Source organism: Salinicola sp. RZ23 (assembly GCF_003206675.1).
Lineage (GTDB): Bacteria > Pseudomonadota > Gammaproteobacteria > Pseudomonadales > Halomonadaceae > Salinicola > Salinicola endophyticus.
Map to the genome: position 1 here is coordinate 113,725 of NZ_PZJK01000009.1, position 114,230 is coordinate 227,954.

General features: G+C 67.3%; 96 protein-coding genes, 5 tRNA genes and 1 pseudogene (1 of these 102 running past the window's edge). 54 read left to right on the forward strand and 48 right to left on the reverse strand.

The annotated features are described in order from the left end of the window. Together araD1 and DOM67_RS09805 are read left to right on the forward strand one after the other, a co-directional pair. Positions 1-728: the 3' portion of an AraD1 family protein gene (gene araD1, locus DOM67_RS09800; protein WP_110675462.1), read on the forward strand. The gene continues 265 nt to the left of window position 1, outside the view; the window shows 728 of its 993 coding nt (coding positions 266-993); the start codon falls outside the window, past its left edge; the stop codon is at positions 726-728. 81 nt (positions 729-809) lie between these two features. Next, positions 810-2,609: an IlvD/Edd family dehydratase gene (locus DOM67_RS09805; protein WP_110675463.1), complete on the forward strand. Its 1,800-nt coding sequence runs from the start codon at positions 810-812 to the stop codon at positions 2,607-2,609. Between the two features lie 148 nt (positions 2,610-2,757). Here DOM67_RS09805 and DOM67_RS09810 read toward each other — a convergent pair whose 3' ends face one another. Together DOM67_RS09810 and DOM67_RS09815 are read right to left on the reverse strand one after the other, a co-directional pair. Beyond that, on the reverse strand, positions 2,758-3,525 hold the full coding sequence (locus DOM67_RS09810) for an FCD domain-containing protein (protein WP_232825199.1): 768 nt from the start codon (positions 3,523-3,525) through the stop codon (positions 2,758-2,760). A gap of 205 nt (positions 3,526-3,730) precedes the next feature. Then, a complete protein-coding gene (locus DOM67_RS09815; RefSeq protein WP_110675464.1) occupies positions 3,731-4,972 on the reverse strand; it encodes a M20 family metallopeptidase in 1,242 nt (413 codons plus the stop codon). Positions 4,973-5,126: 154 nt separating this feature from the next. On the opposite strand from DOM67_RS09815, the gene DOM67_RS09820 reads away from it, so the two are divergent. After that, positions 5,127-6,083 carry an NAD(P)-dependent oxidoreductase gene (locus tag DOM67_RS09820; protein ID WP_110675465.1) on the forward strand — a complete coding sequence of 319 codons (957 nt, stop codon included), beginning with the start codon at positions 5,127-5,129 and terminating at the stop codon, positions 6,081-6,083. A 37-nt stretch (positions 6,084-6,120) separates the two neighbouring features. Continuing rightward, entirely contained in the window at positions 6,121-6,885 is a 765-nt protein-coding gene (locus tag DOM67_RS09825) for a class II aldolase/adducin family protein (protein WP_110675466.1), read from the forward strand. Between the two features lie 284 nt (positions 6,886-7,169). On the opposite strand, the gene DOM67_RS09830 is transcribed toward DOM67_RS09825, so the two are convergent. The 4 genes from DOM67_RS09830 to DOM67_RS09845 form a co-directional block, all read right to left on the reverse strand. Next, on the reverse strand, positions 7,170-8,000 hold the full coding sequence (locus DOM67_RS09830) for an ABC transporter permease (RefSeq protein ID WP_232825200.1): 831 nt from the start codon (positions 7,998-8,000) through the stop codon (positions 7,170-7,172). 9 nt (positions 8,001-8,009) lie between these two features. Further along, positions 8,010-8,735 carry an ABC transporter permease gene (locus DOM67_RS09835; protein WP_110675467.1) on the reverse strand — a complete coding sequence of 242 codons (726 nt, stop codon included), beginning with the start codon at positions 8,733-8,735 and terminating at the stop codon, positions 8,010-8,012. Positions 8,736-9,060: 325 nt separating this feature from the next. Next, on the reverse strand, positions 9,061-9,843 hold the full coding sequence (locus DOM67_RS09840; protein ID WP_110675468.1) for a transporter substrate-binding domain-containing protein: 783 nt from the start codon (positions 9,841-9,843) through the stop codon (positions 9,061-9,063). A gap of 266 nt (positions 9,844-10,109) precedes the next feature. Continuing rightward, positions 10,110-10,919 (reverse strand): ATP-binding cassette domain-containing protein, encoded by an 810-nt coding sequence (locus DOM67_RS09845; RefSeq protein ID WP_280951057.1) that lies wholly within the window; start codon positions 10,917-10,919, stop codon positions 10,110-10,112. Between the two features lie 259 nt (positions 10,920-11,178). Between DOM67_RS09845 and DOM67_RS09850 the strand changes: the two genes are divergently transcribed. Genes DOM67_RS09850 through mmuM form a run of 4 tightly spaced genes read left to right on the forward strand, consistent with a single transcriptional unit; the run spans position 11,179 to position 15,441 of the window. Continuing rightward, positions 11,179-11,853, forward strand: a complete 675-nt coding sequence (locus DOM67_RS09850) for a TetR family transcriptional regulator C-terminal domain-containing protein (protein WP_110675470.1) — start codon at positions 11,179-11,181, stop codon at positions 11,851-11,853. Positions 11,854-11,858: 5 nt separating this feature from the next. After that, positions 11,859-13,058: a pyridoxal phosphate-dependent aminotransferase gene (locus DOM67_RS09855; RefSeq protein WP_110675471.1), complete on the forward strand. Its 1,200-nt coding sequence runs from the start codon at positions 11,859-11,861 to the stop codon at positions 13,056-13,058. Then, positions 13,055-14,401 (forward strand): FAD-binding oxidoreductase, encoded by a 1,347-nt coding sequence (locus DOM67_RS09860; protein WP_110675472.1) that lies wholly within the window; start codon positions 13,055-13,057, stop codon positions 14,399-14,401. Before DOM67_RS09855 ends, DOM67_RS09860 begins: the two co-directional genes overlap by 4 nt. A 47-nt stretch (positions 14,402-14,448) precedes the next feature. Further along, the gene (gene mmuM, locus DOM67_RS09865) at positions 14,449-15,441 is read left to right on the forward strand and encodes a homocysteine S-methyltransferase (protein ID WP_110675473.1); all 993 of its coding nucleotides are present in this window, start codon (positions 14,449-14,451) and stop codon (positions 15,439-15,441) included. Here the strand turns inward: mmuM and DOM67_RS09870 are convergent. From DOM67_RS09870 to DOM67_RS09905, 8 genes are all read right to left on the reverse strand, one after another. Then, positions 15,438-16,721 carry a TRAP transporter large permease gene (locus DOM67_RS09870; protein ID WP_110675474.1) on the reverse strand — a complete coding sequence of 428 codons (1,284 nt, stop codon included), beginning with the start codon at positions 16,719-16,721 and terminating at the stop codon, positions 15,438-15,440. The genes mmuM and DOM67_RS09870 overlap by 4 nt on opposite strands. Positions 16,722-16,726: 5 nt before the next feature. After that, entirely contained in the window at positions 16,727-17,260 is a 534-nt protein-coding gene (locus DOM67_RS09875; RefSeq protein WP_110675475.1) for a TRAP transporter small permease, read from the reverse strand. Between the two features lie 67 nt (positions 17,261-17,327). Then, positions 17,328-18,323: a C4-dicarboxylate TRAP transporter substrate-binding protein gene (locus DOM67_RS09880; protein ID WP_110675476.1), complete on the reverse strand. Its 996-nt coding sequence runs from the start codon at positions 18,321-18,323 to the stop codon at positions 17,328-17,330. Between the two features lie 91 nt (positions 18,324-18,414). Further along, positions 18,415-19,539: a mannitol dehydrogenase gene (locus tag DOM67_RS09885; protein ID WP_110675477.1), complete on the reverse strand. Its 1,125-nt coding sequence runs from the start codon at positions 19,537-19,539 to the stop codon at positions 18,415-18,417. Between the two features lie 11 nt (positions 19,540-19,550). Continuing rightward, a complete protein-coding gene (locus DOM67_RS09890) occupies positions 19,551-21,200 on the reverse strand; it encodes an altronate dehydratase family protein (RefSeq protein WP_110675478.1) in 1,650 nt (549 codons plus the stop codon). Then, positions 21,197-22,234: a zinc-binding alcohol dehydrogenase family protein gene (locus DOM67_RS09895; protein ID WP_110675479.1), complete on the reverse strand. Its 1,038-nt coding sequence runs from the start codon at positions 22,232-22,234 to the stop codon at positions 21,197-21,199. Before DOM67_RS09895 ends, DOM67_RS09890 begins: the two co-directional genes overlap by 4 nt. Positions 22,235-22,338: 104 nt before the next feature. Next, entirely contained in the window at positions 22,339-23,181 is an 843-nt protein-coding gene (locus DOM67_RS09900) for a fumarylacetoacetate hydrolase family protein (protein WP_110675480.1), read from the reverse strand. Between the two features lie 219 nt (positions 23,182-23,400). Continuing rightward, a complete protein-coding gene (locus tag DOM67_RS09905) occupies positions 23,401-24,141 on the reverse strand; it encodes an SDR family oxidoreductase (protein WP_110675481.1) in 741 nt (246 codons plus the stop codon). 234 nt (positions 24,142-24,375) lie between these two features. Here DOM67_RS09905 and DOM67_RS09910 point away from each other — a divergent pair, with 234 nt between their 5' ends. Continuing rightward, a complete protein-coding gene (locus tag DOM67_RS09910; protein WP_110675482.1) occupies positions 24,376-25,131 on the forward strand; it encodes an FCD domain-containing protein in 756 nt (251 codons plus the stop codon). A gap of 170 nt (positions 25,132-25,301) precedes the next feature. Then, entirely contained in the window at positions 25,302-25,907 is a 606-nt protein-coding gene (wrbA, locus tag DOM67_RS09915) for an NAD(P)H:quinone oxidoreductase (protein WP_110675483.1), read from the forward strand. A gap of 63 nt (positions 25,908-25,970) precedes the next feature. On the opposite strand, the gene DOM67_RS09920 is transcribed toward wrbA, so the two are convergent. The 4 genes from DOM67_RS09920 to DOM67_RS09935 all read right to left on the reverse strand — a co-directional run bounded on the left by DOM67_RS09920 (position 25,971) and on the right by DOM67_RS09935 (position 31,346). Then, entirely contained in the window at positions 25,971-27,581 is a 1,611-nt protein-coding gene (locus DOM67_RS09920) for a glycoside hydrolase family 43 protein (protein ID WP_110675484.1), read from the reverse strand. A 23-nt stretch (positions 27,582-27,604) separates the two neighbouring features. Then, the gene (locus tag DOM67_RS09925) at positions 27,605-28,921 is read right to left on the reverse strand and encodes an MFS transporter (protein WP_110675485.1); all 1,317 of its coding nucleotides are present in this window, start codon (positions 28,919-28,921) and stop codon (positions 27,605-27,607) included. A gap of 202 nt (positions 28,922-29,123) precedes the next feature. Beyond that, a complete protein-coding gene (locus tag DOM67_RS09930; protein WP_280951058.1) occupies positions 29,124-30,536 on the reverse strand; it encodes a sugar porter family MFS transporter in 1,413 nt (470 codons plus the stop codon). Between the two features lie 75 nt (positions 30,537-30,611). Further along, the gene (locus DOM67_RS09935) at positions 30,612-31,346 is read right to left on the reverse strand and encodes an SDR family oxidoreductase (RefSeq protein ID WP_110675487.1); all 735 of its coding nucleotides are present in this window, start codon (positions 31,344-31,346) and stop codon (positions 30,612-30,614) included. A gap of 196 nt (positions 31,347-31,542) precedes the next feature. Between DOM67_RS09935 and DOM67_RS09940 the strand changes: the two genes are divergently transcribed. Next, positions 31,543-32,733 (forward strand): ROK family transcriptional regulator, encoded by a 1,191-nt coding sequence (locus DOM67_RS09940; RefSeq protein WP_110675488.1) that lies wholly within the window; start codon positions 31,543-31,545, stop codon positions 32,731-32,733. A 7-nt stretch (positions 32,734-32,740) separates the two neighbouring features. Here the strand turns inward: DOM67_RS09940 and DOM67_RS09945 are convergent, their stop codons facing one another. Continuing rightward, the gene (locus DOM67_RS09945) at positions 32,741-36,040 is read right to left on the reverse strand and encodes an AAA family ATPase (RefSeq protein WP_110675489.1); all 3,300 of its coding nucleotides are present in this window, start codon (positions 36,038-36,040) and stop codon (positions 32,741-32,743) included. Continuing rightward, positions 36,037-37,275 (reverse strand): exonuclease SbcCD subunit D C-terminal domain-containing protein, encoded by a 1,239-nt coding sequence (locus DOM67_RS09950; protein WP_110675490.1) that lies wholly within the window; start codon positions 37,273-37,275, stop codon positions 36,037-36,039. The genes DOM67_RS09945 and DOM67_RS09950 overlap by 4 nt, the downstream gene beginning before the upstream one ends. Before the next feature lie 193 nt (positions 37,276-37,468). Here DOM67_RS09950 and nfi point away from each other — a divergent pair, with 193 nt between their 5' ends. Beyond that, positions 37,469-38,200 carry a deoxyribonuclease V gene (gene nfi, locus DOM67_RS09955; RefSeq protein WP_110675491.1) on the forward strand — a complete coding sequence of 244 codons (732 nt, stop codon included), beginning with the start codon at positions 37,469-37,471 and terminating at the stop codon, positions 38,198-38,200. Between the two features lie 54 nt (positions 38,201-38,254). Here the strand turns inward: nfi and DOM67_RS09960 are convergent, their stop codons facing one another. Next, on the reverse strand, positions 38,255-39,154 hold the full coding sequence (locus DOM67_RS09960) for an aldo/keto reductase (RefSeq protein ID WP_110675492.1): 900 nt from the start codon (positions 39,152-39,154) through the stop codon (positions 38,255-38,257). 138 nt (positions 39,155-39,292) lie between these two features. Between DOM67_RS09960 and DOM67_RS09965 the strand changes: the two genes are divergently transcribed. From DOM67_RS09965 to DOM67_RS09985, 5 genes are all read left to right on the forward strand, one after another. After that, on the forward strand, positions 39,293-39,886 hold the full coding sequence (locus DOM67_RS09965) for a DUF1415 domain-containing protein (protein WP_342588196.1): 594 nt from the start codon (positions 39,293-39,295) through the stop codon (positions 39,884-39,886). A gap of 160 nt (positions 39,887-40,046) precedes the next feature. Next, a complete protein-coding gene (gene tpx, locus DOM67_RS09970) occupies positions 40,047-40,550 on the forward strand; it encodes a thiol peroxidase (protein ID WP_110675493.1) in 504 nt (167 codons plus the stop codon). A 123-nt stretch (positions 40,551-40,673) separates the two neighbouring features. Next, positions 40,674-41,105, forward strand: a complete 432-nt coding sequence (locus DOM67_RS09975) for an OsmC family protein (protein WP_110675494.1) — start codon at positions 40,674-40,676, stop codon at positions 41,103-41,105. Between the two features lie 206 nt (positions 41,106-41,311). Continuing rightward, positions 41,312-42,619 (forward strand): MFS transporter, encoded by a 1,308-nt coding sequence (locus DOM67_RS09980; protein ID WP_110675495.1) that lies wholly within the window; start codon positions 41,312-41,314, stop codon positions 42,617-42,619. Between the two features lie 46 nt (positions 42,620-42,665). Continuing rightward, positions 42,666-43,571 carry a cation transporter gene (locus DOM67_RS09985; protein ID WP_110675496.1) on the forward strand — a complete coding sequence of 302 codons (906 nt, stop codon included), beginning with the start codon at positions 42,666-42,668 and terminating at the stop codon, positions 43,569-43,571. On the opposite strand, the gene DOM67_RS09990 is transcribed toward DOM67_RS09985, so the two are convergent. The 3 genes from DOM67_RS09990 to DOM67_RS10000 all read right to left on the reverse strand — a co-directional run bounded on the left by DOM67_RS09990 (position 43,546) and on the right by DOM67_RS10000 (position 46,297). Continuing rightward, the gene (locus DOM67_RS09990) at positions 43,546-44,262 is read right to left on the reverse strand and encodes a gamma-glutamyl-gamma-aminobutyrate hydrolase family protein (RefSeq protein ID WP_110675497.1); all 717 of its coding nucleotides are present in this window, start codon (positions 44,260-44,262) and stop codon (positions 43,546-43,548) included. The genes DOM67_RS09985 and DOM67_RS09990 overlap by 26 nt on opposite strands. After that, positions 44,262-45,335: an amidoligase family protein gene (locus DOM67_RS09995; protein WP_110675498.1), complete on the reverse strand. Its 1,074-nt coding sequence runs from the start codon at positions 45,333-45,335 to the stop codon at positions 44,262-44,264. Before DOM67_RS09995 ends, DOM67_RS09990 begins: the two co-directional genes overlap by 1 nt. A 119-nt stretch (positions 45,336-45,454) precedes the next feature. After that, positions 45,455-46,297, reverse strand: a complete 843-nt coding sequence (locus DOM67_RS10000) for an EamA family transporter (protein ID WP_110675499.1) — start codon at positions 46,295-46,297, stop codon at positions 45,455-45,457. A 365-nt stretch (positions 46,298-46,662) separates the two neighbouring features. Between DOM67_RS10000 and DOM67_RS20220 the strand changes: the two genes are divergently transcribed. The 4 genes from DOM67_RS20220 to DOM67_RS10025 are packed head-to-tail and all read left to right on the forward strand — an operon-like array spanning position 46,663 to position 56,976. Then, the gene (locus tag DOM67_RS20220; RefSeq protein WP_280951059.1) at positions 46,663-50,256 is read left to right on the forward strand and encodes an exodeoxyribonuclease V subunit gamma; all 3,594 of its coding nucleotides are present in this window, start codon (positions 46,663-46,665) and stop codon (positions 50,254-50,256) included. Next, on the forward strand, positions 50,253-54,047 hold the full coding sequence (gene recB, locus DOM67_RS10015; RefSeq protein ID WP_157958835.1) for an exodeoxyribonuclease V subunit beta: 3,795 nt from the start codon (positions 50,253-50,255) through the stop codon (positions 54,045-54,047). The genes DOM67_RS20220 and recB overlap by 4 nt, the downstream gene beginning before the upstream one ends. Further along, complete coding sequence (gene recD / locus DOM67_RS10020; RefSeq protein ID WP_232825202.1) at positions 54,044-56,110, forward strand: exodeoxyribonuclease V subunit alpha; 2,067 nt, start codon at positions 54,044-54,046, stop codon at positions 56,108-56,110. The genes recB and recD overlap by 4 nt, the downstream gene beginning before the upstream one ends. A gap of 50 nt (positions 56,111-56,160) precedes the next feature. Beyond that, positions 56,161-56,976 carry a creatininase family protein gene (locus tag DOM67_RS10025; RefSeq protein ID WP_110675502.1) on the forward strand — a complete coding sequence of 272 codons (816 nt, stop codon included), beginning with the start codon at positions 56,161-56,163 and terminating at the stop codon, positions 56,974-56,976. A 113-nt stretch (positions 56,977-57,089) separates the two neighbouring features. On the opposite strand, the gene ribA is transcribed toward DOM67_RS10025, so the two are convergent. Beyond that, a complete protein-coding gene (ribA, locus tag DOM67_RS10030) occupies positions 57,090-58,229 on the reverse strand; it encodes a GTP cyclohydrolase II RibA (protein WP_110675503.1) in 1,140 nt (379 codons plus the stop codon). 163 nt (positions 58,230-58,392) lie between these two features. On the opposite strand from ribA, the gene DOM67_RS10035 reads away from it, so the two are divergent. After that, positions 58,393-59,292 carry a RibD family protein gene (locus tag DOM67_RS10035; RefSeq protein ID WP_110675504.1) on the forward strand — a complete coding sequence of 300 codons (900 nt, stop codon included), beginning with the start codon at positions 58,393-58,395 and terminating at the stop codon, positions 59,290-59,292. A gap of 38 nt (positions 59,293-59,330) precedes the next feature. Here DOM67_RS10035 and DOM67_RS10040 read toward each other — a convergent pair whose 3' ends face one another. The 5 genes from DOM67_RS10040 to DOM67_RS10060 all read right to left on the reverse strand — a co-directional run bounded on the left by DOM67_RS10040 (position 59,331) and on the right by DOM67_RS10060 (position 63,744). Then, positions 59,331-60,314 (reverse strand): lysylphosphatidylglycerol synthase transmembrane domain-containing protein, encoded by a 984-nt coding sequence (locus DOM67_RS10040; protein ID WP_157958836.1) that lies wholly within the window; start codon positions 60,312-60,314, stop codon positions 59,331-59,333. After that, positions 60,311-61,249, reverse strand: a complete 939-nt coding sequence (locus DOM67_RS10045) for a class I SAM-dependent methyltransferase (protein WP_110675506.1) — start codon at positions 61,247-61,249, stop codon at positions 60,311-60,313. Before DOM67_RS10045 ends, DOM67_RS10040 begins: the two co-directional genes overlap by 4 nt. After that, positions 61,246-62,292 carry a glycosyltransferase family 4 protein gene (locus DOM67_RS10050; protein ID WP_110675507.1) on the reverse strand — a complete coding sequence of 349 codons (1,047 nt, stop codon included), beginning with the start codon at positions 62,290-62,292 and terminating at the stop codon, positions 61,246-61,248. The genes DOM67_RS10045 and DOM67_RS10050 overlap by 4 nt, the downstream gene beginning before the upstream one ends. Next, entirely contained in the window at positions 62,289-62,687 is a 399-nt protein-coding gene (locus tag DOM67_RS10055; protein ID WP_110675508.1) for a 6-carboxytetrahydropterin synthase, read from the reverse strand. The genes DOM67_RS10050 and DOM67_RS10055 overlap by 4 nt, the downstream gene beginning before the upstream one ends. 85 nt (positions 62,688-62,772) lie before the next feature. After that, the gene (locus tag DOM67_RS10060) at positions 62,773-63,744 is read right to left on the reverse strand and encodes a zinc-binding alcohol dehydrogenase (protein WP_198651778.1); all 972 of its coding nucleotides are present in this window, start codon (positions 63,742-63,744) and stop codon (positions 62,773-62,775) included. Between the two features lie 450 nt (positions 63,745-64,194). Between DOM67_RS10060 and DOM67_RS10065 the strand changes: the two genes are divergently transcribed. Together DOM67_RS10065 and DOM67_RS10070 are read left to right on the forward strand one after the other, a co-directional pair. Continuing rightward, on the forward strand, positions 64,195-64,953 hold the full coding sequence (locus DOM67_RS10065) for a CDP-alcohol phosphatidyltransferase family protein (RefSeq protein WP_110675509.1): 759 nt from the start codon (positions 64,195-64,197) through the stop codon (positions 64,951-64,953). 160 nt (positions 64,954-65,113) lie between these two features. After that, complete coding sequence (locus DOM67_RS10070) at positions 65,114-66,136, forward strand: succinylglutamate desuccinylase/aspartoacylase family protein (RefSeq protein ID WP_110675510.1); 1,023 nt, start codon at positions 65,114-65,116, stop codon at positions 66,134-66,136. A 7-nt stretch (positions 66,137-66,143) separates the two neighbouring features. On the opposite strand, the gene dusA is transcribed toward DOM67_RS10070, so the two are convergent. After that, complete coding sequence (dusA, locus tag DOM67_RS10075; RefSeq protein WP_110675511.1) at positions 66,144-67,157, reverse strand: tRNA dihydrouridine(20/20a) synthase DusA; 1,014 nt, start codon at positions 67,155-67,157, stop codon at positions 66,144-66,146. A gap of 466 nt (positions 67,158-67,623) precedes the next feature. On the opposite strand from dusA, the gene DOM67_RS10080 reads away from it, so the two are divergent. After that, complete coding sequence (locus DOM67_RS10080; protein ID WP_110675512.1) at positions 67,624-68,142, forward strand: SRPBCC domain-containing protein; 519 nt, start codon at positions 67,624-67,626, stop codon at positions 68,140-68,142. A gap of 207 nt (positions 68,143-68,349) precedes the next feature. On the opposite strand, the gene DOM67_RS10085 is transcribed toward DOM67_RS10080, so the two are convergent. The 7 genes from DOM67_RS10085 to DOM67_RS10115 all read right to left on the reverse strand — a co-directional run bounded on the left by DOM67_RS10085 (position 68,350) and on the right by DOM67_RS10115 (position 72,547). Continuing rightward, positions 68,350-68,649: a hypothetical protein gene (locus DOM67_RS10085; protein WP_110675513.1), complete on the reverse strand. Its 300-nt coding sequence runs from the start codon at positions 68,647-68,649 to the stop codon at positions 68,350-68,352. 272 nt (positions 68,650-68,921) lie between these two features. Next, a tRNA-Leu gene (locus DOM67_RS10090) sits at positions 68,922-69,008 on the reverse strand. Positions 69,009-69,066: 58 nt separating this feature from the next. Beyond that, positions 69,067-69,140: transfer RNA gene (locus DOM67_RS10095), tRNA-Cys, on the reverse strand. 120 nt (positions 69,141-69,260) lie between these two features. Further along, positions 69,261-69,335: transfer RNA gene (locus tag DOM67_RS10100), tRNA-Gly, on the reverse strand. Positions 69,336-69,397: 62 nt separating this feature from the next. After that, on the reverse strand, positions 69,398-69,946 hold the full coding sequence (pgsA, locus tag DOM67_RS10105) for a CDP-diacylglycerol--glycerol-3-phosphate 3-phosphatidyltransferase (RefSeq protein ID WP_110675514.1): 549 nt from the start codon (positions 69,944-69,946) through the stop codon (positions 69,398-69,400). A gap of 61 nt (positions 69,947-70,007) precedes the next feature. Continuing rightward, positions 70,008-71,849 carry an excinuclease ABC subunit UvrC gene (uvrC, locus tag DOM67_RS10110; protein WP_110675515.1) on the reverse strand — a complete coding sequence of 614 codons (1,842 nt, stop codon included), beginning with the start codon at positions 71,847-71,849 and terminating at the stop codon, positions 70,008-70,010. Between the two features lie 53 nt (positions 71,850-71,902). Beyond that, entirely contained in the window at positions 71,903-72,547 is a 645-nt protein-coding gene (locus DOM67_RS10115; RefSeq protein WP_110675516.1) for a response regulator, read from the reverse strand. A 465-nt stretch (positions 72,548-73,012) separates the two neighbouring features. Here DOM67_RS10115 and DOM67_RS10120 point away from each other — a divergent pair. Continuing rightward, positions 73,013-73,088: transfer RNA gene (locus DOM67_RS10120), tRNA-Ala, on the forward strand. A gap of 290 nt (positions 73,089-73,378) precedes the next feature. Beyond that, positions 73,379-73,678, forward strand: coding sequence for a DUF6482 family protein (locus DOM67_RS10125; protein ID WP_157958837.1), 300 nt, complete (start codon positions 73,379-73,381; stop codon positions 73,676-73,678). Between the two features lie 21 nt (positions 73,679-73,699). Here the strand turns inward: DOM67_RS10125 and DOM67_RS10130 are convergent, their stop codons facing one another. Beyond that, entirely contained in the window at positions 73,700-73,867 is a 168-nt protein-coding gene (locus DOM67_RS10130) for a hypothetical protein (RefSeq protein ID WP_157958838.1), read from the reverse strand. A gap of 192 nt (positions 73,868-74,059) precedes the next feature. Here DOM67_RS10130 and DOM67_RS10135 point away from each other — a divergent pair, with 192 nt between their 5' ends. Beyond that, positions 74,060-74,293, forward strand: coding sequence for a hypothetical protein (locus tag DOM67_RS10135; protein WP_110675519.1), 234 nt, complete (start codon positions 74,060-74,062; stop codon positions 74,291-74,293). Positions 74,294-74,325: 32 nt separating this feature from the next. On the opposite strand, the gene DOM67_RS10140 is transcribed toward DOM67_RS10135, so the two are convergent. Then, a complete protein-coding gene (locus DOM67_RS10140) occupies positions 74,326-74,559 on the reverse strand; it encodes a hypothetical protein (RefSeq protein WP_110675520.1) in 234 nt (77 codons plus the stop codon). A gap of 320 nt (positions 74,560-74,879) precedes the next feature. Between DOM67_RS10140 and DOM67_RS10145 the strand changes: the two genes are divergently transcribed. The 4 genes from DOM67_RS10145 to trpC all read left to right on the forward strand — a co-directional run bounded on the left by DOM67_RS10145 (position 74,880) and on the right by trpC (position 78,027). Next, positions 74,880-75,251 (forward strand): hypothetical protein, encoded by a 372-nt coding sequence (locus DOM67_RS10145; protein ID WP_110675521.1) that lies wholly within the window; start codon positions 74,880-74,882, stop codon positions 75,249-75,251. Positions 75,252-75,531: 280 nt separating this feature from the next. After that, positions 75,532-76,143 carry an aminodeoxychorismate/anthranilate synthase component II gene (locus DOM67_RS10150; RefSeq protein ID WP_198651785.1) on the forward strand — a complete coding sequence of 204 codons (612 nt, stop codon included), beginning with the start codon at positions 75,532-75,534 and terminating at the stop codon, positions 76,141-76,143. Beyond that, positions 76,130-77,149 (forward strand): anthranilate phosphoribosyltransferase, encoded by a 1,020-nt coding sequence (gene trpD / locus DOM67_RS10155; protein WP_110675523.1) that lies wholly within the window; start codon positions 76,130-76,132, stop codon positions 77,147-77,149. The genes DOM67_RS10150 and trpD overlap by 14 nt, the downstream gene beginning before the upstream one ends. A gap of 65 nt (positions 77,150-77,214) precedes the next feature. Continuing rightward, positions 77,215-78,027: an indole-3-glycerol phosphate synthase TrpC gene (trpC, locus tag DOM67_RS10160; protein ID WP_110675524.1), complete on the forward strand. Its 813-nt coding sequence runs from the start codon at positions 77,215-77,217 to the stop codon at positions 78,025-78,027. A gap of 103 nt (positions 78,028-78,130) precedes the next feature. Here the strand turns inward: trpC and DOM67_RS10165 are convergent, their stop codons facing one another. After that, positions 78,131-79,930, reverse strand: a complete 1,800-nt coding sequence (locus DOM67_RS10165; RefSeq protein ID WP_110675525.1) for a sodium:proton antiporter — start codon at positions 79,928-79,930, stop codon at positions 78,131-78,133. 153 nt (positions 79,931-80,083) lie between these two features. Continuing rightward, positions 80,084-83,305: an FAD-binding and (Fe-S)-binding domain-containing protein gene (locus DOM67_RS10170; RefSeq protein ID WP_110675596.1), complete on the reverse strand. Its 3,222-nt coding sequence runs from the start codon at positions 83,303-83,305 to the stop codon at positions 80,084-80,086. Positions 83,306-83,556: 251 nt separating this feature from the next. Between DOM67_RS10170 and serS the strand changes: the two genes are divergently transcribed. The 4 genes from serS to DOM67_RS10190 all read left to right on the forward strand — a co-directional run bounded on the left by serS (position 83,557) and on the right by DOM67_RS10190 (position 89,123). Next, positions 83,557-84,834: a serine--tRNA ligase gene (gene serS / locus DOM67_RS10175; RefSeq protein ID WP_110675598.1), complete on the forward strand. Its 1,278-nt coding sequence runs from the start codon at positions 83,557-83,559 to the stop codon at positions 84,832-84,834. A 667-nt stretch (positions 84,835-85,501) separates the two neighbouring features. Then, on the forward strand, positions 85,502-86,356 hold the full coding sequence (gene cobA, locus DOM67_RS10180; RefSeq protein WP_232825215.1) for a uroporphyrinogen-III C-methyltransferase: 855 nt from the start codon (positions 85,502-85,504) through the stop codon (positions 86,354-86,356). Positions 86,357-86,460: 104 nt separating this feature from the next. Further along, positions 86,461-88,401: a putative nucleotidyltransferase substrate binding domain-containing protein gene (locus DOM67_RS10185; protein ID WP_110675526.1), complete on the forward strand. Its 1,941-nt coding sequence runs from the start codon at positions 86,461-86,463 to the stop codon at positions 88,399-88,401. After that, complete coding sequence (locus DOM67_RS10190) at positions 88,398-89,123, forward strand: 3'-5' exonuclease (RefSeq protein ID WP_110675527.1); 726 nt, start codon at positions 88,398-88,400, stop codon at positions 89,121-89,123. Before DOM67_RS10185 ends, DOM67_RS10190 begins: the two co-directional genes overlap by 4 nt. A 135-nt stretch (positions 89,124-89,258) precedes the next feature. Here the strand turns inward: DOM67_RS10190 and DOM67_RS10195 are convergent, their stop codons facing one another. Next, complete coding sequence (locus DOM67_RS10195) at positions 89,259-90,893, reverse strand: BCCT family transporter (protein WP_110675528.1); 1,635 nt, start codon at positions 90,891-90,893, stop codon at positions 89,259-89,261. A gap of 412 nt (positions 90,894-91,305) precedes the next feature. On the opposite strand from DOM67_RS10195, the gene DOM67_RS10200 reads away from it, so the two are divergent. The 14 genes and pseudogenes from DOM67_RS10200 (at position 91,306) to DOM67_RS10265 (ending at position 105,702) form a co-directional block, all read left to right on the forward strand. Beyond that, the gene (locus DOM67_RS10200; protein WP_110675529.1) at positions 91,306-93,105 is read left to right on the forward strand and encodes an acyl-CoA dehydrogenase C-terminal domain-containing protein; all 1,800 of its coding nucleotides are present in this window, start codon (positions 91,306-91,308) and stop codon (positions 93,103-93,105) included. A 360-nt stretch (positions 93,106-93,465) separates the two neighbouring features. After that, entirely contained in the window at positions 93,466-94,773 is a 1,308-nt protein-coding gene (gene urtA, locus DOM67_RS10205) for an urea ABC transporter substrate-binding protein (RefSeq protein ID WP_110675530.1), read from the forward strand. A gap of 114 nt (positions 94,774-94,887) precedes the next feature. Beyond that, positions 94,888-96,519: an urea ABC transporter permease subunit UrtB gene (gene urtB / locus DOM67_RS10210; protein ID WP_232825203.1), complete on the forward strand. Its 1,632-nt coding sequence runs from the start codon at positions 94,888-94,890 to the stop codon at positions 96,517-96,519. Then, on the forward strand, positions 96,516-97,577 hold the full coding sequence (gene urtC / locus DOM67_RS10215) for an urea ABC transporter permease subunit UrtC (protein WP_110675531.1): 1,062 nt from the start codon (positions 96,516-96,518) through the stop codon (positions 97,575-97,577). The genes urtB and urtC overlap by 4 nt, the downstream gene beginning before the upstream one ends. Before the next feature lie 20 nt (positions 97,578-97,597). Continuing rightward, on the forward strand, positions 97,598-98,437 hold the full coding sequence (urtD, locus tag DOM67_RS10220) for an urea ABC transporter ATP-binding protein UrtD (protein ID WP_110675604.1): 840 nt from the start codon (positions 97,598-97,600) through the stop codon (positions 98,435-98,437). Then, positions 98,431-99,126, forward strand: coding sequence for an urea ABC transporter ATP-binding subunit UrtE (gene urtE, locus DOM67_RS10225; protein WP_110675532.1), 696 nt, complete (start codon positions 98,431-98,433; stop codon positions 99,124-99,126). Before urtD ends, urtE begins: the two co-directional genes overlap by 7 nt. Beyond that, the gene (locus tag DOM67_RS10230; RefSeq protein ID WP_110675533.1) at positions 99,123-100,040 is read left to right on the forward strand and encodes an urease accessory protein UreD; all 918 of its coding nucleotides are present in this window, start codon (positions 99,123-99,125) and stop codon (positions 100,038-100,040) included. Before urtE ends, DOM67_RS10230 begins: the two co-directional genes overlap by 4 nt. A gap of 223 nt (positions 100,041-100,263) precedes the next feature. Continuing rightward, entirely contained in the window at positions 100,264-100,566 is a 303-nt protein-coding gene (locus DOM67_RS10235) for an urease subunit gamma (protein ID WP_035469373.1), read from the forward strand. A gap of 211 nt (positions 100,567-100,777) precedes the next feature. After that, positions 100,778-101,080: pseudogene (locus tag DOM67_RS10240) on the forward strand (urease subunit beta); the annotation flags it as partial. A gap of 152 nt (positions 101,081-101,232) precedes the next feature. Then, positions 101,233-102,939, forward strand: coding sequence for an urease subunit alpha (gene ureC / locus DOM67_RS10245; protein WP_198651779.1), 1,707 nt, complete (start codon positions 101,233-101,235; stop codon positions 102,937-102,939). Between the two features lie 22 nt (positions 102,940-102,961). Further along, a complete protein-coding gene (gene ureE / locus DOM67_RS10250) occupies positions 102,962-103,540 on the forward strand; it encodes an urease accessory protein UreE (protein ID WP_110675535.1) in 579 nt (192 codons plus the stop codon). A gap of 47 nt (positions 103,541-103,587) precedes the next feature. Beyond that, the gene (locus DOM67_RS10255; RefSeq protein ID WP_110675608.1) at positions 103,588-104,229 is read left to right on the forward strand and encodes an urease accessory UreF family protein; all 642 of its coding nucleotides are present in this window, start codon (positions 103,588-103,590) and stop codon (positions 104,227-104,229) included. A 119-nt stretch (positions 104,230-104,348) separates the two neighbouring features. Beyond that, positions 104,349-105,011, forward strand: a complete 663-nt coding sequence (gene ureG, locus DOM67_RS10260; RefSeq protein ID WP_110675536.1) for an urease accessory protein UreG — start codon at positions 104,349-104,351, stop codon at positions 105,009-105,011. 79 nt (positions 105,012-105,090) lie between these two features. Further along, the gene (locus DOM67_RS10265) at positions 105,091-105,702 is read left to right on the forward strand and encodes a HupE/UreJ family protein (protein WP_110675537.1); all 612 of its coding nucleotides are present in this window, start codon (positions 105,091-105,093) and stop codon (positions 105,700-105,702) included. A gap of 180 nt (positions 105,703-105,882) precedes the next feature. Here the strand turns inward: DOM67_RS10265 and DOM67_RS10270 are convergent, their stop codons facing one another. Then, positions 105,883-106,698 carry a DUF1206 domain-containing protein gene (locus DOM67_RS10270; RefSeq protein WP_110675538.1) on the reverse strand — a complete coding sequence of 272 codons (816 nt, stop codon included), beginning with the start codon at positions 106,696-106,698 and terminating at the stop codon, positions 105,883-105,885. 210 nt (positions 106,699-106,908) lie between these two features. On the opposite strand from DOM67_RS10270, the gene DOM67_RS10275 reads away from it, so the two are divergent. Next, a complete protein-coding gene (locus DOM67_RS10275) occupies positions 106,909-107,142 on the forward strand; it encodes a hypothetical protein (RefSeq protein WP_110675539.1) in 234 nt (77 codons plus the stop codon). Then, positions 107,135-108,622: a sodium:solute symporter family protein gene (locus DOM67_RS10280; protein WP_110675540.1), complete on the forward strand. Its 1,488-nt coding sequence runs from the start codon at positions 107,135-107,137 to the stop codon at positions 108,620-108,622. Before DOM67_RS10275 ends, DOM67_RS10280 begins: the two co-directional genes overlap by 8 nt. 15 nt (positions 108,623-108,637) lie before the next feature. On the opposite strand, the gene DOM67_RS10285 is transcribed toward DOM67_RS10280, so the two are convergent. From DOM67_RS10285 to DOM67_RS10295, 3 genes are all read right to left on the reverse strand, one after another. Further along, complete coding sequence (locus DOM67_RS10285; protein WP_110675541.1) at positions 108,638-109,384, reverse strand: amino acid ABC transporter ATP-binding protein; 747 nt, start codon at positions 109,382-109,384, stop codon at positions 108,638-108,640. Continuing rightward, a complete protein-coding gene (locus DOM67_RS10290) occupies positions 109,381-110,055 on the reverse strand; it encodes an amino acid ABC transporter permease (protein ID WP_110675542.1) in 675 nt (224 codons plus the stop codon). The genes DOM67_RS10285 and DOM67_RS10290 overlap by 4 nt, the downstream gene beginning before the upstream one ends. Positions 110,056-110,196: 141 nt before the next feature. Then, entirely contained in the window at positions 110,197-110,979 is a 783-nt protein-coding gene (locus DOM67_RS10295; protein WP_232825204.1) for an amino acid ABC transporter substrate-binding protein, read from the reverse strand. A gap of 1,116 nt (positions 110,980-112,095) precedes the next feature. Between DOM67_RS10295 and DOM67_RS10300 the strand changes: the two genes are divergently transcribed. Then, positions 112,096-112,440, forward strand: coding sequence for a hypothetical protein (locus DOM67_RS10300; protein ID WP_157958839.1), 345 nt, complete (start codon positions 112,096-112,098; stop codon positions 112,438-112,440). Positions 112,441-112,876: 436 nt separating this feature from the next. Continuing rightward, positions 112,877-112,961: transfer RNA gene (locus tag DOM67_RS10305), tRNA-Leu, on the forward strand. Between the two features lie 198 nt (positions 112,962-113,159). Here the strand turns inward: DOM67_RS10305 and DOM67_RS10310 are convergent. Beyond that, positions 113,160-113,771 carry a hypothetical protein gene (locus DOM67_RS10310; protein ID WP_188115175.1) on the reverse strand — a complete coding sequence of 204 codons (612 nt, stop codon included), beginning with the start codon at positions 113,769-113,771 and terminating at the stop codon, positions 113,160-113,162. Positions 113,772-114,230 lie beyond the last annotated feature (459 nt).

Sequence of the window (114,230 nt, forward strand, 5' to 3'; positions counted from 1 at the left end):
TGACTCACCTCGGCAGTGCCGATACACGCTCGGCCATGCACGCCGCGACCCTGGTCGATGAGAGCACCCTGACCGACTCCATGCGCATGTTCCGCATGGGCGTGGAGGCGGGCAAGCCGGCCGCCGGTGAGGTAGGGCCGCAGCCGGAGTGGTTCTACAAGGGCGACGGCGACTGCGTGGTGGCGCCCGAGGCGGCGCTGCGCTCGCCGAGCTTCGCCCAGGATGCCGGCGAGGAGCCGGAACTGGCCGGGCTCTACGTGATTGGCGACGACGGCACCCCATGGCGGGTCGGCTACGCCGTCGGTAACGAGTTCTCCGATCATGTCACCGAGCGCTTCAACTACCTGTGGCTCGCCCACTCCAAGCTGCGTGCCTGCAGCTATGGCCCGGAGCTGCTGGTGGGCGAGCTGCCCGAGCACCTCGAGGGCACCAGCCGCATCGTGCGCGATGGCCAGACGCTGTGGGAAAAGCCCTTCCTGACCGGTGAGGCCAACATGGCCCACAGCCTGGCCAATCTGGAGCACCACCACTTCAAGTACCGCAACTTCCGCCGCCCGGGCGACGTCCACGTGCACTTTTTCGGTACCGCCACGCTGAGCTTCGCCGACCAGGTGAGGGTCGAGCCGGGCGACCGCTACGAAATCGAGTTGCCGGCGCTGGGTCGGCCCCTGCGCAATACCCTGGAGCGCGATACGGAGTCGGACTATGCGGCGGCCAAGCCGCTATGAGCGCCGCCGCGCATCCCTGTGTCGCGATAGCCACCCTGGCATGTCGCCGTGCGCTGCGCGGCGACTCTCTGGAGCCCTGCGATGAGTGATTCCCCCAAGCGCCGTCGCGAGTCGCTGCGCTCGCGCTGGTGGTTCGACAACCCCGACCACGCCGGCACCACGGCGCTGTGTCTCGAGCGCTACATGAACTACGGCATCACCCTGGAGGAGCTGGCCGCGGGCAAGCCGATCATCGGCATCGCCCAGTCCGGCTCCGACCTGACGCCGTGCAACCGCCACCATCTCGAGCTGGTCGAGCGCACCAAGGCGGGTATCCGCGCCGCCGGCGGGGTGCCGTTCGAGTTCCCGCTGCATCCGATCCACGAGAATGTGCGCCGGCCCACCGCGGCACTGGACCGCAATCTTGCTTATCTCGGTCTGGTCGAGGTGCTGCACGGCTATCCGCTGGATGGCGTGGTGCTCACCACCGGCTGCGACAAGACCACGCCGGCCTGCCTGATGGCCGCGGCCACCGCTGACCTGCCGGCGATCGTGCTCTCCGGGGGGCCGATGCTCAACGGCTGGCGCGGTGCCGAGCGGGTCGGCTCCGGCACCATCGTGTGGGAGCTGCGCAAGCGTCTCACCACCGGCGAGATCGACTATCCCACCTTCCTCGCCCGGATCGCCGACTCGGCGCCGTCGGTGGGGCACTGCAACACCATGGGCACCGCCTCGACCATGAACTCCATGGCCGAGGTGCTCGGCATGAGCCTGCCCGGTTCGGCGATGATTCCGGCGCCCTACAAGGAGCGCCCGATGGTGGCCTACGCCACCGGGGCGCGGATCGTCGACATGGTGTGGGAGGACCTGCGCCCCAGTCTTATCCTCACCCGCGAGGCGTTCGAGAACGCCATCGTGGTGTGCTCGGCGTTGGGCGGGTCGAGCAACGCCCCGGTCCATATCAACGCCATCGCTCGCCATGCCGGCATCGAGCTGACCAACGACGACTGGCAGCGGCTCGGCCACGACGTGCCGCTGCTGGCCAACGTGATGCCGGCCGGCGCCTATCTGGGGGAGGAGTTCTTCCGCGCCGGTGGCGTGCCGGCGGTGATCCACGAGCTGCTGGGCGCGGGGCGCGTCCACGGCGAGGTGCTGACGGTGAACGGCCACACCCTCGCCGACAACTGCCGAGGGCACGAGACCCAGGATAGCGACGTGATCCGGCGCTACGCCGATCCGCTGGTGGCGGCGGCGGGTTTCATCAACCTCAAGGGCAACCTGTTCGACTCGGCGCTGATGAAGACCAGTGTCATCTCCGATGACTTTCGCCGTCGCTTTCTCTCCGACCCGGACGATCCCGACGCCTTCGAGGGACGGGTGGCGGTATTCGACGGCTCCGAGGATTATCACGCGCGGATCGACGATCCGACGCTGGGCATCGACGAGAAGACGATTCTGGTGATGCGTGGCGCCGGCCCGGTGGGGCATCCGGGGGGGGCCGAGGTGGTCAACATGCAGCCGCCGGAAGCGCTGCTGGCGCGCGGGATCGAGTCGCTGCCGTGCCTGGGGGACGGGCGCCAGTCGGGCACCTCGGGGTCGCCCTCGATTCTCAACGCCTCGCCGGAAGCGGCGGTGGGCGGCGGCCTGGCGCTGCTCGAGAGCGGCGACCGGGTGCGCATCGATCTGCGCCGCGGCGAGGCCAATCTGCTGGTCGATGACGCCGAGCTGGCGCGGCGGCGGGCAAGCCTCGAGGCGCGCGGCGGCTATCCCTACCGCGATCATCAGACGCCGTGGCAGGAGATCCAGCGCGGCATGGTCGAGCCGCTCGACCGCGGCATGACGCTGGCTCCGGCCACCAAGTACCGCGCCATCGCCTGGGACCTGCCGCGGGATAACCACTGATCGCGACGCCAGGCCCTCGGCTCCCGGGGCCTGCGTCTTCTCCGGTTTACCTCACACCTGTCGATGGCGCCCGAGCTTGCCGCTCGGGCGCCTGTCTTCTGCTGTGTTCCAGGGGCCCTACGCAAAGCCGGCGAGTAGGTGGTAAAGCTTAGTGCCCGGGCGGCGGCGTCTCCCCCAGCAGCGTCTCCGGCAGCGTCAGTCCCAGCGCGTTGGCGGTGCCCTGAAGCACTGCCACCGAGGCGTGAAAAGCCTCGGCGGGGCGCCGGGTGCGGATGCTCTCCATCAGCACCCGGTGACGCTCCAGGCTCTCCTCGGGGTCGCTGGCACTGACGTTGGAGGTTTCCACCAGCAGATGGATCGACGGGCGCAATATGTGCGAGAGCTGGGTCCAGACGATGTTGTGGGTGGCCTTGAAGATGGCGACGTGGAAGGCCACGTCGCAGTCGCTGTGCAGGCGGGCGCGCTGACCGTCATCGTGGGGCTGGCGCAGATGCTGGCCCATGCCGTCGAAGGCTTCCTCGATCGCCACCAGGTCGCGGGCGGTGGCGCGCTTGGCGGCGGTCATCGCCACGTAGGGCTCGACATCGAAGCGAAAGGCGAGAATCTCGCGCTGGATACCGGGGTTGGGCGTGGCGAAACGCGTCATCCAGGCGGTGACCTGGGGATCGAGAATATTCCATTCGGAATAGGGGCGAACGCGGGAGCCGTAGCCGGAGATGCGCTCGATGATGCCGGCATCCACCAGTTGGCGCAGATCGCTGCGCACCGCCGAGCGATTGAGCGCGAAGCGTTCGCAGAGATCGATCTCCTTGGGCACGAATTCGCCGGGCTGGTAGTGTCCGGTGAAAATCTCGCGTACCAGCACGTCGGAGACGCTGATGCGCTTGGCGGCGGTGGGCGTTGGCTGGTCCGGCACGACAGAAAGACTCGACTCGCAGTGTCCGTGGAGAAATAGGTTCGACATATTTCGGCGTAAGGTCATCTTACCCGTCTGATCGGCAGCGAAGCGACTGACAAAGGTCGACATACGGCCATGGTCTTACCCGGTCTCGGGCGATTCGACTCATGCTATCCGGCGCGGACGCTGGCGCGCTGGCCAGCGTGCCGCATCGCCTGAGGTATCAGCGCAGCAGGTCGACGGCCAGGCGGGTGAGTGCCGCGGAGGCCTGCGCGATGTAGCGCTCGTCGGGTTGATAGTCGGAGTTGTGCAGGCGGTCGTCGCGCCCCGGTTGGCCCGCCCCCAGATAGATCTGGATCGACGGCATGCGCTCGGAGAAGTAGGAAAAATCCTCGGCACCGAAGTCCGTCCCCTGCGTGATCGACACCGGCGCGCCGAACTGCTCGGTCAGCGAGCGCGCGGCCTGGTCGACCAGACCGTCGTCGTTCTGCACCGCCGGGGCGCCACGCACGTACTCGATCTCGGCAGTTAACTGCAGGGCTTCGGCCCCATGCTGACAGATGCGGCGAAACGCGGCTTCGGCGCGGTCGCGGGAGGCTTCCGAACGGCAGCGTACGGTCCCTTCGAAGGTGCAGCTGTCCGGGATGATGTTCTGGCTCTCGCCACCCTGAATATGACCGATCGTGAGTACCGCGGATTGCGCCGGGTCCATGTTGCGCGAGATCACGGTCTGCAGCTGCGAGATCAGTGAGGCGGCGCCGACGATCGGGTCGATGGCGTGGTGGGGGCGGGCGGCGTGGCCGGACACGCCGTTCACCGTGACCCGGAACTCGTCGCTGGAGGCGGTGCTCGCCCCGCGCAACAGCATGACGTGCCCGGTCGGCAGCTGGGGCTGATTGTGAAAGGCGATCGCCATCGCCGCGCCGTCGGCGGCGCCATCGGCGACCATCGCCTGGGCACCGCTCTCCTGGGTCTCCTCGGCGGGTTGGAAGATCAGGCGTACCGACCCCTTGAGGGTCGGTGCCAGCTCGCGTAGCGCGGTGGCCGCGCCAATCAGCGCGGCGGTATGGGTGTCATGGCCGCAGGCGTGCATCTTGCCGGGCACGGTCGAGGCGAAGGGCAGCCCGGTCTGTTCAGCGATCGGCAACGCATCCATGTCGGCGCGCAGGATCACACACGGGCCGGGCGCGCCCCCGGCGATCTCGGCGACCACGCCGGTACGGCCGACGCCGGTCTGCACCGCCAGGCCCAGCGCCTCGAGCTCGCTGACCACCAGCGCTGCGGTGCGGTGGGTATCGAAGCCGGTTTCGGGGTGAGCGTGAATGTCTCGGCGGATCTCGATGAGCCGCGGCTCGACCGCGCCGACCAGGCGCTGAATCCGCGCGCCGATACCGCCGTGATCGATCGCGCCATGATCGGTGGTGTCATGCTCGACGGCGTCGGGGCGGGGGGTGGAGAGGGACATGTCGACGGGCTCCTGGGGCTGCGGTGAACGATTTTTTCCGGCTTCGACTTTTGTTATACAATCGAATAACAACAATCATGTGGTGCTTGTCGGCGCATGACAACCTGCGCGCCGACACGCGAGCATCGCAAGCCCCCTGCCACGAGGAGATTCCATGGCCCAGGCGCAACCGATCGTCGGCGTCTATCTCAGCGACTCGCTGGATCTCGATGCGCTCTACGGAGATGCCATTCGCGCTATCGCCGAGGATGTGATTCTACTGCATCCGGCTCAGGTCGAGCGTCCCGAGGCGGTACGTTTCGCGATCTGCTGGCTACCGGCCGCTGACGCTTTCGAGCCCTATCCCCATCTGGCGCTGGCGATGTCCATCGGTGCCGGGGTCGATGCGCTGATGAATCACCCCGGGCTCGACCCCGCGGTGCGTATCGCTCGGGTCCGCGATCCCCACCAGGCGGACCTGATGGCGGGGTTCGCCGTCCACGAGATTCTTCACCACGAGCGTGAGTTCGAGACCCTGGCGCGCCAGGCGCATACCGCCAACTGGCACCCGCTGCCGATGCGCGCCCCGGCGTCGCGCTGTGTCGCTGTCCTCGGGCACGGGACCATGGGGCGTGCGGTGGTCCAGGCCGTCGCGGCGCTGGGCTTCACCGTGCGCGTGGCATGCTCGCGGCCGCCCGCGGCTCCGGTGGCCGGTGTCCACTACGAGACCGGCCCGACGGCGATCGACGCGGCCGCGAGTGGCGCCGATTACCTGATCAACGTGCTGCCGCTGACGGCGGACACCCATGATGTGCTCGATGGTGCGCTCTTCGAGCGCCTCGCCAAAGGCGCCTGGCTGATACAGATCGGGCGTGGCGAGCATCTGGTCGAGCGTGATCTGCTGGCGGCGCTGGCGGAGGGCACGCTGGCCGGCGCATCGCTCGATGTCTTCCGTGAAGAGCCGCTGCCCGCGGCGCACCCCTTCTGGTTGGACCCGCGGCTGCGCATCACGCCGCACATCGCCAGCGACTCGCTGCCGCAGGTGGTCTCCGAACAGGTGGTCGAGACGGCGCGGGCGCTGCGTGACGGCGGCGACATGGCGCTGGTCGTCGACCGCGACCGCGGCTATTGACGCCAGCTCTCCCACCCCATTCATCACAGGGCTCTGCATGAACGCAACCGTCGACACCGTCGCGACCATGAGCGACGCCGAACGTCAGGCACGCATCGAGCTGGCGGCCTGCTATCGCCTGGCCGCCCACTACCGCATGACGGATCTGATCTACACCCACATCACTGCGCGCGTCCCCGGTGAGCCAGGGCACTTCCTGATCAACCCCTACGGCTGGCGCTGGGAGGAGATCACCGCCTCGTCACTGGTCAAGATCGATGTCGATGGCAACCGGGTCGACGACAGCCGCGCACGGGTCAATCCCGCCGGGTTCACAATTCACTCGGCGATCCATGCTGCCAGCCATGACGCCGCCTGGGTGATGCATACCCATACCCGCGCCGGTGTCGCCGTCTCCTCGCTCGAGGAGGGGCTGCTGCCGCTCAATCAGATTGCCCTGCAGTTCCATGGCCGCCTCTCCTATCACGACTACGAAGGCATCGCCCTGGATCTCGACGAACGTGAGCGCCTCGTCGCCAGCCTGGGCAGTAACCCCGCGCTGATACTGCGCAATCATGGCCTGCTGACCACCGGCGCGAGTGCCGCCGAGATGTTCAACAACATGTTCTATCTCGAACGTGCCTGTGACATTCAGGTGGCGACCCTGAGCATGGGGTGCACGCCGGCGCCGGTGCCGGAGGCGCTCGCGCGCCATGTGGCGGCACAGTACACCCGGACGATCCACGAGGAGGGCGATCTGGGGCTGGAGTGGGAGGCGCACCTGCGCACCCTGGAGGCGCTGGACCCCGGCTACAAGGCGTAGCGCCCGGCGCGCTGGAGGCGTACGCCTCGCCGACGCGCCTTAGGGAAGCGCTGAATAAATTGCCGAACGAGATGAAGGGCAAGGCGCACGGAACGCAGACTCGAAGCAACGCGTAGAGAACGCCCGTAGGGCGGCCCGGCAGGGCAAGTTGCCGAAGGCAACGCGTCACGCGAGACATCACAGGGGGTTAGGCGAGTCTTCGACCGGGCTGGCGCCCCAGTACCGCGCAACATAGTCATGCGCTGGGGACGCCGATTCCGTGCAGGCATTTATGCAGTGATTCCTTAGCGCTCGGTGGGGACGCGATTTTCCACCCAGCGCAGGGTCAGGATCAGCACGGCACTGAGGCAGAGATAGACGGCCACCAGAAACAGCAGCGGCTCGTAGGTGAGATAGGTCGCCTGGCGCACCTGGGTGATGACGGCGTAGAGATCGGTGACCGCGATCGTGGCGACCAGTGGCGTCGACTTGAGCTGCAGAATGATCTCGCCGGTCAGGGTCGGCAGCGCGCGATGGACCGCGCGCGGGAACCAGATGCGACGAAAGATCTGCCAGCGCGACATGCCGAAAGCCTCGGCGGCTTCCAGCTCGCCGCGGGGGACGCCGGCGAAGGCGCCGCGCATCACCTCGCCCTCGTAGGCGGCGAAGGAGAGGGTCAGCGCGACGAAACCGTAGGGCCAGGCCTGGCGCAGATAGTCCCACGCCCAGCTGCCGCGAATCTCCGGGAACTGGGCGAAGACGGCACCGAGGCCGTAATAGAACAGCCACATCTGCAGCAGCAGCGGGGTGCCGCGAATGATGGTGCAGAAGCCCGTCGCCAGCCAGCGAAACGGCCAGGCGCCGCCGACCTGGACCAGCCCGAGCGGCAGCGCGATCAGAAAACCGAAGAAGACGCTCGAGACCAGCATCGCCAGGGTCATCATCAGCCCCTCGCCGAGCTTGGGCAGATAGCCTGGCAGCCACGCCCAATCCATCAGCCGAATGATGAGGACGAGCCCGACGAGGGCCACCAGCAGCATCACGATGCGATGTGGCTGTGCCAGCACCGCAGAGAGGCGAATCGGGCCGAGCGCCGGACGACGGCCGGGGGAGGAGAGGGTATCGAGTTCGGCCACGGGGTCTCCTCAGGCTTGACGGGCGGAGACCAGGCCCCGACGGGCCCGACGTTCCACACGCTTGAAAATGACGTTAGAGATCAGGGTGAGCGCCAGATAGAGCGCCCCCGCAGTCAGGAAGAACAGCAGATAGGCGCGGGTCGCCCCGGCCGCCTGGCGGGCGGCGAGGGTCAGCTCGCTGAAGCCGATCACGGCCAGCAGCGCGGTGTCCTTGGTCGCGATCATCCACAGATTGGCCATGCCCGGCAGTGCGTGGGGCAGCATCGCCGGCAGGGTGACCCGGCGCATCACCAGCGCCCCCGGCATGCCGAAAGCCCGCGCCGCCTCGATCTGGCCGAACGGCACGGCACGGATGGCGCCCCGGAACACCTCGGTGGCATAGGCGCCTTGGACCAGCCCGATGACCATGATGCCGGCGGTCAGACCGTCGATGTCGACACGGCCGAAGCCGAGGGCAGCGGAGGCGCGACTGAGCAGGTCCGTGCCCACATAGTAGAAGAGCAGGATCAGCACCAGCTCCGGGACGGCCCGGATCACCATGGTGTAGACCTCGAGCAGATCGCGCACGACCTTGCCGCCGTAGAGTTTACCGGCGGCACCCAGGATGCCGATCACCACGCCGAGAAAGTAGCCGCCGGCGGCCAGCTGGAGCGAGTGCCAGAAACCGACCAGCAGCACGCGTCCCCACCCGGGGGGATCGTAGGCGAGCAGGCTGAAGTCGAACACGGTCGTCATGGGATGACACCTTTTTTGACCAGAGCGAGTTTTGACCAGAGCAAGTTTTGACCAGAGCGAGTTTGACCAGGGCTGGTTTGATCAGCGCCTAGCGCCGGGCCACCGTTGTCTTGGGGGAGACGGTGGCCCGGCAGCGGAGCGGCGACTCGGGCTGTGTCTGAAAAGTCGACGAGCGCAGGCCAGGCAAGAATCGGCGAAGTGCGGGGTTCATGCGATGTCAATGAGCCTGTGACTCGCTCCGCTCGCCCTTCGGGCGTTCTGAACGTTGTTCAGTGAGCCGATTTGTCATGCGGTATGGGCAAGCGCCGGACTTTTCAGGCATGGCCTAGTCGCCGTAGATGCTGAGATCGCCGAAGTAGGGCTTGGAGATCTTCTGATAGGTGCCGTCTGCGAGGATATCGGAGATCGCTGCGTTCACCCGCGACAGCAGTTCGGTGTCCTCTTTACGCAGGCCGACGCCGACACCACGGCCAAGCACGGCGGGATCGGCGGCGACGTTGCCACGGAATTCGCAGCACGCCTGACCGAGGTCGGAGTCGATGAACGGCTGCATCGCCAGGGTGTCGCCGACCACGGCGTCGATGCGCCCGGCACTCAGGTCCTGAAGCTCCTCGTCGAGCGTCTGGTAGACCTTGATGTCGGCGGCGCTGTGGGAGAAGTACTTGTAGGCGTAGCTCTCCTGGATCGAGCCGGACTGGACCCCGAGGTAGGCACCCTTGACCCCCTCCGGCGTGGGCTGCACGTCGCTACCCTTGGCGGCGAGGAGGCCAGTCGGGGTGTCGTAGTACTTCTGCGAGAAGGCGATCTGCTTGGCGCGCTCCGGGGTGATGCCCATCGAGCCGATGATCATGTCGATCTTGCCGGTCTTGAGCGCCGGGATGATGCCGCCCCAGGCCAGGGGCACGATCTCGCACGTGGCGTCGAGACGCTGGCACAGCGCATGGGTGAAGTCGATTTCCCAGCCGGACCACTCGCCGGAGGCATCGGGGCTGTAGAACGGGGGGTAGGGCTCGGCGGAAATGCCGACCCTGTAGTCGTCGTCGGCCGTGGCGGAAAGCGTGAACACGGTGAGCAGAGCAAAGGCGCTGCCGGCTAGGAGTCGTTTCATCGGGTCAGTCCCTCGTCGAAAGGCTTGTTTTCAAAGTGCGATTTTTTTCAAAGTGCGAAATGGTAACGGAAACGCAGGGCGGTGGCGCGCCGGGGCTGACATCGGGACTGGCGTCGGCGGGATAGGGCTTCGCCGAGAGGCCGATCCTGTCGTCCACGGCGGCAGCCGCAAGGGCAGCTTCCGCACCGGGCGTGAGCATGGCAGTGCCTGGGCACGTCGCGCGCGGGGAGAGGCCGCGCGGCTGGCGTCGAAGTTGGATCATGTCGTCACGCAACGGATCTTATGAACTGTTTTAGGTTTTCCGATTGCGGTGACTCGAAAATCTGTGCCGGACTTCCCTGCTCCTCGATGATGCCATCGCGCAGGAACACCACATGCGTGGCGACGTCGCGAGCAAACGCCATTTCATGCGTGACCAGCAGCATGGTGCGGTGCTCCGCAGCCAGGTCGCGGATCACGGACAGGACTTCGCCCACCAGCTCCGGGTCGAGCGCCGACGTCGGCTCATCGAACAGCATGGCCAGGGGGTCGACGGCCAGCACGCGGGCGATGGCCGCGCGCTGCTGCTGGCCGCCGGAGAGAAAACTGGGGTAGACGTCCAGCTTGTCACCCAGCCCGACCCGTTCGAGCAGTGTTCGGGCGCGCGCGATGGCGGCTTCCCGCGGCATCTTCAGGACGTGGACGGGCACTTCGATGATGTTCCCGAGCACCGTGCGGTGCGGCCACAGGTTGAAGCTCTGGAAGACCATGCCGAGGTGGGCACGAATACGCTGGATCTGGCGGCGATCGACGGGTACCAGAGCGCCATCCTTGTCCGGTCGCAGCTGGTAGGGTTCGCCCTGGATGGCGATCTCGCCGGCGGAGGGCTTCTCGAGCAGATTGATGCAGCGCAGCAGGGTCGATTTGCCCGAGCCCGAGCCGCCGATGATGGCGACGATATCGCCCTGTCGCGCGGTCAAGGAGATGCCCTTGAGCACCTCGACGCCGCTGAACGACTTGCGCAGAGCGCGAATCTCGACCGCCGGCGCGGTGGCTGACGGCGCGGTGCCATCAGGTTGCGTGACATCGCCTGTCACAGCTTGTTGTTGCATAGGATTTCCCCTGTTTGCGGCCTGCCGGATCCTGGAAATGCCTGCGATTCAGGCGTCGGCGCGCGATAGGTGGGCTCTTGCAATCTTACTGTTGTTATACGACAGTATAACAACCATCCCAAGAAGCAAAGGCCGGATGCCACTGGCCCGCCGCGAGCCGGCCTGCATCAAGGCTGTATCGGCCGGAGCGCGCCTTCGGCGCAGGGTGGAAACCCACATCGTGTCACGGAGAGCCACGTCATCCATGAGCCGCAAGACGTTCCAGCGCCTGTCTCTCGACGAGCGCCGTCGCAGCATGCTCGAGGCGACGCTGGAGTGCATCGCACAGCACGGCCTGGACGGTGCGACGGCACGACGGATAGCGGAAAGGGCCAACGTGACGGCAGGTCTCATCAGGCACTATTTCGGCTCGAAGGAGGACATGGTACTCGCTGCCTACGGCTACCTGGTAGGCCAGTTGACCATGCAGGCCGCCCAGGCCTCGGGACAGGACGCCACCCACCCCGAGCGGCGTCTGGCCCGGTTCATCATCGCCAATGTCACACCGCCCAATCTGTCGGACCGCAACGTATCGCTCTGGGCCACCTTCATTGGCCGGATCCGGGCGCTGCCGAGTTATGCCGACATCCATCGCGAGAGCTATCGTGACTTCCTCGATCTGCTCGAGACGATGATCCACGCGGTCATGGCGGCGAGACAGCGGCCCGTCTCCGCGGAAGCTTGCCAGGATCAGGCGGTGGCGCTCAACGGTCTCATCGACGGCCTCTGGCTGGAGGGCTCTCTCGATCATGGGCTCTACGCGGCCGATCGACTGCCCCGCATCGCACTGACCGCGGCCGCGGGTATCCTCTCGTTGCCGGCCGACGCGCTGTCGATCCATCTGGAGCCCCACGCCGACACCCCACCCGACAGGAACTGATTTTCATGCGTTATGCTGCGATTACCGACCGTCTTCGAGGGATCGGTGGTGACAAATGGAGACTTCACAACGAGTCGCGGCAGCGTATCGCTGCCGGTGAGGAGATCATCGAGCTGACTATCGGTGAGCCCGACATCACCACCGATCCTGCCCTCGTCGAGTGCTGTGTCGAGGCATTGCGCGCAGGGCGCACGCGCTACTCCAACGGCCGTGGGGAGCAGGGGCTCGTGGCGGCGCTGATCGATCACTATGCCCCCCGGCTGCCCGATATCGGCGAGGAGAACGTGCTCTGCTTTCCCGGTACGCAGACGGCGCTGTTTGCGGTGATCCTGGCCCTGGCGGGGGAGGGCGAAGGCGTGTTGACCGGCAACCCCTTCTACGCCACCTACGAGGGCGTGATTCGCGCCGCCGGGGCCTCGCTGCAGTCGGTCCCCCTGCATATCGAACATGGCTTCGTGATGCAGCCGCAAGACCTGCGGGCGGCGATCACGCCGGCGAGCCGGGTGCTGCTGCTCAACACCCCGCACAACCCGACCGGTGCGGTGCTGGATCGCGCGACGATCGAGGCGCTCGGTCAACTCTGTATCGAGCACGATCTGTGGATCGTGTGCGACGAGGTGTACGAGGCGCTGATCTTCGAGGGCGAGTTCGTCTCGCCGCTGGAGATCGCCGCGTTGCGCGAGCGCACCGTGGTGGTCTCTTCGATCTCCAAGAGTCACGCCGCCACCGGGTTCCGCAGCGGCTGGTCGATCGGCCCGGTCGCGTTCTCCCGGCGCCTGCTGCCGCTGTCGGAAACCATGCTGTTCGGCAACCAGCCGTTCATCGCCGATATGACCGAAGCGGCGTTGCGCGGTGATTTTGACACCGCGGAACGCCTGCGCGAAGCCCTCGGCCGTCGCGCGCGTCGCGTCACCGCGGCGATTGCCGAATGGCCCCTGCTGTCCGCCAGCCTGCCGCAGGGGGGCATGTTCCTGATGATCGATGTCTCGCGTACCGGGCTCGATGGAGAAGCCTTTGCCGAGCAGTTGCTGGCACGGTACGGAGTCGCCGTGATGCCGGGCGCGTCCTTCGGGGAGAGCGCCACGGATCTGATTCGCGTGGCGCTCACGGTGCCCGATGAGGTGCTGATGGAGGCCGTCGCGCGCATCGGGCGTCTATGCGAAGCGCTCGATCACGACGCCCGGATGCCGGGAGACAGGGTATGACAGGCTTTCCCATGACCCTCGACAACCCTGTCGAATGGCAGGCGCCGCTGCCGGCAGAGAGTAACGTGGTGGTGGTCGGTGCCGGGGTGATCGGCGTCACCTGCGCGCTGTTTCTCGCTCGGCGCGGTGTCGCCGTCACCCTGCTGGAGAAAGGGCGTGTCGCAGGTGAGCAGTCGTCGCGCAACTGGGGCTGGATCCGCCAGCAGGGGCGGGCACCGGAGGAGCTGCCGATCTCCCGCGAAGCGATCGCGCTCTGGCGCAGCCTGGCCGATGAGTGCGGCGAGGATATCGGGTTGGCGCCCGGAGGGGTGACCTACTTTGCCCGCACCGAGGCGGAGATGGCGTCGTTCCATCAATGGCTGGTACATGCCCGCGAGCACGGTCTGGATACGCGGCTCCTGGATGGCGCGCAGGCCGCCGCGCGGATCCCGGGCATGTCGAGGCCGGTGGTCGGCGCCATGGAAACCCCCTCCGACATGCGTGCGGAGCCGTGGAAGGCCGTGCCGGCGCTGGCGCGTCTGGCGGCGCGCGAAGGCGTGACCATCATCGAAAACTGCGCGGTGAGAGAGATCGACACGGCGGGGGGACGGGTCGCCGGGGTGGTGACCGAAGCCGGGCGGATTCGTGCCCCCGAGGTCGTGGTCGCCGGTGGCGCCTGGAGTTCGCTGCTGCTGCGCCAGAGCGGTATCGATATTCCCCAGCTGTCGGTGCGGGGCACGGTGATTGCCACTCAGCCGCTGGATGAGGTCTACGCCGGCGCGGCGACCGATGACAAGGTCGCTTTCCGCCGCCGTCAGGATGGCGGCTATACGCTGGCCGCCGCCGGTTTCCACGAGCTCTTCCTCGGGCCGGAGGCGTTTCGCCACGCGCGGTGCTACTGGCCGGCGCTCCGCGCCGACCCGTTCGGGACTCGGTTCAAGCTCAAGGCGCCGGCGGGGTTCCCCGATGCCTGGGGGCTGGCGCGACGCTGGTCCGCCGATCGCGAGACGCCCCTGGAGCGCATGCGCATGCTCGACCCGAAGCCCAATGCCCGTGTCGTGAGGGAGATGCCCCGGGCCTTCGGCGCGCTGTTTCCGGCACTGGGGGAGGTCCGGGTCAAGGCCGCCTGGGCCGGCATGATCGACGCCATGCCCGATGTCGTCCCGATCGTCGATCGCTGTGCGCCACTGCCGGGCCTGACCATCGGTACCGGCATGTCCGCGCATGGCTTCGGTATCGGCCCGGGATTCGGCCGCGTGCTGGCCGACCTTGTGCTGGGCAGGGCGAGCGGACATGATCTGCATCGCTTTCGTTTCACCCGGTTCAGCGATGGGTCGCCGATCGTGCCGGGCCCCGCGCTCTGACTTGGCGCTACGCTTTTTTCGTACTTCCTGATAGAGACTGCTCGACCATGCCCGCCCCACGCCCTGTATCGACACCCCGTCGTAACCCCGTCGCCCAGATCGTCGAACGGTTTCCCTTCATGATCGTCGACGGCGCCCTGGCCACCGAACTCGAACGCCACGGCTGCGATCTCAATGATCCCTTGTGGTCGGCGCGTGTCCTGCGCGATGCGCCAGAGGTCATCCGCCAGGTGCATCGCGCCTATTTCGAAGCCGGCGCGGACTGCGCGATCACCGCCAGCTACCAGGCGACGCGGGAGGGGTTCATGCGTGCCGGGCTCGAGGCCGGTGAGGCCGAAGCCTTGATCGGGCGGTCGGTGACGCTGGCGAAGGAGGCGCGCGATGCCTTCTGGACGCAACACGCCAGCGAACGGCGCCCGCGGCCGCTGGTGGCCGCCTCGGTCGGGCCCTACGGTGCCTATCTCGCCGATGGCAGCGAATACCGGGGCTATGCCGATCTCGATATCGACCGGGCGGGCCTGGCGGACTTCCATCGTGCGCGCCTGGAGAGGCTGCTCGCCGCCGAGCCGGATCTGCTCGCGGTGGAGACGCTGCCCGCGCTCGATGAGGCGCTGGCGATCGCGGATCTGCTCGCCACTGCCCCGGTTCCCGCCTGGGTCACCTTCTCGGCACGCGATGAGGGGCACATCAGCGACGGCACGCCGATCGAGGCCTGCGGCGAGGCCCTGGACGGGCTGCCGGGCATCGCCGCCATCGGTATCAACTGCACGGCACTGGCCCATATCGAAAGTCTGGTCACGCGTCTGCGCCGCGTCACCCAGCTGCCGATCATCGTCTACCCCAACTCCGGCGAAGCCTATGATCCGGAGACCAAGAGCTGGCACGCCGGCTGCGCGCACGCACTGGCACCCCGTGATCTCGCCGACGGGCTGCCGCGCTGGCTGGCCGCCGGTGCCAGCGCCATCGGCGGCTGCTGCCGTACCGGGCCGGATGATATCGGGGCGTTGGCCCTGGCGCGCCAGGCACGGATGCCCGGCTAGAACACCCAGTTGGGCAGTGTCAGCGAGACCGCGGGGACGAAGGTGACCACCAGCAGCAGCGCCACCAGCAGCAGCCAGTAGGGCAGGATCGCGCGAATGAAGGCGCCGATCGAGACGCCGGTGATCGAGCAGGTGGTGAACATCACCGTCCCCAGCGGTGGCGTGATCGTGCCGATCGAGGCGTTGAGGATGAAGACGATGCCGAAGTGTACCGGGTCGATGCCGAACTGGGCCGCGACCGGTGCCAGCAGCGGCGACAGCACGATCAGGATGGCGTTGCCCTCGAGGAACATCCCCAGCACCAGCAGCAGCAGGTTGGCGATCAGCAGGAAGGCGACCGCACTGCCGACGCCCGAAGAGAGCATCAGCGCAATCTGCTGCGGAATCTGCTCCCAGGTGAGCACGCGGGCGAAGCCCGATGCCACGGCAATGATGAAGAGCACGTTGACCGAGGCCATCAGCGATTCGCGGGTGGCCACGGCGACGCTGCCCAGGCCCATCTCGCGGTAGACGAACAGCCCCACGATCAGCGCATAGAGCACCGCCATGGCGCCCGCCTCGGTGGGCGTGAACACGCCGATACGGATGCCCCCGATCACCACCACCGGCAGCAGCAGGGCGATGATCCCTGCGCGGGTCACGCTGACCCACTCGTGGCGACTGATCCGCTCGCGGCGCGGCTTCTGGTAGCCGAGGCGGCGGCACTGGATCGATACCAGCACCATCATGGCGACCGCCATCAGCACGCCGGGGACGACGCCGGCCAGGAACAGCCGGCCGATCGAGACGTTGTTGACGTAGCCGTAGACGATCAGCGCGATGCCCGGCGGGATGGTCGAGGTGATCAGCGACGACGAAGCGGTGATCGCACTCGAGAACGCCTTGGGGTAGCCCGCCTTGGTCATGCTCGGCACCAGCAGCTTGGCGTTCATTGCCGCGTCGGCGATGTTGGAGCCGGAGAGCCCGCCCATGAAGGTGCTCAGCAGCACGTTGGCCTGGGCCAGCCCGCCGTGCAGGCGACGGGTCATCAGCTCGGCCAGCTTGAGCAGACGCTCGGTGATACCGGAGTGGTTCATGAACACCCCGGCCATGATGAAGAACGGAATCGCCAGCAGCGAGATCGACTCCAGCCCGCCGGCGAGGCGCTGGATCAGCATCACCATCGGCTGGTCGGCACCGATCAGAAAGTAGGTCAGGCTCGACGCGAACAGCGCGAAGGCCACCGGCGTGCCCAGGCAGAACAGGATGAAGAGCGCGACGAGCGCGATGCCAACGGCCATCGATATCACTCCTTGGTGTTCAAGACATCGGTGGTGTCGACGTCGGCGGTCGCGTCCGATGACGTCACGCCACGGTCATCGGTGATCAGGCGCACCAGCCCGTGGTAGAGCATCATGGCGGCGCTGATGGGGATGGCGACATGGATCCAGGTGTAGGGGATCTGCAGCATCGGGGTGCTGCGGAAACGCGAGAAGGGCAGCAGTTCCAGACCCCAGTAGAGCATCGCCAGGGCACACAGCATGACGACGCCGACATTGAAGATCCGGGTATTCCAGCGGCGCAGCCGGGGCGGCAGCTTGTCGCCCAGCAGGCCGATCAGGACGTGCTCGTTGCGGCGCACCAGGGCGCTGGCGCCGAGAAAGGTCGCCCACACCATCAGCAGCTGCAGTACCTCCTCGCTCCAGGCCAGCGGTGCGGCGAAGAGATAGCGCATGAAGACGTTGGCGATCGCCACCACGAACAGCCCGAACAGCGCCAGGCTGGCGATCACCTCATCGAGGCGCATCAGGCGGTCGAGGGCCTTGAAAAGCGTTTGCATGGTCAACTCCATGGCGCTCCCGCTCGATGTCGAGCGGGAGCGCTGTCATGCCGGGAAAGCGGCTCGATCAACCGTTGATGATCTGACTCACCCGTTGATACAGCCCCTCGCTCCACTGCGGGAACGCCTTGGGAATCTCCTCCTGGGCGCGCTTGCGGAACGGGGCGATATCCACTTCGTTGACCTGGACGCCGGCATCCTTGAGCTGCTGCAGCGACTTGTCGGTCTCCTTTTCGACCAGCGTGCGCAGGTGCTGGGCCATCTCCTGACCGGTCTCGGTGAGGATCTTCCGATCCTCCGGGCTCAGCTGTTCCCAGAACGCCTCGCCGGTGACGAAGGGGGCGACGGTATGCATGTGCGAGGTGAGGTTGAGGTTCTTGACCACTTCATAGAACTTGCCGCCGTAGAGTACCGGCAGCGGGTTCTCGACCCCGTCGACCAGGCCCTGGGCCAGCGCCGGATAGACATCGCCCAGCGACATCGGCGTGGGCACCGCGCCCATCGCCTTGATCGCGGCGACGTACATCGGCGAGTTCTGGACCCGGATCTTGACCCCCGAGAGGTCTTGCGGGGTCGCCACGGGGTCGCGGGAGAGCAGCTGGCGCACACCGTAGACGGTATTGGGGATCACGATGTGATAGCCGGCGGCTTCGACCTTCTTCTCCTGCTCGGCGAACCAGGCGGAGTCGAACACCTTGAGCTTGCTGTCGAAGTCCTTGGCCAGATAGGGCGCATCGAGCACCGAGAGATCGGGCACCGAACTCATGAAGTTGGAGTAGGCGGTGATGGTGATCAGCGGCGAGCCGAAGCGCGCCTGCTCCATCACTTCGGTCTCGCCACCGAGCTGGCTGGCGGGAAACGCCTTGAGCTGAAGTTCGCCGTGGCTCTCTTCGTTGACGCGTTCGGCCCAGGCCTTGACCGCGACGTCGACCGGCTCGCCCGGCTGGTTGCCGTAGGCGACGCGGATCTCGGTGGCGGCCTGGGCTGGCCCGGTGAGCGCCAGGGCACTCAGGCCGGCGAGGGAGAGGGAAGCGGTGAAGCGGAACCAGCGCTGCATTGTCATGGGTGTTTCCTCTTGTCGTTGATCTGCTCGTTGTCGATCTTGTCGTGGTCGGTCAAGCGTGGTCGGTCATTCGTGGGCGGCGTCAGGGCCTCTAGTTCGCCCCGCCGAGGGCATCGATGAGCCCCGGGACGCGACGCCCCTGGCGCTCGGCCTGTTCCACCACCGGGCGCAGGCGGCGCTCCAGCTTGGTCGCGTGGTGCTGGGCGATATCCGCCAGGCGGTGGTCGAGAAAGGGGTTGGCGAAGCGCTCCAGGGTGACGTCGCGGTAGCGTTCGAGCGCAGCCAGCGGCAGTTCGGCGGCCAGCGTCGGCAGCACCTCGGCGTCGAGCAGCGCGCGTAAAGGCTCGCTCAGCTCGGGGCGCTGCATCGCCTCGCGCACCGTCGCCACCGGTTGCCCCAGACGCTGCCAGTGGTGGACCAGCACGCTGTGGGCGAGGTTGAGGATGTGCAGCTTGCGCAGCATCGCCGGGCGCAGGTCGTCGACGACCTCGACGTCGGCATGCACGCACGGCAGCGTCAGCCCCGGGCGGCGGGCGATCGCCCACAGCGCATAGGGTTCGGCGATGGCACCCAGCGGCTCCAGCGGTGCCGAGACGATGCGATCGACCAGGGTGTCGGCCCACACGCAGCGGGTCTCCAGCCAGGTGACAAAGGCGTCGGGGTGGCCGTCTTGCCGGGCCAGCCGGGTCACCCGTGCCAGCAGCTCGCTGGCGTTGTGCTCGATCAGCTCGCAGGGCAGGATCGTCAGCCCGTCGCGGCCGGCGTCGAAACGTGCCCGCAACAGCTGGGTCAGCTTGCCGGGATAGCTGGCCGGCACCGGGGCGAGGCTCGAATCGGTGCCGACCTCGAAGCCGTTGTCGGCGGTGTTGGAGACGATGATCTCGGCGTGCTCGACGACGTGGCGGGTCAGCGCCTGCCACTGCTCGGCGGCGATGAGACAGGCATCGATGCTGTCGACGTGCTGCTCGCGGTCGATCTCCACGCCGTCGCGGCGGCCACGGATCTGCAGGGGATAGCGCCGCTGGGCGGCGAGCAGGCGCGCCTTGCGCTTGCCCTCTTCGCGCGGCGAGGACTGCACCACCAGCAGGCGGCGCGAGCTGGCCCCGCTGGCCAGCGACTCCGAGACCAGGGCATCGACGTGGGCGAGCAGAAAGCGCCCGGTACCGAACTGAACGATGCTGGCCTGACTGTCGAGGGCATCCGTGGACGGGTTCATGGCGAGACGACTCATAGCGACACCCCGCGCTTCCACGGAATGAAGTCGTGCTGGGAGAGACGCTGGGCCTGGGTCACATGGCGCCCGGAGGCGACCTCCAGGCACAGCGCCAGCAGCGCCTCGGCGAGCTCGTCGATATCGCGCTCGCCGCGCACGATGGGGCCGGCGTCGAAATCGATGATGTCCTGCATGCGCTGCGCCAGCGCGCTGTTGCTGGCGATCTTGAGCACCGGCGCCACCGGGTTGCCGGTGGGGGTGCCGAGCCCGGTGGTGAAGAGGATCAGGTTGGCGCCGGAACCGGCCAGGGCGGTGGTCGACTCGACATCGTTGCCCGGCGTGCACAGCAGGCTCAGGCCCGGGCGACGGTGGGGCTCGGTGTAGTCGAGCACGTCGACCACCGGCGCATCGCCGCCTTTCTTGGCCGCACCGGCGGACTTCATCGCATCGGTGATCAGGCCGTCGCGGATATTGCCCGGCGAGGGATTCATCGAGAAGTCGGCGCCCACCGCCGCCGCGTGGCGCTGATAGGCGCTCATCAGCTCGGCGAAGCGTGCCGCCACCGTCTCGCTCACGCAGCGTGCGGTGAGCTCGTGCTCGACCCCGCACAGTTCGGGAAACTCGCTGAGCATGCCGCTGCCGCCCAGCGCCACCAGGCGGTCGACCACCGCGCCCACCAGCGGGTTGGCGGAGAGCCCGGAGAAGCCATCCGAGCCGCCACACTCCAGCCCCAGCACCAGCTTGTCGAGGGCGGCGGGCTGACGCGTGACCCGGTCGGCGCTGGCGAGGCCGTCGAAGATGGAGGTCAGGGCGTCGCGGATCAGGTGCTCCTCGCTGGGCGAGGACTGCTGATCGAAGTAGTCGACACGCTTGAGCCCCTGCGGGTCGCGCGCGGCGACCGCCGCCTTGAGCATGCGGATCTGCGCCTTCTGGCAGCCCAGGCTGAGCACCGTCGCCCCGGCCACGTTGGGATGGCAGACATAGCCGGCGAGCAGCTGGCACAGCGCCTCGGCGTCGTCGTCGGTGCCGCCGCAGCCGAGGCTGTGGGTGAGAAAACGCACGCCGTCGACATTGGGAAAGCGCCGCGACGGTGTCCCCTCGTCGGGCGCATCCGCGGTGGCTTCGATGCCGTCGAGCAGGCCCCGGGCCATACGCTTGTAGTCACGATAGGGGTCGTCACCCAGGGTGTCGGCGACGCACTGGCGCAGTACCTCGATATTGCGGTTCTCGCAGAACACCAACGGTATCACCAGCCACACATTGGCGGTGCCGACGCTGCCATCCGGGCGATGGAAGCCGTCGAAGGTCGCCTGGGCGAAGCGCGAAACATCGGGCGGCGTCCAGTCGCGTGACCCCGGGCGGGCGTCGCCACCGGCGGTGGCGTGGGCCAGGTTGTCGGTGGTGATCGCGCCGCCGCGGGGGATCACCCGGGTGGCGCGGCCCACGGTGACCCCGTACATGGTGACCTCATCGCCAGGTGCGAGGTCGCTGAGCGCAAACTTGTGCTTGACGCGCACGCTGTCGGCCAGGGGGAAGCGCAGGTTCGCTACTGCCACTTCGCGCCCGGCGGGCAGGTCGGTCAGCGCCACGGCGACGTTGTCGCGGGGGTGGATGCGCAGGCTCAGACGCGTCGGCGCGTCGCTGGCGATGGTCGCCGGATTCATGCCTCGGTCTCCGCGTCGTCTTCGAGGGTCACCATGGCCTTGATCACGCCGCTGCCGGGCGCGCACCACTGGGGCATCAACGTCGGCAGCGACTCGAGCCGGCCGCGGTGGGTGATCAACGGGGCGGTCTGTAGCCGGCCTTCGGCCATCAGCTGGGTCACGTGCTCGAAATCCTCGCGCGTGGCGTTGCGGCTGCCGAGCAGGGTGAGCTCCTTCTTGTGGAAATCCGGGTCGCTGAAGCTGATCTCTGCCTTGACCACGCTGACCAGCACGTAGCGCCCGCCGTGGCCGGCGAAGTCGAAGCCCCGATTCATCGCCTTGGGGTTGCCGGTGGCGTCGAACACCACGTCGGCCAGGGCGCCGGCGTTGAGCGCCTCGATCCTGGCCACCACGTCGTCGTCGGCGTGCCATACCGCATCGGCGCCCAGCGTCTCGCGGCACAGCGCCAGGCGTTCGCGGTTGGTGTCGACCATCGCCACCCGCGCGCCGCAGCTCTTGGCCACCTGCAGCACGCCGATACCGATCGGCCCGGCGCCGACCACCACCACCAGTTCGTCGGCGGCGACCTGGGCACGGCGCACGGCGTGGGCGCCGATGGCCTGGCACTCGACCAGCGCCAGCGCCTCGGGCGAGAGCGTCGGCACCGCCATCAGGTGGGTGACGGGCACATTGAGCGTCTGCGCCATGCCGCCGTCGCGGTGCACGCCGATCACCTCGAGCGCCTGGCAGCAGTTGGTGCGGCCCTGGCGGCAGGCGCGACACTCGCCGCAGTGCAGATAGGGGATGACGTAGACCGCCTGGCCGACCAGCGCCGGGTCGACCTCGTCAGCCACCGCGACCACTTCCCCGGCCAGCTCGTGGCCGAGCACGCGGGGGTACTCGAAGTAGGGCTGATTGCCGCCGAAGGCGTGGATATCGGTACCGCAGATACCGATACGGCGGATGGCGACACGCGCTTCGCCCGGCGCCAGCGGTGGCGTCGGGCGCTCGACCAGCGCCATCTCGCCGGGGCGCGAACAGACGACGACTTGCATGCGGATTCTCCTCACAAATAAGGGATATCGGCCTAAAGGTCAGGCCAATTGGCGCGCGGGCCGCCTTCCAGACTCAGGGAAGACGGCGCGGCGTTGCGGGGCGCTCAGCTCTCGATACAGCGCTGGCGCTGTTCGCCCAGCCCTTCGATGCCCAGGCGCATGGTCTGGCCCGGCTTGAGGAAGACCTTCGGATTTTGCCCCATGCCCACGCCCGGGGGGGTACCGGTGGAGATCACGTCGCCCGGCTGCAGGCTCATGAAGCGGCTCAGGTAAGCGACCAGATGCGGGATCTGGAACACCATGGTGCGGGTCGAGCCATCCTGGTAGCGCTGGCCGTCGACCTCCAGCCACAGATTCAGATCGTGGGGATCGGCGATCTCGTCGCGGGTCACCAGCCAGGGGCCGAGCGGGCCGAAGGTATCGCAGCCCTTGCCCTTGTCCCAGGTGCCGCTGCGCTCGAGCTGGAACTCGCGCTCGGAGACGTCGTTGATCACGCAGAAGCCGGCGACATGATTCATGGCGTCGGCTTCGTCGATGTAGCGCCCGCCGGTGCCGATCACTACGCCGAGCTCGACCTCCCAGTCGGTCTTGGTCGAATCGCGGGGGATCTCGACGTCGTCGTTGGGGCCGCAGATGGCGCTGGTCCACTTGTTGAACACCACCGGCTCGGCGGGCACCTCGGCGCCGGTCTCGGCGGCGTGATCCGAATAGTTGAGGCCGATGCAGATGAACTTGCCCACCCGGCCGACGCAGGGGCCGAGACGAGTGTCGGCGGCGACCTCGGGCAGGCGGCTCAGGTCGAGCTCGGCGAGTCGCGCCAGACCGGCGGCGGATAGCACTTCACCCGCGATGTCATCGATCTCGCCGGTGAGATCGCGCACGCGACCGTCGGCGTCGACGATCCCCGGCTTTTCCTGCCCCTTGGGGCCGTGGCGTAGCAGTTTCATGCCGTTTCCTTCTGTCTATGCATGGGTGCGTTCATCATCACTCTCTTTTAGTGCCGAGCGCAGGTCGTGTCAGGATGAACCCAGGGTTTGTACGAAAAGTCAGCGAAGGCCAGACCGGGACGCGTAGCCCAGGCAAGAATCGACGCAAACGGACCGGGCGGGCGCTCCCGCCGATTGTCGACGCCGTATTGCCGCGCACGGGTAGTTGTCGTGCAACGCCTAGTTGGACCAGCCGCCATCGATCATCTGCACCGTCCCGGTGATGAAACCGGCCTCGTCACTGGCCAGCCAGGTGGCCAGCGCGGCGATCTCCTCCACCCGGCCCAGCCGGCCCATGGGCTGACGCGCGACGAATTCGGCGAACACCTCGTCGGCGCTGCGCCCCTGCTGGCGTGCCTGCTCGGCGACCCGTTCGCGCAGCGAGGGCGAGTCCACGGTGCCCGGGCAGATGGCGTTGCAGCGGATGCCGCGGGTCATGAAGTCGGCGGCGATCGACTTGGTCAGCCCGATCACCGCGGCCTTGGTGGTGCCGTAGGCGAAGCGATTGGCGACCCCTTTGGTGCTGGAGGCGAGGGAGGCCATATTGATGATGCTGCCGCCGCCGTTCTCCAGCATCGCCGGCAGGGCGGCGCGCAGGGTGTAGAACATCGAGTCGACGTTGAGTCGCTGGGCCTGTGCCCACTGGGCGTCGTCGCACTCGAGGATCGAGCCGGCAGGCACCGTGCCGGCGCAGTTGAAGACGATATCCAGGGCGCCCAGCGACGCGATCAGGCGGTTCACCGCGGCGGCGTCGGTGACATCCAGCGCGTGGCACTCGGCGGCCTCCAGCCCGTCGAGCTTGGCCGCGTCGATATCGGTGGCGATCACCCGCGCGCCCTCGGCCAGGAAGCGCTCGACGGTGGCGCGGCCGATGCCCTGGCCGGCAGCAGTGATCAGAGCGGTCTTGTGGGCGAGGCGCATGGCGGGGCTCCTGAGCGTTGTCGAAGTTGGCTGACTGTTGTCGCACGGTGGCCTTTCGCTTCTAATGTCTAAAGGCCTGACCATTGGGCCGAGTATTATCCTATGCGTGGCGGCACCGCAAACCGCCAAACGTCTAATAGGCAGCGCCAGCGCCCGGGATTGCGTGCCAGTTTTCGACCAATGTCTAACAAGGACGCCGTTCCCGGGCGGCGGCCTGCCATAGGAGATCCCGCGATGCCGATTCAGACCATTCGCGCCCAGCGGCTCTATCGCCAGATCGCCGATCAGCTGCTGGCGTTGATCCGCCAGGGCGAGTTCCCGCCGGGCTCGCTGCTGCCGCCAGAGCGTGATCTGGCGCAGCAGCTCGGGGTCAGCCGCGCCTCGGTGCGTGAGGCGCTGATCGCGCTGGAGGTAGTGGGGCAGGTCGAGGTGCGGGTCGGCCACGGCGTGCTGGTACTGGAGCGTGCAGCGCCGGTGGAGACGTCGGTGATGCACGTCGCGCTTCGCCAGGAGCCGTGGGCGATTGATCCCGAGTTCGAAAGCGAGATCGAGCTCGACCTGGATCAGGAGATTCCGCCTTTCGCGCTGCTCGAGGCGCGCCGCTTCATCGAGCCGGAAACCGCGGCGCTGGCGGCGCTCAATGCCAGCGACGCCGATCTCGAGGCGATCCGCGAGGCCTACCAGCGCAACGTCGAGGACAACCGCCACGGCGGCAACAACATGGTCGGCGACCGCCTGATGCATATCCGCATCGCCGAGGCCTCGGGCAACGCCGCCTATGCCATGCTGCTCAAGCATCTGCTCGGCCATCAGTACGGGGTGATGTTCCGGCGGCTGCAGGCGCTGTTCATGTCCACCGACATGCCGCGCCGCTCGCAGCAGGACCACAGCCATATCCTCGCTGCCATCGAGGCGCGGGATGCCGAGGCCGCACGGGCGGCGATGGCGGCGCATCTCGACCACGTGCTCGGGGTGTTCTTCGATAGCTGAGCCGGGTGCCGTTGCCGCCGACGATTCGATCGTATCGATGCTCGAGGGCGAAAAAAGCCAGTGTCGACATGCCCGCGGGCCGACTAGCCTTGCAGGAGTATTCACCGGGACACGCATCCCGATCTGCCGGCCGTATGCGCCGGCGCTACCCCCGCTGCAAGGAGCGTGCAATGAGCAAGGTACTGGTGCTTTATTACTCGAGCTACGGTCATGTCGAGACGCTGGCCAAGGCGATCGCCGAGGGCGCCAGCGGTGTCGGTGGCACCCAGGTGGACGTGCGTCGGGTGTCCGAGCTGGTCCCCGAGGAGGTGGCCGAGCAGTCGGGTTACAAGACCGATCAGGATGCACCGGTGATCGAGAGCCCCGACGCCCTGGCCGACTACGACGCGATCATCGTCGGTACGCCGACCCGGTTCGGCAACATGGCCTCGCAGATGCGCAACTTCTGGGACATGACCGGCGGCCTGTGGGCCCAGGGCAAGCTGGTCGGCAAGGTCGGCAGCGCCTTCGTCTCCACCGCGAGCCAGCACGGCGGCCAGGAGACCACCTTGACCTCGATCCATACCACGCTGCTGCATCACGGCATGGTGATCGCCGGCGTGCCCTACAGCTGCGCCGGGCTCACCAACATGAGCGAGATCACCGGTGGCACGCCCTATGGTGCCTCCACCCTGGCGGGGGCCGACGGCAGCCGCACACCCAGCGAGAACGAGCTGGAGATCGCCCGCTTCCAGGGCAAGCACGTGGCCGAGCTGGCGGCCAAGCTCGCCGGCTGAGGCCGGTCGGCCAAGGCCCTTTTCCCCTGGGCCGATCAACGAGAGCCGCTGATCTCATCGAGGTCAGCGGCTTTTTCCTGGGCGATAGTCGAACTCGTGAAAATCCGCCGCGAGGCCGGTCCCGGAGAGATCCTGGGCGCAGAGGCCGATGAAGGTGCCGGTGAAGCGGATGTAGTCCGGGTCGTCGTCGCAGAGATGGGAGATGTCGAGTGGCTCGCCGATCGGTTGCCAATCGATAGCGTCGGCGTGTCGATCCGGATCGCTCTGCGTATCGCCCGGCGCATGGAAGAAACGCAGCTTTTCGCCCTCCAGGCGCGCCATCAGGCGCACGTCACCCGCCATCAGAGGGACATCGGCGGCCAGCGGCTCGTCGTAGACGCCATGGCGCGAGACGACGATACCGAGGCAACGGCCCAGCGTCTCCTCCCGGGTCACCCTGAGATAGACATAATCCTTGGTGTCGTAATAGAGGATCAGCCCCGCCATCTGCTGGAAATGCTCGGGGTCGAAGGAGAGGCGTGTCTCCACCTCCACGTCGAGATGGGTCAGTCGCCTGGCCAGCAGGCTCTGTCGGTGGGTCGACTGCATCGACTCGCCGCCCTTGAGTCGCAGACAGCCCGGGCGCTCGCTCAGCGACAGCCAGGTGTCGTCGAACGGCCGGCGCAGACTCTGCCAGTAGCGGTAGAGGCTCGGGCTCTCGAAGGTATCGTGATCCGGCTCGGCGAGGGGGGGCTGCCAGTGCAGCTCCGGGCCGGCCACCCAGTGGCTGGGGTAGGGGCCGCCATCGATGCGAAGCCAGTCATCCTCGGTCCAGACGCAGCGCTGCAGGGCGGTTTCGCGCCCCAGCATGCAGCGCCCGGCGACGACCGGGCGCGCACAGAGGTGGGCGCAGTACCACTCGCCCCTGGGGGTCTCCACCAGACTGCCATGGCCGGACTTCTGCAACTGATCGCGCGCATCCGGGTTCGAGGTGAGCACCGGGTTGGTCGGGTCGACCTCGTAAGGACCGGTCAACTCACGTGAGCGAGCTACCGTCATGGCATGACCGTAGCCGGTACCGCCCTCGGCGGTGACCAGGTAGTAGTAGCCGTTTCGCCGATAGAGGTGCGGGGCCTCGGTGATGCCCAAGGACGTCCCCCGAAAGATAGTGTGCACGGGCCCGGTGAGCTGTTGGCGTCCGATGTCGTAGCGCTGCAAGGCGATACCGGCGAAGGCGTTCCGGCCCTTGCGGAAATCCCAGATCATGTTGAGCAGCCAACTGCTGCCGTCATCGTCGTGGAACAGCGAAGGGTCGAAGCCGCTACTGTTGAGAGGAGTCGGTTCCGACCAGGGTCCTTCGATCCGCTCGGCGCTGACCAGGTAGTTGTGGGTGTCCTTGAACGCGCCACGGCGACTCTTGACGTCGGTGTAGATCAGATGGAAGCGGCCATGTGCGTAGCTCAGGCACGGCGCCCATACGCCGCCGGAATCGATGTCGCCGATCATGTCCAGCTGCGAGCGCCGGTCGAGGGGCGAGGGCAACTGGCGCCACTGGGCCAGATCCCGGGAGTGATAGAGGGCGACGCCGGGAAACCATTCGAAGGTCGAGGTGGCGATGTAGTAGTCGTCGTCGACCCGGAGTATCGACGGGTCCGGATGAAAGCCGGGCAGGATGGGGTTGGCAATGAGGGACATGCGATCTCCTGTCGCGACGGGGTTCAGCGTTTGGCGGCGAGATCGGCGACGATGGCCGGATAGCGCTTGTCGAGGTCGTAGAACAGCATCAGCACGATCATCAGTGCGCAGAGGCCCATCGGCAGATAGACGAACAGCGCCTGGATCGCGAACAGTGCGGTGTCGCTCTGCTCGCCGCCACCGCCGACATAGCCGCCGAAGGCCAGTATCCATCCCAGCAGTGCCGTGCCCAGTCCGCTGCCGATCTTGATGCCCATGCTGCCGCCGCTGTAGACCATGCCTTCGTTACGAATCCCGGTCTTCCACTCTCCGTACTCGATGGTGTCGCCGAGCAGCGCGAACATGCTGCCGTTGATCGGTGCCTTGCCGAGTCCGCGGATGATGGTACCGGCGACGATCAGGTAGACGTTGCCGAGGTCGATCAGCATGACGCCGTAGCCGACCAGGGTGATCAGCTCGCCGACGATGATCGCGTTGCGCTTGCCGTAGCGCTTGGTGATCGGCGCCACGAAGGCCATGCCTGCCAGGATGAAGACGATGTAGGCGGTCGTGATGACGCCTACCAGCCAGGTATCGTCGAGCAGGTACTGGGCGTAGTAGACGACCGCCCCGGAGTTGAGCGCGTTGAAGATATAGGTGATCAGGATGAACAGCGTGGCCAGCGCCCAGTAGCGATTCTTGCCGAGGGTGCGCAGGCTCTGCTTCAGGGGAACCGGTGCCTGGCGCCGGCGCGCTTCTGCCGGCTGGACGCGTTCGTGGGTGCTCTTGAAGGTGAACAGGAAAAGCCCTGTACCGATGGCGCCGAAGATCGCGAAGGTGACGATCCATCCCGCCTGGCCGCCGCCGAACAGCGTGGCGACCGGCAGCGTCAGGTTGCTGACCAGCAGCACGCCGATCAGCGCCAGGCTCATGCGGAAGACGTTGAGCAGCGAGCGCTGATACTGGTCCTGGGTGATCAGCGAGTTGAGCGTGCCATAGGGTACGTTGAGGCCGGTATAGACCAGGCATACCAGGTTATAGGTCACCGCGATGTAGACCGTCTGCCAGAACGGCGAGACATCGGGTACCGCGAACAGCAGCACCGCCGAGATCGCGAATGGCACCGCCAGCCACAGCAGCCAGGGCCTGGCCTTGCCGTGTCGCGAGGTGGTCTTGTCGATAACGTAGCCCATGGCGATGTCCGAGACACCGTCGAACACGCGCGAAAACAGCATGATAGAGCCGATGATACCGGCGGCGACGCCGATCACGTCGGTGTAGTAGTAGACGATGAAGATGCTCATCGCCTGCCAGATGAAATTGCTGGCCAGATCCCCGCAGCCGTAGCCGATCCGCTCCATCAGCGGTACGGCGGCAGCGGGATCGTGGGCTGACCCTGGGGTTGTCTCAGTGTTGCCTGTCTCTGGGGGGCTTGTCTCTGTAGGGCTTGTCGTCAGCGTGCTTGTCTCGCGCGTCATTATCACCTCGCTGCCTGTGAGGGTCGCCGCGGCCGCTGCTCGTGGCAGGACCGCGACGACCACCGCCTATCCGCGAATTGCCGCCTTACTCGTAGACCATCTCTTCGAGTTCCAGGCCCTTGGTCTCGCGGACGAAACGCGCCACGAAGAAGATCGAGATCAGCGCACACAGGGCGTAGAAGCCGTAGGCGCCGGTCAGCCCGATCGAGGCGAGCATGATCGGGAAGGTCATGGTGATGGCGAAGTTGGCCACCCACTGGAACAGCCCGGCGATCGCCAGCCCCGAACCGCGCACCTGGTTGGGGAACATCTCGCCGAGCATGACCCACATCACCGGGCCCCAGGAGACGTTGAAGCAGAAGACGTAGACGTTGGCGGCGATCAGCGCGAGCACACCGTTGCCGCTGGAGAGTGCCAGGCTGCCATTGACCATGTCGGCGGTGGAGAAGGCGTAGACCAGCAGCGCCAGGGTCAGTGTCATCCCCAGCGACCCGGCCCACAGCAGCGGCTTGCGTCCGATCCGGTCGATCAGGCCGATGGTGACCAGACAGGCGGCGATACTCACCGCGCCGCTGATCACGTTGATCATCAGGGCATCATTCTCGGAGAAACCTACCGCCTGCCACAGCACGGCACCGTAGTAGAACACCACGTTGATACCCACCAACTGCTGGAACACCGCCAGCCCGATGCCCACCCACACCAGCTTGAGCAGCTTGCCGGTGGCGGGATTGATCAGGTCCGACAGGCGCGGCTGATGGCGGCTGGAGAGCGACTGGCGAATCTCGCCCAGTCGGCGCTCGGTGGTGGTGGCGTCGTAGACCAGTCGTAGCACCCGTTCGGCCTTGGCCTCCTGGCCGGCGCTGACCAGAAAGCGCGGGCTCTCGGGGATGAACAGCAGGGCCACGAAGAAAATGCCGGCGGGCACCAGCTCCATCCAGAACATGCAGCGCCACGCCTCGAAGCCGAACCACAGCGGCTCGGTCGAGCCGCCGGCGACGTTGGCCAGGACGTAGTTGTTGAGAAACGAGAAGAACAGCCCGCCGATGATCGCCACCTGCTGGATGGTCGCCAGCCGGCCGCGCAGATGCGAGGGGGCGATCTCGCTGATATAGGCCGGTGACATCACGCTGGCGGCGCCCACCGCCAGACCGCCCAGCACCCGGTAGATGACGAACTCGAGCGAGCCCCCGGCAATACCCGAGCCCCAGGCGCTGATCAGGAACAGCACCGCAGCGACGATCAGCAGCGTGCGCCGGCCGAAGCGATCGGCCAGGCGCCCGGCGAAGAACGCCCCCACGGCGCAGCCGAGCAGCATCGAGGCGACGTTGAAGCCGGTGCCCACGCTCTCGGAGTGGAACGCCTGCTGGAGGCCGTCGACGGTGCCGTTGATGACCCCGCTGTCGAACCCGAACAGGAAGCCGCCGATGGCGGCGACGCAGCAGATCAGCATGACCACGAAAGGGTGTTGCGAAGCGCTGGATATTGGCATTGTCAAGCTCCGTTGGCGTGTGTCCAGGCGTATCACTCGGTATGGATACGGGCGTGAGTCATGGGGCGAGCCTGGGGGCGGTCACAGCCAGCCGGCATCGACCCAGTAGTTGTGGGCGGTACAGGCGGCGGCATCGTCGGAGGCCAGGAACAGCACCATCGCGGCCACGTGCTCGGGATGGATGCGCAGCTTGAGCTTCTGCTCGGCGACGATCTGGGCTTCATCCTCGGGGGTGTACCAGCGCGACTGGCGTGGGGTCTTGACGTTGCCGGGGATGACGCAGTTGACGCGGATACCGTCGCTGCCCAGATCGCTCGCCAGCGCCCGGGTCAGCCCCTCGATACCGGCCTTGGCCGTTTCGTAGAGCAGCATGCCGGGCTGGCCCAGGTGCCAGCTGATCGAGCCGAGGTTGACGATCGCCCCCTGGCCCTGACGGCGCATGGCCGGTGCCACCGCCCGTGCCGCCAGCACCAGATGGCGCAGATTGACGTTCATGCGCTCGTCCCAGTACTCAGGAGTGACGTCCTCCAGCCGGTGGCGGTCGTCGTTGGCGGCGTTGTTGACCAGTACGTCCACTGCGCCGACCGCCTCCAGGGTGGCGGCCAGGGCCGCCGGGTCGGTGAGGTCGCAGCGGTGGTAGTGCACCGTGTCGCCCAGCTCGGCGGCCAGCGCCTCGGCTTCGTCCAGAATGTCGAGAAAGTGCACCTCGGCGCGCTGGGCGGCAAAGGCGCGCACCAGCCCTTCGCCGATGCCGGACCCGCCGCCGGTGATGACGACGCGCTTGCCTTGGAGGCTGGGGTAGATCGCTGAGGGCATGGCACGCTCGCTGTTCGTGAAGAGTTAGTAAATAGTATTAACTAATGGCGCGTCTCAGCATGCGCCGGGGGCGGGACGCTGGCCATTGGCCATTGGTGGTAAGGGCAAGAGTGGCGGTGGGTGCGGCTGTCGTTGGCTCTGACGCTTTCGTTGGCTCTGATATAGTCCCAGCATTACCCTCCGCGCCGAGCCGTCCATGCCCAATCACTTCACGCCCCATGCCGCCGGTGATCTCAACTACCTGAAGAGCCTCAATCGCAGCACGATCCTGAGCACGGTCCGCCGCTATCCGGGGCTGTCGCGGGCCGATATCGCCCTGCGCACCGGGCTGACCAAGGCCACCGTGGGCAGCGTGGTCAACGCGCTCAGCGACAGCGGCTGGCTGCGCGAGGGCGAGCTGCACGCCCGCGGCGGCGGGCGTCCGGGGCGCTCGCTCTACCTGGATGGCGAGCACCATGTGATGCTCGGCGCCGAAGTGGGGGTGAAGGGGCTGCGCGTGGTGGCGTGCAATCTCCAGGGCGAGCTGCTCGCCAGCCAGCGTCTGGACGATTCGCCCACCACGCCGGCACAGACCGCGGCGGTGCTGGCGCGGCTGATCGAGGCGCTGCGCGGCGATCCGGCGATCGCGACGCGGCCCTGTCTGGGGCTCGGAGTGGCGCTGCCGGGGCCGGTGGCGCCGCAGGCGCCGATCCTGCGTCTGGCCCCCAACCTGGGCTGGGTCGACGTCGACTTCCTGGCGCTGTTACGCGCCGAGCTAGACTGGCCGGCGGGGGTGTGGCTGCTCGACAACGAAGCCAATGCGGCTGCCTTCGGCGAGTTCTACTTCATCGAGGGCGCGCCGCCGGAGTCGATCGCCTATCTCAGTGCCGGCAGCGGTATCGGCTGCGGCGTGGTCAGTGGCGAACATTTCCCGGTGATTCCGCGGGGGCACCAGGGGCTGGTGGGGGAGATTGGCCACACCGTGCTGGTGGCGGAGGGGGCGCGCTGCCACTGCGGCAATCACGGCTGTGCCGAAACCCTGGTCAGTGGCTGGATGCTGCGCGAGTCTCTCGGCGTGGAGGCCGATGCCAGCCTGAGCGCATCGCTGCTGGCGCGTCTCGACGAGCCCGAGGTCCGTGCGGCGCTGGCGCGGGCCGGGCGTGCGCTGGGGCTCTTGATGCTCAACCTGCATCACACCCTAAACCCCTCGATGCTGATCCTCGGTGGCTCGCTGATGCGCCTCGGCGAGCCGCTGGTGGCACCGGCGCTGGCCTACTTCGATGCCCACCAGAACGACCTGCTGCGCCAGACCCAGCGGGTGCCGGTGAAGGTGGTCGAGGACAGCACCTTCACCGCCGCCCGCGGCGCCGCCGCCCAGGTCATGGCCCGGGCGGCGATCGAGGTCTGAGCCGCGCTCAGTTGCGCTGCAGGCGCACCTCGCTGGAGCCGTTGCCCTTGGGCTCGACCCGGATCTGGAGCGGGATTCGCTCGTGCATCTCCTGCACGTGGGAGATCACACCGACGCGTCGGCCCTGGGCCTGCAGGCCATCGAGGGCATCCATCGCCAGCGCCAGCGATGCCGGGTCGAGGCTGCCGAAGCCCTCGTCGATGAACAGCGACTCGATCGCCAGCTGGTGCGAGGCCATCGAGGCCAGCCCCAGCGCCAGGGCCAGCGACACCAGGAAGGTCTCGCCGCCGGAGAGCGAGTGCACCGAGCGCCGCTCATCGGCCATGTCGCCATCGATCACCAGAATGCCCAGCTCGCTGCCGCCCCGTTCCAGGCGGTAGCGCGGCGTCAGCGCGCGCAGGTGCTGGTTGGCGTGGGTCAACAGGTGGTCGAGGTTGTAGGCCTGGGCGATGCGCCGGAAGCGCTTGCCGTCGGCGCTGCCGATCAGGCCGTTGATCCGCTCCCAGCGCTGCAACTCCTGCGCCGCCGCTTCGCGCTGGCGCGCCCCCTCCTGCTGTACCTGGCGCCGGCGGTCGTCCTCGGCGAGCTGCTGCTGGGCGGTGTCGCGGCGCCGCTGCTGTGCCTGCCATTCGCTCTCCAGTGCCTGCAGGCGCTCGCGCTGGGCAGCGTGGCGCGCGCTCAGCGCATCTTCGTGCTCGGTATCGAGCAGCCGCGCCTCGGGGGTCTCTGGCAGTAGCAGACGGCGCTGCTCGATCAGGGCGCGGCGGCGCTCCTCGACGGCGACCCGGGCTGCGTCGCGCTCGCGCTCGCGCCGCTCGCAGGTCTCGCGCAGCTGTCGATGTGCGGTCTCGGTGTAGCCCAGCAGGGTCTCCAGCCGCGCCTCGTCGAGCTCGGGCTGGGTGCGCCGCCACGCCTGCCAGGCGTGCTCGAGCTCGGCGTGGGTGGCCTGCTCCTCCTGCTGGCGCTGGGTCAGATCGGCGATCTGCTGGGTCAGCCGTGCGTGGGTCTGCTCCAGCGTCTGCCACTGCGCCTGGTGCGCTTCCCACCGCTGCTGCGTCTGCTGGCGCTGCGCCTCCAGCGCGGCCTGCCAGGCCTGGGCCGAGGCGTGCTCGCCCAGCGCCGCGCCGAGTGCCTGGTGTGTGCGTGTCAGCGCCTGCTCCAGCTCCGGCAGTGCGGCGGCGAGCGTCTCCAGGCGAGTCCGGTCGAGGGCCTGGTGTGTCTCCAGCTTGCCCAGCGCCAGGGTCAGGCTCTGACGCTGACGTTCGAGCGGGTCCAGGGTGCGTTCGATGGTGTCGAGCCTCTGCAGCCGCTCGCTGGCCTCCTGGCGTTCATCCCGGGCCTGCCCGCGCTGGCTTTGCAGCCACTCGCCAGGGTGCTCGGCGTCGCTCAGCTCGGCGCTCAGCGGGTGGTCGGCCAGGGCACTGGCGGCGGCATCGCGGGCCGGCACCAGCGCTTGCTGGCGCTGCTCGGCAGCCAGCAGCGTCTGGCGGCAGCTGCGCCACTCGACGCTCAGCTCTTGATGCTGTTCTCGGGCGGCCGCCACGCGCTGGGCCTCCTGCTCGAGCTGCTGTCGCTCCTGGGCTTCGATGCTGGCGACCAGCGCCTCCCCCGGATGCGCCGGCGGCGCGTCGCGGTAGGGGTGATCGGTGGCGCCACACACCGGGCACGGCGTCTCTTCACGCAGCTGCTGGCGTAGCCGCGCGACCTCGTCGCTGCGCGCAGCGCGGGCGCTCTCGATCTGTTCGCCGATCTGGGCCTGGCGCTGCTCGGCTGCGGTGAGATCGCGCTTGGCCTGCTGGCCCGCCTGTTCGAGTTGGGTCAGCCGTTCGCGGCTCTCTGCGAGCTGTTGCTGCAGCGTCGCCTGCTCATGATCCAGACGCTCGCGTTCGCGCCACGCCTGGGTCAGAGTGTCCAGGGCGTCTAGCCGTGTCTGGACGCTGTCACGGCTGTGGTTGAGGGCGGCGCGCAGGTCAGCCGCGGCGGTCTCCGTCGTCGCTGTCTCCAGCAGCGCAGCGAGGTGCTGCTGCTGGGCCTCGATCTGCTGCGCCTGGGTGGCCAGGCGCTGCTGTAGCTGCGTCTGCTGCTGTGCGCTCTCGGCCGCGGCGGCATTGAGTTGCGCTTGCTCCGCGTGCTGCTGATCGCACTGCTGCTGGAGCCGATCACGCTCGCTCTCCAGCTGGCGCGCCTGCTCCAGCTCGGGCTGCGCGTCGCGCTGCGCGGCGGCGGCGCGTTCGCGGGCGGTGCTGGCGGCTTCCAGCTCGGGTGTCAGGGCCTGGCGTTCGCCGTCGCAGCGGTCGAGTGCGGCGCGGGCTTCGGCCAGCTGCTGCCCACGCCGGGCCAGGGTCTCTGCCAGGCTGCGTCGCTGCTGGGCACGCTCGCGCCAGGGGGCAATGGCGTCGAGCTGGGCGAGGGTGTGGCGCTCCTCCTGGGCGGCGGCGATCGCTGCCTCGGCCGCCTGCAGGGCGCTCTCGGCCTGCTGCCAGTCGGCGCTCAGCCGGGCCTGGCGTTCGAGCTCGGTGCCCTCGCCACGCAGCTGCTCGCGCCGGGTCTGCAGCGCTGCCAGCGCCTGCTGCTGTGATGCGGCCTCGCGCTCCAGGTCGGCGCGGGCCTCGGTGTCCGCCGGCAGGGCGTCGGCGAGGCGCGCCTCGATCGCCTCCAGCGCGCCTCTGGCCGTGCGCGTGCGCTGGAAGGCGGCGCGCGAGATGGCGGAGTAGTGCTGGGTATTTGTTAGCTGCTCTAGTAGAGCCCCACGCTCATTATCTTCTGCCTTAAGAAATGCAGTGAATTCGTTTTGCGCGAGAATCACTGCTCTGGTGAACTGCTCAAAGTCTAAACCGACCTTCTCTTTTACCAGCTCTTTGAATTCACGCTTCTGCGCTGAGAGTATCTGATTGTTATCTAGGTCAATTAAAGATTGCCCTGATTTTTGTAAACTGCCATCGATCTTGTCTCTTGCTCGGCGAACTGACCAATTGGCTCGATATTTTCTACCGTCGCGGCCTAGAAAGTCGACCTCGGCAAACCCGCTAGCGCAGCCTCTACGAAGCAGAGTGCTCGGGTTGGAGGTGCCCAATTTGCTGCCATCGATATCTTCTATTTCAGAGCCCTGACCCGGCGCTCGGCGCAGTCGCGGCGTGCTGCCATAGAGCGCCAGGCAGAGCGCATCGAGCAGGGTGCTCTTGCCGGCGCCGGTGGGGCCGGTGATGGCGAACAGCCCCTGGTCGGCGAGCGGGGCGGTGGTGAAGTCGAGCTCGTGGCGTCCTGCCAGCGAGGCCAGGTTCTCCAGCCGGATGGCGAGTATCTTCATGTGTCTGGCTCCGCGTCCTGTACCTCCTGTACCAGGGTGGCGAAATCCCGCGCCACCGCTTCCGGCGGTGTCTCGCCATACTCGGCCTGCCAGCGGCGGGCGAAGATCTCCTGGGGGGTGAGGCTGTCGAGATCGACCGCGATGCTGTTCGCGGTGTCGCCCCCGGCGTTGGGGTAGTGGCTGTGGATGCGCAGCAGCCGCAGCGGCTTGTCGGCGATCGCCGCCTCGATCCGGGCGCGCAAATCGGGCTGCGGCGTCTCGAGCGCCACGCGCACCTCCAGCCACGGCCAGCGCTCCCGCGGCAGCGCCTCCCCGGTGCTGGATTCGGGCTGCCACGCCATCAGCTCGGCCTCGACCGCCTCGACGCTGCCCGGACCGATGCGCTCCAGCGCCACGTGGCGAGGTATCGGCAGGCTCTCGACGGTGTCGAGTTCGGCCCCGTTCAGGCTCACTTCGAGCACCTGATGGCGGTAGTGGCTCTCGCTGAAGTCCAGCGGCAGCGGCGAACCGCTGTAGCGGATGCGCGGCTCGCCCACCTGCTGTGGCCGATGGAGATGACCCAGCGCTACATAGGCGATCGAGGGCGGAAAGAGCGCGGCGGAGATCGCCTCCTCACCGCCGATCACGATCGGCCGTTCGCTCGCCTCGGAGACGGCGGCGCCCTGCAGATGGGCGTGGCTCATCGCCACCAGCGCCTGGCCCGGTTCGCGGCGGGCCTCGGCGGCTGCGACCAGCTCGCGGTGCACGCGGGCGATGCCGTCGCGGTAGTCGTCGACATCGCCGCCGGTGACCTCCGCCGGACGCAGAAAGGGCAAGGCCAGGCACCAGGCGCGAATCTCCCCCGTGGCGTCGGGCAGCGGCACCAGCAGGTGCTCGCTGTCGAGCCTGCCATCCTCGAGCCAGTGCACCCGCCCCAGGGCATGGGTCTTGAGACGCTTCATCAGCGGCGCCGGCAGTTCGATGCGCGAACCGCTGTCGTGGTTGCCGGCGATCATCACGATCTCCAGCGTCGGCAGGGCGGCGTGGGCGGCGACGATGAAGTCGTAGAGCAGTTCCTGGGCCCGCAGCGAGGGATTGACCACATCGAAGATGTCACCGGCGATCAGCAGCGCATCGGGCTGGCGCTCGGCGAGCGTCGCCAGCAACCAGTCGAGAAAGGCGCGCTGTTCGACATGGCGCTCCTGGCCATGGAAGGACTGGCCCAGATGCCAGTCGGCGGTGTGGAAGAGTTTCACGATGCGGCGCCTTGTGACGTCTGAGAGGGTGAAGCGGCAAGCGCGATGCCAAGTGTAACGCGACGACCGCCTCGGAGAAGATCGGCGGAGGAAAAGAACGGCCATGGGCGGATCGAAGGCGCGGCGCATTGGAGAGACGCGTGCGCCGTGACTAGGCTTCTGGACGTCGACAGCACGGGAGAGCACCACCGCCATGGCACTACATGACTGGAACCTGACGCCGGAGGCGGCGATCGCCCTGCAGAAGCGGCTGGCACCGAGCGTCAGGCGCGAGGATACGCTGGGCGAGGTGGGCCTGATCGCCGGCATGGATATCGGCTTCGAGGATGGCGGGGAGACCACCCGCGCGGCGCTGGTGCTGCTCGAGTGGCCGTCGCTTGCGCTGGTGGAACAGGTGGTGCATCGCGAGCCGACGCGCATGCCCTATGTGCCGGGGCTGCTGTCGTTTCGCGAGATACCGGCGGCGCTGGGGGCCTTCGAGCAGCTCTCCCGGCGCCCGGATCTGATCATGGTCGACGGCCAGGGCATCGCCCATCCGCGTCGTCTGGGCATCGCCTCGCATCTGGGGCTGTGGCTCGATCTGCCGACCATCGGTGTGGGCAAGAGCCGGCTGTGCGGCCAGTTCGGCGAGGTGCCGTCGGCCAAGGGGGAGTGGACGCCGCTGACCGACCGGCGGCGCGAGGAGGACCCGAGCGATGTCAGTGTCGACGCCCGCGGCCGGGTCACCATCGGTGCGGTGCTGCGCTCGCGGGAGGGGGTGAAGCCGCTGTTCGTGTCGCCGGGGCACCGGCTCTCCCTGCCCACCGCGGTCGATTGGGTGGTGCGCTGCCTGGGCCGGACCAAGCTGCCGGAGCCGACCCGGCTGGCGGATCGGCTGGCATCGAGGAAGGGCGAGGTGGCGGTCAGCGGGCAGCTGTCGCTGTAGCCGCGCTGCCTAGCTCTCCGGTATTGCCGAGCGCAGACAGTTTTCGTCCATAGCCTAAACGATATCCAGCGATACCGGCTCCCGGGGTGCCGGGAAGGCGTCATCGAGCCGGGTGAGATCGTCAGCGTCGAGGGCGATGTTCAAGGCGGCGGCATTGGCATCCACGTGGGCCAGGGTCGATGCCTTGGGGATGGCGACCACCGGCCTTGGTCTCTCGTGCTGGTGGCAGGCGGGGCGAATGCTCCAGGCCAGCAGGATCTGGGCGGCGCTGGCGCCATGCTTGTCGGCGATCTCGTTGACCACGGTAGCGGAGAGCAGCTTGGCACGCAGTCGACCGCCCTGGGCGAGGGGGCAGTAAGCCATCACCGGCATATGGTGATCCTGCATCCAGGGCATGACATCGACCTCGATCCCGCGGGAACCGAGGTGGTAGAGCACCTGATTGGTCGCGCAATCGGCGGCGGCCGGCAGGGCTTCCATGGCCCTGAGGCTGCTGGCATCGAAGTTGGAAACGCCAAAGCGGCGGATCTTGCCCTGATCGCGCAGCCGCTCGAACGCCTCGAAGGTCTCTTCCAGGGGGATGCTGCCGGGCCAGTGCAGCAGATAGAGATCGAGGGTCTCGATCCCCAGCCGCTGGAGGCTGCCTTCACAGGCGGCGATGGCGCTGTCGCGACCGGCGTTCCAGGGGTAGACCTTGGAGACCACGAAGGCGTCGTCGCGACGACCGCGTAGCGCCTCGCCGACGACCTCCTCGGCACCGCCGTCACCATACATCTCGGCCGTATCGATCAGCGTCAGGCCAAGGTCCAGGCCGTGCTGCAACGCCGCCACCTCCTGCTGGCGCGGCACCCGATTCTCGCCCATATACCAGGTGCCCTGGCCGATGGCCGGCAAGGCCAGCGACGGGGCGCTTCGGGACTCGGGCAATTCGATCCGTGGTATCTGCCGGGGCATGGAATACTCCCTGTCGGTTGAGGCGTTACTGTTATGCTGGTCGCCACTCGCGGGTTTCGCAAACCCCTTCGTCGGTCTTCGTGTCACCTTGTTTGACGCCTGTATTCCTTGCGTTGGTTTTGGGTGAACCGCGGCCCGGTGCGGGTCAACGTATCGCAGTCATCGTCTACCGGTTTCAGGAGACTCCTCATCGAACCCTCTTCGCTCCATCAGACCCGGGCCTGGGTCGAATCCTTCGTCGTGGCCCACGATATCTGTCCCTTTGCCGGTCGCGAGATGCGTCGGGATGCCATTCGCTACGCCGTGGCCGAGGCCAGTGACCTGGAAGGGCTGCTGCACGAACTGATCGCCGAGTGCCGGCATCTCGATGCGAACGCGGCGATCGCCACCACGCTGCTGATCGCGCCCGCGGGCATGGAGGATTTCGACGACTATCTGGACTGGCTCGAGCTGGCCGAGCGGCTGCTGGAAGATCAGGGCTATGTCGGCATCTATCAGCTGGCCAGTTTCCACCCGGACTATGTGTTCGAGGGGGTCGAGGCGACCGATCCTGCCAACGCCACCAACCGTTCCCCCTGGCCGATGCTGCACCTCCTGCGGGAGGCCGAGCTCGAGCGAGCGATCGCGCACCATGCCGACCCCGAAGGCATTCCCGAGCGCAACATGGCGCGGCTGCGCGAACCCGGCTCGGCGGCGCTGGCGGCCGGGCTGGCGGTACGGGAGGCCGAGTGACGCAAGCCCCACGCCTGCGGCGGCGACGCATGTCGATGGCTGCAATGCCGTGTCGGGACTACTCTGGGGAGGGATCTGGGGCGGAGGCGCCGACTGTCCGGGCCTCCCGTCTTCAGCCGTTGTCAGTGGGCCCCTGCGGGGCCTTCCAAGGAGCGATACCATGCAGACCGTTACCCGTGGCGGTGAACCCGTCGAGGTGAGTGGCCGTTTTCTCGAGAAGGGCGACAAGGCGCCGCCGTTCACGCTGACCGATGCCGAGCTCAAGGATGTCCAGCTCGATGACTACGCCGGCAAGCGCAAGGTGCTCAACATCATCCCCAGCATCGACACCCAGACCTGTGCGATGTCGGCGCGCAAGTTCAACGAGCGTGCCAGCCAGCTCGACAATACCGTGGTGCTGGTGGTGTCGGCGGACCTGCCGTTCGCCCAGGTGCGCTTCTGCGGGGCGGAAGGGCTCGACGACGTCAGCACGCTCTCCTGCTTCCGCCATCCCGAATTCCGCCAGCTCTATGGTGTCTCGCTGGACAGCGGTCCCATGGCCGGGCTGTGCGCGCGGGCGGTGGTAGTGCTCGACGAAGAGGATCGGGTGATCCACGCCGAGCTGGTCAGCGAGATCAAGCAGGAGCCGGATTACGACGCGGCGATCGGCGCGCTCGACGCCTAGGTGGACAGGAAAGATCCTAAGTTCGATGAGAGTTGAAGGCATGGTCTACACTGATCCGCGAGCCATCCCCAAGGATGGATGCGGACGACGACCGCAGCCTTCACACGACCCATGGAGACGATGATGACGATCAAGAAATCCGGTTCCGCCGAATGGAAAGGCAGCCTCAAGAAGGGCAAGGGCGTGGTGTCCACCCAGAGCGGTGCGCTCAAGGAGAACCCCTACGGGTTCAATACCCGCTTCGAGGGTCAGCCCGGCACCAACCCGGAGGAGCTGGTCGCCTCCGCGCATGCCAGCTGCTTCTCGATGGCGCTGTCGATGATGCTGGGCGAGGAGGGTATCGAGCCCGAGAGCATCAAGACCGAGGCCACCGTGATCATGGAGCAGGATGACAGCGGTTTCACCATCACCGCGGTCGAGCTCAAGACCGTGGCCAAGATCCCCGGTGCCGATCAGGCGACCTTCGACAGCGCCGCGCAGAAGGCCAAGGAGGGCTGCCCGATCTCCAAGCTGCTCAACGCCAAGATCTCGCTGGACGCCAAGCTCGAGAGCTGAGGCGCCTGGCGCTGACCACCGCGAGCCGGCCCCAGGGCCGGCTCGCTGCGTTTTGGGCGGCGTTCAGGGCCATGACGGCGTGTTGGGACTCTGTTAACGTACTCTGCCCCGCGCGTCTTGCCTGACATCCGCTGCCGGCTTCACGGCGCCCGGGCGGGAACAGGGACACACCCGACTTCGACGCCCCACGACACAAGACAACAGCCATGGCAACTCTTCCCCAATACGACGCGGCCCCGTCGCGCCCCCTGTCTCGCGGAGACATCAAGGTCCTGTCGCTGTCCGCCCTCGGCGGCGCGCTGGAGTTCTACGACTTCATCATCTTCGTCTACTTCGCCACGGTCATCGGGGCGCTGTTCTTCCCGCCGGAGATGCCCGAGTGGCTGCGCATGGTGCAGACCTACGGCATCTTCGCCGCCGGCTATCTGGCGCGGCCGCTGGGCGGCATCATCATGGCGCACTTCGGCGACCTGCTGGGGCGCAAGCGGATGTTCACGCTGTCGATCTTCCTGATGTCGGTGCCGACCCTGCTGATCGGCTGCCTGCCCACCTATGAGACGATCGGCTACGCCGCACCGCTGCTGCTGGTGCTGATGCGCATCCTGCAGGGCGCGGCGGTGGGCGGCGAGGTGCCCGGGGCCTGGGTCTTCGTCACCGAGCACGTCTCGCGCAAGGACGTCGGTCTGGCCTGTGGCACCCTGGCCTCGGGGCTGGTCGCCGGTATCCTGATCGGCTCGATCATCTCGGCCTTCTTCAAGTCCTACTACAGCGCCGAGGAGATCAGCGCCTACGGTTGGCGGGTGCCCTTCCTGATCGGTGGGGTCTTCGGCTTCATCGCGGTCTACCTGCGCCGCTACCTGGAAGAGACCCCGGTGTTCGCCGAGATGCGCGCCAAGAAGGCGCTCTCCCAGGGGCTACCGGTCAAGCGGGTGCTCTCCAGCCATCTCAACAGCGTGGTGCTGTCGATGGGCGTGACCTGGATCCTGACCGGCGCCGTGGTGGTGGTGCTGCTGCTCACCCCGAGCCTGCTCAAGAGCCTCTACGCCATCGATGCCTCCTATGCCAACGTCTGGGCCATCGTCTGCACCGTGTTCGGCAGCATCGCCGCCGGCTGGTGCGCCGACCGCCTGGGCAGCGGCGTGACCCTGATCCTGTGGAGCCTGCTGCTGGGTGGCGCCTACTGGGTGATGATGCACACGGTGCCAGAGGACCCCAGCCAGCTGCTGTGGAGCTACTGCCTGGCCGGGTTCGGCGTGGGTATCGTCGGTGTGGTACCGACCATCGCGGTGAAGTCGTTCCCGGCGGTGGTGCGCTTCTCGGGGCTGTCGTTCTCCTACAATGTCGCCTATGCCATCTTCGGTGGCTTCACCCCGGTGGTGGTGTCGACCCTGATGATTTCGCATCCGGCGGCGCCGGCCTACTACATCGCCGCGCTGGCGCTGCTCGGCGTGCTGATCGGGCTGTTCCTGCTGTGGGCGCCGGGCGGCCGTCGGCTGGCGGTGATGCCGTCGTGAGATCTCCGCGCCCCGCCACACGGGGCGCGTCACCCGGAGCAGGGCGATGCCCGCGACCCTCGAACAGCGCATTCTGACCCTCTCCATCGCCGCCACTCTGGTGGTCTCTGCCCTGGGCGTGTCACTGGGCCTGATCTCGGGCTCGGAGGCGATCCTGTTCGACGGCGTCTTCTCCTCGATCGATGCGGCGATGTCGATGCTGGCGCTGGCGGTGACGCGGCTGGTGATGCGCGAATCGACCCGCCGTTTCCAGCTCGGCTACTGGCATCTGGAACCGATGGCCGCGGCCTTCAACGGCGCGGTACTGGTGCTGCTCTGCTTCTACGCCTTCCTCAACGCCCTCGGCACCTGGCTCAAGGGCGGCAGCGAGCCGCAGCTTGGGCTGGCACTGGGCTACGCCGTGGCGGTGAGCCTGATCTGTTTCACCCTGTTCTTCTGTGAGCGCCAGCTCAACCGCCGTGCACGCTCGGAGTTCGTGCGCATCGATCTGCAGAACTGGCTGATGGCGGGGCTCATCACCAGCGCGCTGCTGATCGCCTTCCTGCTCGCCTGGGCGATGGAGGGCACCCGCTACGCCGGCTGGATCCCCTATGTCGACACCACCCTGGTGATGCTGTTGACCCTGGTGTTCGTGCCGATCCCGCTGCGGATCGTCTACCGCGCCATGCGCGAGGTGCTGATGGTGGCGCCGTCGCGGCTCGACAGCGAGGTGCGGGCGGCGATGGCACCGGTCATGCGCCGCGAAGGGCTGCTGGCCTTCGACAGCTACGTGGCCAAGAGCGGTCGCGTGTACACCATCGAGGTGCATATCCTGACCACCCCCGAGTTCGCCCGCGACGGCGGGATCGCCGTGTGCGACGAGATTCGCGCCGAGATCGCCGCCGGGCTCAGCATGCCCGCCGAGCAGCGCTGGTTCACCGTTGCCTTCACTGCGGATCAGCGCTGGCTGTAGCGGCCTCCCGCGGGCTGCCGGCCGCCTGCACCAGTGCGCGGATCAGGCGCTGCTGGGAGCGGCTGAAGAGCATCATCTCCGGGTGCCACTGAACCCCGATCAGGAACGCATGGTGTTCGCTCTCGATCGCCTGGACCAGTTCGTTGCGATCCCGCGCCACCACCTTGAGACCCTCGCCGGGGCGATCCACCGCCTGGTGGTGGAGGCTGTTCACCTGGCAGTAGCGGCGGTTGAGAATCTCGGCCAGTCGGCTGTAGGGATCGATCTCCACGCGCTTGCGTGGCAGCACCGTGCGCCGATTGCGGATATGTCGGTAGGTGGACTGGATATCGCCGATCAGGCTGCCGCCGAGATGGATGTTGATCATCTGCGCGCCGCGGCAGATGCCCAGGATCGGCAGCCCGCGCGGCAGGCAGGTGGCGAGCAGGTCGAGTTCGAGCTCGTCGCGGGCGGGGTCGATGCGCACGTCGAGCTGCATCTCGCCGCCGTAGCGCTGGGCGCCGATATCATCGCCACCGCCGATGATCAGGCCATCCAGTTCGCGCTGCAGCGGGCGGGCCGGTGATACCCGCAGCGGCAGCCCGCCGGCGCGCCACACCGAGATCCAGTCGCACCACCACGCCATGCGGCTCTTCTGGTCCGAGGTGGTGATGCCGATCAGCGGCCGCCGGCCGCGCTTCTCACCGGCCATCAGGAGCGCATCCAGCGCTGCAGCGAGTCGAGCCAGCGGCTCAGCGTCGGCTGCGCCAGGTGCTCGCGGTAGGCCGCGCAGCGCTCGGCCAGGCGCGCCGGGTCGGCGGCCAGGCGCTCGACCTCGACCCAGCGGTTCCACTCCAGGCTGGCGCCCCAGTCGGGATCGGAGAGCGAGGCGTTGGGCAGCCGGTAGTGGTAGGTCGGACGCGGCTTGACCAGCCCCTCCTGCAGCAGCGGGCTGGGGTGGTCCGGGGCCAGCCAGGCGAACAGCGGCAGCAGGTCGAGCTCACGGTTGCGGGTGGGGTTGGCCTCCAGGTAGTCGTCGATCAGCTGCGGCAGCGTCGGCTGGTAGTCCGGGTCGAGCACGAGGCTTGCGTAGGTCTCGGAGAAGGGCCGGGTGTGCGGCAGCATGTCCCGGGTAAGGTCGACCACGATCTGGTCGCGCAGCCACTCGGCCAGGATCAGATAGGCGCGCAGGTGGGCAAGTACGCTCTCCACCTCCGGCGCCGGAATCTCCGGATTGAGGTGCAGCCCGAAGGCGTAGATCAGGCTGGCATCGGTGCCCTCGGCGCCATGGCTACGCAGGGCGTCGAACAGTGCATCGAGCTCGGCCAGGGCGTGCCATGGCAGCGGCGGGCAGACGATCTCGGTGGGCACCAGCCCGGCGACCATGTCGCCCAGCCATTCGCGGGTACGTGAGTGCAGGCTGGCACGCAGGTGCTCGCCGATGCCCGGCGGCTGGCCGTTGTCCGACTGCGCGCGCGCCAGCAGTGCGGCATCCGGATGCACGTACTGACTGTCGAGCTCGATATGGAAGGTGCCCCAGGGCGTGTCGGCGACCCGCAGGCGATGGGCGCTGTCGTGCTTGAGCGTGCCGCCGAAGGTCGCCTCGACCAGACGCGCGGCGGCCAGCGGGGCGATGCCGGCAAACTCGATCTCCACCCCGACGCAGCGGGCACGGCCATAACGGTTGTCGGGTTGCGGGGGCGTTGTCAGGGGCACATCGGACTCCTTGCCGGTACGCGGTGGCGCGGCCACGGGTGAGTGATCGTGGCGATGATTCGACGGCATCAGAGCAGCTCGTTCATTCAGAGCCTAGCAGGCCTGAGAGTGGATGACAGTCGCCTTGTCAGGATCCGGCAGACCTTGGCGGATGATCGGCGCCGCGGGCAGGGGCGCAGGGCGCGTCATCAGCCCCAGTGGCTGAGTACCACGCCGCCCAGAATCAGCCCACCGGCCACCAGGCGTTCGCGTCGCAGCGGCTCCTTGAGCCAGATCACGCCGATGGCGATGGCGAACAGCACGCTGGTTTCGCGCAGCGCCGCGACCAGGGCGATCGGTGCCTGGGTCATCGCCCAGATGGTGATGCCGTAGGCGCTCAGCGAGAGCGCGCCGCCGATCAGCCCGACCCGCCAGTACCCGATCAGGGTCGGTAGCACGCCCGGCCCGCGCATCAGCACCAGCGTCAGCAGCATGCCCAGGCCATCGAGCAGGAACAGCCACACCACGTAGCCGGCGGCGCTGCCGTTGACCCGTGCGCCGCTGCCGTCGGTGAGGGTGTAGCCGGCGATGAACACCGAGGTGATCAGGGCATTGGCCAGGGCCGTGCGTGACAGACGGTGTTGGGCACTGCCGCGAAACGCCATGCTGAAGATACCCAGGACCAGCAGTGCGATGCCGGCGTAGCCGAAGGCGGTGGGCGAGTCGCTGAGGGCGAAGGCCCCGACCAGGGTCACCAGCAGTGGCGCGCAGCCGCGGGCGATGGGGTAGACCTGACCCAGGTCACCGCTGCGATAGGCGCGGGCGAGGAACACGTTGTAGCCGATGTGCAGGAAGGCGGAAGCGACCAGCCACGGCCAGGCAGCGGCGCTGGGCAGTGGTACGAAGGCGACGCAGGCAAGGGAGATCAGGGCGCAGGCGACCTGGATCAGCGACAGGCTGAGCAGACGATCGAGGCCCACCTTGACCAGGGCGTTCCAACTGGCGTGCATCAGGGCGCCGGCGAGCACGGCGAGGAGAATGGGTGTGGTCACGACGTGTCCTGGTGCCGGCTTTCGATTCCGGTTCTGCGCTTGCGGTTTTGCGACAAGAGCGCCGCCGTCGTGGCGCGGCCCTGTCATCGGGTTGTCATAGTCTGCCCCAGCCCGGTCGCGGCGTCGATCCCGTGTGCTGGGCGCGCCGTGCCGGGGTAGGATAGGCAGCCTGTCGACCCGGTCGAATCTCTGTTCTTTGGGAGCGTGAATGTTCAGCGTCCTGCACGCCAACCACCTCGAGGATCTGCGCGATTTGTCACTGGCGCTGATGCAGCGCCAGCGTCTGGCGCCGCTCACCCCCGAGACCTTTCTGGTGCAGTCCAACGGCATGGCGCAGTGGCTGCGGCTGTCGCTGGCGGAGGCCGATGGCATCGCTGCCTCGGTGGACTTCCCGCTGCCGTCGAGCTTCGTCTGGCGTGCCTACCGCGCGGTGCTGGAGCGCGAGGGCGCGCCGATTCCGCAGCACTCACCGTTCGACAAGCGTCCGTTGGCGTGGCGCATCCTGCGCCTGCTGGAGCACCGGATCGCGGCGGAGCCTGAGGTATTCGCGCCGTTGGCGCACTATTTGTCCGCTGACGCGGGAGCCGCAGGCGCTTTGTCCGCTGACGCGGGNNGCGGGGTCCGCCGCCGAGCAGGCCGAGCGCAAGCGCTGGCAGCTCGCGGTGCGCCTGGCGGATCTGTTCGACCAGTATCTCAACTATCGGCCGGACTGGCTGGCGGCGTGGGAGCAGGGCGAGACGGCACCGACGGATCTGCCCGCCGACCAGCGCTGGCAGCCGGCGCTGTGGCGGGCGCTGCTGGAGGACGCCGACCCGGCCGAGCGCGAGTTCAATCGTGCGCGGCTGCACGGGCGCTTCGTGCGCGCCGCGCGGGCCCTCGACGCCTGCCCGCCGGGGCTGCCGCCGCGGCTGTTCGTGTTCGGCATCTCGGCGCTGCCGGCGCAGCTCCTGGAGGCGCTGCACGCACTCTCCGGCGTCATCGATGTCTTTCTGATGATCACCAACCCCTGTCGTCACTACTGGGGTGATATCGTCTCCGACCGTGAGGCGATCAAGCGTGCCGGGCGCCTCTCCGCCGCTGCCCAGACCCGCCAGCAGGAGCGCCACCCGGAGGCGCCGTGGCTGTGTGAACTCGATGAAGAGGCGCTGCATCTGCAGGCCAACCCGCTGCTCGCGGCCTGGGGCGCCCAGGGCCGGGACTTCATCGTCGGGCTCTACGAATTCGAGAGCCAGGATGGCGGCTTCGACGTCGAGACCGATCTGTTCCAGGACCCGGCCTCGACTGGGGCGCCCTCACTGCTCGCGCAGATCCAACAGGACGTGCTCGATCTGCGCCATCCCGGCGAGCTGGCGCGGGAGCAGGGCCACAAGCGCACCATCGCGGCCGACGACGCCTCGTTGTCTTTCTACCGCGTGCACTCGCCGCTGCGCGAGGTCGAGGTGCTGCACGACCGCCTGCTCGCCGCGTTCGACGAGGCGAGTGCGGCGGGTGCGCCGCTGCGCCCCCGCGACATCCTGGTGATGGTGCCGGAGATCGATATCTACGCCCCCTATATCGAGGCGGTGTTCGGCCAGTACGCGGCGGACGATCCGCGCCACGTGCCGTTCACCATCGCCGATCAGGTGGCCAGTGAAACCCATCCGCTGATGGTGCTGGTGCTCGCACTGCTGGAGCTGCCGGAGCGGCGGCTCGGGGTGAGCGAGCTGCTCGATGCCCTCGACGTGCCGGCGCTGCGGGCGCGCTTTGGCATCGATGAGGGCGAGCTGCCGCGGCTGCGCCAGTGGCTGGCGGAGAGCGGCGTGCGCTGGGGGCTTTCTGCCAGCCACCGCCGCGCGCTGGGCTTTCCTGCGCTGCACGAGAACAGCTGGGCGTTCGGCCTCGAGCGCATGCTGTTGGGGTATTCAACCGGCCCGCTGCCGCCGGAAGCAACCGGTCCGCTGCCGCCGGAAGCAACCGGCCCACTGCCGCCGGAGTCGACCCGGGCGAATGCGACAGAGTCAGCGGCGTGGCAGTTCGACGCCATCGTGCCCTATGACGAGGTCGGCGGGCTGGAGGCGGATCTCGCCGGACGCCTGGCGGAGCTGGTGGCGGCGCTCGAGGCGCAGCGCGCCGAACTCTGCGCGCCGGGTACGCCGGCCGAATGGCGGGTGCGCCTGGGGGCGCTGCTGGCGCGGATGTTCCAGCCCGCCGGGCTCGACGAGCACGACGTCCTGGCGCGGGTCGATCAGGCCCTGGGGCGCTGGCAGGCGAGCTGTGAGCTGGCGGCCTTCTCCCAGCCGATCGGGCTCGGCGTGGTGCGCGACGCGCTCAAGGCGGAACTCGACGAGGGTGGCCTGGCCCAGCGTTTCCTCGCCGGCAAGGTCAACTTCGCCACCCTGATGCCGATGCGCGCGATCCCGTTCCGCCATATCTATCTGCTGGGGATGAGCGACGGCGCCTACCCGCGCACCCGCCAGCCGCAGGATTTCGACCTGATGGCAGGGCGGGCGCGCCCCGGTGACCGTTCGCGGCGCGACGACGACCGCTATCTGCTGCTCGAGGCGCTGCTCTCCGCCCGCGACCGGCTGACCCTCTCCTGGGTCGGCTTCGACCAGCGCGACAATACCCCGCGGCCGCCCTCGGTGCTGATCGGCGAGCTGCTCGACATGCTCGAGCAGGGCTGGCAGCCGGCCGGTAATGACGTCGAGGGCGACGATCCCGAGCGACGCCTGGCCGAACGCCTGATCGAGACCCATCCGCTGCAGCCGTTCTCACGCCGCTACTTCCTGGCCGATGACCCACGCTTCACCTATGACGCCAGCTGGGCGCCGCTACATGGCGCGGCGGCGGACGAGAGCGCGGCGGCGAACGAGAGCGCGGCGGGGCAAGAAGAGACAGGGCAACCGGAGACGGCGCGGCGCCAGGCCGAGGCGAGCCACCCCGGTGACGCTGGCACGTCTCCCCAGCCCCCGGCGGAGGCGCTCGGGCTGAACGACCTGCAGCGTCTGCTGCGACGCCCATGGAGCGTCTATCTCGGGCGGCTCGGGGTGCGCTTCCAGAGCGCCGAGGTACCCGACGAGGATAGCGAACCGTTCACGCTGGATGCGCTCGAGGACCACACCCTGAGGCGTGAGCTGCTCGATGCCGGCCGCCGCGGCGAGCCGCTGGTGCAGGTGGCCGAGCGCCTGCGCCTCGCCGGACGCTTGCCGGCGGCGGGGTTCGGCCAGGCGCTGATCGAACCGCCGCTCAAGCGCCTGAGCGCGCAGCTGGCCAGCTGGCGCGGGCTGACCGCGACGTTCACCGCCTGTGCGCCGACACGCTTGCACTTCGTCGCACCGGCGGCGGGCACGACCCCGGCACTGGCGCTGGAGGCGCGCCTCGATGAGCTCTACCTGGGCGACGAGGGGGCCGAGCTGGTCACCCTGGAGACCAGCCACTTCGGTCACTTTCGCCCCGAGGGCGAGGGGCCATGGAAGAAACTGGGCAAGCCGCACCGGCTCCACGCCGGCTATCTGCGCTGGCTGCTGGCCAACGCCGCGGGAGAACACGCTACCGCCTGGAGCGCGCTGTTCGAGGATCGGGTGCTGCGCTTCCCGCCGCTGGAGCGGGCGTTGGCGCGCGAGACGCTGGCCGCCTGGCTGGCGTGCTGGTGGCGTGCCTGGTGCGCGCCGCTACCGGCTGTCGGCGAGCTGGCCAGGACACTCTGGGGCCAGTGTGGCAGCGACACCCTGGCGGCGCTGGCCGCCGGTGAGCCGCCGGAGGCGGCCCTGCGCGACACCCTGGCGGCCCAGTTCGAGGCCGGCAACTTCCAGGTCGAGGCGCTGATTCGGCGCGAAGGGGCGCTGGGGCAGCTATGGCCCGATTTCGACAGCTTCGCCGCCGCCGGCGGTGTGGGCGAGAGCGTCCGCCACTATCAGCCGCTGCTCGACGCCATGCGCCGTGCGACGCAGCGTGTTCACGCCACGGGAGAGCGTTCATGAGCGAGAGCGTCGTCGCCCTCGAACTCGACAGCCTGCCGCTGACCGGGCGCCATCTGATCGAGGCCAGCGCCGGCACCGGCAAGACCTTCACCCTGGCCGCGCTCTACGTGCGCCTGGTGCTCGGCCCGTTGCCCGGGCGTGAGACACTCGACTTCCCGCGTCCGCTGACCCCGCCGGAGATTCTGGTGGTGACCTTCACCGAAGCGGCCACGGCGGAGCTGCGCGAGCGTATCCGGGCGCGGCTCAAGCAGGCCCGCGAGTGGCTCCTGGCGAGCCCCGATGCGCGCCGCGACCGCGTGCTCGCGACCCTGCTGGCGCCACTGGTGGCGGCGGGCGAGACGGCCTGTCGTAGCGGCGCCCGACGCCTCGATCAGGCCGCGCGGCTGATGGACGAGGCGGCGATCTTCACCATCCACGGTTTCTGCCAGCGCATGCTCACGCGCCACGCCTTCGACGCCGGCGCGCGCTTCTCCGCCGAGCTTTTGCAGGAGGGTCGCCCGCTGCTGACCCAGGTGGTCGAGGACTACTGGCGGCGCGAGTTCTACCCGCTCGATGCGCGCTGGCAGCGCCAGATTCGCGCCCACTGGAGTGGGCCGGAGGCACTGGCCGCGGCACTGGCGCCGCTGCTCAAGGATGGCCAGCCGCAGCCGCTGTGGGTCGGCGGCGAGGCGGTGGACGCGCCGCAGACGCTGGCGACGCTGTTCGCCGGCGCCGAACAGACACTGAGCGCGCGCGAGACGATCGAAGCGGCGCTGCGCGCGAGCTGGGACGAAACGGCGATCCGCCAGGTGTTGGCCCAGGCGTTCGAGGCCGGGGCGCTCAACAAGCGCAGCTACAAGGTCGAGGAGCTGGACACACGCCTGGCGGCTTACGCTGCCTGGCTTGCCCGCGGCGAGTTCGAGGCGGCGGAGGAGGTCAGCGACAGCAGCGGGCGCTTCTGGCTGGGGCAGGCCAAGCTCGAAGGCGCCACCCGCAAGGGCGCCACGCCACCGGCGCACCCCTTCTTCGCTGCGCTCGACCGCCTGGCCGAGCACGGGCGGCCGTTCGATGCCATTGCCGCCCGCGTGCTGGTGCACGCCCGCGACCGTGTGGCCCAGGCCTTCGCCCAGGAGAAGCGGCGCCAGGGCGTGTGGGAGTTCGCCGATCTGCTCAACGATCTGGACGCGGCGCTGACCCCCATGGCCCAGGCCGGTGACGAGGCTGCCGCATTACGCCTGGCGGCGCGGATCCGGCACGAGCTGCCGGTGGCGCTGATCGACGAGTTCCAGGACACCGACCCGGTGCAGTACCGGATCTTCTCGCGTCTCTACCGTGCGCCGCAGAGCGACCCGGCGACCACGGCGCTGCTGATGATCGGTGACCCCAAGCAGGCGATCTACGCCTTCCGCGGCGCCGACATTCACACTTATCTGCGCGCTCGGCGGGCCACTCCGAGCCGCTTCACCCTGCTGCGCAACTTCCGCTCCACCGAGGCCATGGTGGCGGCGACCAATGCGCTCTTCGCCGGCCATCCGGAGCCCTTCGGCAGTGCCGAAATCCCCTTCGTTGCGGTGGATGCCAGCGCCAAGTCGACGCATCTGGTGACCCAGGAGGGCGCCCCGGTGGCGGCACTCGGCGCCTGGTGGCCGGATAGCGAGCGCTACGCCCAGGGTGACTATCAGGCGCGTATGGCGACGGCGACCCGGGCCGAAGTGCAGCGGCTGCTGGAGGGCGCGTGGCGCTTTACCGGGGAGCACGGCGAGCGCACGCTCAAGCCCGCCGACATCGCGATTCTGGTGCGCAACGGCCCCGAGGCGCTCAAGGTGCGCCGGGCGCTGGCCGAGGGCGGCATTCGCAGCGTCTATCTCAGCGAGCGCTCCAGCGTGTTCGACACCCCGCAGGCGTTCGAGTTGTTGCAGCTGTTCGAAGCGGTGGCGCAGCCGCGTCAGGATGCCCGGCTCAAGGCCGCACTCGCCTCGCGGCTGCTCAACGACAGCCCCACGGCGCTGGAGGCGCTGCTCGCCGACGAGCTGGCCTGGGAGCGCGAGGTCGAGCGCTTCGGCGACTATCACCGGCTGTGGCAGCGGCGCGGCGTGCTGCCGATGCTGCGCGCGGTGATGCGCGACTTCCGCATCGCCGAGCGTCTGGCCGCACGCGCCGACGGCGAGCGCGCCCTGACCGACCTGCTGCATCTGGGGGAGCTGGCCCAGGCCGCGCAGCAGCGACTCGACGGCGAGCAGGCGCTGCTGCGCTGGTGGCATCGGGCGCTGCAGGCGGGTGAGACGAGTCTCGACAGCCAGGCCCTGAGCCAGCGCCTGGAGAGCGACGAAGATCTGGTGCAGGTGATCACCGTGCACAAGTCCAAGGGGCTGGAGTACCCCATCGTGCTGCTGCCGTTCGTCTGCTCCCACCGCCCGGCGGAGCCCGACCGCCAGACGCAGCTGCTGGCGCTGCGTCCGCCCGACGGCGAGGGCAGTGTGATGGTCGCCAGCCCCGACGAGGCGCAGCGGCGCGACGCCGATCTGGCGCGACTCGACGAGGATGTGCGGCTGCTCTACGTGGCGCTGACCCGGGCGATCTTCGCCTGCCGTCTGGGCGTGGCCCAGGTGGGGCGCGGACGCAGCCGCGGCGGCTGTCTCCACGAGACTGCGCTGGGGCGGCTGCTCGGCAGCCAGGCCGAGGATGACGGCGAGGCGCTGCTGGCACGCCTGCAGGCCGCGCAGCGCGCCGGTTGGCTCGAACTCTCCGCGCCGCCGGAGCCGCCGTCCTGGCGCCTGCGCCAGGCCCAGGCGGAGAGCGCCACCAAGCCGGCGCGGCGCTTCCAGGGGGCGATCGACGACGACTGGTGGATCGCCTCTTACACCGCGTTGATCGCCGACGCTCGGCTTGGCGATGGCGAGGATCTGCCGGCGACCCTGGACGTCGAGGTGAGCCAGGAGCGCGATCCGGTGCCACGGCCGCGGATTCGCTCGCTGATCGACTTTCCGCGCGGGCCACGGCCGGGCACCTTTCTGCACGGCCTGCTCGAACGTCTCGATTTCGATCGTCTCGCGACTCCGGCCTATGCCCAGGAGGTACGCCGCGAGGTAGCGCGTGGCCTGGCACTGGGCGGCTACGAGGCGGACTGGGGCGAGCTGCTCAGTGACTGGCTCACCCAGCGCCTGTGCCAGCCGCTGCTGCGCAGCGCTGCGGGTGAGGTGCGGCTGACCACACTCTCGGCGTGGCGCACCGAACTCGAGTTCTGGCTGCCGGCGACGGCGGCCTGGAGTGCGCCCCTCGACCGCCTAGTGAGCCGACTGGAGCCGCTGCCCGGGCAGCGCCCGCGGCTGGCGCCGCGCAAGCTCAACGGCATGCTCAAGGGCTATATCGACCTGGTGTTCGAGGCCCACGGGCGCTGGTACGTGCTCGACTGGAAATCCAACCATCTGGGCGATGACCCCGCCGACTATCTGGGCGAGCGGCTGGCGGCGGCGATGGTCGCGCACCGCTACGACCTGCAGTACGTGCTCTACGTGCTGGCGTTGCACCGGCTGCTCGCGGCACGCCTCGAGGATTACGACTACGCCCGCCACATGGGCGGCGCCTGCTATGTGTTCCTGCGCGGGCTGGCGTCGGAGGCTGTCGACACGGCCCCCGAATCCGCGCCGGGGGGGGGCCATGAGACGCCTATCGAGACGGCGCCCGATCCTGCGCCCGGCGTCTTCTTCCGCCGCCCGTCTCAGGCGCTGATCGAAGCGCTGGACGCCTGGCTCGATGGCGATCAGGGGCCGGCCAACGCACTGCTGGCCTCGGCCGAGGAGGTCGAGACATGAGTTCGCAAGATCACGACATGCCGCCGCAACCCCGCGCGAGCGATCAGTTCTCCCTCGATCTGGCGGCGCCGGCGCCACCGGTGCTGCAGCGGGAGGGGCTGTTCGCGGCCCTGGCGCTGTGGGTCGAGCTGGGCTGGCTGCGTCAGCTCGACCGCCACTTCGCGCGCTTTCTCGCGGCCCACGACGCTGATTCAGCCACCGGTGGCGATCCGCTGGTGTGGCTGGCGGGGGCACTGGTGAGCCACCAGGCGGGGCGCGGCCATGTCTGCCTCTCGCTGGCACGGACACTGGCAGCGCCACACTCGGCGCTGTCGCTGCCGCCGCTGGATGGCGGCGAGCCGCCGGCCACCCCGGTGACGCTGCCGGAGCAGCTGCTGGCCGGGCTCGATCTCGCCGGCTGGCGTGAGCGGCTGGCGGCCTCACCGCTAGTCGCCAGCGCCGAGGTCGCCGCCGCCAGCGCCACGCCGCTGGTGCTGGAGGGAGATCAGCTCTATCTGCGCCGCTACTGGCAGGCGGAGTGCGGGGTGGCGGCACGGTTGCGCCAGCGCTTGGGCGGCAGTCTGCCGGTGAGCGATGCCATGGCCGCGCCGCTGGCGGCGCTCTTCGCCGGCCATGCCCAGGCGGCGGATGCCCCCGACTGGCAGCGGATCGCCTGTGCGCTGGCGCTGCGCCAGCGGCTGACGATCATCTCCGGCGGCCCGGGCACCGGCAAGACCACCACCGTGACACGGCTGCTGGCGCTACTGCAGCAGCAGGCGCTGGCCACCGGGGCAGCACTGCGGATCCGGCTCGCTGCACCCACCGGCAAGGCCGCCGCGCGGCTGTCGGAGTCGATCGCCGGCGCGGTCGCCAAGCTGCCGGTGGCGGAGGGCGTGCGCGCGGCGATACCGCAGGAGGCGCAGACCCTGCACCGCCTGCTCGGGGCGCGGCCGGACACGCGGCATTTCCGCCACGATGCCGAGACGCCCCTGAGTCTCGACCTGCTGGTGGTCGACGAGGCCTCGATGGTCGATCTGGAGATGATGGCCGCGCTGCTGGCGGCGCTACCGCCCCAGGCGCGGCTGATTCTGCTCGGCGACAAGGATCAGCTCGCCTCGGTGGAAGCGGGCTCGGTGCTCGGCGATCTCTGCGTCGGTGCCGGGGTGGACCGGGAGGTCGGCTACACCGAGGCGACCCGCGCCTATCTGGCCCGGGTGGGTGGCGAGTCGCTGCCGCCGGCGGCGATCGCCAACCCGCTGGCGGATCATGTGGCGATGCTGCGCCGGAGCTTCCGCTTTCACGCCGATAGCGGTATCGGTGCGCTGGCCCGTGCCGCCAATGCCGGCGATGGCGACGCCTTTCTGCGCTGCCTGGGCGGGGAGTACGCCGATATCGAGCGTATCGGCAGCGAGGGCGCGGCCTTCGAGCGTCGGGTGGTGGAGGGCTATCGTGCACTGTTTGCGGCCCTCGCCCGCGGCGCGCCCGCCGCCGAGCTGCTGGCACTGCAGGGGCGCTTTCAGGTGCTGTGTGCACTGCGCCGAGGGGAGTGGGGTGTCGAGGGGCTCAACGCGCGCATCGCCCAGATTCTGCGGCAGCAGGGGTTCATCACGCGCACCGATGGCTGGTATGCCGGGCGCCCGGTGATGGTGACCCACAACGATCCGCAGCTGGGGCTCTACAACGGCGATCTGGGGCTGACCCTGGCCGATGCCGACGGGCGCCTGCGGGTCTGCTTCGTGCAGGGCGATGGGGTTCGCCAGGTGCTGCCCTCGCGCCTGGATGCCGCCGCCACCGCCTTCGCCATGACCGTGCACAAGTCCCAGGGGTCGGAGTTCGAGCATGTACTGTTCGTGCTCCCGGAGCGGGCCAACCCGATCGTCACCCGCGAGCTGATCTACACTGGCATCACCCGGGCGCGCTCGCGTCTGAGCCTGGCGCTGGCGGGTGGGCCCGGGCAGAGCCGTACGCTGCGCGAGGCGATCGCCCGGCGCGTGGTCCGCGAGAGTGCGATCGCCGAGCGCCTGCTGCGCCACGCCCCCGCGCACCACGGTGACGAGGGCACGCCCGAGACGCTGCGACCCTGAATCACTGACCCTGAATCATCGATGCTGAATCACCCCAGAAGGAACCGGGCATGAACGACGCGCAACGCGTTCTCCATTGGCAGGATCTGACCGGCCCGGAGCTGGCCGCACGGGTCGACGCGCACACGGTGGCGGTACTGCCGCTGGCGGCGATCGAGCAGCACGGGGCGCATCTGCCGCTCTCCACCGATCTGGATATCGGCCTGGGCCTGCTGGCGGCCGCGACATCTGAGCTCGAAAACCACGGGCTGGACAGCCCGGGCACGGTGGTGGTGCTGCCGCCGCTGGCGCTGGGGGCGAGTCTCGAACATACCGCCTTCTGCGGCACCCTGAGCCTGATGCCGGAGGCCGCGATCGGGGTGATCGAGGCACTGGGCGAGGCGGTGAGCCGGGCCGGTATCCGCCGTCTGGTGCTGTTCAACAGCCATGGTGGCAACAAGGCGGTGATCGATCTGGCCGCGCTCAAGTTGCGTGCTGCCCATGGCATGCTGGTGGTCAAGGCCAACTACTTTCGCTTTGCGCCGCCGGCCGAGGCGCTGCCCGCCGCCGAGCTGCGTCATGGTCTCCACGGTGGGGCGCTGGAGACCGCGATGATGCTGCATCTGGCACCCGGGAAGGTGCGCCGCGAGGCACTGACCAACGCGGTCTCCGAAGCCCAGCGCCAGGCCGATGCCGGCGCCCGGCTCGGCCCCGAGGGCGACGCCGGCTACGCCTGGATGGCCCAGGATCTCCACCCCAGCGGGGTCACCGGTGATGCGACGCTGGCCGATGCCGCCACTGGAAGCCGGCTGGTGGCCCACTTCGCGGCACGGCTGGCGGAGGTGATCGAGGTCGCCGCCGCGTTCGATCTCTCGACATTGCGCTAGGTGTCGTAACGCTCGGCAGGTGGGGCTGCGCGTGGTTCAGGACGCTGGCAGAGGGCGGAGCCGATGTCCGGCTCCGCCGCAGCGCGATGGCGTGGGGGGCGTGAAGCGAGGCGTTACTTGGTCACCGGGCGCTTGAACGGCGCCACTCGGGTCTCGCTCTCCTGGCCCAGCACCTCCTCCAGCCAGTGGCCGGCGCGCTTGGCCTTGGCATCGAGATAGCGCTGATTCTGCCGGGTCAGCTTGCCGTAGACGCCGCGCCGATTGACCACTTCGATGCCGCCCTGGGCCATGGCGTTGAGCTTCTCCGGATTGTTGGTGAGCAGCTCGATGCGCTGGATCTGGAGCTGTTCGAGCATCTCCAGGGCAACGCCGTAGGTGCGCTCGTCCTCGCCGAAGCCGAGCACCTGATCGGCATCCACGGTGTCGAGCCCGCCATCCTGTAGGGTGTAGGCGCGTAGCTTGTTGGCCAGGCCGATGCCGCGCCCCTCCTGGGCCAGATAGAGCAGCACGCCACCACCGCGCTCGTCGATCGCGCGCACGCTTTCGCGTAGCTGCTCCCCGCAGTCGCAGCGCAGGCTGCCGAACAGGTCGCCGGTGAGACAGGCCGAGTGCAGGCGTACCGGCACGGCGTCGTTCCAGGCTTGAGTGTCACCGATCAGAATGGCGATGTGCTCGCGCATGCCGTCGGCCTCGCGGAACATCACGAAGCGGCTCTCCTCGGCGTGGGAGAGGGGGATCTGTGCCTCGCTGGTGCGCTTGAGAAAGTGCGAGCGGTGCTCGGCGTAGGCATCGATCTGCTCGGCGGGCAGCGCCAGCACCGAGCCCTCGGCGACCAGCGCCTCGACCTGGGCGCGGCGTTCGACGGTGATCTCGGCCACCACCGCTGCAGGGATCAACAGGCCGATGCGCATCATCTCCAGCGCCGCCCGAGCGCCGGGTGAGGCAGGGGCCGGGCGGCTGTCGGCGGGCAGGCGCCCGTCCTCGGCACTGGCCCAGGCAATCACCTCCTCGGCGGTATCGGCGGCGTCGATCGGCAGTAGCGCCGCGGCAGCGTCGTTGTCGATACCCAGCCGTGCCAGGCGGTGGCGGGTCAGGGCCAGCGCCGGCTGGCTGCCGCTCAGCGCCTGCAGGGCAGCCAGCGCCTCGTCGTCACAGCCTTCCAGCGGATGCACCATGACATCGCTGCCGTCGGCCCTGACCAGTACCGGCAGGCCGCGTCTCAGGTCGAAAATCGCTCGTTCTACCTGTCGCATCTCATCTCTCCTTACGCATCATCCATGATTCAAGCCGGGTCTGTGGCATTACCGCCGGGCGTCGGCGCCCGCGGTAGGGTTTGCTAACCTTGAACGCGTGATCTCCGTGTCGCGCAGTGACGCCGGTGGCGTCCTTACCCCCCAGTCTGGCCGAGGAGTGCCCATGACCACCAGTTTCGAGAGCGCTGCGAACATCGATACGCCGCTCGCCTGGCGTTGGATTCGCGATATTGCCGCGGCGACGCGGCGGCAGCGCTTCGATGGCCGGATCGAACGAGACGGTGTGCGCCTCGAGGTCGATGCGGGTGGTGGCTGGCGCAGCGACGCTCGGGTGGACGCCGAGGCGGCGCAGCTGCTGTCGATCTGGCTGCCGTGGTGCGTCGCCGATCTCAGCCACGGTCCGCAGCTCATCGCTCAGCTCGGCCAGAGTCTGGATGGGCGCATCGCCACGGTGACCGGGGCCTCTCACTATGTCACCGGTCAGGCCAGCCTGGTCCATCTGCACCGCACCCGGGCGCTGGTGGATGCCGTGGTGGTGGGTGCCGGCACGGTGGAGGCCGATGACCCTCAACTGACGGTGCGCCATGTCGAGGGCGACAACCCGCTGCGCGTGGTGCTCGACCCGCGCGCCCGGGTCTGCGCGACGCGGGGTGTGTTCACCCGGGATCTGGCGCCGACCTGGCATCTGGTGGCCGCGGCGCGCGCCGAGCAGGCCGCTGCGGATAGGGCCCGCCAGGGCGCGAGCCATGTCTCGGTCAAGCCGTTGCAGGTCGATGCCGCGGGGGCAGATCCGGCCGACGTGGTGGCGCTGCTGGCCGAGGGCGGCTGCCGGCGCATTCTGGTCGAGGGCGGTGGGCTGACCATCTCGCGCTTCCTCGAGGCCGGTCAACTCGATCGGCTGCACAGCGTGGTGGCGCCGATGATCATCGGCTCCGGCCGGCCGGCGCTGACGCTGCCCGAGATCGAGACGCTGGATCGGGCGCTGCGTCCGGCTTGTCGCCACTTCACGCTGGGCGAGGACATGTTGTTCGATGTCGATCTGCGTCGTGGCGCGGCGACCTGAGGCCGGATGTGCCGGCCGGCTGCTGGCTTCTGAGGGCATCAGCCGATCTCCCTGTTGCCGGCGACGGCGGCCCGTTTGACGGCCCCGGGGCGGCGTCGCTCGGCCCAGTGGTCACGGGCGAGCACCAGGGCGCCGGGCAGGCTGCCGAGCAGAATCAGCAGGCCGTAGGTGATCGATAGCGTTACCCCTTCCTGGGCCGGCAGCCCGGCCAGCGGCCAGATCAGCGCGGCGGCGCCTTCGCGTAATCCCCAACCGGCCACGCTCAGCGGGATCGCCATCGCCAGCAGCAGCGGTGGGATCAGCGGCAGCAGCACGCCGAGCGAGCGTGGCAGCTCGAGGGCCCGGGCGGCGCAGAGGAATACGGCCACATAGGTGGCGACCACCAGCAGCGAACTCAGCAGTTGGCGCGGCCAGACGCGTGAACCCAGCAGCGCCTGGCGCAGATCCTGCCCCAGGCTTGCGAGGGCTCGGCTCAGGGCCGGGTGCCGGAGGCCGATCACCGCGACCAGTCCCAGCAGCGCGGCTGCGGCGATCGCCCATGGCCAGCCCGACTGCGCCGCGCTCAGGCTGGTGACGATGGCGTCGCGCAGTGGCGCTGCCGCCGCCAGGGGGATCAGGGCGACCAGCACCAGCGCGATCTGTCCCGAGGCGCGCTCGATGATCACCGCGCGAATCGCCGCGCCGCGCTGCCCCGCATCGGCCCGGCTGCCGTGGCGCCAGGCGCGGGTGGCATCGCCCATCACGCCGCCGGGCAGGATCTGATTGAGAAAGGTCGCCAGATAGTACTCGCGCAGGGCGCGGGGCCAGGGTAGGGCGATACCCACGTAGCGCGCGGTGAGACGCCAGCGCCAGGCGGAGATCACCACCTGGGGCAGGCTCAGGGCGATGCCCGCAGCGACCCATAGCGGCGACAGTGTGCCGAGGCGCGCCAGGATCTCGCCGGTGTTCAACTGCCAGGCGAGCGTGGCCAGCAGCGCCAGGGTGATACCCAGGCGCAGCAGAGCGGCGTGCCGGCGTCTCACGCTGGCCGATCCTGAGACGGTGCGACAGACGTTTCGAACGATGTGTCGAACGACATGCCCGGGGTCGACTCCGGTGGCAGGGCGAGCAGATCGCGATGGCCCAGGGTCAGCATCAGCCGGCCCGCGTCGAGTGCCGACAGGCGTGTCCGGTACCAGTTTTCGATGCGCGTGGCTTGCGCCGGTGCCTGCTCCAGCAGTGCCGTCCGCCAGCCCGCCATCAGGGCGTCGATCAGCGGCCAGGTCTCCCGGCCCAGGCGCCACGCCGAGGGCGCTTCGCGCAGATGATAGCCGTGGCGCAGGAACGCCTGCTTGAGATAGCTGGGGGCGAGGGTGCCGAGCGCTTCACCGACGCCCTTGTCGCGCTGCTGATGGGCGGCGAGGGTATCGAACACGAAGCGATCGTCGTTGTCTTCCAGGGTCATGCCGGCGCTGTCCTGGAAGTGGATCTCGCCATCTACACTGAGCGTGAACAGCACGGCACAGCCGAACTCGCGGCAGCGTGCGGCGAGGGCGTCGATCCACTCGGCAGAGACCAGATCGAACAGCGCCGAGGCCGTGATCAGGTCGGCGCCGTCCAGCGCGTCATCCAGCGCCTGTGCCAGCGTGGCCTCCTGAGTCGTCAGCTGGATCGGCTCCCCCGCGGCGCTGACGAGTTCATCGCAGCGGCTTCGTGCATGTTCCAGCAGGCTGGCGTCGTGGTCGACCAGCCGCCAGTGCTGGGGCGTGCGCAGGCGCGGTGCCAGATAGCGCAGGTTGGAGCCGCTGCCGCAGCCGAGATCGACCAGCGTGGCCGTGGAGTTGGCGAGCTGCGCCAGCCAGTGGTCGGCGGCGTGGGTCAACTGGGCGTCGCGGGCGCGGTGGTCGGCCGGCTCGCGCAGCGTCAGCCAGGCATCGCTGAAGTGCGCATCGGCGGTGAATGGCGTTGGTGTGCTCATGTGGTCTCCCGTGTCAGGGCTGCGGCGAAGGCGCGCGCGGCGCTGTCCCAGTCGCCCAGGGTGTCACGCAGCGCCCGCGCCCCGTCGCGGTAGCGCTGGTACCGCTCGGGGTCGCTCAGCAGCTTGGTCAGGGCCTCGCCCAGCGCCCGGCTGTCGCCCGGCGGCACCTTGATGCCGGCTTGCTCCGGCAGGGTGTGGGCCAGCGCCCCGCCGGTGGTGGTGACCACCGGCAGGCCGTGGGCCAGTGCTTCGGTGATGACCATGCCGTAGCCCTCGTAGTGCGAGGGCAGCACGAACAGCGTGGCGTCGCGGTAGTGCTCGCCCAGCGCCGTGCTGGGTTGGGCGCCGAGCAGTCGGATACGCTCCTCCAAACCGTGGCGGGCGATCGCCGCTCGCACCTGCGCGACATAGTCCGGGGCGCGGTCGAGATCGCCGATCAGGTCGCACTGCCAGGGCAGATGCGTCAGCTCGGCGAGGGCCTCGACCAGGACGTCCTGGCCCTTGCGTGGCGTCAGCGTGGCCACGCACAGCAGGCGCGGCTGGGTGAGATCGCCGTGGGCCAGCTCGCCCCGGATCACGCCGGGTTCGATCACCGCGATCTTGTTCGCGGGGACATCGAAGTCGGCGAGCCGTCGTGCGGTGTAGACGCTGGTGACGATCACCCGCTCGACCGCGGCCAGGCCGCGGGTCTCACTGATGCGAAAGCGCTGGCGCTCGGGCTCGCCGAGGCCGGTCTCGTCACACAGCGGATGATGGAGCAGGGCGGTGATCGACAGGCGTGAGGCGTGGCGCTCGACGATGGCCGGTAGCCCGCCCATGGCGAGACCGTCGATCACCACCCGGCTGCCATCGACCAGCGCGGTCAAGGCACTGTCCAGCGCATGTGAGGCAACCGCGTCGGGTTCGGGGAAGCGCCCCTCCAGGCCGACCACGGTGACCGCCCAGCCCTGACTACGCAGCGCCTCGACGATACGCGCGTCGTAGAGGTAGCCGCCGGTGAGCTGCTGCGGGTCACCAGCGACGATCAGCGTGAGATCGCTCATAGGCCGCCTTCGTAGCTGGCCCAGGCGATGTGCGACTCGTGCAGGGTGACCGCGAGCGCGGTGAGATGGCGGCCGCCTTCGCCCAGCTCGCCGTCGCGGATCGACTGGGCCAGGCGGTCGAACACCACCTTGGCCATGAACTCGGTGGTGGTGTTGCGCCCCTTGAACTCGTCGACGTCATCGAGATTGCTGAGTGTGAACTCGGCCAGAATCCGCTTGAGGGTGTCGCTGGCGAGCCCGATGTCGACCACCAGGTCGTCGTGATCCAGCTCCGGGCGCTTGAAGGTGACGTCGACCACGTAGGTGGCGCCGTGCAGCTTCTGCGCCGGGCCGAAGGTCTCGCTGTTGAAGCTGTGGGCGATCATCATATGATCGCGGACGGTCAGGCTGAACATTCCTTGTCTCCTTGAGCCGGGGCGGCGTTGCGATACGCGGCCGGCGGCGGTGTGATGGCGTTCTGGAGAGCGCTTTGCGCTGCGCTCAGGCGTAGCGGATGCGTTCGCACAGGGTGGCGTCGTCGCCCTGGCTGAGCCGTGCCAGGGTCTGCGGCAGATCGCGGAAGTGGCTCTCGCCACTGATCAGCACATCCAGGCACTCATCGTTGAGCAGCGAGAGCGCCAGTGACAGGCGGCGCTTGTGGTTCCAGCGCGCACGGTGACTGGGCGAGACGCTGCCCACCTGGCTCGAACGCAGCGTCAGGCGGCGGGCGTGGAAGGCTTCGCCCAGCGGTAGATTCACTTCGCGACTGCCGTACCAGCTGAGCTCGACCACGCTCGCCTCGAAGCCGGCGACCTTGAGTGCGGTCTGCAATCCGGCACCCGAGGCGCTGGCGTGGATCACCAGATCGCGCTCGCCGGCGGCGTTGTCCGGGGTGACGAACTCGACGCCCAGCGCGCTGCCCAGGAAGCGCTTGCGCTCGTCGATGTCGATCAGCTGTACCTGGGCGCCGGGCAGCTTGGCACAGAGCCAGGCGACCAGGGCGCCGACCACGCCGGCACCGACCACGCTGATGCGGTCGCCCGCGGCGGGCGCGGCATCCCACATGGCGTTGAGCGCGGTCTCCATATTGGCGCCCAGCACCGCCCGCTCCGGCGGCACGTCCTCGGGCAGGCGTACCACGTCACTGGCGGCGACACGGTAGTGGGTCTGATGCGGATAGAGACAGTAGACATGGCGCCCGTGCCAGTCGTGGGCGCCCTGCTCGACTATGCCGACATTGGAGTAGCCGTACTTCACCGGCCCGGGAAAGTCGCCGCTCTGAAAGGGGGCGCGCATGCGCGAGTATTCGCTCGGCGGCACCTGACCATTGAACACGAGGGTCTCGCTGCCCCGGCTGATCGCGCTGTAGCAGGTGCGCACCATCAGTTCGCCATCTTCGTTCAGGTCGGCCTGGCTGATCTCGCCGCTGCCGTCGCCGAGCGACCAGAAGGCGTGTGCGTAGGGCATCGTCATAAAGCGTCTCTCTGTAGCCGGCTGTCGCCGCGGCCAGGTCGGGGCGCTGTACTCGCCTGGCCCGGCATTCTGTTCAATAATTTCTAATGTTTGTCAGATCTGCCCAGTGTCATCCGGCGCAGGCACTGGCCGCGCGCGATCTGGCTGGTGAGATCAGGCCACGATCCCGGGTGCGCGGTGCGAATGGGCCACTCTGACGCGACACCATGCACAGGAGTATGGCAGAGCGTGGCAGTTTGTCAGTTATACAATGGCTATACATGATTTTTGATAGATATCGGTTTTGGTGGCTGGCGACGCCTGACCTGCGCTGCACCATCGCCGCTGGGGTATCATCGCGGGCCGCATGGCGTGGACCAGTGGCGGGGTAACGCTGACGCATCCAGACTTGTACGGCCGACGTATGGATCGAGAGTGACAGGGAAGACGAGAAGAAGAAGGAGATGCATCATGGCGGACGGACCGGGACGTGCGAGTACGCTGCGCCGGCGGGGGTGTTGGGGGTGGGTCGATCTGGGCGCCGGTCTGGCGCTGGTGGCGCTGCTGGTGGAGTGGGTGCACTGGGCGTTTTCCGCCCCGGGCGGGCTGCGGCTGACCGCCGGTGGGGTCTACGTCGCCATCGCCACGGCGGTGCTGTGGGCGTGGCCAGCAGCGCGCCAGGGGATCGGCTGGGCCAATCGCATCACCCTGCTGCGCGCGGTGTTCATCGCGCTGGTTGCCGGGCTGATCGCCTATCCTGCCTTCATTCAGCGGCACGCCGAGGGGATCGCCGCGCTGGCCCTGCTGGCGCTGCTGCTCGACGGCATCGACGGCTGGGTGGCGCGCCACACGCACTCGGCGACGCGCTTCGGGGCGCGCTTCGACATGGAGCTCGACGCCTTCTTCATCGTGGTGCTGTGCGCGGCGCTGGTGGCGCTGGACAAGGTGGGCAGCTGGGTGCTGGTCATCGGCCTGGCCCGCTACGCCTTCGTCGGTGCGGGTCTCTACTGGCCCTGGCTGCACCGCGAACTGCCGGTGAGCTATCTGCGCAAGACGATCTGCGTGTGGCAGGTGGCGACGCTGCTGGTTTGCCTGCTCCCGCTGGTGACATCTTCCTGGGCGGTGGCGCTGACGGCGCTGGCGGCGGCGCTGCTGGTGCTCTCCTTTGGCCGTGATCTGGTGTGGTTGTGGCGGCGGCGACGGGCGCCGCTGCGAGATAGCGTGTTTTAATCCACCAGTGTTTTTCTTTTGATCCACCAGTGTTCTTCGGTCGCCCTGGCGATACTCGTCTCGCCGGGCGTCTCGCTTCAGGATCATGCTCGATCACGACGGACTCTCGTGACCGGCCTTCGGGGCGGCTCAGGCAAGTTTCCCTCAGGTAAGGATGGTTATGGTGCAGGCAGCATTCACGCTCGGCGGCGAGCTTATCGAACCCGGTACCCGGCGGCAGGTGGATCTGCCGGCCGCCAAACTCTATACCCATGCGCCTCTGCACATCCCGGTGGAGATCGTTCACGGCCGGCAGCCCGGGCCGATTCTGCTGGTGTGCGGAGCGATCCATGGCGATGAACTCAACGGCGTCGAAATCGTGCGCCGGCTGCTCAAACTGCCGGCACTATCGCGTCTGCGCGGGACGCTGATCGCGGTCCCCGTGGTCAATGTCTTCGGTTTCGTGCAGCAGTCGCGCTATCTGCCCGATCGCCGCGATCTCAACCGCTGTTTCCCGGGTAGCGAGAGTGGCTCACTGGGCTCAAGGATCGCGGCGCTGCTGCGCGAAGAGCTGGTCGACCGCGCCACCCATATCATCGATCTGCACACCGGGGCGATCCATCGTACCAACCTGCCGCAGATTCGTTCCCAACTGCGTCGCAATGCAGAGACCCAGGCCATGGCCGAGGCCTTCGGCGTGCCGGTGATACTCAATGCCGAGCTGCGTGAGGGGAGCCTGCGCGAGTACGCCCAGAACCGCGGCGTGCCAGTGCTGACCTACGAAGCGGGGGAGGCGCTGCGTTTCGATGAGTGGGCGATCGCCCCTGGCGTGCGCGGTATTCGGCGGGTGATGCGGCTGATCGGCATGCTGCCGGCCGACGGGCGGCGGCGCACGCCGCCGGCGGCCGAGGTCGCCAACGGCTCGAGCTGGGCACGGGCACCGATCGACGGCATCCTGCGCCCGCGGGCGCGGCTGGGGGCGCGGGTCGCCAAGGGGGAAGTGCTCGGGGTGGTCGCCGATCCTTTCGGCCATGACGAAGCACAGGTAGTGGCGAGCGCCGACGGTATCGTCATCGGCATGAGCAATCTACCGCTGGCCAACGAGGGCGAAGCACTTTTCCACGTGGCGCGCTACGAGGAGATCGACGAAGTCGAGAGTGCGGTGGAGAGCTTTCAGTCGCGCTTCGATACCCCCGGCGCCTGAGCGTGGCTCAGGCGCTTTCGGCCAGACGGCCCTCGTCGACCAGACCCAGGGCGTCGTCGTAGACCGCGATGCCGGCGCCGTCGCGATGGGCGTGCTCGGAGAGGTGGCGGCGGAAGCGCCGCCCGCCAGGGCAGCCCTGGAACAGCCCCAGCAGATGGCGCGTGACGTGGTTGAGTCGCGCCCCCTCGGCCAGGCGTTCGATGATGTAGGGGCGGAAGGCGCGCGCCGCCGCGTGACGGCTGGCGGCTGGCCCGGGGCTCTGATAGAGCGCCTGGTCGACCGCCGCCAGCAGCCACGGATTCTGGTACGCCTCGCGGCCGATCATCACGCTGTCGACCCCCTCGGCGAGGTGAGCATGGCAGCTCTCCAGGCTCTTGATGCCGCCGTTGATCCCGATGTGCAGCTCCGGATGCTGCGCCTTGAGACGATGCACCCGGGCATAGTTGAGCGGCGGGACATCGCGGTTCTCCTTGGGCGAGAGACCCTGGAGCCAGGCCTTGCGGGCGTGGATCACGAAGGTCTCGCAGCCCGCCGCCGCCACCTGCTCGACGAAGCGCTCCAGATCGGCATCCTCGTCCTGCTCGTCGATGCCGATACGACACTTCACCGTCACCGGAATCGAGACCACTGCGCGCATGGCGGCCACAGCGCGCGCCACCTTATCGGGGTGGCCCATCAGACAGGCGCCGATCAGGTTGTTCTGCACCCGATCGCTGGGGCAGCCGACATTGAGATTGACCTCATCGTAGCCCCAGTCCTGGGCAATCTCGGCACACGCCGCCAGCTCGCCGGGATCGCTGCCGCCGAGCTGTAGCGCCAGCGGATGCTCGCACTCGCTGTAACCCAGAAAGCGCTCGCGCGGCGAACCGTGGAGCAGCGCCCCGGTAGTGACCATCTCGGTGTAGAGCAGCGTGCGCCGGGTCAGGCAGCGCGCGAAGGCGCGATAATCGCGCGTGGTCCAATCCATCATGGGCGCCACAGAAAAACGACGAGCTTGGTCTGCTGGGCTTTGAGTCGGCATATCAGTCACTTGCGTTACGCGATGCTGTTTAAATATACACCATCTGATGCCATGGAATTCCGCCGATAACTGGGCTCACTGTACCGTATTGGTACCCGGTGCCCTTGATCTCCCTTCGAGCGAGCGAGGCGGTACACCATGGCGTCATTTCAGCGGCGTGGCACGGGGTGGCGCGCCATTGTACGGAAGACGGGCCACCCTTCACAGAGCAAGACTTTTTCGACCAAGATGCTCCCCCAGCATGGCCTGAGCAGGCAAAGGGGCGCTCCGGAATCGGCCAGCCGGAGTGCGCCGACGCAGGAGGCGTGTTTTCAGCATGACCCCGGCAGTATCGAGCAACGCGAGCGGATGGGGTGACTTGTACGCTGGAGGTGGTTGATCGATGGGGCCGATGCCCCATGGCCTCACTGCCGACATTCACCCACGACATGCCGATTCGCGCGGCACGACGACCAGGAAGTTCATCATGAGCGACATCATCTGGCCCGAGGGTTTCGTCCCCGGGTTCACCGACAATTTCTGTTCCAATGAAGTCATCGTCGAGGGGGTGTCCGCGGCGGACATCTGGCCGCTGCTGGTGATGCCATCGCGGTGGCCCACGTACTACAGCAACGCGGCCGATGTGAAGATCTACGAGGATGCGGGCCCGGCGCTGGATGCGGGCGTGCGATTCTTCTTCACGACTTTCGGGTTTCCCATCGAGGGGCGCTGCCTCGAGTGTGTGCCGCCGATCCCAGGGCAGCCGGCCAGAATTGCTTGGCATGGCTGGAGTGGTGAGGAGGGTGCCTCGGACCGTATGGATGTCCACCATGCCTGGCTGATCGAGGATCTCTCGGCGAATCGCGTCAGAATTCTCACCCAAGAGACCCAGAATGGGGAGCCGGCGAAGGACTTGGCGCGCCAGGTTCCCAATCCGATGATCAATGGGCATCAGGAGTGGCTGGATGGGCTGGTGGCGACCGCGAGTGCGGCCACCCAGCGATGAGGGTCGGCTGGCACGGCGGCGTGTCCGTGCCCGGCAACTGGCCGGCTGATCGGTCTTCAGCTGTACCTCTGAAAGACGCCTCCGCGGTTGCGGAGGCGTCTGTTGGTTTTTGAGCCCATATCGGCTTGCCCTAGGCCGAATGCTTCATGCCTGCTCTGGTTCGTTCCTTTTCTCCAGCCGCTGCCCCGCCGGGTTGACTTTGGGGGTTCAGCAGAAGAAAAGTGGCATCGAGGCACTGCCCGCGTGCTGCCGGTGTGTCGACCAGGGCATGACTGCGGCTAATGTGTGGTCCAGCTCGAGACGGCGTTTGAGCGTCCGGTTCTCTGCCATCAGCGCCGACAGCCGGGCCTCGGCAGTGTCTTGTCTGTCGAGTGCTTCACCGAGCAGGGCGTTGGAGGCCGAGAGGCGTGTCTCCAGTATCCGCTTGGTGCGTTGATGTGCCAGCCGCTCTTCGGCGAGTGTGGCCTGCAGCGCCTCGAGCTCGGTCAGGTATTCTTCTGTGTTCATGTTGTACTCCCCCGCGTCCTTGGGTGGCTCGCTGATTTTCTAAGTATACCTCGGATTATACCGCGAGTATTGCCGTTTGTGAGGAGAGTTGACAAAGGTTCACGTTTTGGCGCCTGCACCTGGACGATGAAAGTTAGAGGGGTAAAGGCTAGAGGGGGAAAGGTTAGAGTCGTTCACTCGGACGGGTGAGGTGCCGTGCGTCCTGCGACAAGGGTTGAACTATGTGGGCAAGAGGTCGTGCTTCGGGAAGGGGATGGGCAGACTGGGGATTATGGTGCCCGGAGCCGGGCTCGAACCGGCACGGTGTTGCCACCGAGGGATTTTAAGTCCCTTGCGTCTACCAATTTCGCCATCCGGGCCGACGACGTAGGGAGATACAGGAGGTCAACAAACCGAAGGGGTCTGAAGCTCGGGAAGTGGAGGCTGGAGTCGGAATCGAACCGGCGTACACGGAGTTGCAGTCCGCTGCATAACCACTCTGCCATCCAGCCTTACAGATTCGGAAGGGACGCATCTGTTCCGAAAAATCGAGTCATGGCGCGGGAAAGGAGATCGATCGGACCGGCGTTCCGGCTCACGACCCTCGATCCTGCTGACAACTCTACGAGTTATGGAGCGGGAAAGGAGATTCGAACTCCCGACCCTCGCCTTGGCAAGGCGATGCTCTACCACTGAGCTATTCCCGCTCAACTCGCCGACGTATTATAAGGATAAGTCCGTAACTGTCAAACGCTTATGGATTTTTTGTTCACATCGAGCGCGTCAGCTCGGGCCAGGCCGCACGCAGATACTGCATCATCGACCACAGTGTGAGCACGGCGGCGGCGTAGAGCAGTACCACGCCGAGGGTGGCGATGTGGGTCTCGGGGGGGAAGCCGAGCAGCAGCACCAGCGCGATCATCTGCAGTGTGGTCTTGGACTTGCCGATCCAGGAGACCGCCACGCGCTTGCGCTGGCCGATCTCGGCCATCCACTCGCGCAGCGCCGAGATGACGATCTCGCGACCGATGATGACCAGGGCCGGCAGCGTCAGCCAGAAGACTTCGTAGCGCTCGATCAACAGGGCCAGGGCGACGCCGACCATCACCTTGTCGGCGACCGGATCGAGGAAGGCGCCGAACGGTGTGCTCTGGTCCCAGCGCCGGGCCAGGTAGCCATCCAGCCAGTCGGTGATCGCAGCCAGCCCGAACAGGCCGGCAGTCACCGGCAGGCTCCAGCTGTAGGGCAGGTAGAACAGCACCACCAGCAGCGGTATGAACACGATTCTTGCCAGAGTGAGCATGTTGGGGATGTTCATCGAGCCGCTAGCATCCTTGCTTGAGGTAAAGGTGGGGGCAGTTTACGCCGCTCGGCAACGCTCATCCATGTAGAGCCTGGTGAATGGTCGTCGCCATCTGTTCATTGATCCCCGGCACGCGTGCCAGATCGTCGCGGGTGGCCTTGCGGACGCCCTGCAGACCGCCGAAGAAGCGTAGCAGCTCGCGGCGGCGTTTGGGCCCGACACCGGGAATGTCCTGCAGCGACGAGGTGCGGCGCTGCTTGTCACGGCGTTGGCGGTGCCCGGTGATGGCGAAGCGGTGGGCTTCGTCACGGATATGCTGGAGCAGGTGCAGCGCCGGCGAGCTGGTGTCGAGATCGAGAGTGCGGTCGACAGTCTCGATGAACAGGGTCTCCAGCCCGGCCTTGCGGGTGGTGCCCTTGGCCACCCCGATCAGGCTGACGCCGATGACGTCGAGCTCGGCGATCACTTCCCGCGCCATGTTGAGCTGGCCCTTGCCACCGTCGACGATCAGGATGTCCGGCAGCTTGCCTTCGCCTTTCTGCAGTCGCTTGAAGCGCCGGGTGAGCGCCTGGCGCATGGCGGCGTAGTCGTCGCCCGCGGCCACACCCTCGATGTTGAAGCGGCGATAGTCCGACTTGACCGGGCCGTCCCCGTCGAACACCACGCAGGAGGCGACCGTGGCCTCGCCGTGGCTGTGACTGATATCGAAGCACTCCAGCCGGGCCGGCGGGCTATCCAGCGACAGCGCCTCGCGCAGTGACTCGAAGCGCCGGCTGAGCTGGCTGCGGTTGGCCAACTGCGTCGCCAGATGCTGCTCGGCGTTGGTCAGCGCCAGGCGCTGCCACTGGGCACGATGGCCGCGGACCTGAGCGGTGACGCGTACGCGGCGTCCGGCGCGCTCGCTCAGGGCACTCTGCACCAGCTCGCTGTCGGTCAGCGCATGGGAGGTGATGACCTCCTGCGGAATCTCTTTCGACTGCCCCAGATAGAACTGGCTGACGAACTCGCTCATGAGATCTTCGGTGCCCAGGTCGAGACCGTTCTGGGGCTGGTGATGGCGTGCGCCGAGCATGCGGCCCTGGCGGATCGCCAGCACACTGATGCAGAGCCCGCCCGGCTGCTGGGCCAGGGCGAAGACATCGGCATCGCCGTCGGCATTGTCGACGAACTGCTTCTGCTGCAGCCGCCGCAGCTGCTGGATCTGATCGCGCAGCCGCGCGGCCTCCTCGAAATCCAGGCTCTGGCTCGCCTGCTCCATGGCGTCGGTCAACTGCTGAGTGACCTGCTCGCTGCGCCCCTCGAGACACATCACCGCGTGTTCGATGTCGCGCTGGTAGTCCGCCTGGCTGATGAAGTCGACGCAGGGCGCGCTGCAGCGCTTGATCTGATACTGCAGGCAGGGGCGCTGGCGATGGGCGAAGACGCTGTCCTCGCAGTTGCGAATGCGGAAGATCTTCTGCATCAGCGACAGGCTCTCGCGTACGGCGGTTGCGCTGGGGTAGGGGCCCAGATAGCGCCCGTCGGCACGCTTCTGGCGGGCGCGCTTGAACTCCAGTGCCGGATAGGGGTGGCGGTCGGTGACGAAGACGTAGGGGTAGGATTTGTCGTCGCGCAGCAGGATGTTGTAGGGCGGCCGCAGCTCCTTGATCAGCGTCTGCTCGAGCAGCAGCGCTTCCGTCTCGCTGCGGGTGATGGTCACCTGAACGTCCTGGATGCGTGCCACCAGCGCCTGGGTCTTGGTGTTCAGCGCACCGCGGAAGTAGCTGGCCAGGCGCGCCTTGAGACGCTTCGCCTTGCCGACGTAGAGCACGTTGGCCTGGGCGTCGAGCATGCGGTACACGCCGGGCGACTCGGAGACGGATTTGAGAAAGTGCTTGGCATCGAAGGGTGCCGGGGAATCGCTGGGGCTATCACTCATGCCGGGAGTATATCAAAAACCCGCCGGGGCGCCGCGACCCGGGCCGCGGTGCATCAATGCGTGTCGAAGCCGTCGACCAGGCCGTGCTTGAGGCCCAGGTGGGTGAGTTCGACGTCGGATTGCACCTTGAGCTTGTCGAAGATGCGGTAGCGGTAGGTATTGACCGTCTTGGAGCTGAGCCCGAGCTGCTGGGAGATCAGGCTGACGCGCTGGCAGTTGATGATCATCAGTGCGATCTGCAGCTCGCGGTGGGAGAGCTGATCGAACGGGTTGCCTTCGCCTTCGCGACGAGCCAGCACCACGCGCTGGGCGATATCGGGACTGATGAAACGCTCGCCTGCAGCGACCCGTCTGACCGCTTCGATCATCTGGTCGAGCGGCGTGCCCTTGCTGATGAATCCGGCCACGCCGGCATCGATCAGACGCTGTGCAGTGGTCTCCTCGACCTGGCCGGTCAGCACCACGATGCTCACCTGGGGCTGTTCGCGGAGGAGTTTGAGAATCGCCTCGAGCCCGCCCATGCCGGGCATGCGAATATCCATCAGCGCGATGTCGGGTAGCCGGGTACGGCAGGCGCTCAGCGCTGCTTCGCCGCTATCGACCTCGGCGACGATCTCGATGTCGGACTCTTCGTCCAGTACGCGGGCGATACTGGTGCGAACCAGATGATGATCATCGGCTAGCAATACCTTGATCAAGATGACTCCTGCCCTCTGCCCTCACGTGTCGGCCGGATCAGCGACCGCATGGGTGCTGCCGGTGTATCCGCAGCGGTCGCGTCGTCGACCCCTGGTCGATCGCGCCCCCGCGCCTGTTGCGCCCGCATGTTAACAGACCCGATTCGCCGAGTTGACAAGAATCTTGCCACCGGCAAATCCCGCGGGGAGCACAACGGCGGGGTGCTGTCGGGGCCTGGTGGTGAAAGCGCACGACGGAAAGTGGTTTATGGAAAGCCAGCCGGTGAAGGGGGAGTATCAGAAGGCAGTAGGGAAGGAGTATCAGAAGGCAGGAGAGGAAGAAGAGGTGCCGACGCCGGCGTCTTGGCCCACTCTGGAAGGGGAGCGGCATGAGCACTGGCCGATTTGGTGTGGAATCGACAAAAGTCGTTGACAGCCTTCGTATTCATCCGTAAATTACGCCGCGTTCCTTGGCGAACACGGTATGGGGCCTTAGCTCAGCTGGGAGAGCGCAACACTGGCAGTGTTGAGGTCAGCGGTTCGATCCCGCTAGGCTCCACCAATCTTTATCTTGGAAAAAGCCGCTTGGCGCACTTTGCGCCGGCGGCTTTTTTCATGCCGAAAATCGTCGAACCCGGACCGGATCGCATGACGGCGCGAGGCTGTTGGCGTTGCTGATGCGCGCTGTCCGCCTCGCCTGGCCAGGCGCTCACGATCAGCGACCAAGGTCGCATGGCGTAGGCGAACTGTTTGTACAAGTATTCTTAGGGTGTACAGCTTTTATGTGGCGTGTATAGCTTTTGTGCCGCATGCACACTAGGGATTTAGCGGGCATCTTGCCAGGGAGGCGGCATGCGATACGCGGAACTTGTACAACTTCTTGGTGAAGGTCGTGTGACCGAGCTGCAGGTGGAGTCGCTCGATCCGCAGACATTCTCCTATCGTGTGGTCATGGAGGGGGCTGCCGAGGTACTCGAAGAGGAGAATGGGCAGCCCGTGCGCCTGAGTTCGCTGGGGCATGCGCGGCAGTACCTGCCGCGGGTGGGTGGTGCCGAGGTGCCGCTGTTTCTGGTGACGCAGCCGCCTGGCAGCACGATCGTCGGCTCGCAGATCTACGCCACGTCGCACAAGACGCGGCTGGATGCGAGCTGAAGCGAGCCCGAATGGGGGAGGTCAGTGCTGGCGCTGGTTGAGCTTCTCCGCCAATTTGCGTGCGGCCTCCTGACCCGCGTGATGGCTGATGATACCGGGGGCGCCATCGCCTTCCCGGGTGGGCGCGGTGTCCACCACGATCCACTCAGCACCGTCGCCATCGTTGGAGGGGGTTAGGGGTCTGGCCACAAAACGTGTCATTGCGTGCTACTCCGTGCTGTTCGGCGAGGCACTGCACCCATTGGGGCCGCCTCACCCGCAGCCTAGTCGATAATGGGGCGGCGGAGATACCCCGACCATCGGTAGTCAATTCGGGTTACGCATGTGTGACGCAAGGCCGCTAAACTTGACATGATGTCACCGAAAAATGAGGAGTCGATCATGTGTGCAGAGACTACCAAGTGCCCGAGCTGTGGCCACGACCAGACCGACGCGCCGGCCCATGCCGAGGGTGTCGAGCGGTGCCCGCAGTGCGATGCCAAGCGCGACGCACATTCGCCCACGGCGCAGGAACTGCTGGAGCGTGAAGAGGCCTACGTCAGCCATGCCATCGACGAGACGATCGAGCGTGAGCTCTCCAGTCGCCACGACGAGCACGGGAAATCCGAGCGGTGAACCCGAGCCGTCGTGACCTGTTCGGCCGCGGATCAGCGGCCATGGCTCCTGGGTCTGCCCTGGGGGCCGACAGGCCGGCTCAGGGCAATTTCGATGGCGCGCTCGCGGGCGATGCCCCGTGCCATCAAGGTTCTGACGCGCGTCTTGAGGGTGCTCAGCGGAATACCCGATTGGCGCGACAGGGCGTTCAGGCTATCGGCGCGCAGCACTCTCTGCTCGCGTCGCTTCATCAGGGGAGTCTCCTTTCCCCAATCGGTCAATTTCATGCAGCTCTCCACGATCGTTGGCACTATCCACGCGATCGCTCGTGACAAGCGTTATGACGGTCGATGACGAGATACCTTCCATGAACCCGCAGACCCTACACTAAGTTTGATGAGGCTGTCGCCTTGACTGCGCGTCACTCATGGCCACGAATGGCACTGGCGGGCCGTGCTATTCGATCCTGGGATGCCCGCGGCCACAATGCTCTGCGACGGTGGTGTCGCTGTCCCTGATCGGCACTCTCCGTGCGATCGGTGGCGGCAGTCGAGGGGCGGAACCGGGCAAGAGGGTGAACGGTGGCGAGTGTGAGACGAGAGAATAGATGCCGATGACCGAGCGTATCTTCGATGTTGCGATTTGTCCCCGGGCCGGCGATGCGCTTTGGGAGGCCTTTGTACCGGCGCTGCCGGGGCTTCGTGTGTTGGGTGACAGCGACCTCGACGCCGGGGCGCGGCTCGCCGAGGCGATCGTGCCGCATCTGGCCGCGCGCCTGAAACAGGGCCTGGCGATTCCCGAACAGCCCCGCGCCGGGTGTTACCTGCAGGCCCATGGTCTGGTGCTGTGGCAATTTCTGTGCGTGCGTCTGGGGCCGCTCAAGGCGGGGCAGGCGGCCGTCGAAGTGATCTTTCCCGACATCGAGACGCTGTTCGATGTCGATGTCATCGAGGGTGACGAGTGGCTGCTCGATGTTTGAGCCCGGCCCGCTTGACAGCCCCCGCCGCCAAACGCAGACTGACGCCATGACGAATATGACGACGTACAGACCGACCCAGTGGTGGTGGCGCCTTTGATCCAAGGGCGGCCCGCCGACGTCTGTACGAGATGCCGCCCCACGGGGCGGCATTTTTTCGTCTGAGAGATGGCTCCGTGAGGCTGGCAGAGATCCGGACCGAACCCGGCTCCGGTGGGCAAGGAACTGCAGCCATGACTCGATCACGTATGAATATCAGGAGCTTATTGCCGTGCCAGTCCTCATGATCGATAACTACGATAGCTTCACCTTCAATATCGTCCAGTACCTGGGCGAACTGGGGGCCGATGTCGTCACCCTGCGCAACGACGAGGTCGACCTGGCCGGGCTCGAACGCCATGCGCCTTCGCACCTGGTCGTCTCGCCCGGTCCCTGTACGCCCAACGAGGCGGGGATTTCGATGGCCGCCATTCGCCACTTCGCCGGACGCATCCCGATTCTCGGCGTCTGCCTGGGGCACCAGGCGATCGGTCAGGTCTACGGCGGCCACGTGATTCGGGCGCCTCAGGTGATGCACGGCAAGACATCGCGTATCCGTCATGCTGGCCTGGGCGTGTTCGCCGGTCTCGAGGACCCGCTGGAGGTGACGCGCTACCACTCCCTGGTGGTGGATGCCGCGACCCTGCCCGAATGCCTGGAAGTGACCGCCTACACTGACGAGAGCGACGTCACCCCGGGGCTGATCATGGGGCTCAGGCACCGCACCCTGGACATCGAGGGTGTGCAGTTCCACCCCGAATCGATCCTCTCGCGCCAGGGCCACGAGCTACTGGACAATTTCCTCAAGCGCCAGACCGCGTCGCAACCGCGGGGAGAGACACATGCAAATGCGTGAGGCGATCGGTGCGCTGCTGCGCCACGACAACCTGAGCTACGATGACACCCACGCGATCATGCAGACGATCATGACCGGGGAGGCCACCGATGCCCAGATCGCCGGTTTTCTGATTGCGTTGGCGATGAAGGGCGAGACCGCCGAGGAGATTACCGCGGCGGCGCAAGTGATGCGCGAGCTGATGCAGCCGGTGGCGCTCGAGTGTGACAACGTGGTCGATATCGTTGGTACCGGGGGCGACGGTGCCAACCTGTTCAACGTCTCCACGGCATCCAGCTTCGTCGTCGCCGCCGCCGGCGGACACGTGGCCAAGCACGGCAACCGCGGTGTCTCGTCGTCGGCGGGCAGCGCCGATCTGTTCGACGTCGCTGGCATTTATCTCGATCTGGATGCCGCCACCATTGCACGCTGTATCGAACAGGTCGGTGTCGGTTTCATGTTCGCGCCGCGCCACCACCAGGCGATGCGCCACGCCATCGGTCCGCGCCGCGAGATGGGCGTGCGTACGGTGTTCAATATCCTGGGACCGCTGACCAACCCCGCCAGCGCGCCCAACCAGCTGCTCGGCGTCTATGCGCCGCATCTGGTGCCGCTGGTGGCGGAGTCGCTGCGCAAGCTCGGCAGCCGCCACGTGCTGGTGGTGCACGCCGAGGATGGTCTCGACGAGATCTCGCTGGCGGCCCCGACCCAGGTGGCGGAGCTGCGCGATGGCGAGATTCGTGAGTACACGCTGACCCCTGAGTCGCTGGGTATCGAGCGGCAGGCGCTGGCGCCATTGAAGGTGGTAACCGCCGAGGATAGCCTCAAGCTGGTCAAGGAGGCGCTGGTCGGCAAGGGGGCGGCCGGGGATATCGTGGCGTTGAATGCCGGCGCCGCGCTGTACGCGTCTGGCGTCTCCGACTCGCTGCAGGAGGGGGTGCTGATGGCGCAGGATGCTCAGGCCTCCAAGCTGCCGCTGGAGAAGCTCAAGGAGCTGGCTGACTTCACGCGGGTCTTTGCCGACTGACTGCGTTCTACCTCGACATCCATTCACTCCGATATCCATTCATCCCGACACCGAGAGCCCCGCGCATGAGTGAAGCACAGGACAAGGCGTTGCCGACCATTCTGGCCAAGATTCTGGCGCGCAAGCGCGAGGAGATCAGCGAGCGTCGTCCGCGCACCAGCGAGCAGGCGTGGTTGCAGCGCGCCCAGGCGCAGAGCGCGCCGCGGGGCTTCGTCGCCGCCCTCGAGCGCTGCATCGAGGGCGGCGACCCTGCGGTGATCGCCGAGATCAAGAAGGCGTCGCCCTCCAAGGGCGTGATCCGTGAGGACTTTCGCCCCGCGGAGATCGCCGCCGACTACGCCGCTGCTGGCGCCAGCTGTCTTTCGGTGCTCACCGACGCCGACTACTTTCAGGGCGATGAGGCCTATCTGGTCGCTGCGCGCGAGGCCTGCGAGCTGCCGGTGATCCGCAAGGATTTCATCATCGACGGCTACCAGATCGCCGAGGCGCGCGGCATCGGTGCCGACTGCATCCTGCTGATCGTGGCGGCGCTGGATGACGTCCAGCTCAAGGATCTCTATCGCCAGGCGCGGGAACTGGGCATGGATGTGCTGGTCGAGGTCCACGATATCTTCGAGCTGGAGCGCGCGCTGGCGCTCGATCTGCCGCTGGTGGGCATCAACAACCGTGACCTGCACACCTTCGCCACCTCGCTGGATACCACCTTCGACCTGCTCAAGCGGATACCGGCGGGCGTGACCGTGGTCACCGAGTCGGGCATCCATACCCGTGACGATGTCGAACGCATGCGTGAGTACGACGTCAATGCATTCCTGGTCGGTGAGGCGTTCATGCGCGAAGCCGAGCCGGGCAGCGCGCTGCGCCGTCTGTTCTTCTGAGCCCGCTCTGCCTGCGCAGTGCACCCAGCCCTGATCACGAACACCGCCTCCGAGGCGGTGTTCGTCGTTCAGGGGGCAGGGAAGTGCGGCTGTCGGCGCCGGCTCAGAACTCCGGCGAGTCGGGAAAGATCAGGCTGATCAGGGTGTCTCCCGCCTTGGGCATCAGTGGTTTGCCCGCGGTCGCGGTGCGAATGCGGCCGTTGGCGGAGAGGGTGAACAGGGTCAGCAGGCGGTCCTGATGGATGCGCCGATAGTCCTCGATGTCGAAGTTCTCGCTGATCTTGGCCTGGCGCAATACCGCGCCCTGGCCGATCAGGCTCGACAGCCGGGTGAAGCTGGTATTGCCGTCGAACAGCAGCGGCAGGTGGGCGAGTGCCTGCTGGTGGTGACGCTTGGCGCTGCGGCTGGACTCCACCGCCAGGCGGAACACCTTGCCGTGCCCCAGGATGTGCTCGAAGTGCAGCGCGGCGAGGTTGTTCAGCTCGCGGTAGGGCGACAGCGGCAACAGATGGCCGATGCCGGTGAGCTCGAGATGCTGCGCGGCGTGCTCCGACAGCGGATTGCCGTAGTAGGTGGGCAGGTTGGCCATGCGCGCTTCCTGCACCGCATCCCAGTTGTGGTCACACAGGCGCACCACGAAGCCGGCATCCTGCAGCACCTGGCCGAAGGCGCGCGCAACCGGATTGGCGCCGATGAGCAGAAAGCCCGACGGCGTCGGTTCGCTGACCCGCAGCAGGCGCGCCAGCGGGCGCGAGAAGAGACTTTGCACCACCACCGTACTGATGATCACCAGGAAGGTGACCGGCACCAGCAGCTCGGCCCCCGGCACCTCCAGTGCCTCCAGGCGGATGGCGAACAGCGAGGCCACCGCGGCGGCGACGATGCCGCGCGGCGAGAGCCACGCCAGCAGCGCCTTCTCGCGCCAGTTGAGCGAGCTGCCCAGGGTGCATAGCCACACTGCCAGCGGCCGCGCGATCCACACCAGAATGGCGAGGAAGGCCCAGGCTTCCCATGAGAGCAGGCCCAGCTGTGCCAGGCTCAGGCGCGCCGCGAGCAGGATGAACAGCCCCGAGATCAGCAGGATCGACAGCGTCTCCTTGAACTCCAGGATCGGCTGCGTCGGCACCCCGCGCATGTTGGCCATCCACACGCCCATCACCGTCACCGTGAGCAGCCCCGACTCGTGGAACAGCAGGTTGGAAAGGGTGAACAGGGCGAGCATGATCATCAGCGTGCCGAAGCTGTGCAGGCGCTGGGGCAGCCAGTGGTGGCGCAGCACGCTGCCCCACAGGTAGCCCCCGGCGATACCCAGGCCGAAGCCGATCACTGCGGTCTGGGCGAAGCTGATCAGGGTATGGGTGGCGGCGCCGTTGGAGATCCCCAGCGCCACGAATTCGTAGACCAGCACCGCGCCGATGGCGCCGATCGGATCGATCAGGATGCCCTCCCAGCGCAGGATCTGGCTGACATGCTCGCGCGCGCGCAGGGTGTGCAGCAGCGGCAGCACCACGGTGGGGCCGGTGACCACCAGCAGCGCGCCGAGCACGCTGGCCATCTCCCACGACAGCCCCAGCACCAGGTGCGCGGCGGCGATGCCGATCAGCGCGGTGATCAGCGCGCCCCAGGTGACCAGCCGGCTGACCGTGCGGCCATGACCTCGCAGTTCGCGGAAGTCGAGCGTCAGGCTGCCCTCGAACAGGATCACTGCCACCGCCAGCGAGACCAGCGGAAACAAGAGATCGCCCAGGATGGCGTCCGGCTCCAGCCAGCCGGTGATGGGGCCGACGAGCACGCCGGCGAGCAGCAGCGGCAGGATGGCCGGCAGGCGCAACTGCCATGCCAGCCACTGACAGATCAGTGCCAGCAGACCGATGCCGGTCAGGGCAAGGGCAGCGTTTTCCATGGCCAGGCTCTCCGGGGCGATTCCAGTGGCGATTCGAAAGGCGCGCAGACTAGCGGCGCCGGCGCGCCGATGCAATGCCTGCGACACCGCTGTGTGCGGGTCGCAGAGCATAGGTCATTTGGCGCCGTTGCGCGCGGTGCGCCCGGGCGCGGCTCAGGTCGTCTCGTCGCGGCGGCGGGCGACCTGCAGCAGTGCCTGGAGCGGGTGCAGCAACTGGCGATCCGAGAGACGCTTGGCCTGGCTGCGGCAGGAGTAGCCGGTGGCCAGCAGCGGGCCGGCGTCGGTGTCTTCCACCGGCGCGCGCCAGGAGAGGTCGTAGATCGCCTCCGAGGTGGCGCGATTGCGCGCCTCGTGGCCATAGGTGCCGGACATGCCGCAGCAGCCGCTGGCCACGTTCTCGAGGGCCAGCCCGAAGTGGGCGAAGAGCTGCTGCCACGCTTTGGGGCTACCCGGGGCGTTGGTCTTCTCGGTGCAGTGCGAGAGCAGCCGGTAGCCAGGGTCGGCGGCGTCGGCCGTGCGCTGCGCCCAGCGCGCCGGCAGCAGCGCTGGGCCGCGGTCAAGCAGCCACTCCTGCAGCAACAGCACCTCGGGCACCGCTGCCGGGCCCAGCAGTTTCACGTACTCCTGGCGGTAGGTCAGGGTCATCGCCGGGTCGATACCGACCAGCGGCACGCCGAACGTGGCCAGGGTCTTGAGTCGTGCTGCTTGCTTGGCCGCCACGCGCTGGAAGCGGCCGATGAAGCCCTGTACGTGCAGCGGCTTGCCGTTGGGCTGGAAAGGGGCGACGAAGACGCGCAGGCCGAGCCGCGTGAGCAGCTCGATGATATCGAGCACCAGCTGCGACTCGAAGTGGCTGGTGAAGGCGTCCTGCACCAGCACCACGCTGCGCGCACGCTCCTCCGGCATCAGCTGGGCCAGGCTGGTGGGCGTGGCCTCGACCACGCCCCAGGCGCGCAGCACCTTCTTGAGATGGGTGCGCGAGAGTCGCGGGCTGTCGACCATGCCCAGCGTCCTGGCCAGCAGGCGGTCGATCAGCCGATTGTCGAGCAGCGCGTTGTAGAGCGGTGCCACCCGAGGCAGATGGGGCACCACGAATTCGAGACCGCCGATCACGTAGTCGCGCAGCGGCCGTCCATAGCGGCTGTGGTAGTTCTCCAGAAAGCGCGCGCGGAAATCGGGTACGTCGACCTTGATCGGGCACTGGCCGGCGCACGACTTGCAAGCGAGGCAGCCGGCCATGGCGTCATACACCTGGTGCGAGAAATCCGTCTCGCCACGGCGCCGAGCCAGCGCCCGACCGAGCTTGCCGGGCTGGTCGCGCAGCCACGCCAGGGTGCCTTCCTGGCGGGTACGCCGGGAGAGCGCGACCACGTCGACTCCGGCATTGCCCTGGCGCCTGAGCCACTCGCGCATCAGGCTGGCGCGCCCCTTGGGCGAGTGCACGCGGTCGCGGGTCGCCTTCCACGACGGGCACATGGCGTCTGCGGGGTCGTAGTTGTAACAGGCGCCATTGCCGTTGCAGTAGACCGCGCTGGCGTTCTCCTGCCACACGCGCTCGTCGATCTGGCGGTCCTGTTCGCCGCGGGTGGGCACGCCATCCACCGTCAGCAGATTGGGGTCGACCTCGATCACCGTCTGCTGCCTGGTGACGCCGTCCCCGCTGCCTTCGTCTGCCAGGGGGGTGGTCGGGATCGCGTTGTCGACGTCTTCGGGCCGGATAGACAGCGGCGTAGCGATCTTGCCCGGGTTGAACTGGTTGTACGGATCGAAGGCGGCCTTGATCCGTTGCAGCGCCGGATAGAGCTCACCGAAGAAGCGTGGCGAGTACTCCGAGCGCACGCCCTTGCCGTGCTCGCCCCAGAGCAGGCCACCATAGCGTTGGGTCAGCGCGGTCACGGCGTCGGAGAGTTCGCGGATCAGGCGCGCCTGGGCCGGGTCCTTCATGTCGATCGCCGGACGCACGTGGAGCACGCCGGCGTCGACGTGACCGAACATGCCGTAGTCGAGGCCGTGGGCGTCGAGCAGGGCGCGGAACTCGGCGATATAGTCGGCGAGTCGCTCCGGTGGCACCGCGGTGTCCTCGACGAAGGGAATCGGGCGGCGCTCACCCTTGGCGTTACCGAGCAGGCCCACCGCCCGCTTGCGCATGGCATAGACCCGGGCGATCTGGGCCCGGCCCTCGGCCAGGGTATAGCCGAGGCGCTCGACGCTGGTATCCGCGCCAAGATGATCGATGAAGGCCTGCACGCGCTCGGCCAGGCGCTCGGGGTCGTCGTCATTGAACTCGACCAGGTTGATGCCTCGGATCGGCGTGCCCTGGGCGTCGGCGGGGAAGAACTCGGCCACGCTGTCCCAGACGAAGTCGTCCATCGCCAGCATCAGTACCTTGTCGTCGACCGTCTCGATCGAGGTCGGCCGGAGTGGCTGCGGCTGATCGGGCAGCGCGACGTTCATCAGTGCCTTGGCGTCGCGCAGGGCGTCCATGAAGCCGGCGTAGCGCACGTTGACCAGGGTCGAGTGCGCGGGCAAAGGCAGCACGTTGAGGGTCGCCTCGTTGAGCAGGGCGAGCGAGCCCTCGGCGCCGCACAGCAGGCTGTTGAGATCGCAGCGCCCCTCGGCGTCGATCAGGTGGGCGAGGTCGTAACCGGTGAGGCAGCGGTTGAGCGGCGGGAACTTGGCCGCGATCAGCTCGGCCTGCTCGCTGGCCACCGCCTGGGCTTCGCGGTGGACGCGACCGACCATGTCTTCGCGGGCGCAGGCGGCGGCGAGCGCCTCTCCCCCCAGCGGCTGGCTGTGCAGACGCTCGCCGCCATGCAGCACGGCGTCGAGCTCGAGCACGTGGTCGCGGGTCTTGCCGTACTCGCAGCTGCCCTGGCCGCTGGCATCGGTGGAGATCATGCCGCCGATGGTGGCGCGGTTGGAGGTCGAGAGCTCCGGGGCGAAGAACAGCCCGTGGGGCTTGAGTGCGGCGTTGAGCTGATCCTTGACCACCCCGGCCTGGACGCGCACACGGCGTCGTTCGACGTCGATCTCGAGAATCTGGTTCATGTGGCGGGAGAGATCCACCACCAGGCCGTCGGTCAGCGACTGGCCGTTGGTGCCGGTACCGCCACCGCGGGGGGCCAGTACGATACTGCGGTGCTCGTCGCGGGCGATCAGCCGTGCGATGCGCTCGAGATCCTCGGCGTCACGCGGGTAGAGCACCGCCTGCGGCAGGCGCTGGTAGATCGAGTTGTCAGTGGCCAGCACGGTGCGGTCGGCCAGGTCCGGCGCGATCTCGCCGCGGAAGCCGGCGTGCTGCAGGTCATCGAGGAAGCGGCGGTAGTGCGCGTTCAGGGCCGACTCGTCGCCGGTCGGATCAAGGCGTTCGATCATCATGGTCATCAAGCTGTCACGGCGGCCGGCGGGCGGCGCGCTCTGGTCGGGGACTTGCGCCGCGGCGGGCGTGAGTCGCATCAATGCCCGGGCGACCCGGCCTCGCGGCGGCGCTGGCCGGCGGCGGCGAGGAGTCATGGTGCCGGTCGGGGCTTTTCCTTACAATAAACGATCGCTCAGGCGAGGCGGGTGGCTCTGGAGCCACGCGTGTCGTGCTGACCCTCGAAGACGTCAATCAACGGAACGCCACCATGCTCGATCCCAAGCTGTTGCGGAGTGATCCGCAGTTCGTCGCTCAACGTCTGGCCCTGCGCGGCTTCACGCTCGATACCGCGTCGCTCGAGTCGCTCGAGTCCCGGCGCCGCGAACTGCAGACCGCGACCGAGCAGCTGCAGAACGAGCGCAACGTGCGCTCCAAGGCGATCGGCAAGGCCAAGGCGGCGGGCGAGGACATCCAGCCGCTGCTCGACGAGGTCGGCCAGCTCGGCGATGAACTCGACCGCGCCAAGGCGCAGCTGGCCGAGCTACAGAGCGAGTGGGATACGCTGGTCGCGGGGCTGCCCAACCTGCCGCACGCTAGCGTACCCGAAGGCGCCGACGAAGACGACAATGTCGAACTGCATCGCTGGGGCGCGCCGCGCGCCTTCGATTTTGAGGTGCGCGATCACGTCGATCTGGGCGCGCGTTTCGGCTATCTCGACTTCGAGCTGGCGACCAAGCTGACCGGGTCGCGGTTCGCCGTGATGCGCGGTCCGATCGCTCGCCTGCACCGGGCGCTTGCGCAGTTCATGCTCGACAAGCAGACCCTCGAGCACGGCTACGAAGAGTGCTACGTGCCCTACATGGTCAACGCCGACTCGCTGATGGGTACCGGACAGCTGCCCAAGTTCGGCGAGGATCTGTTCCGCCTCGAGGAGAGCGGCTATCACCTGATCCCGACGGCCGAGGTACCGCTGACCAACTTCGTGCGTGACGAGATTCTCGACCACACCCAACTGCCGCTCAAGCTCACCGCCCATACCCCCTGCTTCCGCAGCGAAGCGGGCGCCTATGGCCGGGATACCCGCGGCATGATCCGTCAGCACCAGTTCGACAAGGTCGAGATGGTCCAGGTGGTCGACCCCGAGACCAGCTACGACGCGCTGGAGACCATGCGCGGCCACGCCGAGGCGATTCTGCAGGCGCTGGCGCTGCCCTATCGGGTGGTCACCCTGTGCGCCGGCGACATGGGCTTTGGCGCGACCAAGACCTACGACCTCGAGGTGTGGCTGCCGAGCCAGGAGACCTACCGTGAGATCTCCTCGGTCTCCAACTGCGAGGACTTCCAGGCCCGGCGCATGCAGGCGCGCTTCCGTCATCCGCAGCAGAAGAAGCCGCAGCTGGTGCACACCCTCAACGGCTCGGGGCTGGCGGTGGGTCGCTGCCTGTTGGCGGTGATGGAGAACTACCAGAACGCCGACGGCAGCATCGATGTGCCCGAGGTGCTTCGCCCCTACCTCGGCGGCATCGCACAGATCAATGCTGAGTGATGGCGCTGTAACGCCGGTGATCGCTCGCCCCGGCAGGTCCGGGGCGGCCTTCAGGTCCATGGAACTGTAGGTTCGATAGGGCGGCGCCGGCGGTCGGCGACTGGCCGTTGTCTTTCCCCCGGGGAATCGGCGATAACGCGGCAAGTTGGTTATAACGCTACAAGAAAGCGTTCCTTCGGGATCCTTCGAGGCACCCCTAGAATTTGGCTATAAGCATTGGGGTCAAATGGTGTATCCGGTTCTAAGGCGCTGCGGCGCCGGCTGAAACGGAGCAGCGCCGACCCCGGCCATCCTGGCCCGGCTCCACTCGACCCGACGGTGATTCGTGACGCCCTCTCTGACGCTCCAGCTAGACCCTTCGCAACTGATGCTGCGCCTGATCGGCGGCGGCAGCGAGGCGCTTGCGCTCGCCCGCCAGGTGGCGGGCAGTGGCGTGGGCCTGACGCTGCACGCGGCTGAGCCGATGCCGGCGTTGGGCGCGCTGTGTGCGCAGCAGGGCTGGCCACACGCAGTGCAGGTGCCGGCGCCGGCGGCAGGGGAGCTGTGGCTGATCGCCTCGGGGGAGCACGAGCAGGACCGCCAGTTGGCGGAGGTCGCACGGGCGGCGGGGGCCCTGGTCCATGTGCGTGGCTGGCCGGCGCTATCCAGTGCGCGTCTGCCGCCGCGCATCGATGTCGACGCCGTCGCCGAGCGCGAGGCGGACTCACCCTGGCGCCGCGGTCGAGTGGCGCTGGTGGGAGCCGGCCCGGGTGATCCGGAGCTGTTGACCCTGCGTGCGCTCAAGCGCCTGCAGAGCGCCAGCGTGATCGTCCACGATCGCCTGGTCAGCCAGGAGATTCTGGCGCTGGCCAACCCCGAGGCGCGACGCTTCTACGTGGGCAAGGCGCGCTCGCGGCACAGCGTGCCCCAGGAGGGGATCAATCAGGCGTTGGTCGAGTGGGCGCGGGCGGGGCACGAGGTGGTGCGTCTCAAGGGCGGCGATCCGTTCATCTTCGGCCGCGGCGGCGAGGAGCTCGAGACGTTGGCCGAGGCCGGAGTCGACTTCGAGGTGGTGCCCGGCATCACGGCGGCCTCGGGCTGTGCCGCCTACGCCGGCATTCCGCTGACCCACCGCGACCACGCCCAGTCGGTGCGCTTCGTCACCGGGCATCTCAAGAACGGCAGTTGCGACCTCGATTGGCCGGCGCTGGCCCGCGGTGACCAGACGCTGGTGTTCTATATGGGCCTCGGCGCCCTCGACCTGATCCGCCGCCAGCTGATCGCCCACGGTCTCGATGCTCAGACGCCACTGGCGCTGGTCGAGCAGGGCACCACCGCCAGCCAGCGCGTGCATCTGGGCACCCTCGAGACCCTGCCGGCAAGCCTCGCCGACGCTACCCCACGGCCGCCGACGCTGATCGTGATCGGCAGCGTGGTCGCGCTGGCCTCGCGCCTCGCCTGGTTCCAGCCTGCGGCCAGCGGCGCCCTGGGCTGGGTCGAGGGCAAGCACCCCACGCCGCTCTCACGGGCGGATAGCGCCTGACGCATCGGCGTGATCCGCGCGGGGCGTCGGCCACTGCGCGTTGACGCCACTGCCCGGCGCTTCGAGAATGCAGAGAATCGACGTTGCTGGGCCGGGAGGCCGTCATGAATATCGAGCAGTTGGACATCCGCGGCCATCTGGCACAATTCGCGCCCTTCGATCATCTTTCGGATGATCTGCTCGATCGCATCGCCGGGTCGATCGAGATTCGCTACTTCCAGGCCGGCAGCGAGCTGCTCTCCAAGGATCAGCCGATCGACTCGCTGTGGTATATCCGCAGCGGCGCGGTGGAGATGTACCAGCGCAGCGGGCGGCTGTTCAATCGTCTGGGCGAGGGCGACATCTTCGGCTACTCGGATCTGCTCCATCAGCGCCGGGTGCGTTATCCGGTGCAGGCGATCGAGGACACCCTGATCTACTTCGTGCCGGCGGAGATATTCGACGAGATCTGCGACGTGGATGACGACTTCTCCGAGTTCGTCGATACCGGTGGGCGGCTCAAGGTCACGGTCCAGCAGCAGCGCGACGACAGCGGGCTCATGACCACCCGGGTACGCAAGCTGATCACGCGCCAGCCGCAGATGGTGGAAGCCGATACCACGCTGCAGGCGGCGGCCCAGCGCATGCGTGACGAGAACACCACCTGTGTGCTGGTGGTGGATCTCACCGAATCGCAATCTCCCTACACCTTCGTCGGTCGCGATGGCCGCCACTGGAAGCTCAACGGCATCCTCACCGACCGCGATTTCTGTACCCGCGTGCTGGCCGAGGGCAAGTCGCCGCAGACTCCGGTGGGCGAGGTGATGTCGTCGCGGCCGATCGTGATCCAGTCCGACGAGTCGGTCTACGAGGCGATGCTGTGCATGCTGCGCAATCAGGTGCATCACCTCCCGGTGCTGCACCGCCGTCAGCCCATGGGCATTCTGCACCTCTCCGACATCGTGCGCCACGAGACCCACAGCAGCCTGTTCCTGGTCAACAATATCTTCGTCCAGAACACCCCGACCCAGCTCTCCCGGCTCTCCACCGAGGTGCGCAACGGCTTCGTGCGGATGGTCGCCGACGGTGCCAACTCGGAGATGATCAGCCGCGCCCTGGCGACCATCGGACGCGGTTTCACCCAGCGTCTGCTGGAGCTCGCCGAGGCCGAGCTGGGGCCGCCGCCGGTGCCCTATTGCTTCATGGTGCTGGGGTCGATGGCGCGGGAAGAGCCGACCATCAATGCCGACCAGGACAATGCCCTGGTACTCGACGACGCCTACGACCCCGAGCAGCACGGCGACTATTTCGAAGCGCTGGCCACGTTCGTCTGCGACGGTCTCGCCGGCTGTGGCTACGCCTACTGCAAGGGGGATGTCATGGCCACCAACCCGCGCTGGCGTCAGCCGTTGGCGGTGTGGAAGCGCTATTTCGAGAAGTGGATGCGGGAGCCCAACCCGGAGCGCCTGCTGCACAGCTCGATCTTCTTCGATCTGGCACCGGTGCACGGTGAAGCGCCGATGGTCGAGGCGCTGCAGGATCTGATCGCCGAGCAGGCACCGCGCAGCGAGCTGTTCCTCGCCGCGCTGGCGCGTAACGCCAAGAACCGCACGCCGCCGCTGGGTTTCTTCCGCAAGTTCGTGATGGAACAGGATGGTGAGCATCGCAAGTCGATCAACTTGAAGCGTCGCGGCACCGCGCCGCTGACCGACCTGGTGCGGGTACATGCGCTGGCCTGTGGCTCCAAGTCCCAGAACACCTTCGCCCGCCTCGACGACATCGCCGCGACCAAGCTGGTGGGGCAGGGGGTCGCCGAGCGCCTGCGTTACGCCTTCGAATTCCTGTCGATGGTGCGCATTCGGCATCAGGCCGAGGCGATCGAGCACGGCCAGGAGCCGGACAACAGTGTCGACCCCGAGCACGTGGGCAGTCGTGAACGCCACCACCTCAAGGACGCCTTCGAGGCGATCAGCCACGCCCAGAAGTTTCTCTCCTTCCGCTATACCCTGCCCGGCAAGGGCTCCTCGCGGAGTCAGGGTGCCGAGCGCGGCGAGACCGCATCGTGAGGCGGGGGGCGAAGGTGCGCCGCCGCCAGCGCGAAGAGTGGCCGCGCTACCTCGCGGCGCGTGCCGCGGAGGCCAAGGATGCGCGCCTGGCGGACTTTTTCGCCGGCGGTGGACTGGATCCCGAGATGCCGATCGGCGAGGCACCGCTGGTGGCCATGGACTTCGAGACCACCGGGCTCGATGCCGGGCGTCACGATATCGTCAGTGTCGGCGTGGTGCCATTCACGCTGGCGCGTATCCGGCCCGCCGAGGGGCGCTACTGGGTGCTGTCTCCGCGGCGGCGGCTGAGCGACGAGTCGGTGACCTTCCACCATATCACCCACGCCGAAGTGGAGAATGCGCCGGACTTCTCCACCATCATCGACGAGCTGCTGGCGTCTCTGCACGGGCGGCTGGTGGTGGTGCACTATCGTCAGCTCGAGCGCACCTTCCTCGACGCTGCGATCCGTGAACGTCTCGGTGAGGGGCTGCTGTTTCCGATGCTCGATACCATGTCGCTGGAGGCGCGTATCCATCGTCAGTCTTGGTGGGCGCGACTGCGCCGCTGGGCGGGGCGTCCGGTGGCTTCGATCCGCCTGCACGAGAGCCGTCAGCGCTACAACCTGCCGGCGTATACCGGACACCATGCGCTGATCGATTCGCTGGCCACGGCGGAGTTGCTGCAGGCGCAGATCCTCCATCACTACAGCTGGGAGACGCCGGTCGGCGCGCTCTGGCGGTGAAACGGAGGGATGAGACAGGTGGGCTGAGACGGGCGGGCTGAGACGGAAGGTTCTTGCACGGCTCTGACATGGCAGCGAGAACCAGAACGACAACGAGCGGCCCGTGGGCCGCTCGTTGCGTTTACGGCACTGGCTTCAGGTGCGCGGTTCGGAGCGCAGACCCTGAATGATGGCGTAGCACGCCGCCAGCAATACAATGGTGAAGGGCAGCCCGGTCGTGATCACCGCCGCTTGCAGTGCGGTCAGACCGCCGCCCAGCAGCAGCGCAATGGCGATGGCGCCTTCGATCAGTGCCCAGAACACACGCTGTGGCTTGGGCGCGTCGACCTTGCCGCCGGCGGTGATCGAGTCGATCACCAGTGACCCGGAGTCGGAGGAGGTGATGAAGAACACCATCACCAGCACGATACCGAGGAACGAGGTGATCGCGGTCAGCGGCAGCTGCCCCAGCATGGTGAAGAGCTGCAGCGGCAAGGCGGCGTCCTTGACGCCCTGGAAGCCGTCGCTGACCAGCTGGTGGATAGCGGTATCGCCGAAGGCGGTCATCCAGATCACCGAGACCACGGTGGGCACCAGCAGGACCGCGATCAGGAATTCGCGCACGGTGCGGCCGCGGCTGACGCGGGCGATGAACATACCGACGAACGGCGACCAGGAGATCCACCAGGCCCAGTAGAAGGCGGTCCAGCCATGGACGAAGTTGGTGTCTTCGCGGCCGAACGGGTTGGACAGTGCCGGCAGGTACTTCAGGTAGGAGACGATGTTCTCGACGAAGCCGGTGGCGAGCAGCAGGGTCGGACCGACGAAGATCACGAAGATCAGCAGAATGAAGGCCAGCGCCATGTTGACCTGCGACAGCCGCTGTACGCCCTTGTCCACGCCCAGCATGACCGAGCCCAGCGCCACCAGGGTAATGCCGATGATCAGCAGGACCATGGTCACGTTGCTGTCAGGCACGCCGAACAGGTAGTTGAGGCCCGCGGCCGCCTGGGAGGCGCCCAGACCCAACGAGGTGGCCAGACCGAACAGGGTGGCGAAGACCGCCAGAATGTCGATGATATGGCCGGGCCAGCCCCAGATGCGCTCACCCAGGATCGGGTAGAAGATCGAGCGCATGGTCAGCGGCAGCCCCTTGTTGAAGGAGAACAGCGCCAGCGACAGCGCGACCACTGCGTAGATGCCCCAGGGGTGCAGGCCCCAGTGGAAGATCGTCGCGGCCATGGCCAGTGACTGGGAAGCGGCGTCATTGCCCGCGGCCCCACCCAGCGGTGCCCAGGAGTCGCCGGACAGCGAGGTGCCGAAGTGGGTGATCGGTTCGGAAACGCCGTAGAACATCAGGCCGATGCCCATGCCGGCGGCGAACAGCATCGCGAACCAGCCGGCATAGCTGAAGTCGGGCTTGGCATGCATGCCGCCGATGCGCACCTTGCCCAGCGGGGTGAAGATCAGCCCCACAGAGACCAGCACGAAGATATTGGCGGCCAACAGGAACAGCCAGCTCAGGTGGTCGGTGAGAAAGCTCCTTGCCCCGTTGAAGATCGGCCCCATCTCCTCTGGCAGGGCCAGGGTGATGATGACGAAGAACAGGATCAGCAGTGACGAGATCGAGAAGACCTTGCCGTGCAGATCGACGTCGAAGCCTAATTTGTTGGTCCTGATGTTGTCCTGACCGATCACGTAGTCGGTATCGATCAGGTTGGAGGGTCCCTCGGGGGCCGGTACGCCTTCCTGCGGCGCGGCCGGCTGGTTGTTAGGATCTTCTTGAGCCACTAGCCGTCTCCCTAATGATTACCACATGACGGACCAGGCCACGCCTTCAGGGCGTGGCGAGATCGCGTCCCGTTATTGACTTGCTGGCGGTCGCGGCGATGCGCCATTGCGCCTCTAGTCTGGCGTATCGTCACGAACGCGCAAGTTTTGTAATTATCCTGAATCAAGTGGCCGCTTCCAACCGTCCCCGGCGCGCGCGCCACGTACCTGCCCGCGACGTCCGGCCGCGCAGCGTCTATACCAAGGTCGCACGGCGCCTGGAACAAGGCGGCGATGGCACGGACAGGAGGGCGACGCAGGGCTCGGGCAAGCGTGCTAGACCAAGGTCAGAGTGCACCTCGGAGCGTACTCGGCGTATATTGAAACGAACGTTTGAAACTGGCTGCATTCGACATTCGCCGCAGGAGAGGTCATGGCACACTATCGAGCCCCGCTGAACGATCTGCGTTTCGTGCGCGAAGAGGTCTTCGCCGCCGAGCGTGAATGGGCGGCGATGCCGGCCACCGCCGAGCTCAACGCCGAGCTTGCCGATGCGGTGATGGAGGAGGCCGGCAGGCTGGTCACCGCCGAATTGCTGCCGCTGAACGCCAGCGGCGACGCCGAGGGGTGCCAGTTCGATGGCGCCCGGGTGACCACGCCGCAGGGGTTTCGCGCCGCCTTCGCCGAGTTCGCCGAGGGGGGCTGGTGCGGTCTCGGCGGGGACCCGGCACTGGGCGGCCAGGGCTTGCCCAAGCTGCTCACGCTGGCCTTCGACGAGATGCTCTACGCCAGCAACTCGAGCTTCGCGCTCTATCTGGCGCTCAACAACGGCGCCGCACTGCTGCTCGACCAGTACGCCGACGAGGCGACCCGAGCGCGCTATCTGCCGCGACTCTACGCCGGCGAGTGGCTGGGCACGATGTGCCTGACCGAGCCCCACTGCGGCACCGACTTGGGGCTGATCAAGACCCGTGCCACGCCCAACGATGACGGCAGTTACGCCATCACCGGCAGCAAGATCTGGATCACCGGCGGCGAGCACGACCTCACCGACAATATCGTTCACCTGGTGCTGGCCAAGTTGCCCGACGCACCGCCGGGTGCCAAGGGCATCTCGCTGTTCCTGGTGCCCAAGCGCCGGGTCGATGCCGAGGGGCAGGCCGGCGAGGCCAACGGCGTGGTGTGCGGCGGTCTCGAGCACAAGATGGGCATCAAGGCCAGTGCCACCTGCGTGATGCATTTCGAGGCGGCGCGGGGCGAGCTGATCGGCGAGCCGCACCAGGGATTGGCGGCGATGTTCACGATGATGAACTACGAGCGGCTGTCGATCGGCATGCAGGGGTTGGGCCTGGGCGAGATCGCCTACCAGAGCGCGATCGATTTCGCCCGCGAGCGTCTGCAGAGCCGCGCCCCCGGCGGTGCGGCGGCGCCGGACAAGCCCGCCGACCCGATCCTGGTACACCCCGACGTGCGCCGCATGGCGCTGGACGTGCGCGCCTGGAACGAAGGCGGGCGGCTGTTCGCGGCCTTCGTCGCCCGTGAACTCGACCGCGCCCGTTACCATCCGGATGCCGAGACCCGTGCCCATGCCGAGGAGATGGTGGCGCTGCTGACCCCGGTGGCCAAGGCGTTTCTGACCGATCGTGGCTTCGAGGCCACGGTCGAGGCGCAACAGCTCTATGGCGGTAGCGGCTACTGCGTCGAGTGGGGCGCCGAGCAGTTCGTGCGCGATGCGCGTATTGCCATGATCTACGAAGGCACCAACGGCATCCAGGCGATGGATCTGGTGGGCCGCAAGCTGGTGCGTAACGAGGGGGCGTATGTCGAGCGCCTGCTGGCGCGTCTGCGCGCGGACCTGGAGGATGGTGGCGGCACCAACCCGCGCCTGCGGCCCTTCCATGCGGCTGCCGAGGCCGCTGCGGCGCGGCTGGAACGAGCGACCCGCCAGCTGCTCGAGCGCGCCCGCCAGGACCCGGCCGAGGCCGGTGCGGCGGCCCACGACTACCTGCAGCTGACCGGGCTCAGCGTCTACGCCTGGATGTGGTGGAAGGCGGCTCGCGCCGTGGTGCGTGGGCTCGACCAGGGCGGCGCCCTGGGTGAGGCCGACTATCGCGACAAGCTGATCGTGGGGCAGCACTTCCTCGACCGCTTGTTGCCGCGCAGCGAGGCCCACGCGCGCCAGCTCGAGGCGGGGGCGGCGGGATTGATGGCCCTGGGAGAGATGCGTTTTTGACGAACAGGCGCGCTGGCGTCGATGAGTATCGATCGGTGGTTTGCACGCTTTTGGGGCGCTCGTGATACGAGCGCCTTTTTTTGTATCCATTCTGGTGCATATGCCCCGGTGTCGGGCGGTGCTGCCAACGTCTTGACCTGACTCATGAATCTAATACCGAGACGAACTCCAGGCGCCTAGGGAAGCGCCTCGGGGCGCGCCCTGAGCGGTCATGACGCGCGCTGACGGTGCGCGATGCGCGACTTTTTTGTATACAAGGGTGTCGGCGCAGGAAAAAAGGGCACGGAAAATGCATGAGAGCCAGGGCGGGGTGCGCCGGCGGCGCCGGGCACCCATCCAGGGATTCTTCAGGAGCGTCTCATGACAACAACAGCCCTACGCAAACTGATCGCAACCTCCGCCCTCGCCACCACGCTGGCAGGTCTCTCTGCGCCGGTGCTGGCCGCCGACGATGGCCCGATCCGCGTCGGTATCCTCCACTCCCTCTCCGGGACCATGGCGATCAGCGAATCGACGCTGAAAGACGAGATGCTGATGCTGATCGACCAGCAGAACAAGGCGGGCGGTCTGCTGGGGCGCCAGCTGGAGCCGGTGGTGATGGACCCGGCCTCGGACTGGTCGCTCTACGCCGAACAGGCGCGCACCCTGCTTACCGGTGACAAGCGAGTCGACGTCATTTTCGGCAACTGGACCTCGGCCTCGCGCAAGGCGGTGCTGCCGGTGGTCGAGGAGCTCAACGGTCTGCTGTTCTATCCGGTGCAGTACGAGGGCGAGGAGTCCTCCGAGAACATCTTCTATACCGGCGCCGCGCCCAACCAGCAGGCGATCCCCGCGGTCGACTACCTGATGGGACAGGGCGTCGAGCGCTGGGCGCTGCTGGGCACCGACTACGTCTATCCGCGCACCACCAACAAGATCCTCGAGGCGTACCTCAAGGAGAACGGCGTGGCGGACGACGATATCATGGTCAACTACACGCCGTTCGGCTTCAGCGACTGGCAGTCGATCGTCTCCCGGGTCAAGGACTTCGGCAGCCAGGGCAAGAAGACCGCGGTGGTCTCGACCATCAACGGCGATGCCAACGTGCCGTTCTACAACGAACTCGCCAACCAGGGGATCAAGGCTTCGGACATCCCGGTGGTGGCGTTCTCGGTCGGCGAGCAGGAGCTGACCGGTATCGACACTGCGCCGCTGGTCGGTCATCTGGCGGCCTGGAACTACTTCATGAGCGTCGACAGCGACGCCAACTACGACTTCATCGATGCCTGGGTCGCCTACACCGGCAATAAGGACGCGGTGGTCAACGACCCCATGGAAGCTCACTACATCGGCTTCAACATGTGGCTCAAGGCGGTCGAGGAGGCCGGCACCACCGATGTCGACGTGGTCAAGGACGCGATCATCGGCGTGACCGTGCCCAATCTCTCCGGCGGTGCGGCGACGATGATGCCCAACCACCACATCACCAAGCCGGTGATGATCGGCGAGATCCAGGATGACGGTCAGTTCAGCGTGGTATGGCAGACCCCGACCACGGTGGCCGGTGACGCCTGGTCCGACTATCTGCCGGCGTCGAAGAACCTGATCAGCGACTGGCGTGCGCCGCTGCGCTGCGGAAAGCTCGATGTCGAGCGCATGGTCTGCGAAGACGGCGCAGGGACGAACTGATCGGGGGGCGGGGCCCGGCCGCGGCCATGCCGCGGCGCCCGCCGCCCGCGCACGTGCCCGCGCCGCCGTTCGGATGGCGCGGGGCTAACGGCAACGCAGCATGAGCGTTCCACCATGATGATGAATTCCCTCGGCGGGGACCGCCAGCGCGGTCGCAGGCTTTGCCACTCGCTGCTGCTCGGCCTGCTGCTGCTGTGCGCGGCGCTGGCCACCACGGCGTCGGCGGCGGTCAACGAGACACAGGCCAGAGCGCTGTTGCAGGCGCTCGATACGCGCAGTTTTCAGGCCAAGGGCGAGGCCGCCCAGGCGATCGCCGACAGCCAGGCGACCCAGAAGACGCGCTGGTTGCAGGCGCTGCTCGATGGCCGCCTGGGCAAGGAGCGCCGCGGTGAGCAGTTCTATATCGTCACCGACGACAGCGGCCGCGAGTGGCCGCTGATCGACGCGATCACCTTTGCCGATGCCGGCAGCGGCTCCCGGCGTACGGTGGATATCTTCAAGATCAACAACGCGCTGCGCACCCAGCTCCAGGGCATGATCGCCTCGCTCTCGCTGGCCGAGGGTGACGAGCGTGCACGTCTGGCGGCGGCGGACCGCTTGATCGGTGAGGTGAGCGCCGACAATGTCGAGAGCGTGCGCGCCAGCCGCGAGCAGGAAGAGAGCCAAGCCGTGCGTGCGCGTCTGGGTGTGGCGCTCGCGCTGTATGCCGCGCAGCAGGGCGACGCCGGGGCCCTCGATACTCTCGCCGGCAATCTCGACACGCGAGTACGCAACAGCCTGACGACGCTGGCGGCGGGTGACGGCGAGCTCGCCGCACAGGCGCAGCGGGTGCTCGACGGCATCGAGCGCAAACGCGCCTGGTACGACCGCGCACAGACGCTGTTCTTCGGCTTGAGCGCGGGCTCGATCCTGGTGCTGGCGGCGATCGGCCTGGCGATCACCTTCGGCGTCATGGGGGTGATCAACATGGCCCACGGCGAGCTGATCATGATCGGTGCCTACACCACCTGGCTGATCCAGCAGGCGCTGCCGGGGCAGCCGGGGCTGGCGCTGCTGCTGGCGATCCCCGGCGGCTTCCTGGTCGCCGGCGCGTTCGGCGTGCTGATCGAGCGTACGGTGATTCGCTTTCTCAAGGGGCGGCCGCTGGAGACGCTGCTGGCGACCTTCGGCCTGAGCCTGATCCTGCAGCAGCTGGTGCGCACGCTGTTCTCGCCGCTCAACCGGCGGGTGGCGTCGCCGGATTGGCTGCAGGGCGCCTGGCAGATCAACGATGCGCTGTCGCTGACCCTGAATCGCCTCGGCGTGCTTGGCTTCTGCCTGCTGGTGTTTGCCGCGCTGTGGGCGCTGATGCGCTACACCCGGCTCGGCCTGGAGGTGCGCGCAGTGACCCAGAACCGCGCCATGGCACGGGCGATGGGCGTGCGTGCGGCGCGGGTCGACATGCTGACCTTCGGGCTCGGGGCCGGCGTCGCGGGGCTTGCCGGGGTGGCGCTGTCGCAGCTCACCAACGTGGGGCCGAACCTGGGCCAGGGCTATATCGTCGACTCCTTCCTGGTGGTGGTGTTCGGCGGTGTCGGCAATCTGTGGGGCACCCTGGTCGCCGGGATGTCGCTGGGGGTGATCAACCAGGTGCTGCAGCCCTGGGTCGGTGCGGTGCTGGCCAAGATCATCGTACTGGTCGGAGTGATCCTGTTCATCCAGAAACGCCCACAGGGGATCTTTGCGCCCAAAGGACGCGTCTCATGAGTCACTCATCCCTCGACCCGAACCGGGATCGCTCGCGGCAGGCATTTCTCTCCCGCGCCACGCTGATCACCTCGGCGCTGCTGATCGGCGGCATGCTGCTGGTGCTGGGGCTGCATGCGCTGCCCGCAAGCAACCCGCTGTATGTGAGCAGCGCCACGGTGGCGCTGCTGGGCAAGTACTTCACCTACATGCTGTTGGCGCTGGCGGTGGATCTGATCTGGGGCTACCTGGGCATCCTCAGCCTCGGCCACGGCGCCTTCTTCGCCCTCGGCGGCTACGCCATGGGGCTCTATCTCAATGCCCAGGGCGGGTCCCTGTCCGGCTGGCAGGGGCTGATGGCGAGCTTCCCGCTGGCGGCACTGGCGGTGGTGCTGGCGCCGGGGATCCTGGCACTGGCGTTCGGCTGGCTGGCTTTCCGCTCGCGGGTGACCGGGGTCTACTTCTCGATCATCACCCAGGCGATGACCTTTGCCCTGATGCTGGCCTTCAACCGCAATGAGATGGGGATGGGCGGCAGCACCGGGCTGACGCGCTTCAGCGAGCTGCTCGGCTTCCGTCTGGCCGCTGACGGCATGACCGTGGCGCTGTTCGTGGCTTCCGGCAGCGCCGTGCTGCTGGCGTTCTGGTTGTGCCGGGCGATCGTGGTCTCGCGGCTGGGGCGGGTCGCGGTGGCGACCCGTGACGCCGAGGCGCGGGTGCGCTTTCTCGGCTATCGGGTCGAGCACGTCAAGCTTTCGCTGTTCGTGGTCTCGGCGATGATCGCGGGGATCGCCGGCGCGCTCTACGTGCCCCAGGTGGGCATCATCAATCCCAGCACCTTCGCCCCGCTGTTCTCGATCGAGGTGGTGGTGTGGGTGGCGCTGGGCGGGCGGGCCACGCTGTTCGGCGCGCTGCTCGGTGCGCTGGTGGTCAACTATCTGAAGACCGTGCTGACCGGTGCGATGCCGGATGCCTGGCTGTTCCTGCTCGGCGGGCTGTTCGTGGTGGTGACCATGGCGCTGCCCCGCGGGATCGCCGGGGTGCTGGCATGGCGACGCCGGCAGGAGGGAGCGACATGAATCAGAGCGCACGCACTCGGGTGCAGCAGCTACGCGAGCTGTCGCGCCCCGACCGGGTGTTCGACTTCATGCTGCCGGCGCAGTCGCCGGTGGACGTTCGTCACGGGCCGATTCTCTACATGGAGGATGTCAGCGTCAGCTTCGACGGTTTTCGTGCCATCAATCGACTCGATCTCACCATCGACGACGGTGAGCTGCGCTGCATCATCGGCCCCAACGGGGCCGGCAAGACCACCATGATGGATATCATCACCGGCAAGACGCGCCCGGACAGCGGCCAGGTGTGGTTCGGCAGCCGGCACAATCTGCTGACCCTGGACGAGCCGCGGATCGCCAATCTCGGCATCGGGCGCAAGTTCCAGAAGCCGACGGTGTTCGAGGCGCTCGACGTGAGCGAGAATCTGGAACTGGCCATGGCCGGTGATCGCCGTGTGTGGAAGACCCTGCTGGCGCGGCTCGATGGCGCCGGGCAGGCGCGCATCGACGAGGTGCTGGAGACCATCGGCCTGACCGCCGAGCGGCACCGGCTCGCCGGCGTGCTCTCCCACGGTCAGAAGCAGTGGCTGGAGATCGGCATGCTGCTGATGCAGCGCCCGCGCCTGCTGCTGGTGGACGAACCGGTAGCCGGCATGACCGAGCCGGAGATGCAGCGCACCGCCGAGCTGCTGATGCGGCTGGCGGGGCAGCAGTCGGTGGTGGTGGTCGAGCATGACATGGGGTTCGTACGCGAGATCGCGCGCAAGGTCACGGTGCTGCACCAGGGCAGCGTGCTGGCCGAGGGTAGCCTGGATCAGGTGGCCAGCGACCCGCGGGTGGTGGAGGTCTATCTGGGCGGTGACGAGGAGGCGAGCGGATGCTGAGCGTGGACAACCTCGATCAGTACTACGGCGAGAGCCATATCCTGCGGGGCCTGTCGCTGACGGTGCCGGCCGGGCGCTGCACCTGTGTGATGGGGCGCAACGGGGTCGGCAAGACCACGCTCTTGAAGACCATCATGGGGGAGGTGAGCGCCCGTGGCGGCACTATTCACTTCGATGGTGAGCCGCTGCTGCCCAGGCGTGCCGAGGCGCGTGCCGGTCTGGGGATCGGCTATGTGCCCCAGGGGCGGCAGATCTTCCCCACCCTCACGGTGGAAGAGAATCTGCGCATCGGCCTGCCGGCGCGGCGTGACCGCCAGCGACGCATTCCCGAGCGCATCTTTGAGCTGTTCCCGGTCCTGCGTGAGATGCGCTATCGTCGCGGAGGCGACCTCTCCGGCGGCCAGCAGCAGCAGCTGGCGATCGGGCGGGCGCTGGTGCTCGACCCGCGCCTGCTGATCCTCGACGAGCCGGGGGAGGGCATCCAGCCCAATATCGTCGCCCAGATCGGCGAGGTGATCCGGCGGCTCAACCGCGAGGCCGGGCTGACCGTGCTGCTGGTCGAGCAGAAACTGCCGTTCGCGCGCCGCTACGCCGACGGCTTCATGATCATGGATCGGGGCCAGGCCGTGGCCAGCGGTGACATCTCCGATCTCGACGACGACCTGATTCGGCGACATCTCACGGTATGAGCGCAGACCCCGCACCGCAACGCCATCCGAGCCCCCCGGACTCCGGCCACCGCTTCGACGCCGGGCGCCGTTGGGAGGCGCGGCTGGCGCTCGCCTTCGACCGGCGCGAGACTGCGCACGGCGGGCGCACCCGGTTGACCCGGGCGCACCATCGCGGGCCACTGCGGGTGCAGCGGCCGTTCTACCCCGAGCCGCTGCACCCGGCGCTGGTCGAGCCCTGCCACGTCTATCTGCTGCACCCGCCGGGCGGGCTGGTCAGTGGTGATGCGCTGGCGCTGGAGATCGCGGTCGAGGCCGACGCCCATGCGCTGTTGACCACGCCGGCGGCGACCAAGCTCTACCGCGCCGACAGCCAGGGCGTGACCTGGCAGCAGAGCAATCACTTGCAGGTCGCCGCCGGCGGGCTGCTCGAGTGGCTGCCCCAGGAGACCATCGCCTTCGACGGTTCGCGCGGGGTGCAGAGCACCACGGTCGCGCTCAGCGGCGACGCCTGCTGCCTGGGCTGGGAGGTGATGGCGCTGGGACGTCCGGAGGGCGCACTGCCGTTCGTCAGCGGCGCCATCGAACAGCGCTTCCGCCTGACCCGCGACGGCCGTCCGCTGTGGCTCGAGCGTCAGCCGCTCGATCCGCATCACGCACGCTTCCGGGGGCGCTGGGGGCAGGGCGGGGCGAGCGTCCAGGCGACCCTGTGGGCGGCCGGGCTGGCGTCCCCCGAGGCAGCGGTGGCGGCGCTGCGCGAGGCGCTGCCGGCGGCCCCGCAGTGGGCCGTCACCCAGCGTCTCGGCGTACTGCTGCTGCGCTATCTGGGCGACTCGCGCAACCAGGCCTGGGACTACTGCCAGGCTGCCTGGCAGACGCTGCGGCCGCTGCTGGCCGAGCGCGAGGCGTGCGAGCCGCGCATCTGGCGCACCTGATACGGCTGGCGCACCCGACACTGCCGCCGATGAGGAAACGCTGAATAAATCGACGAGCGAGATGAAGCGCAAGGCGCATGGAACACAGAACACGAGACATAACATGGGGTTAGGCGAGTGTTCGAGTACCACGCAACGCAGCGATTCGCTAGCGCAGGCATTTATGCAGCGTTTCCATAACGATCAAGGGCGCCCTGCGCCCGCAAGCCCTGGAGACGAGGCGATGGAACTGACACCCCGAGACAAAGACAAGCTGCTGCTGTTCTCCGCCGCACAGCTGGCCGAGCGCCGCCGTGCGCGCGGGCTCAAGCTCAACTACCCGGAAGCGGTGGCGCTGATCAGCTTCGAGATTCTCGAAGGCGCCCGCGACGGGCGTAGCGTGGCCGAGCTGATGGGCTACGGTCGCGAGATCCTGACCCGCGACGACGTGATGGAGGGGGTCGCCGAGATGATCCCCGAAGTGCAGGTCGAGGCGACCTTTCCCGACGGCACCAAGCTGGTGACCGTGCATTCACCCATCGTGTAAGACGGTGGTTACAAATTCGACGAGCGAAGGCCAGATCGGGGCGCGTAGCTAAGGCGAAAGCGGGCGAAAAAAGGACCGGGCTGGCGCACCAGTTTACTTGAGTAAATGAGTATTTTGACGGGGGCGCCGAGCTCGGGCTCGCGTACGAGGTCGATTTCAACGCCGTATTGCCGAGCGCAGGCATTTTGTGAGCACTTTCTGAGGGGCGACCATGATTCCCGGTGAATACCAGTTGCAAGAGGGCGAGATCGAGCTCAACGCGGGGCTGGACTCGATCACCCTGACGGTGGGCAACACCGGCGACCGTCCGATCCAGGTCGGTTCGCACTACCACTTCGCCGAGACCAATCCGGCGCTCGAGTTCGACCGTGGCGTCGCGCGGGGCTATCGGCTCGACGTACCGGCGGGCTCGGCGATCCGCTTCGAGCCCGGGCAGCGCCGGGCGGTGACGCTGGTGCCGTTCGCCGGCCGACGGCATGTCTACGGCTTCCGCGGCGAGGTCATGGGCGCGCTCTCTAGCGCGCCCGATGCCGCGCGAACCGACGCGCCCGAAGACGCGCGAACTAACGCGCCCGAAGACGCGCGAACCGAAGATGCGCGAACCGACGTGCCCGAAGACACGCGGAGCTCACGCGACCGAGATGGCCAAGATCAGGAGGCGAACTGATGGTGAAGATTTCACGTCAGGCCTATGCCGATATGTATGGCCCCACCGTGGGCGACCGGGTGCGGCTCGCCGATACCGAGCTGTGGATCGAGGTGGAGCAGGACCATACCCACTACGGCGACGAGGTGAAGTTCGGCGGCGGCAAGGTGATCCGAGATGGCATGGGCCAGAGCCAGCGCTGCGATGAGGCGGTGATGGACACCGTGATCACCAATGCGCTGATCCTCGACTGGTGGGGGATCGTCAAGGCTGATGTCGGTCTCAAGGCGGGGCGTATCGCCGCCATCGGCAAGGCCGGCAACCCTGACGTGCAGCCGGCGGTGACCATCGTCATCGGCCCGGGCACCGAGGTGATCGCCGGCGAGGGCAAGATCCTCACCGCCGGGGCGATCGATGCCCATATCCACTTCATCTGCCCGCAGCAGGTGGAGGAGGCGCTGATGAGCGGGGTCACCACCATGCTCGGCGGTGGTACCGGGCCCGCCACCGGCTCCAACGCCACCACCTGTACCCCGGGGGAGTGGCACCTGGGCAAGATGCTCCAGGCGATCGACACCCTGCCGATGAACATCGGCCTGCTCGGCAAGGGCAACGCCAGCCAGCCCGAGGCGCTCGAAGCGCAGATCGTGGCCGGGGCGATCGGGCTCAAGCTGCACGAGGATTGGGGCACCACGCCGGCTTCCATCGACAACTGCCTGAGCGTGGCCGAGCGCTACGACGTTCAGGTGGCGATCCATACCGACACCCTCAACGAGTCGGGCTTCGTCGAGGATACCCTGGCCGCGTTCAAGGAGCGTGGGATCCACACCTATCACACCGAGGGCGCCGGGGGCGGCCATGCGCCGGACATCATCACCGCCTGCGCCAAGGATTACGTGCTGCCGTCGTCGACCAATCCGACGCGACCCTACACCGTGAACACCGTCGACGAGCATCTCGACATGCTGATGGTGTGCCACCACCTCGACCCCAATATCCCCGAGGACGTGGCCTTCGCCGATTCGCGCATCCGTCGCGAGACCATCGCCGCCGAGGACATCCTCCACGACCTCGGCGTGATCTCGATGATCGCCTCCGACTCCCAGGCCATGGGCCGGGTCGGCGAAGTGGTCTGCCGCACCTGGCAGACCGCGCACAAGATGAAGACACAGCGCGGCCTGCTGGCGGAGGATGTCGAGCGCGGCTGCGACAACTTCCGCGCCCGGCGCTATATCGCCAAGTACACCATCAACCCGGCGCTCACCCACGGCCTGGCCCATGAGGTGGGGTCGGTGGAAGTCGGCAAACTGGCCGACCTGGTGCTGTGGGATCCGGCCTTTTTCGGCGTCAAGCCGGCGCTGATCCTCAAGGGCGGGATGATCGCGGCGGCGCCCATGGGCGATCCCAACGCTTCGATTCCGACCCCGCAGCCGGTGCACTACCGGCCGATGTTCGGCGCCTTCGGTCGCGCCGCCAGCGCCACCCGGGTCAGTTTCGTCAGCCAGGCAGCGCTGGCGGCGGGCGTGGGCGAACGCCTGGATCTGGCGAGCCGCCTGGTCGCGGTTCAGGACGTGCGCGGGGTGCGCAAGCGCGACATGAAACTCAACGACGCCTGCCCGCAGCTCGAGGTCGACCCGCAGACCTACGAGGTGCGCGCCGATGGCGAACTGCTCACCTGCGAGCCCGCGGCCACTCTGCCGCTGGCCCAGCGCTACCATTTGTTCTGATGCGGACGAGAAGGACGACACGATGTTGAAGTTGATCGAGCGCCTGGACGCGGCCTGTGACATTGTCGCCGACGACAGCGTCACGCTCCCCTTCGAGCTGCGCTGCCGCGGGCGCCTCAAGGCCACCAGCGATGCCGGGCGCGAGCTGGGGCTGTTTCTCGACCGCGGGCCGGTGCTGCGCCACGGTGCGCTGCTGCGCGCCGAGAGCGGTGAGGTGATCGCGGTGCGCGCCGCCGACGAGCCGGTGGTCACGGCCCGGGTCGAGGGCACGCTGGCGCTGGCCAGGCTCTGCTACCACCTGGGCAACCGCCATGTGCAGCTGGCACTGGGTGCCGAGGGCGAGTGCGGCTGGGTGCGTTTTCCGCCCGACCATGTGCTGGAGGCGCTGGCGACCCGCCTGGGGGCGACCCTAGAGCGCCACCGCGCGCCCTTCGATCCGGAGTCCGGGGCCTATGCCGAAGGCCACGCCCATGGCCACAGTCATGGACATGATCACGGTCACGGCCACACGCACGAGCACGAGCACGAGTCTGAGCGTGGCGCTACCGGGGGTGCTCTGGTCTATGACTTCGTGCCGCGCGGCCGCGGCCACGAGCACTGAGCGTGGCAGAAGAGTCGACACGCTCGCCCCTGGCGCTGCTGGGTCTGATGCAGCTGGTGAGCCCGGCGCTGCCGATCGGCGCCTTTGCCTGGTCGCAGGGGCTGGAAAGCGCCTTCGAACTCGGCTGGGTGAGGGACGAAGCGAGTCTCGGTGCCTGGCTTGACGGAGTGCTCGAGGATGGCCTGGCCCGCTGCGAACTGCCGCTGCTCGAACGCCTGTGGCAAGCCTGGGAGAGCGGGGATCGCGAGGCGCTGGCGGCCTGGAACGACTGGCTGCTGGCCAATCGTGAGACCCACGAGCTGGCCGAGGAGGATCTGCGCCTGGGGCAGTCGCTGGCGCGCCTGCTCGGCGATCTGGGGCTGCTGCCGGAAGATGGCTGGCTACCGCCGACGCCCACCTACGTCACGCTGTTCGCCTGGGCGGCGCAGCGGCGCGGCATCGCGCTGGCGGATGCCCAGCTGGGATTCGCCTGGGCCTGGCTCGAGAACCAGCTGGCAGCGGCGTGCAAGGCGTTGCCGCTGGGGCAGACCGCGGCCCAGCGGCTGGTGGAGCGGCTGCGCCCGGCACTGGCGGCAGCGGTGACGCGGGCCGCCGAGCTCGATGACGATGCCCTGGGCCCGGCGCTGCCGGGGCTGGCTCTGGCCAGTGCGCTGCACGAGACACAGTACTCGCGACTGTTTCGCAGCTGATGTCGGCATCGGGATGAGCCTTCCGGGGCTTACCCGATGTCATACCGAGGTTTCATCCGGAATAGGTACGCCGCGCCGTGGCGGGATGGGGCGGCGCGAAGACGAAAGGAGAGAGGGATATGCAACACTGTCTGCGAGTTGGCGTCGGGGGCCCGGTCGGGTCCGGCAAGACCGCACTGCTCAAGCAGCTCTGCCTGGCACTGCGCGAGCACTACGATATTGCGGTGGTCACCAACGACATTTATACCCGTGAGGACGCCGACTTCCTGCTGCGCCATGACGCCCTCGACGCCGACCGCATCATCGGTGTCGAGACCGGCGGCTGCCCGCATACCGCGATCCGCGAAGACGCCTCGATGAACCTGGCGGCGATCGACGATCTCCATGCGCGGCATCCGACGCTGGAGCTGGTGCTGGTGGAGTCGGGGGGCGACAACCTCGCCGCCACCTTCAGCCCCGAACTCTCCGATCTGACCCTCTATGTGATCGATGTCTCCGCCGGCGACAAGATCCCGCGCAAGGGCGGGCCGGGGATCACCAAGTCGGATCTGCTGATCATCAACAAGATCGATATCGCCGAGCGCGTGCACGCTTCGCTCGAGGTCATGGAGCGTGACGCCAAGATGATGCGTGGCCCGCGCCCCTTCGTGTTCGCCAATCTCTATGACGGCGTCGGCGTCGAGACCATCGTGCGCTTCATTCTCGACCGCGGCATGCTGCCGGAGCGCCGCGGTGAGGCGCAGCGGGCGCGGCCCGACCAGGCGCTGCTGTGCGCCGAGTGAATCGGCCCTGTTCACGCTGATGTCGACGCCTTCACACCCAAGCCACTACCCATCACCCACCATCCACAAGGAGTGACCCATGCAAGCTCAACCCTCTCGTCGCGCGGCGCGCTATCTGGCCTGGCTCGGTGCCCCGCTGGCACTGCTGTTGGCCTCGGTGGCCTATGCCCATCCGGGGCATCTGCCGCATACCCACGGTGGCAGCTTCCTGGCCGGGCTGATGCACCCGCTGACCGGTCTCGATCATCTGCTGGCGATGCTGGCGATCGGGCTGTGGAGCTGCCGTCAGGCGCCCACGCTGCGCCGGGCGATGCCTGCATTGATCGCCCTGGGTATGGTGTGTGGTGCCGGTCTGGCCTGGGCCGGGGTGCCGCTGCTGGGCGTGGAGTTCGGCATCGCCTCCAGCGTGCTGCTGGCGGGTGTGCTGTTGGCGACGCTGGTCAAGCTGCCCAGCGCGGTGGGTGGCACGCTGGTGTTCGCGTTCATCCTGCTGCACGGCCATGCCCACGGCAGCGAGCTGGCCCCCGGCGCCTCGGCGCTGCTCTATGCGCTGGGCTTCGTGGTCACCAGCGTGGCGATCACCCTGGTCGGGCGCCATGCCGGTGCCTGGCTGGCCCAGCGTGACAGCCGCTGGCTGCGCGGTATCGGTGCCGCCATCGCTGCGGCCGGCGGGGCGCTGATGCTGAGCTGAGGGTGCCGGCGCGGTATCTCTCTCGGCCTCCCTTTCGGTATCGGCTGCGTATCTTGGCTCCCTGCTGGGCTGCATCGCCCAGCAGGCAGCTCGGTGCCGTGACGGCGGTCGCGGCGCCGGCGCGCTGTGTCGATCCTTCCAGGCCGCATCCGCGGCCTTTGTCATGCTGGCGTGTTCAGGTCAGCGGGGATGACGCACGCGGCGATAGCCCGCATTGATGAAGCAGTAGCCGCCGTAGGCGATCAGCCCGCAGGCGACACCGCCCAGCAGGAAGTCGCCGTAGGGCTGGTGGGCCAGCAGGTCGAGGGCGCCGCCCAGCCCCTGGGTCTGGCTGGGCGAGAGCTGCCAGGCAGCCAGACCGAGCAGGCCGCCGATCAGGATGAAGGTCACCCCACGGGCGGCCAGCCCGAGTCTGGCAATGCCCTCGAGCAGCGGCAGCGGCGGGTTGGGGCGCTGGTCGAGATGCCAGTTCTTGCGGTAGGCGCGGCGCCAGGCGCGCACGAGCTGATGCACGCCGACTGCGACGAAGCCCAACCCCACCGCCAGCAGCAGCCAGCGCCCGCCGGGGACGCCCAGCAGCCACTCGGTGCGGCGGCGGTTATCCTCCTGCGAAGAGCTCGCCACGCTGTGCATCAGCAGGGTCGCGCACTGCCACGCCAGGGTGGCGTAGAGCCCGGCGCTGAGGGCGAATCCCAGCCGCTGCAGCCAGCCCTTCCAGTCGTTACCCTTGTGCTCGGTGTCCCAGATCGCCTGCCCCAGGCGCCAGGCCACGTAGGAGACCAGACCCAGGCCGAGCAGCACCAGCAGCACGCTGCCGAAGGGCCATAGCGCGATCTTGCGGATCACCTCGCTGGTGCCGCTCTCGCTGCCGCCCAGGCCGATGGTGGTGAGCAGGGCGAGCCAGCCCACCGCGATATAGATCAGGCCCTTGGCGGTATAGCCGGCGGACGCGCTGAAGCGCAGCCCGTCACGGAGTCGAGAGCGTCGTTGCGGCATGGAGGTCCTTGAACGCGAATGATCTCTGCAGCCTAGCAGTTCGCCGGATTAGGCGCCGATTCATCGCACCGGGCGCGCTACGCTCGCGTCCTCTTCATCACCGTGCCGGCCATCGACAGGGCCCTGCCGCGCTCCCCGGTGCGATACGTTATCCTGTCGCTGGCCGCCGCATGGGGCCGTGAAAACTCGTGAAACACTGTGGGAACATCGATGAAGCATTTCGTGGTACGCCCGCGCTCGGCGGCGGGCTGGGGTCTGTTGCTGCTGTTCCTGGGCCTGATCATGATGGGCCTGTGGCCGGTGGTGGCCGGGGTCAATCGGGCGCGGCTGGCGTTCGGGCTGCCGTGGCTGGCGCTATGGGCCTATGCGATCGTGGCCGGCTGCTGGATCGCCATGCTGCTGGGCAACCGCTGGCTGGCGCGGAGGGCACGCGGGGATGACTAGCCTGTCGACGAGCAGTCTGGCCCCGCTGTGGATCACCCTGAGCTATGTCGCGGTGGCGCTGGTGATCGGCCTGGGCGCGCGCCGCGGTCGCGTCATGGACAGCCTGGAGGAGTGGGGCGTCGCCGGACGCAGCATGGGGACGGTGACCCTCTATCTGCTGATCGCCGCCGGCAGCATCAGCGCCTACACCTTCATGGGCGCGCCCGGTTGGGCCTACAGCAAGGGCGTCGCGGTCTTCTACGTGGTGATCTATCTCTCCTATCTGGCGCTGGTGGCCTGGTACTGCGGTCCGCGGGTGTGGGAGTTCGGCCGGCGCTTCGGCCACGTCACCCAGGGGGCGGCCATCGCCGACCGTTATCAGAGTCCGCTGCTGGGTGGCCTGGCGGCGCTGGTGATGTCGATCGGCTCGCTGGCCTATGCGGTGCTGCAGACCATGGGCTCGGCCTACATCCTGGCGGTGATGAGCGGCGGGCGCATTCCGGTCTGGGCAGGGGTGATTCTGATCCTGGCGGCGATGGCGCTCTATCTCTACGTCAGTGGGCAGCACGCCATCGGTCTGACCAACGCCTTTCAGGGTGTGCTGATGCTGGTGGTGGCGTGGAGCGTGGGGCTGTGGTCGGCCCATACCGCCAGCGGCGAGCTGGGCTTCGGCGCCATCTTCGCGCGTCTGCAGGCGGAGCGTCCCGACTTCCTGACCTTGCCGGGGGCGGGCGGTGACATGAGCTTCGCCTTCTGGACCACCTCGATCATCGTCTCGATGCTGTCGTTCATGCCGCCGGTATGGAGTCAGTGGATGAGCGCCCGCTCGGCCGACACCATCCGGCGCAGCGCGACCTGGCTGCCGACCTACTACATCGTGGTGCTGCCGATGGTGGTGGTGGGCTTCATCGGCATCCTCGCGCTGCCGCAGCTCGAACGCGCCGATACCGTGGCCTTGAGCTACGCCCTCGGCCACCTTCCGGTCTGGCTGGTGGGGCTGCTGGGGGCGGGCACCCTGGCCGCGGCGATGTCCTCATGCGAGCCGTTTCTGCACTCGGTGGCCATGGCCTATGCGCGCGATATCGCCCAGCCGCTGTGGCGGCTGGACGATATCGCCACGGCGCGACTGGCACGGCGGCTGCTGGTCCCGATCATGGCGCTGATCGTCGCCCCGGTGGCGATCAGTGAGCCGAGCAACCTGGTGATGATCCTGCTGGTGGGGCTCGGCTTCGCCACCCAGGTGCTGCCAGCCTTCATCGGCATGTTCGTGTGGACCCGGGCCTCCACCGCCGGGGTGATCGCCGGTATCGTCGCCGGTTTCTGCGTGACCCTCGCTTTCACCCTGATCTGGCGCAACCCCCTCGGCGTGCATGCCGGCTTCTGGGGGCTGCTGGTCAACCTGCCATTGTTCGTGGGCGTGTCGCTGCTCACCCGGCCGGTGCGCGATGACGTGGTCGAGCGCTTCTTCGCCATCAGCGCCCCGGGTCGCTCCCGCGCCTGACTGGCGCGGGTGGGGTCAGGCCGGATTGGCGGCGAGAATCTTCTTCAGGAAGCGCTGGGTGCGTTCATCGCGTGGCTGGCTGAAGAGTGTCGCCGGCGGTGCCTGTTCGATGATTCGGCCCTCGTCCATGAATACCACGCGGTCGGCGACGTCGCGGGCGAACTGCATCTCGTGGGTCACCACGATCATGGTCTGGTGCTCCGCCGCGAGCTGTTTCATCAGTCCCAGTACCTCCTCGACCCACTGCGGGTCGAGGGCGGAGGTCGGCTCGTCGAACAGGATCACCTCGGCGTTGGCCGCCATCGCTCGGCCGATACCGACACGCTGCTGCTGCCCCCCGGAGAGCGAGGCCGGATAGGCATCGGCCTTGTCGGCCAGGCCGATGCGCTCGAGGATCTTGCGCGCCCGGGCATGCGCCTCGCGCTTGGAGAGGCGGTCGACCACGATCATGCCTTCGGCGATGTTCTCCAGTGCGGTCTTGTTGGCGAACAGCGCATAGTTCTGGAACACGAAGGCGGTGCGCCGGCGCAGGGCGAGAATCTGCGCCTGGGTGGCGCGGGTGACATCGACCTGGAGATCGCCCACGGTGAGCTGGCCGGCATCGGGGCGCTCGAGGAAGTTGATGCAGCGCAGCAGGGTCGACTTGCCGGTACCGGAAGGGCCGACCACGACGATGATCTCCCCCCGCGAGAGCTGGAGGTCTATGGCGTCGAAGACCACCTGGTCGCCGAACTGCTTGCGCAAACCCTTGAGTTCGATCATCGCTGATAGGCCCGATTGAGTCGTTGTTCCAGCCATTTCTGTACCCACGACAGGGCTTCCACCACGACCCAGTAGATCACGGCGACGACCAGAAAGGCTTCGAAGTAGAGGAAGCTGCTGGCGGCTTCCTTCTGGGTCGCCCCCATCAGCTCGGTGACGCCCAGCGTGAAGGCGAGCGAGGTCGACTTGATCATGTCGATGAAGTAGTTCATCAGCGTCGGCGTGGCGACGCGGGTCGCCTGGGGCAGCACGATACGCCGCATCAACTGGCCCTGGGTCATGCCTACCGAGAGCGCGGCCTCGGTCTGACTACGGTCGATCCCGACGATGGCGGCGCGGATCGACTCCGCCATGTAGGCCGAGAAGTGCAGGGTCAGGCCGAGAATGGTGGCGGTGATGCCGTTGATCGAGACCAGGAAGGTGAGCACCTGGGGCAGACCGTAATAGAACAGAAACAACTGCACCAGCAGCGGCGTGCCGCGGAAGAACGAGATGAACAGCATGGCGAAGGCGTTGAACCCGGGCAACTCGGTCACCCGGATTACCGCCAGCAGCGAGGCCAGGACCAGGGCGCACAGCATGCCCGCGGCGGCCATGCCCAGGGTCAACGGTAGATAGCTCAGAAGGATGGGCACCAGGCCCAGCATATAGTCGACATTGAGTGCATGCATGGAGGTCACTACGCCGCGCAGCGCGGCCGTGGATAACAGAAAGGCCCATGAAGCCGGCAAGCGTCATGGGCCGTGTCGCCCCGGCGCAGCCCTGCGTGTAGGACGCAGGGCACGACTCGAGGGCGGCGTGGGATCAGAATATCAGGGTTGGGTGATATCGGTACCGAACCACTTCTCGGAGATCGCTTTCAGCTTGCCGCTGTCGCGCAGCTTGGCCAGTGCGGCGTTGACGCGATCGCGCAGGGCAGCGCCGGCCTCGTCGTCACGGAACGGGTAGGCGTTCTGGATCTGCGAGAAGGGCTGACCGGCGAGCTCGAGCGGCAACGGCTTGTCCTTGATCACCTGGGTCGCGCTGACACGATCCATGACGAAGGCGTCGGCACGGCCGAGGGCGACGTCCTGCTCGATGTTGGAGTCGTAGGTCTTGATGTCGATCTGGTCGGCGTAGGGCAGCTCCTCGAGCAGTGCCTCGTAGTTGGAGCCGAGGTTGACCGCAACGGTCTTGCCCTTCAGATCTTCGACACCGTGGATGGCGTCGTTGCCCTTGCGCACCACGACCTGGGCGCCGTCATAGACGTAGGGCGTGCTGAACAGGTACTTCTTCTCGCGCTCGGGAGTGATGGTGATCTGGTTGGCGATGGTGTCGATACGCCCGGAGTCGAGCATCCCGGCAAGCCCGGAGAAGCTGGCGGTGACGAAATCGATGTCGTCGCCGGTCTCTTCGCCGATGGCGTTCATCAGGTCGACTTCGAAGCCCTTGAGCACGTCATGGTCGACGAAGGTGAACGGATAGTAGCCGCCGGACATACCGACGCGCAGGGTGTCGGCATGCGCCATGCCGCTCAGTGAGGCCAGTCCCAGGCTCAGCGCCAGGGCGCCGCCGCGGAGCATGCGGCCAGCCAGAGAGTATGAGTATCGAGCCATGCGGGGAATCTCCTCGTCGATAGGGCCGGCGCGGGATATGGCCGCGCTGCCGTGAGTGGACGTAGCATAGCGCAAAATTTTTTCCCGGAATAAGAGAAAAATTTTATATGCCATTTTGTTTGGGGCTATGGCCTCGTCGCCGTCGCTGGGCTCGCCGATGAGCCCTAGAGGTTGGAATATTTTGTACGAGCCTTTGTTGTTTGTAATGTATTGATCTAACATCGGCTCGATTCTCTTCGTGAAGGCTGCCGCAGGGACGTGACCAATGGACTTGCGCGATGCGCTGGTTAGCGGCATGGCCAGGGAACGGGCCGATAGGCTCAGGTACCGTTGAGAGTCGAGAGCGAGTCGCGTTCTGGGCGCTATCGGCGTTGCTCTCGCAGCCCCGGCAGACGGGCTGGAGCGTATCCTGCTTTCGGGGAGTCGATGTCCTTCCATCGTCTCCTTTCCTGTTTATTCTGCACCTGCCATCGGCCTGCCGGTGGTGCCTGGCATCGGTCATGTTGGGCGGGTGCTTGACCTAGAGAAAGGTTTTGTATAACTTTGCATTCGTTGGTCGATTCACCGGCTTCAAGGATGAAGTCTAGGGACGATAGGTGAATCTTGGCTACGATCATGGAAGATCGTATGGCTACATGACACCAGGAAAGTGATCTTGTGGCTTGATTGCACAGCACCGCACGCCGGCAGGGGTCAGGATGACCCTCCTCAGGACAGGAAGTCCCCGGCGCAGGCGGACCTATAAAGGCGGGCCTCCGGGCTCGCCTTTCGTATTTTTGGCGCGACCCCTCTTCTTCCTGCGTACTTCTCGCCCCTGTCTCTTTGATTGACTGGGCCGCTGCATGTCTTGTCGAGAGGCCCGCGGGCGTCTACCCCGCGACAGCGCTCTGGCAATACCGCTGGGTTCGCGTGAGGCTGTTCGACGGTCACGACGCAGGTCCATCCGTTGCCACGGCACGCCAGCGCCTCACCTTGCCCCCGGAGAGGTAAGGTGAGGGCAGGCGTGGCTTGCACGACCTCGCGGGGCGGGCAAAAGGCGCAATTTGCGCTATGCTGTTGGAACACCCCCGCCGAAGGCGCGGCGTGTCTGTCAACCAAAGAGACAAGGGACTTGCCATGAAAAAAGGTATTGCAGTCGTAACCGCCACCGCTCTCATGCTGCTCGGCGGCGCAGGTATGGTGTATGCCGACAGCGCCGCGATGAAGCAAGCTGAGCAGGCCAATCAGGAGCCGCTCAGCAAGGGTGACGGCGTGACTGAGTCGCAGCAGGACATGATGAGCGGCGAAAGCGAGCAAAAAGGCATGGATGAGAGCGGTCACAGCGCGTCGACCGACGACTCCATCGATGCCATGCAAGAAGAGACCGACGGCAAGACCGATATCAAGGATGCCGAAGATCTCGACTCGATCAACGCTCAGGGTCAGAGCGACGCTGCAGCAGCGGCGCAGAAGTCCCAGTGACAGGCGAGCAGCGTCTCCCAAAAGCGCCCTACGGGGCGCTTTTTTGTGGCCTGACGCCGCCACGCCAAGAGTGTTTGGATACATACGGATACAATTACTTTGCCACTTCTTCACCTGTATCAAATTATCTGATCCCTGAGGGGTCCACAGTGTGCGTGTTGTCAGGGAGGCGACGTCAGGAAGCGAGGCCGCAGGATGCGGCCGGCACAGGGAGGTTTGGCAGGACGCCATGGCATTCGGCAGGAAGCCGTCACCGATTAGGGGGTTCGTACGCGGACCCTCTATTTTTGTGTCGCCAATGATGCCATCTCTGCGCTGCCTCCCCCGTTCTTGTGCTGCCCATGGCTAGCCGCGCTCGGCACCGGGCTCCGCATGGCGCCGTGTAGCGAATTGACTTTGGTGCGCTCGTCCGTAAAATGAGCGCGCTCTTCATCCGGCGGATGTGGTGGAATTGGTAGACACGCTAGATTTAGGTTCTAGTGCCGCAAGGCGTGGGAGTTCGAGTCTCCCCATCCGCACCAGCTTGATTCACAAGGCTTTTCGGCCTTCGATGCCCTCCTCGGTTGAGTGATCTGATTTTCCGAGTGACCCGATTGTGGCGCACTCTCCATGTGGTCCACTGCTTCGCGGGCTCTGAAACGCTCATCCGTCTACCGTGGTTCCCAGGAAGAGGCCGGTGCGCGATCTATCTACCCCAACCTCCTCCCCGGCGCGTTAAGCTAAGACTCGTAGGCGACACGATGTAGCCGTATCACCACGTTCTCGATGAACGATTTGCAGCGGGTCGCATAGTGCGGATGGATCTGTCGTATATGCCCTTCAGGGTCGCGGTCGCCTTCGTAGGTGATCTGATTGCGTCGCTGTATCAGCACGTTCAATTTCTGCTTGATATCGGCGGGGGTGCAGGCGGGCCCCGGCCAGATGGCGGCGATCGACTCGATGATATCGGCGTGCCCCAGCAGGCGATAGGCGGCGATCAACTCATCCGGTGACTTGAACGAGAGCGACGTGCGGCCGCTGGGCTGGGAGGGGTCGACCCAGTGTCGCGTGCCGTGGCGCCTGTCGCTGGTGAGTTGGTGGGGCATGCACAGGCGGGGACACATGGGATGGGTCGGCTGCTCGAGCACGTTCTTCATCGGCACGTAGAGCGACACGCAGGCGCGGTAATCACCCAGCTTGTCGGTGACGACTTCGTTGACGTAGGCGTCCATGGCCGCCAGCGAGAAGGCCACCGCCGAGCGCGGTAACCAGAGCAGGTCACTGTGTGCCTCGTCCAGGCGTCCGCGAGGCAGAATGCCGCGCGCGCTGCACAGCTCTCTGTACATGTTCACAAGCTTGTCGACGGCCGACATCCGGCTCTGAAAACGCTCGTAGAGTGACATGTTCTTCGTATAGCCCCCAGGAATGATGGACGGTGATATGGGATCGGTGATCCGCAATGATCCCGCCATTGTCGCTTTCTGATGGGCGTGCAATCGGCGCGATCCTCCTTTGCGTTGTGATGATTATCAATGAATTTTTCTTTGCTGATCAAAGCTAATATTTACTTTAGATAATTCTTAATTATTTGGGTTTTATTCTGCCTTTGGCAATCGTCGCGGTTATATTTTTTTTGGTTTTTTGGTGCGTATACCCTGACATTTGAACTGTAAAAAACCCATTTTTTAAGCGGTTATGGGTTTTTCATCTTGCCTGGTAAAGAAAATCATGGGTGAGGGGTGGTCGGGTTTTTGGGGTGTGATTTTTGGGTATTTTTTAATTAGACTTATTTTATATGGTGGTTGTGTAGA

Bases quoted from the DNA above. Each gene is read 5' to 3' on its own strand.
- DOM67_RS10060 (WP_198651778.1), bottom strand. From the start codon at position 63,744: ATGACGATGCCCTACGCACACGCCTTCTGGTCGCTCGGCGACGGCAGC.
- trpD (WP_110675523.1), top strand. From the start codon at position 76,130: ATGCAAATGCGTGAGGCGATCGGTGCGCTGCTGCGCCACGACAACCTG.
- DOM67_RS09805 (WP_110675463.1), top strand. From the start codon at position 810: ATGAGTGATTCCCCCAAGCGCCGTCGCGAGTCGCTGCGCTCGCGCTGG.
- ureE (WP_110675535.1), top strand. From the start codon at position 102,962: ATGTTGAAGTTGATCGAGCGCCTGGACGCGGCCTGTGACATTGTCGCC.
- DOM67_RS09815 (WP_110675464.1), bottom strand. From the start codon at position 4,972: ATGTCCCTCTCCACCCCCCGCCCCGACGCCGTCGAGCATGACACCACC.
- DOM67_RS10125 (WP_157958837.1), top strand. From the start codon at position 73,379: ATGCGATACGCGGAACTTGTACAACTTCTTGGTGAAGGTCGTGTGACC.
- DOM67_RS10165 (WP_110675525.1), bottom strand. From the start codon at position 79,930: ATGGAAAACGCTGCCCTTGCCCTGACCGGCATCGGTCTGCTGGCACTG.
- DOM67_RS09935 (WP_110675487.1), bottom strand. From the start codon at position 31,346: ATGCCCTCAGCGATCTACCCCAGCCTCCAAGGCAAGCGCGTCGTCATC.
- dusA (WP_110675511.1), bottom strand. From the start codon at position 67,157: ATGCCGACTCAAAGCCCAGCAGACCAAGCTCGTCGTTTTTCTGTGGCG.
- DOM67_RS10135 (WP_110675519.1), top strand. From the start codon at position 74,060: ATGTGTGCAGAGACTACCAAGTGCCCGAGCTGTGGCCACGACCAGACC.
- DOM67_RS10050 (WP_110675507.1), bottom strand. From the start codon at position 62,292: ATGAGCGATCTCACGCTGATCGTCGCTGGTGACCCGCAGCAGCTCACC.
- DOM67_RS09945 (WP_110675489.1), bottom strand. From the start codon at position 36,040: ATGAAGATACTCGCCATCCGGCTGGAGAACCTGGCCTCGCTGGCAGGA.
- DOM67_RS09835 (WP_110675467.1), bottom strand. From the start codon at position 8,735: ATGACGACCGTGTTCGACTTCAGCCTGCTCGCCTACGATCCCCCCGGG.
- DOM67_RS10035 (WP_110675504.1), top strand. From the start codon at position 58,393: ATGACCACCAGTTTCGAGAGCGCTGCGAACATCGATACGCCGCTCGCC.
- DOM67_RS10080 (WP_110675512.1), top strand. From the start codon at position 67,624: ATGAGCGACATCATCTGGCCCGAGGGTTTCGTCCCCGGGTTCACCGAC.
- ribA (WP_110675503.1), bottom strand. From the start codon at position 58,229: ATGCGACAGGTAGAACGAGCGATTTTCGACCTGAGACGCGGCCTGCCG.
- DOM67_RS09900 (WP_110675480.1), bottom strand. From the start codon at position 23,181: ATGAAACTGCTACGCCACGGCCCCAAGGGGCAGGAAAAGCCGGGGATC.
- DOM67_RS09925 (WP_110675485.1), bottom strand. From the start codon at position 28,921: ATGGAGCGGATCGGCTACGGCTGCGGGGATCTGGCCAGCAATTTCATC.
- urtC (WP_110675531.1), top strand. From the start codon at position 96,516: ATGAGTCACTCATCCCTCGACCCGAACCGGGATCGCTCGCGGCAGGCA.
- urtA (WP_110675530.1), top strand. From the start codon at position 93,466: ATGACAACAACAGCCCTACGCAAACTGATCGCAACCTCCGCCCTCGCC.
- DOM67_RS09940 (WP_110675488.1), top strand. From the start codon at position 31,543: ATGCCCAATCACTTCACGCCCCATGCCGCCGGTGATCTCAACTACCTG.
- DOM67_RS09960 (WP_110675492.1), bottom strand. From the start codon at position 39,154: ATGCCCCGGCAGATACCACGGATCGAATTGCCCGAGTCCCGAAGCGCC.
- DOM67_RS10065 (WP_110675509.1), top strand. From the start codon at position 64,195: ATGGCGGACGGACCGGGACGTGCGAGTACGCTGCGCCGGCGGGGGTGT.
- DOM67_RS09975 (WP_110675494.1), top strand. From the start codon at position 40,674: ATGACGATCAAGAAATCCGGTTCCGCCGAATGGAAAGGCAGCCTCAAG.
- recD (WP_232825202.1), top strand. From the start codon at position 54,044: ATGAGTTCGCAAGATCACGACATGCCGCCGCAACCCCGCGCGAGCGAT.
- DOM67_RS10230 (WP_110675533.1), top strand. From the start codon at position 99,123: ATGAGCGCAGACCCCGCACCGCAACGCCATCCGAGCCCCCCGGACTCC.
- DOM67_RS09895 (WP_110675479.1), bottom strand. From the start codon at position 22,234: ATGCAAGTCGTCGTCTGTTCGCGCCCCGGCGAGATGGCGCTGGTCGAG.
- DOM67_RS09875 (WP_110675475.1), bottom strand. From the start codon at position 17,260: ATGCAAACGCTTTTCAAGGCCCTCGACCGCCTGATGCGCCTCGATGAG.
- DOM67_RS10285 (WP_110675541.1), bottom strand. From the start codon at position 109,384: ATGATCGAACTCAAGGGTTTGCGCAAGCAGTTCGGCGACCAGGTGGTC.
- ureG (WP_110675536.1), top strand. From the start codon at position 104,349: ATGCAACACTGTCTGCGAGTTGGCGTCGGGGGCCCGGTCGGGTCCGGC.
- pgsA (WP_110675514.1), bottom strand. From the start codon at position 69,946: ATGAACATCCCCAACATGCTCACTCTGGCAAGAATCGTGTTCATACCG.
- DOM67_RS10275 (WP_110675539.1), top strand. From the start codon at position 106,909: ATGAAGCATTTCGTGGTACGCCCGCGCTCGGCGGCGGGCTGGGGTCTG.
- DOM67_RS10145 (WP_110675521.1), top strand. From the start codon at position 74,880: ATGCCGATGACCGAGCGTATCTTCGATGTTGCGATTTGTCCCCGGGCC.
- DOM67_RS09905 (WP_110675481.1), bottom strand. From the start codon at position 24,141: ATGCGCCTCGCCCACAAGACCGCTCTGATCACTGCTGCCGGCCAGGGC.
- DOM67_RS10255 (WP_110675608.1), top strand. From the start codon at position 103,588: ATGCAGCTGGTGAGCCCGGCGCTGCCGATCGGCGCCTTTGCCTGGTCG.
- DOM67_RS09985 (WP_110675496.1), top strand. From the start codon at position 42,666: ATGCCCGCGACCCTCGAACAGCGCATTCTGACCCTCTCCATCGCCGCC.
- wrbA (WP_110675483.1), top strand. From the start codon at position 25,302: ATGAGCAAGGTACTGGTGCTTTATTACTCGAGCTACGGTCATGTCGAG.
- DOM67_RS09860 (WP_110675472.1), top strand. From the start codon at position 13,055: ATGACAGGCTTTCCCATGACCCTCGACAACCCTGTCGAATGGCAGGCG.
- tpx (WP_110675493.1), top strand. From the start codon at position 40,047: ATGCAGACCGTTACCCGTGGCGGTGAACCCGTCGAGGTGAGTGGCCGT.
- DOM67_RS10170 (WP_110675596.1), bottom strand. From the start codon at position 83,305: ATGATCGAACGCCTTGATCCGACCGGCGACGAGTCGGCCCTGAACGCG.
- DOM67_RS09880 (WP_110675476.1), bottom strand. From the start codon at position 18,323: ATGACAATGCAGCGCTGGTTCCGCTTCACCGCTTCCCTCTCCCTCGCC.
- uvrC (WP_110675515.1), bottom strand. From the start codon at position 71,849: ATGAGTGATAGCCCCAGCGATTCCCCGGCACCCTTCGATGCCAAGCAC.
- recB (WP_157958835.1), top strand. From the start codon at position 50,253: ATGAGCGAGAGCGTCGTCGCCCTCGAACTCGACAGCCTGCCGCTGACC.
- DOM67_RS10265 (WP_110675537.1), top strand. From the start codon at position 105,091: ATGCAAGCTCAACCCTCTCGTCGCGCGGCGCGCTATCTGGCCTGGCTC.
- serS (WP_110675598.1), top strand. From the start codon at position 83,557: ATGCTCGATCCCAAGCTGTTGCGGAGTGATCCGCAGTTCGTCGCTCAA.
- trpC (WP_110675524.1), top strand. From the start codon at position 77,215: ATGAGTGAAGCACAGGACAAGGCGTTGCCGACCATTCTGGCCAAGATT.
- urtE (WP_110675532.1), top strand. From the start codon at position 98,431: ATGCTGAGCGTGGACAACCTCGATCAGTACTACGGCGAGAGCCATATC.
- DOM67_RS10055 (WP_110675508.1), bottom strand. From the start codon at position 62,687: ATGTTCAGCCTGACCGTCCGCGATCATATGATGATCGCCCACAGCTTC.
- DOM67_RS10300 (WP_157958839.1), top strand. From the start codon at position 112,096: ATGAAAAAAGGTATTGCAGTCGTAACCGCCACCGCTCTCATGCTGCTC.
- DOM67_RS10295 (WP_232825204.1), bottom strand. From the start codon at position 110,979: ATGGCTCGATACTCATACTCTCTGGCTGGCCGCATGCTCCGCGGCGGC.
- DOM67_RS09855 (WP_110675471.1), top strand. From the start codon at position 11,859: ATGCGTTATGCTGCGATTACCGACCGTCTTCGAGGGATCGGTGGTGAC.
- DOM67_RS10045 (WP_110675506.1), bottom strand. From the start codon at position 61,249: ATGAGCACACCAACGCCATTCACCGCCGATGCGCACTTCAGCGATGCC.
- mmuM (WP_110675473.1), top strand. From the start codon at position 14,449: ATGCCCGCCCCACGCCCTGTATCGACACCCCGTCGTAACCCCGTCGCC.
- DOM67_RS10070 (WP_110675510.1), top strand. From the start codon at position 65,114: ATGGTGCAGGCAGCATTCACGCTCGGCGGCGAGCTTATCGAACCCGGT.
- DOM67_RS10185 (WP_110675526.1), top strand. From the start codon at position 86,461: ATGAATATCGAGCAGTTGGACATCCGCGGCCATCTGGCACAATTCGCG.
- DOM67_RS09850 (WP_110675470.1), top strand. From the start codon at position 11,179: ATGAGCCGCAAGACGTTCCAGCGCCTGTCTCTCGACGAGCGCCGTCGC.
- DOM67_RS09840 (WP_110675468.1), bottom strand. From the start codon at position 9,843: ATGAAACGACTCCTAGCCGGCAGCGCCTTTGCTCTGCTCACCGTGTTC.
- DOM67_RS09820 (WP_110675465.1), top strand. From the start codon at position 5,127: ATGGCCCAGGCGCAACCGATCGTCGGCGTCTATCTCAGCGACTCGCTG.
- DOM67_RS10200 (WP_110675529.1), top strand. From the start codon at position 91,306: ATGGCACACTATCGAGCCCCGCTGAACGATCTGCGTTTCGTGCGCGAA.
- DOM67_RS10085 (WP_110675513.1), bottom strand. From the start codon at position 68,649: ATGAACACAGAAGAATACCTGACCGAGCTCGAGGCGCTGCAGGCCACA.
- DOM67_RS10235 (WP_035469373.1), top strand. From the start codon at position 100,264: ATGGAACTGACACCCCGAGACAAAGACAAGCTGCTGCTGTTCTCCGCC.
- DOM67_RS10290 (WP_110675542.1), bottom strand. From the start codon at position 110,055: ATGCATGCACTCAATGTCGACTATATGCTGGGCCTGGTGCCCATCCTT.
- DOM67_RS09995 (WP_110675498.1), bottom strand. From the start codon at position 45,335: ATGCCGTCGAATCATCGCCACGATCACTCACCCGTGGCCGCGCCACCG.
- DOM67_RS09890 (WP_110675478.1), bottom strand. From the start codon at position 21,200: ATGAATCCGGCGACCATCGCCAGCGACGCGCCGACGCGTCTGAGCCTG.
- DOM67_RS10140 (WP_110675520.1), bottom strand. From the start codon at position 74,559: ATGAAATTGACCGATTGGGGAAAGGAGACTCCCCTGATGAAGCGACGC.
- DOM67_RS09920 (WP_110675484.1), bottom strand. From the start codon at position 27,581: ATGTCCCTCATTGCCAACCCCATCCTGCCCGGCTTTCATCCGGACCCG.
- urtB (WP_232825203.1), top strand. From the start codon at position 94,888: ATGATGATGAATTCCCTCGGCGGGGACCGCCAGCGCGGTCGCAGGCTT.
- DOM67_RS09990 (WP_110675497.1), bottom strand. From the start codon at position 44,262: ATGGCCGGTGAGAAGCGCGGCCGGCGGCCGCTGATCGGCATCACCACC.
- DOM67_RS10025 (WP_110675502.1), top strand. From the start codon at position 56,161: ATGAACGACGCGCAACGCGTTCTCCATTGGCAGGATCTGACCGGCCCG.
- DOM67_RS09885 (WP_110675477.1), bottom strand. From the start codon at position 19,539: ATGAACCCGTCCACGGATGCCCTCGACAGTCAGGCCAGCATCGTTCAG.
- DOM67_RS09825 (WP_110675466.1), top strand. From the start codon at position 6,121: ATGAACGCAACCGTCGACACCGTCGCGACCATGAGCGACGCCGAACGT.
- DOM67_RS09980 (WP_110675495.1), top strand. From the start codon at position 41,312: ATGGCAACTCTTCCCCAATACGACGCGGCCCCGTCGCGCCCCCTGTCT.
- DOM67_RS10280 (WP_110675540.1), top strand. From the start codon at position 107,135: ATGACTAGCCTGTCGACGAGCAGTCTGGCCCCGCTGTGGATCACCCTG.
- ureC (WP_198651779.1), top strand. From the start codon at position 101,233: ATGGTGAAGATTTCACGTCAGGCCTATGCCGATATGTATGGCCCCACC.
- nfi (WP_110675491.1), top strand. From the start codon at position 37,469: ATGGCACTACATGACTGGAACCTGACGCCGGAGGCGGCGATCGCCCTG.
- DOM67_RS09870 (WP_110675474.1), bottom strand. From the start codon at position 16,721: ATGGCCGTTGGCATCGCGCTCGTCGCGCTCTTCATCCTGTTCTGCCTG.
- DOM67_RS10270 (WP_110675538.1), bottom strand. From the start codon at position 106,698: ATGCCGCAACGACGCTCTCGACTCCGTGACGGGCTGCGCTTCAGCGCG.
- DOM67_RS10150 (WP_198651785.1), top strand. From the start codon at position 75,532: ATGATCGATAACTACGATAGCTTCACCTTCAATATCGTCCAGTACCTG.
- DOM67_RS09910 (WP_110675482.1), top strand. From the start codon at position 24,376: ATGCCGATTCAGACCATTCGCGCCCAGCGGCTCTATCGCCAGATCGCC.